This window comes from Actinomadura kijaniata, from assembly GCF_014138665.1.
Taxonomy (GTDB): Bacteria; Actinomycetota; Actinomycetes; order Streptosporangiales; family Streptosporangiaceae; genus Spirillospora; species Spirillospora kijaniata.
The window spans coordinates 109,519-220,663 of sequence record NZ_JACJIA010000008.1 but is presented as its reverse complement, the minus strand read 5'-3'; the positions used below and the strand labels follow the sequence as shown (position 1 = coordinate 220,663).

Below are 111,145 nucleotides of genomic sequence, written 5' to 3'. Positions count from 1 at the left end.
CAAGGTCAGGAGGGACGGGCCCCGGAGGGGTTACCGGATAAATGGACGTGAAGCGCTATTTTCGCGGGCCGCTGCTGTGGATCCTGCTGTTCGGCCTGTTGATCGCCCTGGTGATGTGGGGGATCAACCCCGGCCGTTCCTATGAGAAGTCCGACACCTCCAAGGTGGTCCAGGCCATTGCCGCCGGCCAGGTGAAGTCCGCCAAGATCATTGACAAGGATCAGCGGATCGAGGTCACCCTCAACGACGGCAAGCAACTGCAGGCCTCCTGGGTCGAGGGCCAGGGCATCAGGCTGCAGGAACAACTTCAGCAGCAGGCCGCCGCCGGCAAACTGCCGGGCGGCTACAACGTCGAGGTTCCCAAGCAGAGTCCGCTGATGAGCCTGCTCTTCAGCCTGCTGCCCATCGTGGTCATCGTGCTGATCTTCCTGTTCATCATGAACCAGATGCAGGGCGGCGGCTCGCGGGTGATGAACTTCGGCAAGTCGAAGGCCAAACTGATCACCAAGGACACGCCGAAGACCACGTTCGCCGACGTGGCCGGGGCCGACGAGGCCCTGGAGGAGCTGGAGGAGATCAAGGACTTCCTCCAGAACCCGGCGAAGTTCCAGCAGATCGGCGCCAAGATCCCCAAGGGTGTGCTGCTGTTCGGCCCACCCGGCACCGGCAAGACCCTGCTGGCGCGCGCCGTCGCGGGCGAGGCCGGGGTGCCGTTCTACTCGATCTCCGGTTCGGACTTCGTGGAGATGTTCGTGGGTGTGGGCGCCTCCCGCGTCCGCGACCTGTTCGAGCAGGCCAAGGCCAACGCCCCCTCGATCATCTTCATCGACGAGATCGACGCCGTCGGCCGGCACCGCGGCGCGGGCCTCGGCGGCGGCCACGACGAGCGCGAGCAGACCCTGAACCAGCTGCTCGTCGAGATGGACGGGTTCGACGTCAAGGGCGGCGTCATCCTGATCGCCGCGACCAACCGTCCCGACATCCTCGACCCGGCGCTGCTGCGTCCGGGCCGCTTCGACCGCCAGGTCACCGTCGACCGTCCCGACCTGGAGGGCCGCAAGGGCATCCTGCGGGTCCACGGCCGCGGCAAGCCGTTCGCGCCCGACGTCGACCTCGACGTCATCGCGCGCCGCACGCCCGGCTTCACCGGCGCGGACCTCGCCAACGTGATCAACGAGGCGGCGCTGCTCACCGCGCGGTTCGACCGCAAGCTGATCGACATGGCCACCCTGGAGGAGGCCATCGACCGCGTCATGGCCGGGCCCGAGCGCAAGACCCGCGTGATGTCGGAGAAGGAAAAGAAGATCATCGCCTACCACGAGGGCGGTCACGCGCTGGTGGCGCACGCGCTGCCGAACGCCGACCCCGTGCACAAGGTGACGATCCTGCCGCGCGGCCGGGCCCTGGGTTACACCATGACCCTGCCGATGGAGGACAAGTTCCTCACCACCCGCAGCGAGATGACCGACCAGCTGGCGATGCTGCTGGGCGGCCGGACCGCCGAGGAGCTGGTGTTCCACGAGCCGACCACCGGCGCGGCCAACGACATCGAGAAGGCCACCGCCATCGCGCGGAACATGGTCACCGAGTACGGCATGAGCGAGCGCCTCGGCGCCCGCAAGTTCGGCACCGGCGCCGGCGAGGTGTTCCTGGGCCGCGACGTGGGCCACGAGCGCGACTACTCCGAGGACATCGCCTCGGCGATCGACGACGAGGTCCGCCGCTACATCGAGGCCGCGCACGACACCGCCTGGGAGATCCTGGTCGAGTACCGGGACGTCCTGGACAACCTGGTCGTCAACCTGATGGAGAAGGAGACCCTCTCCAAGGAGCAGGTTCTGGAGATCTTCGCGCCGATCCAGAAGCGGCCGCTCCAGAAGTCCTACACCGGCTACGGCAAGCGTCTCCCGTCCGACCGTCCCCCGGTGCTGACCCCCAAGGAGCTGGCGCTGATGGGTCCGCAGGACGTGAACGAGCTGCAGCTCGGTGACGAGGTCACCAAGGGCAACGGCCAGGGCGCCGGCCAGGCCGAGCCCGCCTCCGACGCCCCGGGTGAGAGCTGATCGCTTTGGCTCTCCCGTACGACCCGTTCGCCGAGGGCGCGCCGGAGCGCGACGACCCGCCGGGCTTCGACCACGCCCGGATCGAGCGGGCGGTGCGCGAGATCCTGCTCGCGATCGGGGAGGACCCCGACCGCGACGGGCTGCTCGACACCCCCGCCCGGGTCGCGCGCGCCTACGCCGAGCAGTTCGCCGGGCTCCGCCAGGAGCCCGAGGACGTGCTGAACAAGGTGTTCGAGGCCGACCACGACGAGATGGTGCTCGTCAAGGACATCGAGGTCTACTCGACCTGCGAGCACCACCTGGTCCCGTTCCACGGCCTGGCGCACGTCGGCTACACGCCGAACAGCAAGGGGCAGATCACCGGCCTGTCGAAGCTGGCGCGGCTGGTGGACGTCTACGCCCGCCGCCCGCAGGTCCAGGAGCGGCTGACCAGCCAGGTCGCCGACGCCGTCATGCGGATCCTGGAGCCGCGCGGCGTGATCGTGGTGATCGAGGCCGAGCACCTGTGCATGACGATGCGGGGGGTGCGCAAGCCCGGCGCCAAGACGGTCACCTCGGCGGTGCGCGGGGACTTCCGGGACCACGCGGAGACGCGCGCGGAGGCGATGGGTCTGATCATGGGGAGATGACCCCTCTCCGACGCCCGAAGGGGCGGGAACGGCACGACGCCGTTCCCGCCCCTTCGGCGTCGCGGGCCCGTCCGGGCTTGACCTCAAGGAAGGTTGAGGATCTTGGATGGAGATCGTCGGCGGGACACCGCCGTTCCGGTATGAGAGGGGCAGGGCCATGACGAACGACGTCCAGGTGGTGGGGGACATCCCGGCGGAGACCCGCGAGGCGGTCACCGGCGTGGTGCGGGCCCTGGAGAGGGCGTTCAACGCCAAGGACCCCGACGCGCTGGGCGGGCAGTACGCCCGGGACTCCTCGTGGACCAACGCGATGGGCCGCACGCTGGGCGGGCGGGAGGAGATCACCGAGTTCAGCCGCCCGGCGATGAAGGGCTTCCTGAAGGACTCCCGCGCCCGCTACGAGATCGTCCGGATGCTGGCGGTCGCCCCCGAGGTGATCGCGGTGAACGTGGCGCAGACGCCCGTGGACGCCTCCGGCGAGCCCGTGCGGGCCCCGCACGGGCGGGCGCTCTACGTGATCGCCCGGCGGGAGGACGGCTGGAAGATCGTGGCGGGCCAGAACAGCGCCATCGACCCCCCGACCGACTGACGGCGCGCCGGCCCGCGGGGGCGGCGGGCAAGCCGGGGGCGAGGGCGCGCGGCGGTCGGATCAAGCCTTAGGGTTGGGGCATGACCAGTGCCATCGTCGCGGGGCTGCCCGATCCGGGGCGCTGCCTCGTCATGGGCGTGGTCAACGTCACCCCGGACTCGTTCTCCGACGGCGGGGCCTGGTTCGACCCCGACAAGGCCGTCCGGCACGGCCTCGACCTCGTCGCCGAGGGCGCCGACATCGTCGACGTGGGCGGGGAGTCCACCCGCCCCGGCGCCCAGCGCGTCCCGCTCGACGAGGAGCTGCGCCGCGTCGTCCCGGTGATCGGGACCCTGGCGGCCGAGGGCGTCGCGGTCAGCGTCGACACCATGCGGGCCGAGGTCGCCGAGGCCGCCGTCGCCGCCGGGGCCCGGCTGGTCAACGACGTCAGCGGCGGCCTCGCCGACCCCGGCATGGCGCGGGTCGTCGCCGCCGCCCGCGTGCCCTACGTCGTCATGCACTGGCGCGGCCACAGCCACGACATGCAGACCCGCGCGATCTACGACGACGTCGTGACCGAGGTCCGCGACGAGCTCCTGCGGCGCGTGGACGCCGTGCTGGCCGAGGGAGTCGACCCCACGATGATCGTCCTGGATCCGGGCCTGGGGTTCGCCAAGAGTCCCGAGGCCGGGCACAACTGGCAGCTCATCGCCCGGCTGGACGCCCTGCTGGACACCGGCTACCCGGTCCTGGTCGGGGCCTCCCGCAAACGCTTCCTGGGCAGGCTGCTGGCCGCGCCGGACGGGACGCCGCGGTCGTTCACCGGCGCCGACGACGCCACCGTCGCGATCACCTCCCTGGTGGCGGCGGCGGGCGCGTGGTGCGTGCGCGTGCACCGCGTCCGGCCCAACGCCGACGCCGTCCGCGTCGCCGCCGCCGTCCGCGCGGCCGTCCCGCGGCGGGGCGCCCATGGGTGACGCCGACCGGACCGCCGTCGAGAAGGCCAACGCCGAGTTCTACGCCGCGTTCGAGGCCGCCGACCTCGACCGGATGTCCGCCGTGTGGGCCGCCGGGGCGTTCGCGCCCGGCGTGTCGTGCGTGCACCCGGGGTGGCCGATGCTGCGCGGCCGGGAGGAGGTGCTGCGCTCCTGGGCGCTGATCATGGCGAACACGACGTACATCCAGTTCGTCCTGACGGACGTCGAAACGGACGTTTACGAGGACCACGCGGTGGTCACGTGCAAGGAGAACGTGCTGACCGCCGACGAGGACACCGAGACCGGCTTCCTGGCCGGCGGCAGCATCGTCGCGACCAACCTGTTCGTCCGGGACGGAGATGGATGGCGTCTGCTGCTCCACCACGGTTCACCGATTCTCAACACCACAGAGGAAGAATGACGCTCGATCGGATCGAACTGCGCGGGCTGCGCGCCCGCGGCCGGCACGGATGCCTGCCCGCCGAGCGCGAGCTCGGGCAGGAGTTCGTGGTGGACGTCACGCTGGGGCTGGACGTCCGCCCGGCCGCCGCCGGGGATGATCTGTCGCGTACCGTCGACTACGGATCACTCGCGGGCCAGCTGGTCGCCGCCGTCGAGGGCGAACCGGTCAACCTCATCGAAACGCTGGCCGAGCGGCTCGCGAAGATCTGTCTGGAAGACCCGGCCGTCCAGGAGGCGGCCGTCACCGTCCACAAGCCCGCCGCCCCGGTGCCGCACCCCTTCACGGACGTGGCCGTGAAGATCGTGAGGAGTCGTTCATGACAGCGCACGACCGTATGTCCGACCGCACCGCGACCGGTGGCCACATGCTGGTCGCCCACCGGGTCGTGTTCTCCCTCGGCAGCAACCTCGGCGACCGCCTGGAGAACCTCCAGGACGCCGTGGACGCGCTGTTCGACGCGCCGGGGCTGGACTTCGTGGCGCTGTCGCCGGTCTACGAGACCGCGCCCTACGCGCCCCCCGGCGAGGACCTCCCCGAGCAGGGCGACTACCTCAACATCGTGCTGGTCGCCGACACCCGCCTCCCCCCGGAGAACCTGCTGGAACGCGTCCTCAACATCGAGAACTCGATGCGCCGCGTCCGCGAGGTCCGCTGGGGCCCCCGCACCCTGGACATCGACATCGTGGTGTTCGGGAACGTCACCTCCGACGACCCCGACCTGACCCTGCCGCACCCCCGCGCCCACCAGCGCGCGTTCGTCCTGGTGCCGTGGGCCGACATCGAGCCCGACGTGCTGCTGCCCGGCCACGGCCGGGTCGGCGACCTCGCCGAGGCCAGGCTGGCCCAGGACGGCGCGGACGTCGTGCGCCGCCGTGACGACCTGACCCTGCAAGAGCCCGCGTGAAGCCCAGCCGTCCCCTGTTCCTGCTCGCCCTGGTGGTCGTCGTCGGAACGATCACCTGGGCGGTGCTGCGCACGGCCTACGTGTCCCTGCCGCCGCTGCCGTGGACGGCCGTCCCGACGCTGCTGCTGCTGGCGCTCGGTGAGGCGTTCACCGGCGTCAACCTCCTGCGCCGCATCCGCCGCAAGCCCGGCACCAAGCCGGTGGAGCCGCTGGTCGTGGCGCGGATGGCGGCGTTCGCCAAGGCCAGCGCGCACGCCGCCGCGGTGCTGGCCGGGGTGTTCGGCGGGTTCGCGCTGAACCTGTCCAACGCCCTGGACAAGCAGACGCCGCGCGCGGACTTCTTCGTCAGCGGCGCGACGTTCCTGGCGGCGGTGGTGCTGATCGCGGCGGCGATGTTCCTGGAGTACTCCTGCCGCGTCCCCAAGGATCCCGACGAGCGGGCCCGGGACCTCGGGGCGTCCCCCCGGACCTGAGCCCCGCCCGGGCTACTTGTCGATGTCGCCGACCACGAAGAACATCGAGCCCAGGATCGCGATCATGTCGGCGACCAGGGTGCCGGGCAGCAGTTCGGTGAGGACCTGGACGTTGTTGTAGGACGCCGAGCGCAGCTTCAGGCGCCACGGGGTCTTCTCGCCGCGCGAGACCAGGTAGTAGCCGTTGATGCCGAGCGGGTTCTCCGTCCAGGCGTAGGTGTGGCCCTCGGGGACCTTCAGGACCTTCGGCAGGCGCTGGTTGATCGGGCCCGGCGGGAGGTCGGCCATGCGGTCCAGGCACGCGTCGGCCAGGTCCAGCGAGGCGTGCACCTGGTCCAGCAGGCACTCGAACCGGGCCAGGCAGTCGCCCTCGGCGCGGGTGACCACCCGGACGTCCAGCTCGCCGTAGGCCAGGTACGGCTCGTCGCGGCGCAGGTCGAAGTCCACCCCGGCGGCGCGGGCGAGCGGGCCGGAGACGCCGTACTGGAGGACCTGCTCGCGGGTCAGCACGCCGACGCCCCGGGTGCGGGCGCGGAAGATCTCGTTGCCCATGATCAGGTCGGAGATCTCCGACATCCGGGACCGGACGTCCTTGACCGCCTGGCGGACGCGGTCGGTCCAGCCCGCCGGGAGCTCCTCCTTGAGGCCGCCGACGCGGTTGAACATGTAGTGCATGCGCCCGCCGGCGACCTCCTCCATGACGCGCTGGAGGGTCTCGCGCTCCCGGAACGCGTAGAAGATCGGCGTGATCGCCCCCACCTCGAGGGGGTAGGAGCCGAGGAACATCAGGTGGTTGAGGACGCGGTTCAGCTCGGCCAGCAGGGTGCGCGTCCAGGTCGCGCGGGCCGGGACCTCCATGCCGAGCATCCGCTCGACGGCCAGGACCACGCCGAGCTCGCTGGAGAACGCCGACAGCCAGTCGTGCCGGTTGGCCAGCACGATGATCTGCCGGAAGTCGCGCACCTCGAACAGCTTCTCCGCGCCCCGGTGCATGTACCCGACGATCGGCTCGGCGGCGGTGATCCGCTCGCCGTCCAGGGTCAGGCGCAGCCGTAGGACTCCGTGGGTGGAGGGGTGCTGGGGGCCGATGTTGAGGACCATGTCCTCGGTGGCCAGTTCCTTCGCGCCCGCCCCGATGCCGACCGTCCGCTGAGTGCTCACCTTCTCATGGTGGCATGGCGAAGCACGCGCGGTTTCCGGTTGACTAGGGACTAATGAACGCATCCCATGGCGAACCGCCCCACCCCCAGCATTCGGTGCCGCACGGCCCGCCGGTGCCGCGACCCGGGCCCGGTCTGCCTCCGTCCGGACCGGGACCCGCCCAGCCGGGTCCCCCTCCGCCGGGTCCGGCGCTGCCCGGACCGCCGGGAGCGGGGCCCGTCCAGTACCCGGCCGACCGGGCGTTCGCGCCCGGCGGCGGGCTGGCGTGGTCGCACATCTCCAAGCGGTACACCTGGCAGCAGCGGATCTCGGCGCTGCTGTGGGCGGTCCCGGTGGCGGCGCTCGGCGCGTTCCTGATGCGGGGCGACGGCTGGGTGGTGCCGGGGATCTGGATCGCCGTGGTGGCCGTGTCCACCCTGCTGGCGTGGATCGTGGCCGAGCTCGGCTACCGGTCCTACGGGTACGCCGAACGCGGCGACGACCTCATCGTCACCTCGGGCGTGTTCGTCAAGCGGCTGATCGTCGTGCCCTACGGGCGGATGCAGTTCGTGGACGTCACGGCGGGCCTGCTGGAACGCTGGATGGGCATCGCGACCGTCCGCATGCACACGGCCGCCGCCGCCACGGACGCGCGGATCCCCGGGCTCCCCGCCGAGCAGGCGTCGCAGCTGCGCGACCGGCTCGCCCAGAAGGGCGAGGAACGGAGCATGGGTCTATGAGCGGCCCCTACGGCCCGCCCGACCCCTACGGGCAACCTCCCTCCCCGTACGGCGGTCCCCGGCCGCCGTACCCCGGCCCCTACGGGCCGCCCCCGCCGTACGGCCCTCCCGCCCCCTACGGCTACCAGCCGCCGCCCCCGGTCCGGTTCTCGGAGGGGAGGCACCGGCTGCACTGGGCGACCATCCCGCTGCGCGTGATGTTCGCGATGGCCGTCTACTTCGTGCTGGGCGGCTTCTCGCTGCTGCTGACCCGCACCGACGACGGCGTGACCCTGCTGCTCACCCCGCAGGTGGTGGCGCGGTTCCTGGTCGTGACGGCGCTGGTCGGGATGGTCGTGCTCGCCGCCGTGCTGTGGAGCTGGCTGGCGGTGCGGTTCCGGGTGGACGACGACGACCTGGTGGTCGACAACGCGCTGCTCCGCAAGCGGACCCGCCGCATCCCGCTGTCGCGCGTGCAGGCGATCGACGTGGTGCGTCCGCTGGTCACGCGGCTGTTCGGGCTGGCCGAGGTGCGCGTGGAGCTGGCGGGCGGCGGGCAGAGCGAGATCGCGCTGCGGTGGCTGGGCAGGAACGCCGCCCACCAGCTGCGCGCCGAGCTGCTGGCGCTGGCCGCCGGGCTTCCCGGGCACACGCCCGAGGCTCCGGAGCGGCCGTTCTGGCGGGTGTCCGGCGGCGCGCTGTTCGGGTCGCTGGTGCTGAAGCTGCCGGTGCTGGGAGCGTTCGTCGGGCTGCTGTTCTCGCTGGTCTTCCTGCTGCTGTTCGCCGAGGGCGCGATGCTCGCGGTCGCGGTGCCGATCCTGCTCGGCCTGATCCGGGCGGTGATCGCGCCGGTGGTGATGTACGGCGGGTTCACCGTGGCGCTGTCGCCGGACGGGGTGCGGCTGCGGGCGGGGCTGCTGGAGACGCGGATGCAGACCGTTCCGCCGGGCCGCGTCCAGGCCGTGCGGATCGTCGAGCCCGCGCTGTGGCGGGGGCTCGGCTGGGCCCGCGTGGACGTGACCGTCGCCGGGTACGCGGGCGAACGCGAGGCCCTGTCGTCGGTGCTGCTGCCGGTCGCGCCCCGCGAGGTGTGCATGCGGCTGATCGCCGAGGTCTTCCCCGGCGCGAACGTGGACGCGGTGCCGCTGCTGCCCGCCTCCGCCAAGGGCGTGGCGCTGGACCGGGCCGACGGCGCGGGCACCGACGACCGGGTCTTCGTGGCGCGGCACGGCTGGCTGTGCCGCCGCACCGACGTGATCGCGCACGTCCGCGCGCAGAGCGTCCGGCTGACCTCGGGCCCGCTGCAACGCGCGCTCGGCCTGGCCACGGTCCACATCGACGCCCCGCCCGGCGCGGTGCGGGTGGCCGCCGCCGACCGGGACCTGGGCGAGGCACGGGCGATCGTGGAGTCCACGGCGTCCCGCGCCCGCACGGCCCGCGCGACCAGCGGGGAGAAGGCCCGCTGGGCGCGCTGACCGAAGACCGCAGCGCAGCGAGGATCTTCGGTCAGCGGTTCTTGCCGGGAGGTCTGGAGGGTCGTCCCTCCAGGGGTGGCTCGGTCGAAGACCGCGGCGCAGCGGGGATCTTTGGTCAGCGGTTCTTGCCGGGGGGTCTGGGAGGTCGTCCTCCCAGGGGTGGTGCGGTCGGAGACCGCAGCGGAGCGAGGAGCTTCGGGGTGGGCTGACCTGCGCGTATCGGGTGGCGCTCGCCGGGGGTGCGTGCCGGGGTGGCGCGTATTGTCCCGGGTATGAGCTTTCTGTCCTATGACCCCTGGTCTCCGGAGTTCGTCGCCGACCCGTATCCGGCGCTGGCGCGGCTGCGGGACGAGCGGCCGGTGTTCTTCGACGAGCCGACGGGCCAGTGGGTCGTCACCCGCCACGCCGACGTGGACGCGCTGCTGCGCGACCGGCGGCTGGGCCGGTCCTACCTGCACGTCGCCACGCACGAGGAGTTCGGGCGGGTCGCCGAGCCGGAGTTCCTGCGTCCGTTCTGGGACCTGATCCGGTCGGGGATGCTGGACGTCGAGCCGCCCACGCACACCCGGCTGCGGCGGCTGGTGTCGAAGGCGTTCACCGCGCGGCGGGTCGAGGGGCTGCGGCCGATGGTGCGGTCGCTGGCCGAGGAGCTGGTCGGCGCGCTGGTCGCCAAGGGCGGCGGGGACCTGCTGGCCGAGGTCGCCGAGCCGCTGCCGGTCAACGTGATCGCCGAGATGCTCGGCGTGCCGCGCGAGGACCGGCATCTGCTGCGGCCCTGGTCGGCCGGCATCTGCGGCATGTTCGAGCTCAACCCGTCGGAGGAGGCCCAGCGCGCGGCGGCGCGCGCGGCCGTCGAGTTCTCCGACTACCTGCGGGTGCTGGCGCGGGAGCGGCGGGCGCGCCCGACCGACGACCTGATCAGCGCGCTGGCGCAGGTCGTGGACGAGGGCGACCGGCTGACCGAGGACGAGCTGGTCGGCACCTGCGTGCTGCTGCTCAACGCCGGGCACGAGGCGACCGTCAACGCCACCGGCAACGGCTGGTGGTCCCTGTTCCGCAACCCCGGCGAGCTGGAGCGGCTGCGCGCCGACCACTCCCTGGTGCCCACCGCCGCCGAGGAGCTGATGCGCTACGACACCCCCGCGCCGATGTTCGAGCGCTGGGTGCTGGAGGACGTCGAGGTCGAGGGCGTCACCATCCCGCGCGGCGCGGAGGTCGCGCTGCACTTCGCCGCCGCCAACCGCGACCCGTCGGTCTTCGCCGATCCCGACCGGCTCGACCTGTCCCGCGACCCGAACCCGCACATCACGTTCGGCCTGGGCATCCACTACTGCCTGGGCGCGCCGCTGGCCCGCGTCGAGCTGACCGAGTCCTACGGCGCGATCCTGCGGGCCGCCCCGGCGCTCGCGCTCGTCGAGGAGCCAAGGTGGAAGCCCGGCTACGTGCTGCGCGGCCTGGAGGCCCTGCACGTGCGGGTCTAGCGCAGGCCCTCCAGGGCCGGGGGCAGCGGCATCCCGACGGCCTGCGCCAGCCAGCCGAAGCCGCCCAGGCCGTGCGGGTCCGTCAGCTCGGCCGCCTCGCCCGCCGTGCACAGCGCCGTCAGGTAGGCGCGCGGGTCGCGGTGGGCGAGGTCGATCGGGGGCCGCGCGCCGGACACGCCGAGCGCGTGCAGCGCCTCCCGCTGCGTGGTCAGCAGGGACGCCGTCGCCCCGGCGCGTTCCCCGGCGGTCGCGCAGGCGTCCAGCGCCACGTGCGCGGTGACGTCGCACGACCCGTCCGGAACGGCCGGAACGGTCGCGCCGTCCCGGTACCCGGTCAGCGTTCCGTACACGGGCCGGGCGGCGCGCGTGTGGGAGTAGTCGATCGCCACGGCCAGGCCGCGGTCCAGGCGCCCGACCACCGACGCCCAGGCGGCGCAGCGCGGGCGGCCGATCTCGGCGCGGTCGCCCGGCTCGCGCAGCGGCCACCACCGCTCCAGCCACTCCAGGTCCTCGGGGGAGGGCGCGGGGCCGGGGCGTTCGACGCCGGTCGCCGGGTCCACCAGCACGACGCGCGGCCCGTCGGGGGCCTGCTCCACGACGTCCAGCGGGACGTTGTCCAGCCACTCGTTGGCGACCACCAGCCCCGTGATCGACTCCGGTGGGTCCGTCCGCCAGGCCACCGCCGGGGGCATGCCGCCCGGACGCGGCGCGACCTCCACGGCGACCGGGTTCAGCCGGGCCGCCAGGTCCGGCGCGGCCGTCTCCAGGACGTGCGTCAGCACGCCCCCGCAGCCCGCGCCCACGTCCACCAGGTCCAGCCGGTCCGGACGGCCGAGCAGCGCGTCCACCTCGGCCAGCAGCCGGGCCAGCGCCGCCGCGAACCGGGGCGAGGCGTGCACCGAGGTACGGAAGTGCTCGGCGGGACGCTCCCCGCGCCGGTAGAAACCCCCGTCCCCGTACAACGCCCGCTCCATCGCGTTCCGCCAGGTGTTCCACTCGGTGGGGATCGACGCAGCCACGATCCCGACGTTACCCCCCGGCGGGCTCCGCCTTGGGTCGCAGCGACATCAGCCTTGGGACCGATAACGGTTGACCTGCCCGAACGTAGGCTGAGTTCCATGCTCGGCGGGTTGTGGGAGTGGTGGCGGCACCGGCGGTTCCTGGTGGACGCCTTCTTCGCCGCGCCGCTGGTCCTGCTGGCGGCGCTCTCCCAGGGAGGGGACGGGGACGTCTCCACGCTCCCCGGCAGCGACTTCCTCGTCTACTGGGTCCTGCACGCGGGGCTGCTGCTCCCGCTGGTGGGGAGGCGCAGATGGCCCCGCGCGATGTTCGCCGTCATCGCGCTGGTGTGCTTCCTGCAGTGGCTTGCGCGGATCCCCCTGGTGACGGGCGACGTGGCGGTGCTCTACGGGCTGTACGCGGTCACCGCCTACTGCTCGTTCCGCTGGGGTCTGGGTGCCCTGCTGGTGACGCTGCTCGGCGGGGTGATGGAGGCCACGCAACTGGCGGTCTCGTCCCGGGACTTCCGCTGGAGCCTGACGCTGCTGAGCGTGGTCGGCGTGGGCGTGTGGCTGCTCGGCCTGCACATGCGGACCCGCCGCGCCTACCTGCGTTCGCTGGAGGAGCGCGCCGAGCGCCTGGAACGCGAGCGCGGCAACGAGCTCCAGGTCGCCCGCGCGGCCGAGCGCGCCCGCATCGCCCGCGAGCTCCACGACGTCGTCGCCCACAACGTCAGCGTGATCGTCGTGCAGGCGGACGGGGCGGCGTTCGCCCTGGAGACCGACCCCGACCGGGCCCGCAAGGCCCTGGAGACGATCGCGGAGACCGGGCGGACCGCGCTGGCGGAGATGCGGCGGCTGGTCGGCGTGCTGCGCGAGAACGCCCACGAGACCGGCGACGGCTACGCCCCGCAGCCGGGCGTGGAGCAGCTCACCGAGCTGGTCGACCAGATGCACGGCTCGGGGCTGCCGGTGACGCTGACGGTGGACGGCACGCCGATCGAGCTCTCCGAGGGCCGCCAGTTGACGATCTTCCGGGTCGTGCAGGAGGCGCTGACCAATACCCTCAAGCACGGCGGCCCGCGCGCCGCCGCCAGGGTGACGGTCCGCTACGCGCCGGACGCGATCGAGGTGCGGGTGAGCGACGACGGCCGGGGCGCGGCGGCCTTCGACGACGGCCGGGGCCACGGTCTGATGGGTATGCGCGAGCGCGTCGCCGTCTACGGGGGGCGGGTGCGCGCCGCGCCCCTGCCGGGCGGCGGCTTCGAGGTGATCGCCCGGATTCCGGTGCGCGAGGAGGCACGAACGTGATTCGAGTGGTACTGGTCGACGACCAGGAGCTGGTCCGGGCCGGGTTCACCATGGTCCTGGACGCCCAGCCCGACATCGAGGTCGTCGGCGAGGCGGGGGACGGCGCGGCGGCGGTGGAGCTGCTGCGCTCCACCACCGCCGACGTCGTGCTGATGGACGTGCGGATGCCGCGCATGGACGGGATCGAGGCGACCCGGCGCATCGTGGCGGCCGGCGGGCCGAAGGTGATCATCCTGACCACGTTCGACCTGGACGAGTACGCGTTCGCGGCGATCAAGGCGGGCGCGGGCGGGTTCCTGCTCAAGGACGCGGGCCCGGCCCAGCTGATCGAGGCGATCCGCGCGGTGCACTCCGGCGACGCGGTGGTGGCGCCGAGCACCACCAAGCGGCTGCTGGACCGGTTCGCGCTGCACCTGCCGGACGAGGAGCGCGCCGCGTCGGGGGCGCTGGAGACGCTGACCGAACGCGAGCGCGAGGTGCTGCTCCAGGTGGCCCGCGGCCTGTCCAACGCCGAGATCGCCGAGCGCCTCTACGTCTCCGAGGCCACCGTCAAGACCCACATGGGCCGCATCCTCATGAAGCTGAACCTCCGCGACCGCGTCCAGGCCGTCGTCTTCGCGTACGAGACGGGTCTGGTCAAGAGCGGGCAGAACGGACGCGGATAGTCACGAAGAGATTACTCTCCGGCTTCTTCTTGGGCTCGCCCTTGATCTCGGCATTCCCTTACCGGTGAGTATCTGGGTAACTACCGTACGTAAGCGTCGTCCCTCGGGGACGGCGTCGGCATGTCAGCAGGGCCCCGCCGGGGCCCCAGTACGGGAGGATCCACGTGCTCAAGAAGCTCGCCGCCACCGGTGTACTCGCCTTCGCCGTCGCTGGTTCGGTGCTGGCCGCCGCGCCCGCCAGCGCCGACATCGAGACCGACGGCTCCCACGGGGTGCTCTCGGGCAACCAGATCGTCGCCCCCATCTCCGTTCCGGTGAACGTCTGCGGTAACGCCATCGCCGTGCTCGGCATCGCCGGTGCGGGCTGCAAGGGCGGCGCGTCGGTCGAGAACCACTGGCACGACTGACACGCCGACCGGCACCGACGCCGAGCGAAGGCGTCCCCGGCGGACCCCGCGGGTCCGCCACGCCATGGCCCTGACCAGGCCCGTCTGACAGGTCACCGGGCGTGCCCCCCGCACGCCCACCGCGAACGAACGCGAGAGCGTCGGCGGCCCCGCCACCCGGGCCCCGGCGCTTTCCGCGTTCCGGGGATCACCAGCGGGTGGGACGGGCGCGTACGACTCAGGTCGTACACGGGCGGGTCGAGCCGCCTGTTGTGCTGACGCCGATCGTGGCCGCACGGTCGATGGCGGCGGCCCTCGTGATTCCTAACGTGGTCTGCGTTGTCGTAGTTCCACGAAGGAGTCGTCGTGACCAGCACGTTCGCCAGCCCGCACGGCGGGAACCCCGCCGCGGGCAGTCACCCCGCGGGCCCTCGCACCGCGGCGCCCCCGGCCGTCGAGGCGTTGGAGGTGTCCAAGGTGTACGGGGCGGGCGACGCTGCCGTACACGCGCTGCGCGGGGTGGACGTCGCCTTCGCCACGGGCGCGTTCACCGCGATCATGGGGCCGTCCGGCTCCGGCAAGTCCACCCTCATGCACTGCCTGGCGGGCCTGGACACCGTCTCCGGCGGCCGTGTCATGATCGGCGACGCCGAGGTCACGGCGATGAACGACAAGCAGCTCACGCTGCTGCGCCGCGACCGGGTCGGGTTCATCTTCCAGGCGTTCAACCTGCTGCCCACCCTGACCGCCGAGCAGAACATCCTGCTGCCGCTGGAGCTGGCCGGGCGCCGCCCGCACCAGCAGTGGTTCGACCAGGTCATCGACGTCGTCGGCCTGCGCGACCGGCTGGGCCACCGGCCCAGCGAGCTGTCGGGCGGCCAGCAGCAGCGCGTCGCCTGCGCCCGCGCCCTGGTCGCCCAGCCCGAGGTGATCTTCGCGGACGAGCCGACCGGCAACCTCGACTCCCGCTCCGGCGCGGAGGTGCTGGGCTTCCTGCGCTCCTCGGTCCGCGAGATGGGCCAGACGATCGTCATGGTCACCCACGACCCGGTCGCCGCGTCCTACGCCGACCGCGTGGTGTTCCTGCGCGACGGGGAGATCGTCACCGAGCTGCACCGGCCGACCCCCGACACCGTGCTGGACCGGCTGAAGAGCCTGGGGGCCTAGCCGCCATGCTGAAGACCACGCTGGCGGGCCTGCGGGCCCACAAGCTGCGGTTGCTGCTGACCGGCCTGGCGATCACGCTGGGCGTGGGGTTCATCGCGGGCACGTTCGTGCTCACCGACACCATGGACCGGGGCGTCGCCAAGACGTTCGCCAAGTCCGCCGACCGGGTGGACGTCGCGGTGGTGCCCAAGGCCGGGAACGACCCCGACAAGGGGCTGCCGGTCGGCCTTCTCGCCAAGGTCCGCTCCGTGCCCGGCGTCACCGAGGCGCAGGGTAGGGTGGTCGGCGACACCGCGCTGCTGGACAAGGACGGCAAGGCCGTCGGCGACATGCCGACCGTCGGCATGTCCGTGCCGAGCGGCAGGCTGTTCCGCTACGAGATGGAGAACGGCCGCACCCCGTCCGGCCCCGGCGAGGTCGTCCTGGAGAAGGACCTCGCCGAGCGGGAGGGGTTCAGGACCGGCGACACGGTGACGGTGCTGAACGCGAAGGACCGGCCGCACCGGTTCACCGTCGTCGGCATCGTCGACTTCGGCATCGACCAGGAGGCCGGGTACCGCGGGGCCGTCGGCTACGACCCGGCGACCGCGCTGACGATGACCGGCGCCAAAACCTTCGCCGGGATCGACGTGGCGGGCGGCACCGTCGCGGCGGTCCGCGACGCGCTCGGCCCGGGGGACCGCGAGGTCATGACCGGCGAGGAGCTGGGCGCCCGGCTCGCCAAGGCGAACGGCGCCGACACCAAGATCATCAAGACCGGTCTGCTGATCTTCGGCTTCGTCGCGATGCTGGTGTCCGCCCTGGTCATCTACAACACCTTCTCGATCCTCATCGCCCAGCGGATGCGCGAGATGGCGCTGCTGCGCTGCGTCGGCGCGACCCGCCGCCAGGTGTTCGGCGGCGTGCTGGTGGAGGCCGCCGTGGTCGGGCTGGTCGGCTCGCTGCTCGGCCTGCTCGTCGGCATGGGCCTCGGCTGGGGCGCGCTCGCCGGGATCAACGCCGCCGGCATGGACCTCCCGCTCGACGGGGTCGCGCTCGCGCCCCGCACGATCGTCGTCGGCCTGGTGGTCGGCGTCGTGGTGACCGTGGTGTCGGCGCTGCTGCCCGCCCGCGCCGCCACCCGCGTCGCGCCGATCGCGGCGCTGCGCACCGACCTGGAGCCCGGCGACGGCCGCTTCCGGCTCGGCTGGGTGCGGACCCTCCTCACCGTCGTGCTGGGCGGCGCGGGGCTCGCGGCCGGCGCGTACGGCGCGATCGGCATGGAGAAGGGCGAGGTCGCGATGTACCTGGTCGCGGCGTCCGGCGCGGTGTTCTTCCTCAGCGTGATCGTCGTGATGCCCGCGCTGGTGCGGCCCCTCGGCCGGACGGCCGGCGCGCTCCCGGCGCGGATCGGCGGCGTTCCGGCGCGGCTCGCCGTCGCCAACGCCCAGCGCGCGCCGCGCCGCACCGCCACCACCACCATCGCGCTGACCATCGGCGTCGGCCTGATGAGCCTGTTCGCGGTCGTGGCCGCCAGCGGCAAGGAGAGCTCGACGCAGCAGCTGGCCAAGCAGTTCCCGGTGGACTTCCAGATCCAGCCGCAGTTCAACGCCCAGGAGAAGGACCGGCACCTGCCGCCCGCCCTCACGCGGGCGCTGCGGCAGCGCCCGGAGTTCGCCGCCGTCATCGAGCAGCGGGAGAAGGAGACCCGGGCCGGCGGGCGGGAGACGACGGTCGCCACGCTGACCGGCACGGCGTTCGGCACGCTGGTCAAGCCGGACTTCACGAGCGGCTCGGCCGCCGGGCTGAAGCCGGGCGCGGCCGTCGTCGACGGCGTGACCGCCAAGGCGATGGGCCTGCGCGCCGGCTCCACCGTCCGGCTCCAGACCGCGCGGGGCGCCCTGCCGGTGACCGTGGCGGGGGTGTTCAAGGCCGACGACGCCCCGATCACCGGGTTCCTGCTGACCGAGGCCGACTTCGACCGGGGCTACACCGTCCGCGGCGCCTCCACCGTCTACGTCAAGGCCCGCGACGGGGTGCCCGCCGTGTCGGCGCGCAAGGCCATGGACGAGGCCATCCGGCCGTTCCCGACCGCCAGGGCGGCGTCGGCCGCCGAGATCCGCGAGCAGATCACCAAGTCCGTGGACATGCTGCTGATGATCTTCGGTGGGCTGCTCGGGCTGGCCATCGTGATCGCCCTGTTCGGCATCGCCAACACCCTCACCCTGTCGGTGGTGGAACGCACCCGCGAGTCGGCGCTGCTGCGCGCCCTCGGCCTCACCAGGCGCCAGCTGCGCCGCATGCTGTCGGTGGAGGCCCTGGTCATGGCCGTGATCGGCGCGGTCACCGGGGTGGTGCTGGGGGTGGCGTTCGGCTGGGCCGCCGTGCAGGCGATGTCGGAGAACTCGGTGTTCGCCCTGCCGTTCGGGCAGATCGCGGGCTTCATCGTGCTGGCCGCCCTCGCCGGGATGCTGGCGGCGGTGCTGCCCGCGCGCCGCGCCGCGAGGACGTCCATCGTGGAGTCGCTGGCGCACGACTGACGGCGACCGGATCGCCCGGGCCGGACCGGGAGGGGCCGCGCCCCGCCGCTCGTACGGGAGGAGCGGTGGGGCGCGGCCGGCCGCCGGGCGGGACGGGTCAGCCGTTGCCGCCGGTGAGGCTGGCGTTGTCGTCGTTGTAGACGCCGTTGCCGTTGCAGGCGGTGCCGGCCTGCCCGGCGACCGACGCCGAGCCGCAGGTGACCCCGTAGCCTCCGACGATCGTGACGCTGACGTTGTTGCCGACGGCCTGGCCGTGGTTGCGGGTGTCCGCCGCCGCGGGTCCGGCCATGAACACGCCGCCGGCCAGGGTCGCGGTGACTGCTGCGGTCGTGAGAGCGGTCTTGATCATGGTCTGCTCCATCTCGTCGGGGGGCGGAGCGCCCTGTCTTCACCTTGCGTGACGGCCGCCACACCACAGAGTTACTCCCGGGTGAAGATCGAAGACAAGGATTCACTCTCGGTGACGGAGCAAGTGTGTCCCGTTACCCGAATGTTCGGTGACGTCAGGTAGTCGTATGGTCACTCAGATGTGATGGTGCCTGGGTGTCGGACGTCATCCGGAGCGACGGTACGCTTGGTCGCGCACGTCCGGTACCCGACTTGAGGACTGGAACGAGAACCATGGAGCAACGCGCCATGCCCGCGTCCGACCCCGCGCGCCCGCAGGATCGTCCCGCGCGCCTCGCGGTCGGCGTCGTCGGCGCCGGGCGGGTCGGCACCGCGCTCGGCGAGGCGCTGTCGCGCGCCGGGCACCGCGTCGTCGCGGTCTCCGCCGTGTCGGAGCGCTCGCGCGCCCGCGCCGAGGAACGGCTGCCGGGCGCGGCGGTGGTCACCCCGCAGGAGGTCGTGGCCGCCGCCGACCTGGTGCTGCTGACCGTCCCCGACGACGTCCTGCCCGAGCTGGCGTCGGGCCTGGTCGCCACCGGCGTCCCGGTCACCGGCCGGCTGGTCCTGCACACCAGCGGCCGGTACGGGGCCGGGGTGCTGGACCCGATGACCCGCGCGGGGGCGCTGCCGCTGGCGGTCCACCCCGTGATGACGTTCACCGGGCGGCCCGACGACGTGGGCCGGCTGCACGGGATCTCCTACGGGGTGACCTCGCCGGAGCCGCTGCGGCCCGTCGCCGAGGCCCTGGTCATGGAGATGGGCGGCGAGCCCGCCTGGATCGCCGAGGACCGCCGCACGCTGTACCACGCGGCGCTGGCCGGGGGCGCGAACCACCTGGTCACGCTGGTCGTCGAGGCGATGGACCTGCTGCGCGCCGCCGGTGTGGCCGAGCCGGGCCGGATGCTCGGCCCGCTGCTGGGGGCCGCGCTCGACAACGCGCTGCGCCTCGGCCTGGACGGCCTGACCGGGCCGGTCGCGCGCGGCGACGCCGGAACCGTCGCCGGGCACGTCTCCGAACTGGCCCGCGTGTCCCCCGAGGGCCGCCGCGCCTACGTGGCGATGGCGCGGCTCACCGCCGACCGCGCGCTGGGAGCCGGACTGCTCAGGCCCGAGGACGCCGAACGGCTCCTCGAGGTGCTGGCGGACTGAAGCAGCGTCGAACGAGGAGGTCTCCATGACGCCCGTCATCGCCAAGACCCGCGAGGAGCTGGCCGCCGTCCGCTCCGGCGCCGCCGGCACCCTGGCGCTGGTCCCGACCATGGGCGCGCTGCACGAGGGGCACCGCTCCCTGATCCGCCGCGCGCGGCAGCTCGCCGACACCGTCGCGGTCAGCATCTTCGTGAACCCCCTGCAGTTCGGGCCGCACGAGGACTTCGACCGCTACCCCCGCACGTTCGCCGCCGACGTCGAGGCGTGCGCGGCCGAGGGCGTCGATGTGGTGTTCGCCCCGACCCGCGAGGTGATGTACCCCGACGAGCCGCAGGTCACGGTGAAGTCGGGTCCGATGGGCGAACGTGTCGAGGGCGTCACCCGTCCCGGCCACTTCGACGGAATGCTCACCGTCGTCCTGAAGTTGTTCCATCTGGTCGGTCCCGACCTGGCCGTCTTCGGCGAGAAGGACGCCCAGCAGCTGGCCATGATCCGCCGGATGGTCGCCGACCTGAACGTGCCCGTCGAGATCGTCGGGGCTCCCACGGTCCGGGAGATCGACGGTCTGGCCCTGTCCAGCCGCAACCGCTACCTGTCGGACGCCGAACGGCGGACGGCCCTGGCGCTGTCGCGGTCGTTGCAGGCCGGGGCGGAGGCCGCCGGGAAGGGACCCGCGGCGGCGCTGGCGGCGGCCCGCGCGGTGCTGGACGAGGCCGCCGGGGCGACGCCGCCGCTGGAGCTGGACTACCTGGTCCTGGTGGACCCGGCGACGTTCCTGGACGTCACCGGCGAGCACACCGGCCCGGCGGTGCTGGCGGTGGCGGCCCGCGTGGGCGCCACCCATCTGATCGACAACACCCCCCTGCTGTTCGGCAAGGAGTCCTCATGATGCGGACGATGTTCAAGAGCAAGATCCACCGCGCCACGGTCACCCAGGCCGACCTGCACTACGTGGGGTCCCTGACGATCGACGCGGACCTGATGGAGGCCGCCGACCTGCTGCCCGGCGAGCAGGTCCACGTGGTGGACATCGACAACGGCGCCCGCCTGGAGACCTACGTCATCGAGGGCCCGCGCGGCACCGGCGTGATCGGCATCAACGGCGCGGCGGCCCGGCTGGTCTCCCCGGGCGACCTGGTGATCATCATCAGCTACGCCCAGCTGTCGGACGCCGAGGCCCGCGCGTTCGTCCCCGCGGTCGTCCACGTCGACCGCGACAACAGGATCATCAAGCTGGGGGAGGACCCCGCCGAGCCGGTCCCCGGCACGAAGAACCCGCGCGGGGACGCGGCCTACACCTGACCTCCCCGCTCGTCCACCGGGCCGCGCATCCCGTCCGATGTGCGGCCCCTGTCATATCCGGTGGGGCGGTGACCGGAGCATCCCGGGGTTAATGTCAGAATGACGAAAACAACCCCCTGAGGAGGGTCCATGATCCCTCGACGGTTGGCGGCCCCCGCGCCAGGCTGGGACGTCGAGACCGACATCGTGGTGGTGGGGTCCGGCATCGCCGGGCTCGTGGCGGCGTTGCGCTGCCGGGAGCGCGGGCGGGTGCTGCTCGTCACCAAGGCGCTGCTGGACGCCGGGTCCACGCGGTGGGCGCAGGGCGGGATCGCCGCCGCGCTCGACCCCGCGGACTCGCCCGCCGAGCATCTCGACGACACCCTGGTCGCGGGCGTGGGCCTGTGCGACACCGCCGCCGTGCGGACCCTGGTCACCGAGGGGCCGGACGCGGTGCGGCGGCTGATCGCGCTCGGGACGCGGTTCGACGAGGAGGACGGCGAGATCGCGCTGACCCGCGAGGGCGGCCACCACCGGCGGCGCATCGCGCACGCGGGCGGCGACGCCACCGGGGCGGAGATCAGCCGGGCGCTGGTGGCGGCGCTCAAGCAGACCGACGTCCAGGTCATCGAGCACGCGCTGGTGCTGGACCTGCTCACCGACCCGGACGGCCGGGCCGCCGGGGTCACCCTGCACGTCATGGGCGAGGGGCAGCCGAACGGCGTGGGCGCCGTCCGGGCCCGCGCGGTCGTGCTCGCCACCGGCGGGCTCGGCCAGGTCTTCTCGGCCACCACCAACCCCGAGGTGTCCACCGGCGACGGCGTGGCGCTGGCGCTGCGCGCCGGGGCGGAGGTGCGCGACCTGGAGTTCGTGCAGTTCCACCCCACGGTGCTGTGGCTCGGGCCGGACGCGCGGGGGCGGCAGCCGCTGGTCTCCGAGGCGGTGCGGGGCGAGGGCGCGTTCCTGGTGGACGGCGACGGGACCCGCTTCATGGTCGGCCGCCACGAGCTGGCCGAGCTGGCGCCGCGCGACGTCGTCGCCAAGGGGATCATGGCGCGGATGCGGGAGACCGGCGCCGACTGCGTGTACCTGGACGGGCGGCACTTCGGCGCGGCGATGTGGGAGCGCCGCTTCCCGACCATCCTGGCCGCCTGCCGCCACCACGGGATCGACCCGGTGACCGACCTGGTCCCGGTGGTCCCGGCCGCCCACTACGCCAGCGGGGGCGTGTGGACCGACCTGCACGGCCGCACCACGGTGCCCGGCCTGTACGCGTGCGGGGAGGTGGCCTGCACGGGCGTGCACGGCGCGAACCGGCTCGCCTCCAACTCCCTGCTGGAGGGCCTGGTCTTCGCCGAGCGCATCGCCGCCGCCGTCGCGGCCGGGACCCCGGACCGCCCCGGCGATCCCGTGCTCGGCGACGTTCCCGGGCCGCTGCCGTCCCCGGAGGCCCGCGCGGACATCCAGCGCGTCATGTCGGCGCACGCGGGCGTGCTGCGCGACGCGGACGGCCTGGCCGCCGCCGAACGCGCCCTCGCCGCGCTCCCCGGTGGCGGCGAGCCGGGCGTCCCGGCCTGGGAGTCCGCCAACCTGCTCACCGTCGCCGCCGCCATCGTCGCGGCGGCCCGGCGGCGGACCGAGACCCGCGGCAGCCACTGGCGCGAGGACCACCCCGAACGCGACGACGCCGCCTGGCGCGGCCATCTGACCACCCGCCTGACGGACGCCGGACTGACCACCGCCTACGCACCCCTGGAGGACCGATGACCCCCGAACTGGCCGACCGGCTCCGCGCCGCCGGACTCGATCCACAGGCTGTGGAAAACCTCGTGCGGACCGCGCTCGCCGAGGACGGCGACACCGACGTGACCAGCGAGCCCATCTTCGGGCCCGGGGAGACCGCGCGCGGGGATTTCGCCGCCCGCGAGGACGGCGTCGTGGCGGGGGTGCCCGTCGCCGCCGTCGTGTTCGAGGAGCTGGGCGTCGCCTACGAGGCCAGGGTCGGCGACGGGGACCGCGTCGCCGCCGGCGACGTGATCATCAGCGTGTCCGGGCCCACCCGCGCGATCCTGCGCGCCGAGCGCGCCGCGCTGAACCTCCTCACCCACCTGTCCGGCATCGCCACCGCCACCCGCCGCTGGCAGGACGCGATGGAGGGCACGAAGGCGCGCGTCCGCGACAGCCGCAAGACGCTGCCGGGCCTGCGCGCGCTGCAGAAGTACGCGGTGCGGTGCGGCGGCGGCGTCAACCACCGGATGAGCCTGTCCGACGCCGCGCTGGTCAAGGACAACCACATCGCGGCGGCCGGGTCGCTCACCAAGGCCTACGAGGCGATCCGCGCCGCCTACCCGGACCTGCACGTCCAGGTGGAGTGCGACACGTTGGCGCAGGTGGAGGAGGCGTTGAGCGTCGGCGTCACCTCGATCCTGCTGGACAACATGAGCGTGGCGGACATGACCGAGGCGGTCAGGATCACGGCGGGCCGGGCCGAGCTGGAGGCCAGCGGCGGGCTGACTTTGGAGCGGGCCCGAGATGTGGCCGTGACCGGTGTGGACTACCTTGCAGTAGGTGCGCTGACCCACTCGGCGCGCGTGTTCGACATCGGCCTTGACTTCTCCTGACCAGCGGGGACCTGATGCTGCTCACCATCGACGTCGGTAACACCCACACCGTCCTCGGCCTGTTCGAGGGCGAGGAGGTGATCGAGCACTGGAGGATCAACACCGATCCGCGGCGGACCGCCGACGAGATCGCGGTGGTCCTCCAGGGACTCGTCCAGCAGAGTCCGCTGCTGGCCGACACCGACATCAGCGGCATCGGCCTGTGCTCCACCGTCCCGTCGGTGCTGCACGAGATGCGCGAGATGTGCCGCCGCTACTACGGCGACGTCCCCGCCGTGATCGTGGAGCCGGGCGTCAAGACCGGCGTGCCGGTGCGCATGGACAACCCCAAGGAGGTCGGCGCCGACCGCATCGTCAACGCGCTGGCCGCCATCCACCTGTACGGCGGCCCGGCGATCGTGGTGGACTTCGGCACCGCCACCACGTTCGACGCGGTCTCGGCCAAGGGCGAGTACGTCGGCGGCGCCATCGCCCCCGGCATCGAGATCTCCATCGACGCCCTGTCGGTGCGCGGCGCCCAGCTCCACAAGATCGAGTTGCAGCGCCCCCGCAGCGTGATCGCCAAGAACACCGTCGAGGCGCTGCAGTCCGGCATCATCTTCGGGTTCGCGGGCCAGGTGGACGGCATCGTCGAACGCATGTCCGAGGAGCTGGCGGAGGACCCCGACGAGGTCAAGGTGATCGCCACCGGCGGCCTGGCCCCGCTGGTGCTGGACGAGGCCCGCAGCATCGACGAGTACGAGCCCTGGCTCACCCTCGTCGGCCTCCGCCTCATCTACCAGCGAAACACCGCCTGACATCAGGTCCCGCGGGTGACGGCGGTGAGGGACAGCAGGGCCAGCGCCGCCGCGCCCGTCAGCAGTAGCGGCATCGGCAGCAGCGTTCCCAGCAGCGTGAACGCTGGCGGCCCGAACATCCCCAGATAGGTGACGCCGTAGAAGGCCGCCGTCAGCCCCGCCAGCTCGTCGGGCGCGGCGATGCGCGTCACCTCGCTGATGCCGAACAGCAGGCACAGCCCGTAGCCCGCGCCCAGCGGCACCGCCGCGACGAACGCCAGCGCGGGCGCGACCGCCGCGACCGCCTCGGCGGCCGTCACGAACCCGGCGGCCACCAGCGCCAGGCCCGCGCGGGCCGTCGTCCGGGCCGCAGGGCCCGCGCGGCCCGCTGGACCGCGATCCCGGCCCCCAGCGTCACCGCGCACAGCGCCCCGGCGTAGGCCAGCGGCAGGTGGTGGACGCGGAGCACGGCGGGCAGCAGCGCGAACGCCGCCGTCGCCGACGTGAAGATCCACACCGCCGTGGGCACCAGCACCCGCCCGAACAGCGGATGCCCCAGTCCCGCCGGCCGCAGCCGCGTCGCCGGGCCCGGACGGCGGGTCTCGGGGACGCGCCAGGCCGGCGGCACCGCCACCGCCATGATCAGCAGATGCGGGAGATAGGCCGTGACCATGGGATGCGGGGCCCACTGGGCGACCAGCGCCGTCGACCGGGGGACCCGCCGCGGGCGCCATCTCCTTGACCCACGCCGTCCCGGCGGCCAGCACCGCGCCCATCACGACCCCCGCCAGCAGACGTCCCGGATACAGCAGGCGGGCCACCGCGAGCCCGCCGTCAGCACCAGCGTCACCACGGCCGAGAACGCCGCGGACGGCAGCGCCAGCCGCCGCCTCCCATGCCGGTTCGACGCGGACTTGTCCGAGCCCGATTCGGCCGCGCGCATCGCGAATGGTGCCTGTGTCTCGCTCGCCAACAAACCCGGCCGGACCCGGTGGACATTCTTGGGCCGAGAACTGTCGGCTGGTCGCCCGCCCGAGCGCGCGTTGCCGAGTCGGCCCCGCACGCGAGCGCGTCCGGGGGCTGAGGCAGGGGCCGATGCCGGAGGCGAGGTCCCTGCGGGAAGATCGCGAAGCGATGCAGCGCTCGCCCGCGCGGTGGTCGGCCCGACGAGCCGCCAGGCGAGGAGGGCTGGGCCACGAAGCAATCCAGCGCAGCGTCGTTCCTCGCGGTGGTCGAGGAGGGGCAGTTCGCGCGCGCCGCCGCCCGGCGCCCGACGACGAGAGGACCGCCGTGGACGTGCTGACCGAGGAGCCCCGCATCGTCGTGGTCCCGGCGCGCGGGGCGTTCGCCGGCGCCGCGGCGCTGCGCCTCGCCGACGTGCTCGACCTTCCCTACCCGAACGTCCCCCGGGGCACGCCCCGCCCGTTCACCGACTACCTGTACTTCATGCGGGCCCGCAACGGCGAGTGGCCGCGCCTGGCCCCCGACCAGGCCCGCAACCCCCAGGAGGTCCTGGCCAGCGTCATGTCCGGCCGCGGCGTGGGATCGGCGCTGTACCCGTTCCGCCGGTTCTACCCCTGGCCCGGGGCGCGCGGCATCCCGGTCGTCGACGCGCCGCGCGACCGCAGCGTCCTGGCGACCCGCGCCGCCGACACCCGGCCCGAGGTGGCGGTGTTCCGGGCCCTCGCCGCGGCGCCGGCGCGCGACCTCGGCCCGACGCTGGTGCCCGACCCGCCGCTGCCGGACCCGTGAAGTCGTTCGCGGGGCATCCTCGGGGATCGATAGCCTGGGGACGTGAGTGACGAGACCTACGACGATCTCCCGGAGCAGATGCGCGTGCGCCGGGAGAAGCTCGACCGGCTCCGCGAGAGCGGCATCGACCCCTACCCGGTGAACTTCCCCCGCACCGCGACCATCGCCGAGGTCCGGGAGAAACACCCCGACCTGGAGCCGGGCACCGAGACGGGCGACCGGGTCGGCGTCGCCGGTCGCGTCATGCTCGTCCGCAACACCGGCAAGCTGTGCTTCGCCACGATCCGCGACGGCTCCGGCGACATCCAGGTCATGCTCTCGCTGGCCAAGGTCGGCGAGGAGCAGCTGGAGTTCTGGAAGCGCGAGATCGACCTCGGCGACCACATCGGCGTCGAGGGCGAGGTGATCACCTCCCGCCGCGGCGAACTGTCGATCATGGCGGACCGGTTCGCGATCACCGCCAAGTGCCTGCGTCCGCTGCCGGAGAAGCACGCCGGGCTCACCGACCCTGAGGCCCGCGTCCGCCTCCGCTACGTGGACCTGATCGTCAACGACGAGGCCCGCAGGATGGCGCGCGTCCGCAGCGCCACCGTGCGCGCGGTCCGCGACTTCTGGCACGAGGAGGGCTACCTCGAGGTCGAGACGCCGATGCTCCAGCCGATCCACGGCGGCGCGGCGGCCCGGCCGTTCCAGACCCACATCAACGCCTACGACATGGACCTCTACCTGAGGATCGCGATCGAGCTGTACCTCAAGCGGCTCGTCGTGGGCGGCATCGACAAGGTCTTCGAGATCAGCCGGAACTTCCGGAACGAGGGCGCCGACTCCACGCACAACCCCGAGTTCACGATGCTCGAGGCGTACGGCACCTACCTCGACTACAACGACATGGCCGACCTGACCCAGCGGATGTACCAGAAGGCCGTCGTGGCGGCCCTGGACACGACCGTCGTGGTCCACGACGGCAAGGAGATCGACCTCGGGCTGGCCGCGTGGCCGCGGATCACGCTGTACGGCTCGGTGTCGGAGGCGCTGGGCGAGGAGATCACCCCGCACACCCCGATCGAGCAGGTCCGCAAGCTGGCCGACGCCCGCGGCGTCCAGTGGGACCCCAAGTGGGGCCAGGGCAAGCTGGTCCAGGAGATCTTCGAGGAGCTGGTCGAGCACACGCTGGTCCAGCCGACGTTCGTGATGGACTACCCGCTGGAGACCTCCCCGCTGACCCGCCAGCACCGCGAGGAGCCGCTGCTGACCGAGAAGTGGGACCTGATCGGCTTCGGCACCGAGCTGGGCACCGCCTACTCGGAGCTGATCGACCCGATCGAGCAGCGCCGCCGCCTCACCGAGCAGTCCCTGCTGGCCGCCGGCGGCGACCCCGAGGCGATGCAGCTCGACGAGGACTTCCTGCGGGCCCTGGAGTACGCGATGCCGCCCACCGGTGGCATGGGCGCGGGCATCGACCGGATGATCATGGCGTTCACCGGCCGGAACATCCGCGAGACCATCCTGTTCCCGCTGGTGAAGCCCGAATAGACGCACCATCGGACCGCCCCGCCCCCGATCACTTCGGTTCTAACGGGCGGGGCGTCCGCTCAGGCCGACTCGCGGACGACCAGCTCCGGGACCAGGACGATCTGGCGGTGCCGGTGGCGCTCGCCCTCGGCGGTCTCCGCCAGGGCCAGCTCGGCGGCCTCCATCCCCAGCTGCCGGCGGGGCTGGCGGATCGTCGTCAGCGGGACGGCCGCGCTGGTCGCCAGCTCGATGTCGTCGTAACCGACCACGGCGATGTCGCCCGGAACCCGCACGCCCAGCCGCACCAGCTCGTTGACCAGCCCGATCGCGAGCAGGTCGTTGGCGCAGAACACGCCGTCGGGCACCGGGTCCATCTCCAGCAGCCGCCGCGCGGCGGCCCGCCCCTCCGTCGGGGACAGGGCCTCCTGGACCAGCGTCACCAGATCGCCGCCCCCGGCCTTCGCCAGCGTCCGGGCCGCGCCGTCCCGGCGCTCCTCGCACGGTCGCGGCACGGGCCTGCCCGTCACGAACGCCAGGTTCTCGCGGCCGGCGTTCAGCAGGTGCGCGGCCGCGATGTCGCCGCCCGCCACATGGTCCACCTGCGCCGAGCACACGTCCCGCCCGGTGCGGTCCAGCAGCACCACCGACATGCCCGCCGTCCGCAGCCGGTCGATCCCGGCCGACCCCAGGCACACCGGGATCGCCACGACCCCGGTGGCGCGCTGCGCCTCCAGCAGCTCCAGGACGCGCCGCTCCTTCTCCGGGGAGTGGTCGGTGGTGAGCCAGAACGCCTCGTAGCCCGCGGCGTTCAGGGTCTCCTCGACGCCGCGCGCCACATCGCTGGCGTACGGGTTGGACAGATCCTCCACCACGATGCCGAACGCACGCGCGCGCGGCGGATCGGTGGCGGGCGCGGTGGAGTCGGCGCCCTTGCGCAACCGCCGAGCGGACTCGTTGCGCACGAACCCCAGTTCCTCGATCGCCGCCCGAACGCGTTCACGGGTCGCTTCGGCCACGAGGTCTGGCCGGTTTAGGACATTCGAAACGGTCCCAACTGAGACCCCGGCACGCCTCGCGACTTCGCGAATACTGCTTTGTGGCAAGTCACTCCTCATCGGGCCCGGGTGTGTTTTCGCAGGTTATAGAGTCACCCGCCGCGAACCCCCGCAGGGCGGTCACAGTGTGTGTCCATGCGACCACACAAAGCACTCAATCGACGCTTGACGGGCCGGATCCGGCCGCCTAGCGTTCCGAGCCGAAGCGTAGCTTGAAACGATTCACGATCTTCGTTCACGGTCGGAACGGCGGAGCCCGACCGCGAACCGGTGAGACCGGCGGGGAGGGACGGGCTGAGATGGCTGGAGATCTGGGCCCGGTTCAGGCAAGTCGCCCCCCTCCTCGGCACGCCCGTCCACGCCGGAGTGGACGGGGCCGCGCCGGCGGGCGCGGTGTCCGGTCGGCCAACGAGTGAATCGTTACCCGGAGTTCCCCTACGGCGCCCCGCAATCGGCTCATCGGCCACCTCCGGCCAAGCGCGCGAGACGGAGAAGGAAAGCGATGATCTAAGTCCGGAAGGCTCCGGACCCGGCAACCCGACGCGTACACAGCGACGCTCACCCGTACCTGTGCAGCGAACGGCTGCATCCCCGCGGTCATCACCACGGACGAGGGAGGACGGAGTGGAACAGGCCACACTTGTGCGGCGTGGCACGGAGGACCTGCGGCTGAGCGAGGAGGAGATCCGGCTGCTGGCCCAGATCGCCAGCGGTGTGACCGCCGACGTGGCGGCGCGCAAGCTGGAGCTGAGCGCCCGTACCCTGCGGCGCCGGCTGCGCACGATCTGTGACCGGCTGGAGGTCAACACCCCCATCGAGGCCGTGGTGTGGGCGGCCCGTCGCCAGTTGATCTGATCCGGCCCGATCCGACGAAGCATCTGACCCCACGAACGAACGAGATCGACGAACTCCGTCCGTCCCCGCGGCGGCGGCACCGAAACGCTGACAGGTAGGTCCCTGCAGGCGGTGCCGCCGCGGACGGCGTCACCCGGGGGTCTCGCGCCCCCGCGCCGACACGCCCGCGCTGCGCGCGTCCGGGAGAGGGAGAGGGAGCGCCCTCCTCCCGGAAGGGAACCGCGCGCTTCGCGTGGCGGGCCGGCGTTCGTTCAGGCCACCCGCACGGCTCCGGCGAACGGGCGGCCCCCGATGGGGGCGATCTTGACGACGTCGCCGGTCTGCGGGGCGTGCAGCATCTTGCCGTCGCCCACGTACATGCCGACGTGGTGCAGGTCGGAGTAGAAGAACACCAGGTCGCCCGGCTGCAACTGGTCGCGCGGGATGTGCGTGCCCGCGTTCCACTGGCTGCCGGTGTAGTGCGGCAGGTTGATCCCGACCTTGTCGTAGGCCCACATCACCAGGCCCGAGCAGTCGAAGCTCTCCGGCCCGGCCGCGCCCCACACGTACGGGCGGCCGATCTTCGTCATCGCCAGGCGCAGCGCCTGCGCGCCCTTGCCGGTGCCGACGACCGGGAGCTTGGCGAGCTGGCTGGGGTCCCTCTTCACGAGCTTGCCGCGGACCTGCTCGTACAGCCGGGTGACCTTGGTGCGCTGCTGGTCGAGCTGGCCGCGCAGCTGCTTGACCTGCCTGGCGCGCTCGTCGGCGGTGCGGCGGGCGCGTTCGGCCGACTGCACCGCCTGCATCAGCCCGGCGACCTGGGTGCCGTCCTGCTTGGCGAAGTAGGTGAGGGTGGCGGACTGGTCGAGGATCGCCTGCGGGTCCTGGGAGGCGACGAACGACAGCGTCGGGTCCGGTCCGCTCTGCATGTAGGAGACGGCGGCCAGCCGCCCGATCTTCTCCCGCAGCCCGGCGAGGGTCTTCTCCTGCTGCTTGGCGTTGTCGGTGGCGACCTTGGCGGCCCGCTGCGTCTGCTGGAGGCGGACCTTCAGCCCGTTGTACTGCTCGGTGAGCTGTTCGAGCTGGTCGGCCAGCTGGTGGGCCTGCTCGCTGAGCTGCTTGGTGTCGTCGGGGTCGGCGTGGGCGGGGGCGGCGGGAGCGAGGGGGGTGACGGGGACGGCCAGTGCGGCGGAGAGCGCCACGGCGGCGGCGAGGACGCGGCGGCGCGTGGCGGATCGCGAAGAAGACGAGTCAGGGCGCGAAGGCTCCACGAGTTCTCCTCTCCTGGTCCGTTCACCGGGACGGCCGGCACGGGTGGGGCCCGCGGCTCCGCCCGCCGGCGTGCGGGATGGTCGCACGGTGACGGAACGCCTGGTCCGCCGGGGGTCATCGGTGACGGGGCGGACACCAGCGCAGGACATTAACGGAGCGCGGACCCGCTGCCAACCAGAACGGGAGAAAACGCAGGTGACGCGCGGTACGGGGGAGCGCCGCGCGGCCGTCGGCGCGCGCTTCGCGCCACCTGCCCGGTGCCAGGGGTAAGGGCGTGCCGGTGACCGGTAAAGAGTCGGTGTTCGGTAGGGTCGCCTGGTCATGGAGCTGGTGATCAGGCGGGCGCGGACCGCCGACGTGCGGCGGATCGCCGAGCTCATCGGGCTGTACGCCGGGACGGGCCGCCGCCTGTTGCGCAAGACCACCGTGACGCTGTACGAGGACGTCCAGGAGTTCTGGGTCGCCGAGGACACGCGCGGGAACGCGGTCGTCGGCTGCGGGGCGCTGCACGTGATGTGGGAGGACCTGGCGGAGGTGCGCTCGGTCGCCGTCGCGCCGGGCGAACACGGCCGCGGGATCGGTCATCACATAGTGACGAGACTTCTGGAGACGGCCCGGGAACTCGGTGTCAAACGGGTGTTCTGCCTCACGTTCGAGGTGGACTTCTTCGCCCGGCACGGCTTCGAGCCGATCCTGGGGACGCCCGTCTCCCCGGAGGTCTACGAGGAACTGCTGCGCTCCTACGACGAGGGTGTGGCGGAGTTCCTGGACCTGGACCGGGTCAAGCCGAATACGTTGGGCAATACCCGCATGTTGCTTCGCCTGGAGGACTGACCGATGAGCGATTCCCCTCACCGCGGCGGACAGTATCCGCCGCCGGGCGGCCCCGCCCCGGGGGGCGGATACGGCCCGCCGCCCAACTACCAGGGATCCCAGTGGCAGCCGCCCCGGCAGCAGCAGCCCGCCACCCGGCAGTGGCAGCAGCAGCCCCAGCAGTGGCACGACCAGACCGGGCAGGGCTCGTCCGACCAGTACGGCGACTACTCCTCCGGGGATGCCGCCGACCTGCCGCTGGCGTCGGTCGGCCGCCGCGCCGCCGCCCGGCTGCTGGACAACCTGCTGGTCACGGTGTTCGGGTTCGCGCTGATCCTGCCGATCACCGTGAGCGCGATCGGGCTGGGCGACTCCGGCAAGAAGGCCGCCTCCGAGGGCGGCATCTGGAACTGGCCGATCATCTTCACGTTGTTCGCGGTGCTGGCGGTGCTGCCGTTCGTCTACGAGGCCGTGCAGCTGTCGATGTGGGGCCGGACGCTGGGCAAGCGGCTGATGCACGTCGGCGTGGTGCGGCGCGACCCGGCCGGGGAGGCGCTGACCACCGCGCAGGCCGTCACCCGCGCCGCGATCAACAACATCGGCTACCAGGTCGGCCTGTTCTTCTTCCTGGTGCTGGCCGTGAAGGTCTGGGAGTATGCGGCCTACGGGTGCCTGGTGGCGGGCGTCGGCGCGCTGATGGCCTATCTGTGGGCGATCTGGGACCAGCCGCTGCGCCAGGCCCTGCACGACCGGTTCGCGGGCACCGTGGTGATCGACGAGCGCGTCGAGGCCGACGAGTACCACGAGGGTGACTCGGACCAGACCCAGGTCTTCTGATCCGGACCTCCGGCGCGGGAGGATGCCCGGATCGGGTCCGGGGGCCGTTCCCCGGAAGGTGACACCGACCCAGCGCGCCTGGGAGGGACGCGATGACCGCCGCACACGGGACCCCTCTCCGAGACGAGCCGGAACCGGACGAGGGCCCGTCCCCCGGTCCAGGGGCGGCGGACGCCGTCGTGGAGGACGCGGCGGACGGCGCCGAACGGGTCCTCGCCGAGCCGGGGCAGCGCCTGCTCGCGCGGATCGTCGACACGATGGTCGTCGGCCTGCCCGTCGTCATGGTCATGCGCGAGACGCTGCCGGGGCGCGTGATGGAGGTCGCCGCCCCGGTGGCCGTCGCGGGCCTCCTGCTGGTCTACGAGGCCGTGCAACTGGCGTTGTGGGGCCGGACGGTCGGCAAGCGCGTGGCGGGCATCGAGGTCGTCCGTGTGCCGCCGCCCACTGGTTCGGGCGACGACGCGGGCACCGGCGCGGACAGCGCAACGCCGCCGTCCCGGCTCGGCGTCGGGCGGTCGGTGCTGCGGGCCGCGGTCTACGCGCTGCCGATCACGGTGCGGCCGGTGCCGTTCCTGGGAGTGGCGGCCGGAATCTTCTGGGTGGTGAACGCCGCCGCCGTCTTCGAGGGCCCGTGGGGGCGCGGCGGTTTCGGCCTGCCCGGCGACGGCCGGCTTCGGCAGGCCGTTCATGACCGTCTGGCGGGAACGCTCGTTGTCAAAGCGCGGTCGCCGCAATAGTCACGACGAAGGCCGATCGGCGTGCGGAATGCGCCGTCCCGCCCCGCCGCGAAGGGGCTCCGAAGGGGCTCCGAACGGGCTCCGAAGGCACTCCGAACGAGTTCCGAACGGGGAACAGGATGCCTTTGGAAACCGTTGGGGCGACGGCCGGAAGCGATGAGCGGCGGCCGTCGGGCGAGAAGGCGGGCAAGCGGCGTTCGGTGGCGGCGCGCGGAACACCGCGCCCGGATGTGGCCCTGCGGATACGGCCCTGTAGATGTTCCCCGCCCCGTCCACCAGATGTGACAATCTGGACTTATCTCCTGTAAAGGAGTGGGCAACGCCGCAAGCGTCCGGCCGTGGCGCGCGGCGTGGTTTCGGCCAGCCTTCGATACGGGCGGCAAGGGATTTTCGGTGACCTGCCTCACGCCGTTACCCGTTGCCGTTCCGGCGCCGGCCGCGCCCGGGGCGCACCCGGCCGCGACCGGCCCCGACAGGGTGGTTAGTGTCGTTACGTCAGGGTTAATCGTTGGCGTCGTGGTGGGTGTTGCCCCACCCGTTAAGGGGGCCGGCGGGCCCATTTCCCGGGCCCCATACATGATCCCGCCCCTGGTCGGCGGCACCCCGGTGACCTGCGTCACCCCTCGAAAACGCCCTGCCCGCATGGGCGGACAATTCATACGGCCCGCCGCCTCCGCGCCCCGGGCACCCCTTCGAAGATTCGTCCGCACCGGCGATTACGATGAGTTACCACGGGGGAAGGGAAGTTCATCGTGAGTGTTGAATTGTCATCGCTCGGTAGCGCGGTATATCTTTGTCAACCGAATGCAGTTTGCTCCGGCTGAAAGGTCTGTCCCCATGGCACAGAAGGTTCAGGTGCTTCTCGTCGACGACCTCGACGGTGGCGAGGCGGACGAGACCGTATCGTTCTCGATCGACGGCGCCTCCTACGAGATCGACCTCAGTGGCGCCAACGCGAAGAAGCTGCGGGATTCTCTGCAGCCGTTCGTGGAGAAGTCGCGCAAGGCGGGTACCGCCCGCCGTGGTCGTCGCGGTGCGGCCCGTACCGGTTCCAACCGCGAGCGCAGTGCCGAGATCCGCGCCTGGGCCAAGGCCCGGGGCATCAAGGTCAATGAGCGTGGCCGAATCCCGCAGAACGTGATCGAGCAGTACGAGGCCGCCAACTGACGCGCCGGTCCGGTCATGCGGCCCGTCTCCGATGTGGGACGGGCCGTTCGCTTGTGGCGTAGCGATTTGTCGGTCGCGCCGGGCATGGGATCTGTGCGGACGGGCAGTACAGGGGCCATTCGGCAATCCGCGCGGTGTCACGTGGGCCACCTGCGAAAAAGCCCCGTTCGCTTGCGGCGTAGCGGGAACATGACGCACCGATGCGGTAGTTGGATGAGACTGAACAGCGCTTAGCTGGGGAACGTCTCCTGGTGGGAGTGCACCGGGCGGCCTCCTCGGGGCGGGCTAGCATGCGGAAGGACAGGTCCGGACGTTCCGGACTCTGCCCAACCGCTCTGTGAGGAGCGACGAGATGTTCGAGAGGTTCACCGACCGCGCGCGGCGGGTTGTCGTCCTGGCTCAGGAAGAGGCCAGGATGCTCAACCACAACTACATCGGCACCGAGCACATCCTCCTGGGTCTGATCCACGAGGGTGAGGGTGTCGCTGCGAAGGCCCTGGAGAGCCTGGGGATCAGCCTTGAGGCGGTGCGCCAGCAGGTCGAGGAGATCATCGGCCAGGGCCAGCAGGCGCCGTCGGGCCACATCCCGTTCACTCCGCGCGCCAAGAAGGTCCTTGAGCTGTCCCTGCGCGAGGCGCTGCAGCTAGGACACAACTACATCGGCACCGAGCACATCCTGCTCGGCCTGATCCGCGAGGGCGAGGGCGTGGCCGCCCAGGTCCTGGTGAAGCTGGGCGCCGACCTGAACCGGGTGCGCCAGCAGGTCATCCAGTTGCTGCACGGCTACCAGGGCAAGGAGCCGGCCGCGTCCGGCGGCCCGTCGGAGTCGGCGCCGTCCACCTCCCTGGTGCTGGACCAGTTCGGCCGCAACCTGACCCAGGCCGCCCGCGAGGGCAAGCTCGACCCGGTGATCGGCCGGGACAAGGAGATCGAGCGGGTCATGCAGGTGCTGTCGCGGCGCACCAAGAACAACCCGGTCCTGATCGGCGAGCCCGGCGTCGGCAAGACCGCCGTCGTCGAGGGGCTCTCCCAGAAGATCGTCAAGGGCGAGGTGCCCGAGACCCTGAAGGACAAGCAGCTGTACACCCTCGACCTCGGCGCGCTGGTCGCCGGGTCCCGCTACCGCGGTGACTTCGAGGAGCGGCTGAAGAAGGTCCTCAAGGAGATCCGCACCCGCGGCGACATCATCCTGTTCATCGACGAGCTGCACACCCTGGTCGGCGCGGGCGCCGCCGAGGGCGCGATCGACGCCGCGTCGATCCTCAAGCCGATGCTGGCCCGCGGCGAGCTGCAGACCATCGGCGCGACCACGCTCGACGAGTACCGCAAGTACCTGGAGAAGGACGCCGCCCTGGAGCGCCGCTTCCAGCCGATCCAGGTCGCCGAGCCGTCGCTGTCGCACACCATCGAGATCCTCAAGGGCCTGCGCGACCGCTACGAGGCGCACCACCGCGTGTCGATCACCGACGGCGCGCTGGTCGCCGCCGCGCAGCTGGCCGACCGCTACATCAGCGACCGGTTCCTGCCCGACAAGGCCATCGACCTGATCGACGAGGCCGGTTCGCGGATGCGCATCCGCCGGATGACCGCGCCGCCGGACCTGCGCGAGTACGACGAGAAGATCGCCAACGTGCGGCGCGAGAAGGAGTCCGCGATCGACGCGCAGGACTTCGAGAAGGCCGCCGCGCTGCGCGACTCCGAGAAGCAGCTGCTGGCGCAGAAGGCGCAGCGGGAGAAGGAGTGGAAGGCCGGCGACATGGACGTCGTCGCCGAGGTGACCGAGGAGCTCATCGCCGAGGTCCTGGCCACCGCCACCGGCATCCCGGTCTTCAAGCTCACCGAGGAGGAGTCGGCCCGGCTGCTCCGCATGGAGGACGAGCTGCACAAGCGGGTCATCGGCCAGGAGGACGCCATCAAGGCGCTGTCCCAGTCGATCCGCCGCACCCGCGCCGGCCTGAAGGACCCCAAGCGTCCCGGCGGCTCGTTCATCTTCGCCGGCCCGTCCGGCGTCGGTAAGACCGAGCTGTCCAAGACGCTCGCGGAGTTCCTGTTCGGCGACGAGGACGCGCTGATCCAGCTCGACATGTCCGAGTTCATGGAGAAGCACACCGTCTCGCGGCTGTTCGGCTCCCCGCCCGGCTACGTCGGGTACGAGGAGGGCGGCCAGCTCACCGAGAAGGTGCGCCGCAAGCCGTTCTCGGTCGTCCTGTTCGACGAGATCGAGAAGGCCCACCCGGACATCTTCAACTCGCTGCTCCAGATCCTGGAGGACGGTCGCCTGACCGACGCCCAGGGCCGGGTCGTGGACTTCAAGAACACCGTCATCATCATGACGACCAACCTCGGCACCCGGGACATCTCCAAGGGCGTCTCGATGGGCTTCGCCCGCTCGAACGACGACCAGGGCTCCTACGAGCGGATGAAGGCCAAGGTGTCGGAGGAGCTCAAGCAGCACTTCCGTCCCGAGTTCCTCAACCGCGTCGACGACACGGTCGTCTTCCACCAGCTCACCCCGAAGGAGATCATCCAGATCGTGGATCTGATGATCGCCAAGGTGGACGAGCGGCTGAAGGACCGCGACATGGGCCTCGAACTCAAGCAGGAGGCCAAGGACCTGCTGGCCGAGCGCGGCTACGACCCGGTCCTCGGCGCCCGCCCGCTGCGTCGCACGATCCAGCGGGAGATCGAGGACGCCCTGTCCGAGAAGATCCTGTACAACGAGCTCAAGGCCGGCCAGATCGTCATCGTCGGCGTCGAGGGCTCCGGCGAGACGGCCAAGTTCACCTTCAAGGGTGTGCCGAAGCCGTCCACCGTCCCCGACACCCCGCCGCCGATCGAGGGCGCGGTCAACTTCAACAAGGACTGACCGCCCGAGGCCACCGAGAAGGCCCGCACCGTCCGGTGCGGGCCTTCTCGCCGTCCTCCCCCCGGAACCGCCCGTGGATGGCCGCTAACGGTCTTGCCGGGTCCGCGTTCGACCGTTCCGAGTTGCACTGGAAACAGGCGGTGTGCGACGGCCCGGCCGTTCCCGGTGGGGCCGTCGCGCGCCCGGCGAACCATGGACCGCGGCCGGACGGCCGTGGCCTGAGTCCACGGGGGTGGCCGGTGGGGGTCGGGATCTGGCTGGTCGGCGCGCGCGGTTCGGTGGCGACGACGGCCGTGGCGGGGGCCGCGGCGCTCCGGGCAGGCCTGGTCCCGCCGGTGGGGGGGCGTGACGGAGACGCGGGACTTCGCGGGGGCGGGGCTGGCGCCGTGGTCGGCGCTGGTCTTCGGCGGCCATGACGTGGTGGAGACGCCGCTGCCGAAGCGCGCGGAGGCGCTGGCGCAGGCCGGGGTGATCCCCGCGCGGCTGGTGGAGGCCGTCCGGGACGGGCTGGCCGCCGCGGACGCCGAGATCCGCCCCGGCACGGAGGCGAGGGGCGGGCAGGCGGCCGAGGCGGCGCGGCTCGCCGCGGACGTCACGGCGTTCCGCGAACGGCACGGGCTGGACCGCGTCGTGGTCGTCAACGTCGCCTCCACCGAGTCCCCCCGCGCGCCGCGCGCCGAGCACGACGACCTCGCGGCGTTGCGGACGCGATGCGAACGGGGACGCCGCTGCCGCCCAGCTCGCTCTACGCGTACGCGGCCATCGCCGCGGGCTGCGGATACGTCGACTTCACGCCCTCGCCCGGCATCCGGCTGCCCGCGTTGGAACGGTTCGCCCGCGAGCGCGGGGTGCCCTACGCCGGAAGCGACGCCAAGACCGGCGAGACGCTGGTGAAGACGGCGCTGGCCCCGATGTTCGCGGCGCGGGCCCTGGACGTGCTGGCCTGGTCGGGGACGAACCTGCTGGGCGGCGGCGACGGGGCCACCCTCGCCGAGCCGGCGGCGCGGGCGAGCAAGACCGCCGCCAAGGACCGGGCCCTGCGGGAGATCCTCGGGCGGCAGGTCGAGGGGGAGACCCACATCGACCACGTCCTGGCGATGGGCGAGTGGAAGACCGCCTGGGACCACGTGCGGTTCGAGGGGTTCCTCGGGGCGGGGATGGCGCTCAACGACTACGCCGACCGGGACCTGGACGCCGGGGAGCGCCCCGAGCGCCCGATCCCGTCGGGCCGGGTGCGCCCCTGGCAGGCCCTGGGCGTCGCCACCGCCCTCACCGGCGCCGGGGTGGCGCTGGCCACGCTCCACGGCCGCGCGCGGGTCGCCGTCCCGCTGGCCGCCGTCGTCTGGGCCTACGACCTGAAGCTGAAGAACACCCCGCTGGGCCCGGTGGCGATGGCGACGGCGCGCGGCCTGGACGTCCTCATGGTCGGCGCCCGCCCCGAGGCGGTGGCGGCCGTCGCCGTCCACACGCTGGGGATCACCCTCCTCAGCCGGGGCGAGGTCCACGGCGGCCGCCGCCCCGACGCGGCGGCGGCCCTGGCGGCCACGGCCGCCGCGACGGCCCTCACGACGCTCAGCGCCCTCCACCGCACAACAGCCCCACCGACGACCACCGCCCCACCCAACGACACAAACCCGACCGGTCCCAGAGGCGGGGCGGCCTTGCCGACGCCCGGCGCTCCTCACTTCGACACGCCTCCGGACGAGGCCGGACGGCGCGTCACCACTGCCCTCACACACGGGCTGGATCTGCTGACGGCCGCCGCTTCCCACTTCGGCCCGACCCTGACAAACCACAAGACTCCACGCGACGGCGCAGCTCCACGCGTTGGTGCAGTTCCACGCGTTGGTGCGGTGTGGCGTGGGGGTACGGCTCTGCGGAGCGGTGCGGTTTTGGGCGGGGGTGGGTGGCGGGACGCGCGTGTGGTGTTGGCCGTGGGGCTCGCGGTGAGGTATGCGGTGCTTGTCGGTGGGGCCCAGGTCCACGTGGTCCGGGATCCCGGGGCCGGGCGGGTGCGGGCCGCCGTCGGGGCGGGGATCCTCGGGCTGGTGCCGCTCCAGGCCGCGCTGGTCGCGCGGCGGCGGCCCGGGCCGGCGGCGGTGCTGGCGGCCGTCCATCCGCTGGCGCGGGCGCTGGCACGGAAGGTGTCGCCGACGTGAGCGGCGGGCTGAGGTTCGCCTACGGGACCAACGGGTTCGCCAACCACCGTCTGGACGACGCCCTGGCCGTGCTGGCGGACCTCGGATACGACGGGGTGGCACTGACCCTGGACGCGGGGCATCTCGACCCGTACGCGCCCGATCTGGCCCGGCGGACGCGGCGGGTGGCGGCGCGGCTGGACGCGCTGGGGCTGCGGGCCGTGGTCGAGACCGGCGGACGGTACGTGCTGGACCCGCGCCGCAAGCACCGGCCGACGCTGCTCGACCCGCCCGAGGAGGCCGCGCGGCGGGTCGACCTGCTGGTCCGGGCGGTGCGCGTCGCCTCCGACCTGGGCGCCGAGGCGGTGTCGTTCTGGAGCGGGACCGCGCCGGAGGGGCTGCCGGAGCGGGCCGCCTGGGACCGCCTCGCCAAGGGGGTCGAGCCGGTGCTGGCGGAGGCCGAGCGGTACGGCACGCCGCTGGGGTTCGAGCCGGAGCCGGGGATGTTCGTGCGGGACATCGCCGGGTTCGAACGCCTGCGGGCGCTGCTGGGCGAGCCGGCCGGCCTCGGGATGACCCTGGACGTCGGGCACTGCCGCTGCCTGAAGCCCGAGCCGGTGCCCGACTGCGTGCGGCGCGCCGGGCCGTACCTGGTGAACGTCCAGATCGAGGACATGCGCCGGGGCGTGCACGAGCATCTGGAGTTCGGCGAGGGCGAGATCGACTTCCCGCCGGTGCTGGCCGCGCTGGCGGAGGTCGGCTACCGCGGGCTGGTCGGGGTCGAGCTGCCCCGGCACGGCCACGCCGCGCCCGCCGTCGCCGAGCGTTCCCTGGCGTTCCTGCGCCGCGCCCGGAAGGAGAGCGCCCATGCCGTCTGACCGGCTTTTGGACGAAGCCCTCGACGCGGCGGGCCGGGTCTGGCTGGCCGAGGCGGAGGCGCGCTGCGCCGCCGACCCGGACGCCGTCGCGCGGCTGTTCCCGGCGGCGCGGCGGGCCTGCGGGCGGGGAACGCTGCCCACCGGCCGTCCCATGGCGGAGGCGGCGCGGATCCGGCTGCTGCTCGCGCTGCCGCTGCGCGGCGCCGAGCTGGGGCGGGCGGTGTTCGACCTGTACCGCCACGGCGACACCGCCGAACGCCTCGCCGTGCTGCGCGGCCTTGACCCGCTCGACCGCCACCGCGCCCTCGGGGAGGCCGGACTGCCGATCGTGCGGGACGCGCTGCGCACCAACGACACCCGCCTCATCGAGGCCGCCGCCGGACCCTACGCGGCGGCCCGGCTCGACGACGACGCCTACCGGCAGGCCGTTCTGAAGTGCGTGTTCGTCGGCGTTCCCGTGGCGTCGGTCGCGGGCCTGGCCGACCGCGCCGACGGCGAGCTCGCCCGCATGGCCGCCGACCACGCCCGCGAACGCCGCGCCGCCGGGCGCGACGTCCCGCCCGACGTCGAACGGATCCTCCGCCTGGCCGGAGAACGGGAGTTCTAGATGCGCATCTTCGACCCGCACATCCACATGACCTCACGCACCACCGACGATTACGAGCGCATGCGCGACGCGGGCGTCCGGGCCGTGGTGGAGCCCGCTTTCTGGCTGGGGCAGCCGCGCACCTCACCGGACACGTTCGCCGACTATTTCGACTCGCTGCTGGGATGGGAGCCGTACCGGGCGTCGCAGTTCGGTATACGGCACCACTGCACGATCGCGCTGAATCCCAAGGAGGCCAACGATCCGCGCTGCCGCGGTGTGCTGGACCTGCTTCCCCGTTATCTCGCCAAGGACGGCGTCGTCGCCGTAGGGGAGGTGGGCTACGAGTCCATGACCCCTGACGAGGACGAGGTCTTCCGGGCGCAACTGGAGGCCGCCAAGGAATTCGGCCTGCCCGCGCTCGTCCACACCCCGCACCGCGACAAGGCCGCCGGAACGCGCCGCAGCCTGGATGTGGTGAAGGAATCCGGCCTGCCCCCGGAACGCGTCCTCATCGGCCACCTGAACGAGCTGACGGTGGAAATGGTCCTGGAATCGGGCTGCTGGCTCGGTTTCTCGGTCTATCCCGACACGAAGATGGACGAGCGCCGGATGGTGGCGTTGCTCCAGAAGTACGGTACCGACCGGATGGTGGTGAATTCCGCCGCCGACTGGGGACGCAGTGACCCGCTCAAGACCGCGAAGGTGGGGGTGGCCATGCTGGAGGCCGGGTTCGGCGAGGACGACGTGGACAGGGTGCTGTGGCGCAACCCCGTCGGGTTCTACGCGCAGAGCGGGCGGCTGGAGCTGTCGGAGGGGGAACCGGGCGCCGGGTACGCCGGTGACGAGTACGCCGGTAACACCGTGAAGCGGGGCGGGTGAGATGCGGTTCCGGCACCCCGACGGATCTCTCGTCCACCTCGCCTACTGCACCAACGTCCACCCGGCCGAGGACCTGGACGGCGTCATCGCGCAGCTTTCGCGTTACGCGCGGCCGGTGCGCGAACGCCTGGGCGCCCCCCGCCTGGGGGTGGGCCTCTGGCTGGCGCGACGCGTCGCCGACACGCTCATCACCGACCGGGCCGAGCTGGTGCGTCTGCGCAAGGCGCTGGACCACAACGGCCTGGAGGTCGTCACCCTGAACGGCTTCCCCTACGAGGGCTTCCAGGACGCGGTGGTGAAGCACAACGTCTACCACCCGGACTGGACGACGTCCGAGCGGGTCCGCTACACGCTCGACCTGGCACGCGTCCTGACGTTGCTGCTGCCCGAGGACGTGGACGGCGGCAGCGTCTCCACCCTCCCGCTGGCCTGGCGGGCGCCCTGGACGCCGCAGCAGGTCGCGATGGCCGACCGGCGCCGGGACCGCCTCAACCGGGAGCTGGCGGGCCTGGCCGCGGCCACCGGAAGGACGATCCGGGTGGGGTTCGAGCCGGAGCCGGGCTGCGTGGTGGAGACGACCGGGCAGGCCGTGCGGCACCTGGCGGGCCAGGGCGTCTGCCTGGACGCCTGCCATCTGGCGGTCGCGTTCGAGGACCCCGCCGAGGCGGTGGACCGGCTGGTGGCGGCCGGTTCGCCGATCGTGAAGCTCCAGGCGTCGTGCGCGCTGGAGCTGGACGGGGGCGCGGACCGCGAGGCCCTGCGCGCGTTCGCCGAGCCGCGCTTCCTGCACCAGACGCGCGCGGGCGGAGGCGCGGCGGCCGACGACCTGGACGCCGCGCTGGACCGCCTGCCCGCCGACGAGCCCTGGCGGGTCCACTTCCACGTCCCGCTGCACGCCGCCCCCGAGCCCCCGCTGCGGTCCACCCGGCACGTCCTGGAGGACGCCCTCGCGGCGCTGTTCGGCGGGGAGCGCGCCCTCACCCCGCACGTCGAGGTCGAGACCTACACCTGGGAGGTCCTGCCCGACCCGCCGGACGGCCCGGACGCCCTCGCCGACGGCATCGCCGCCGAGCTGGCCTGGACCGCCGACCGCCTCACCGCCCTCGGGCTGAAGCGGGAGCACGCGTGAACCGCCTGGTCGTCATCGACGTCGTCGGCCTGACCCCGCGCCTGCTGGACCACATGCCGAACCTGGCCGGGGCCCTGCGGTCCCGCGCGACGCTCGGCACCGTCCTGCCCGCCGTCACGTGCTCGGCGCAGTCCACGTTCCTGACCGGCGCGCCGCCGCGCGACCACGGCGTCGTCGGCAACGGCTGGTACTTCCGCGACCTCGGCGAGGTGCTGCTGTGGCGGCAGCACAACCGCCTGGCCGGCGGCACCAAGCTGTGGGACGACGCGCGCCGCGCCCACCCCGGCTACACCGTCGCCAACGTCTGCTGGTGGTACGCCATGGGCGCCGACGTGGACTGGAACGTCACCCCGCGCCCGATCTACCACGCCGACGGCCGCAAGTCCCCCGACTGCTACACCCACCCGCCCGAGCTGCGCGTGGAGCTGACCCGGGAGCTGGGGCGCTTCCCGCTGTTCTCCTACCGGGGGCCGAAGGCGGGCATCGCGTCCAGCAGGTGGATCGTGGAGGCGTCCCGGCGGCTGCTGTTCCGCGAACGGCCCGACCTGACCCTCGTCTATATCCCGCACCTGGACTACGACCTGCAACGTTTCGGTCCGGACGGGCCGGAGGCGGTCGCGGCGGCGCGGGCGGTGGACGACACGTTGCGGCCGCTGCTGGACGACGCGCTGGGGCTCGGCGCGACCGCCGTGGCGCTGTCGGAGTACGGGATCACGCCGGTGTCGCGGCCCGTGGACGTCAACCGGGCGCTGCGGCGGGCCGGGCTGCTGGAGGTGTACCGGCAGGCGGGGATGGAGTACCTGGACCCGTGGACGTCGCGGGCGTTCGCCGTGGCCGACCACCAGATCGCCCACGTGTACGTGCGCGACCCCGCCGACCTGGCGAAGGCGCGGGACCTGCTGGCGGGGCTGCCGGGCGTCGCCGAGGTGCTGGACGCCGACGGCAAGGCCGCGCACGGGCTCGACCACGAACGCTCGGGCGAGCTGGTCGCGGTGGCGGAGCCGGACGCGTGGTTCACGTACTACTACTGGCTCGACGACGCGCGGGCCCCGGACTTCGCGCGGCTGGTGGACATCCACCGCAAGCCCGGATACGACCCGGCGGAACTGTTCCTCGACCCCGGCGACCGGTTCGTGAGGCTGCGGGCGGCCAGGGCGCTGGCCCGCAAGGAGCTGGGCCTGCGGTACACGATGGACGTCGTCCCGCTGGACCCGTCCCCGGTGCGCGGCAGCCACGGGCGGCTCCCCGCCGACCCGGCGGACGGGCCCGTGCTGCTGTGCTCGCGCCTCCTGGACCGCGACGCCTACGCCGCCACCGACGTCAAGTCCCTGCTGCTCTCCCTCGCCGGGCTGGACGCGGCGTGACCCGCCCGCCCCCGGCCCGGTCGGGCGGCACCTCCACGGCGGTCTTGCGGATGTGGTCGTAGACCAGGGAGGTCCGCACGTCGGCGATGTGCCGGTGCCGCGCCACGTGGTCCAGCACGAAGTCGCGCAGGTCGCCGGGGTCGCGCACGGCGACCTGCACGATGAAGTCGTCCCCGCCCGACACCACGAACACCGCGATCGTCTCCGGCAGCGCGGTGACGTGGTCGCGGAACGCGTTCACCGCCTCCCGGGTCTTGGGGTGCAGCCGCACGTTGATCAGCGCCTGGACCGGGCGTCCCAGCGCGGCCAGGTCCACCTCGGCGTGGAAGCCGGTGATGACGCCCCGGTCGCGCAGCGCGCGGACGCGTTCCAGGCAGGTGGAGGGGGCGATGCCGAGGCGTTCGGCCAGGTCCCGGTTGGTCTGCCTGCCGTCCTCCTGCAACGCCCGCACGATCGCCGAATCAAGTTCGTCCACGGAGCCCTCCCCGGCCATGTCGCCGAATTATCTTCGGAATCCGGCTTTTCCAATTGATTCTAGAACGGCGACATCGCCAGTCTCTTGGAGAAGATTCGGAGCCTTCCCGAGAGGTGTGCCATGAGCGTCGCCACCCTGCCCGACTGGGCGCGGTCCCTGGACCCGACACCGGAGCTGCCCACCAGGCGGTCCCCGGTCAAGTGGGTGATCCTGGTCGACCGGAACCTGCCCGCCGGGCTCCAGGTCAACGCCGCCGCCTGCCTGGGGGCCGCGATGGGACGCGGCGTCCCCGGCCTGGTCGGCGCGGGCGGCGCCGACGCCTCCGGCGACGACCACCCCGGGCTGCCCTGGCTCGGCTGCACGGTCCTGGCGGCCACCGGGCCCGTGCTGGGCGCGCTCCGCGAGGAGGCCCGCGCCGAACCCGAACTGGTGGTGACCGACATGGCCGACGTCGCCCAGCGCGTCCGCGTCTACGCCGACTACCTGGCCGAACTCGCCCGCACCGACGGAGCCGACCTGAACTACCTGGCCCTCGGCATCGCCGGACCCCGCGCCGCCGTGGACCGGCTCACCGGCCGCTTCCCGCTGCTGCGGTGACTGGCCGGAAGCGGGCGGGGCGTTCAACGGCGCGCCGGTTCACCGGTAGCGTGCGGTGCCATGGTGGCTCGACGCGGCCTGTGCGCCGCAGCGGTGGTGGTGTCGTCGGCGACGGCCGCGGTGACGGCGGGGGCCGTGCTGGCCGGGGAGGACGCCCCGGCGGCCCGTTCCGCGGCGCGGGGCGCGCCCGCCGCCACCCCCGTCGCCGCCCTGGCCGGATCGCTGGCCGGAAAGGTGGTCGTCATCGATCCGGGGCACAACGGGCTCAACCACCGGCACCCGAAGATCATCAACCGGAAGGTGAAGGCCGGGCCGTTCCGCAAGGCGTGCGACACCACCGGCACGTCCACGAACTCCGGCTACACCGAGGCCGCGTACACGTTCGACGTGGCGACCCGGCTGGCGAGGGCGCTGCGCGCCAGGGGCGCGAAGGTCGTGCTGACCCGCCCGAACAACAAGGGCGTCGGCCCGTGCGTCGACGAACGCGCCGCCATCGCCAACCGGCTGCGCGCCGACGTCGCCCTCTCCGTCCACGCCGACGGCGCGCCCAGCGGCCGCCGCGGCTTCCACGTCATCACGCCGGGCTACGTGAAGGGCTACACCGGCCCGATCGTGAAGCCGTCGCAGCGCCTCGCCCACGACGTCCGCCACGCGTTCCGCAGGGGAACGGGCCAGCCCTACGCCGACTACATCGGCCGTAACGGCATCGACGTGCGCGAGGACCTCGGCGGGTTGAACATGTCGAAGGTCCCGAAGGTCTTCGTCGAGTGCGGCAACATGCGCAACAGGACGGACGCGGCGAAGATGCGCAGCGCCGCCTGGCGCCAGCGCGCCGCCGACGCGCTCGCCGCCGGGCTGAACACCTACCTGCGCCGCTGACGGATGCGGCGGGCGCGCGCCTCGGCCTGCTCCGGGGCGGCGTTGGAACGCTCGACCCGCCGGTTGAGCTGCCATTCGACGACCTCGCCGAGCGGGGCGTCACGGTACTTCCTCCAGAGGACGGCGGGGCGCCGGTTCAGGCGGCGTTCGAGGCGGTCCTCGTCGAGGCCGCCGCGCACGACGGTGAGCTCCTGGGCGACGCGGTGCCGTGCGGCGCGGTGCTTGAGGGCGCGGTTGCGCGGGATGTTCTTGCGGGAGGACTTGTCGTTCTCGCCGTACCAGTTGCGGCGGTCCCTCTGGTAACTGAGGCGTTTCTTCTCCTGCGGGGTCAGGCGCTTCATGCCCCCGACGGTAGGAGCACCGCGGCGCGTCCGGCCAGCGAATTCTGTCGGACCCGCCGCCTACTGTTTCGAACATGAGATCGAACGTGCTGGGCTCGGCCGCGGATTTCCGGCGCGGCGGACACTCCTCCCGTCGCCCCCTGGACTCCCATCTGGCGCAGCTCTTCATGCGCGACCTGCGGGCGGACGCGCCCCCGCAACTGCCGATCTTCCGGTCCCGGCTCCAGGGCGAGCTGCTGGCCCGGCTGCTGCTCGGCCCCGACCGCGAGCACACCATGCTCGACCTGGCCGTCATGCTCCGCACCGACCTCGGCTCGGTCGTCCGCGAGGTGGACCGCCTCGCCCGCGCCGGCCTGCTCACCCTGCGCCGCACCGCCGCCGGGCGCCTCGCCTCCCGCGACACCGCCACCCCGCTGCACGAGCCGCTCGCGCAGCTGGTGATGCACACGTTCGGACCGAAGGCCGTGGTGGCCGAGGAGTTCGGCGCCCTGCCCGGAGCGGCCGAGATCCACCTGTTCGGCGCCTGGGCGGAACGCTACTCCGGCGTCGCCGGGGAGCCGCCCGGCGACGTGGAGGTGCTGGTGGTCGGCGCGGTGGACCCCGGGGCCGCGTTCGACGCCGCCCAGGAGTCCGCCGCGCGGCTCGGCCTGCCCGTCCACCCGGTGGTCCGGACAGTGGGCGAGTGGCGGGACGACACCGACCCGTTCCTGCGGCAGATCCGGGCGTGCTCCCTGGTGCGGGCGCGCTAGCCCAGCCAGGCGTCGATCTCGGCGCGCAGGCGCTCCTTGGTGCCCGGCGGCGCGAACGACGCCTCCACGCCGTTGCGCGCCAGCTCCGCCAGCACCGCGTCGTCGTAGCCGAACGCGTCGCGCACCCGCGCGTACTCGGCGGCCAGCGGCGCGCCGGTCATCTGCGGGATGTCGGTGTTGACCGTCACCAGCAGGCCCGCCTCGCGCAGCCGGGGCAGCGGATGGTCGGCCAGGCTCGGGGCGAACCCGAGCGCGACGTTGGACGACGGGCACACCTCCAGCGGGATGCGGCGTTCGCGGACCTCGGCGACCAGGTCGGGGTCGTCGAGGACGCGGATGCCGTGCCCGAGGCGCTCGGTGCGCCCGCCGTCGAGCGCCTGCCGGATGCTGGCGGGCCCCTCCGCCTCCCCGGCGTGGTGGACGATGTGCAGCCCCGCGTCCCGGGCCGCCGCGAACACCTCCACGAACGGGTCCCCGGGGAACGCCTCGTCCCCGGCCAGCCCGACCGCGACGACCTCGTCCCCGTGCTCGCGCGCCAGGTCGAGCGTGCGCCAGGCCCGCTCCACCGACCGCCGCCGCGAGTGGTCCAGCAGCAGCCGGCACTCGACGCCGAAGTCCTCCCCGCCCCGCCGCAACCCCTCGATGACCGCCGCGAGGGGCATGTCGAGGTCGCCGAGCCGCTCCCCATGGGCGGCGGCGGTGAACGACACCTCCGCGTACCGGGTGCCCTGCGCGGCCTCGTCCTCGCAGAACTCGTAGGCGATGCGCCGGAAGTCCTCGGGCGTCGTCAGAACGGAACGCACCAGCTCGTTCTGCTGGAAGAACCCGGCGAACCCGCCAAGGGACTCCGACGGCTCGGGAACGGCGCCCCCGTTGGCCGCTCCGATCTCCCGCAGCGTCTCCCAGCGGACGGTGCTCTCCAAGTGGACATGAAGATGGACCTTGGGCAGCTCACTCAGATCACGCACCGCCCAACCGTAGGCAACCCCGCCCCACGTGAACCACCCATTTTGTCCCGCTACAGACGGACCAGCCGCTTCAGATCGATGTCCATACCGAACGGCACCTCCACCACGACACGGTCGCGATGGATGCCCGTCGCCACATAGGAACCGGTGGCCTCCTCCTCGACCCGCCAGAAGTGCCTGATCCCGGTGGGCAATGGCTCTCTCGGGCTGGTCGTGATTGGACCTGTGCTCCGGGCCAATGCGGCGGCAGAGTGGGGCGGGAGGTTCGTTCCGTTGACGGGGAGTGGTATGTACTTTCAGCACGCGCCGGAGATCTGGGCGGAGTATCCGGAGCTGGTGGCCGGTGCGGCGTTCATCACGGGGATCGGCGCGGGCGCCGATGTGGAGGCCCGTGTCGCGAAGTTCTACGCCGTCGCGGAGGAGCGGCTGGCGGCGGGGCCGGAGAGCGAGTTCCCGGAGATCCGGGCGTGGCGGCGCGCGTTCGCGAAGATGGGGCTCAAGCCGACCCAGTACCGGTGCGCGTCCGAGGCGCTGCTGCGCCGCTTCAAGCGGGAACGGGAGCTGCCGCGCATCCACCCGTTGATCGACCTGTGCAACGCGATCTCCCTGGCGTACGCGATCCCCGTCGCGGCGATCGACGTCGCCGAGGTGGCCGGGGGCCTGGAGGTGCGCCCGGCGCGCGGGGACGAGGAGTACCTGACGTTCGGCGGCGAGATCGAGCACCCGGTCCCCGGCGAGGTGGTCTTCGCCGACGAGGCGGGCCGGGCCCACGCCCGCCGCTGGACCAACCGGCAGAGCGGCCGGTCCGCCGTGCGCGGCACCACCGGCGAGGTGCTGATCGTGGCGGAGGCGCTGCACGGGACGGCGGCCGGGGACGTCCCGGCCCTGCTGGAGACGGTGGCCGCCGAGCTGGCGGAGGTGTGGCCGGGGACCCCGGTGACGGCGGTGCTCAGCGCCGCGGACCCGCGCCTGGAGTTCGCCCCGGCTCAGCCGTAGATGGCGTCGCGGGCGAGGTCCAGCCCGGTCAGGACCGCGCCCCGCAGGACGGTGTTGCCCTCGACGGTGCTCGCGCGGACCTGCGCGGGGGCGGGGGAGCGGGCGTTGAGGCGCGCGGCCACCAGCCCGGCGAGCCCGTCCCCGCCGTCGCGGCCGGTCGCGCCGCCGAGCACGACGAGTCCGGGATCGACCACGGCGACCAGCGCGAACGCGGCCTCGGTGATGAGGTCGGCCACGACCCCGGCGTCCAGCCCGGCGATCCGGTCGGCCTCCAGCATGTCGCAGAACGTCGCGCCGCCGCCGAGTTCGAGCAGCCCGACCTCACCGGCGCCCCCCGAGGCGCCCCGCCGCAGCCGCCCGCCCAGCACGAGCGCCGCGCCGATGCCGTCGTCCAGCCACAGCAGGGCGAAGTCGTCGCGCCCCACCGCGGATCCGTTCCGGTGCTCGGCGATGGCGGCGAGGTTGACCTCGTTGTCCCCGACGACCCGGGTGCCGAGCCGCGCTTCGAGGGCCCGCACCAGGTCCGCCCGCCACCCGGGAACGCCGACGGCGAGGGCCTCCTGGGTGCGCGGATCGACGACGCCGGGCACCGCGACCACGACGGTGTGCGGTTCGCGCCCGCCCCCGGCCTCGGCCACCGCGTCGGCGATCACCCCGACCAGATCGACGGAGGGGGCGCCGGAGACGGGCAGGGGACGGGTGGCGGTGGCGACCGTCCGGCCCGTGATGTCCGCCACGGTGGCGTGCACGGCGTGGCGGCGGATGTCCACGCCCGCCACGTGGGCCCGGCCGGGGACGAGGCCGTAGACGCGGGCGTTGGGGCCGCGGCGTTCGGCGCCCGTCTCCCCGGCCACCTCGATCAGGCCGCCCGCGCTCAGCCGTTCGATCAGGTCGGAGACCGTCGGCCGGGACAGGCCGGTGAGGGTGCGCAGCTGCGGCGCGGTCAGCGGGCCGTGCTCCAGCAGCAGGTCGAGGGCGCGACGGTCGTTGATCGCGCGGGCCAGGGTCGGGGTGGCGGGCTTCACGGGACCATATTAATCAGGCAGGGTCCCTGATGAATCTTTTCATCAGGGAGCCTTCCTGTTAATTTGGCGCTCCTATGAACAAGCATCGCGTCGCCATCTCCGCCGTGTTCGTTCTCCACGGAGCCGGGGCGGGGAGCGTGGCCACCCGCATCCCCTGGTTCCAGGACCGCTTCGACCTGGGCCCCACGCTGCTCGGCCTCGTCCTGCTGTGCCCGACGATCGGGGCGTTCGTCGGCATGCCCCTGGCCGGGCGCGTGGCCCACCGGCTCGGCACCCGCACGGCCACCCGCCTGATGCTGGCCCTGTGGGCCGCCGTCTTCGCGCTGCCCGCCCTCGCCCCGTCGCCCCTCCCGCTGGTCCCGCTGTTCCTGCTGTACGGCGTGCTGATCGGGATGCTGGACGTGGTGATGAACGCCCACGCCGTCGTGGTCGAACGCGCCCTGGAGCGCCCCGTCATGTCCGGCTTGCACGGCCTGTGGTGCGTGGGCAGCCTGGCGGGCGGCGGCATCGGCGCGCTCGCCGCCCAGACCGGCACCGACGCCCGCCTGCACCTGGGGGCGATGGCGGTGGCGCTGCTGCTCGTGGGAGCGGCGGCCGGCCCGTTCCTGCTCCCCGACACGACCGCCCCGGACGCCCCGGCGCCGCGGCGCTTCGCGTTGCCGACGCGGGCGGTGGCGGCGCTCGGCCTGGTCGGGTTCTGCGCGACGTTCGCCGAGGGGGCGTCGGCGAACTGGACCGCCGTCTACCTCATCGAGGTCACCGGCGCGGGCGCCGGCCCCGCCGCCGCCAGCTACACGTTCTTCATGCTGTGCATGGCGACCGCGCGGCTGGCGGGCGACCGCCTGGTCCGCCGGTTCGGCCCGGTCGCCACGGTCCGGTACGGCGGCGTCCTGGCCGTCGCGGGCGGCGTCGTGGTCGTGACGTCCCGCACGACCCTGCTGAGCATCCCCGCCTTCGCGCTGATCGGCGTGGGCGTCGCGGTGGTCGTCCCCCTGGTCATCACGGCGGCGGGCAACGCGAGCGCGTCCCCGGGCGAGGGCGTCGCGAGCATGACCACGATCACCTACCTGTCCGGCCTGGCGGCCCCGGCCGTCACCGGCTGGCTGGCGGGCACGGTCTCCTACCCCGCCGCCTTCGTCGTGATCACCGCGGTGGCCGGCCTGATGACCGTCCGGGCCGGGGCCCTCCGCCCCCGCACGGCCCCGTCCGGCACGCTCACCCGGTCTCCGCTGCCGGAGCCGTCGAGCCCGTCCGAGGCGCCCGCCCGGCGGACGGGGTGAGGCGGACGGCTACGACGGCAGCGCGTAGCGCCCGTCGTCCAGCGGGTCCACCAGCCCGTCGGCGATCAGGCCGTCCAGGGCGCGTTCCCGCTGCACGGCGTCGGACCACACGACGTCGAGCGCCGCCTTCTCCACCGGCTCGTGGGCCTCGCGGAGCACGGCCAGCAGGCGGCCCCGGCACTGGCGGTCCGTCCCGGTGTAGGTCTGGCCCCTGCGCGGCGGGCCGTCGTAGGCCGGGCGGCCCGCCAGCTGCCATTCGCAGCGGTCCAGCACCGGGCAGTCCACGCAGCGCGGCGAACGCGCCGTGCAGACCAGCGCCCCCAGCTCCATCACCGCCACCGACCACCGCGCCGCGGTCGGCGGGTCCGGGGGGAGGAGGGACTCGGCCACCTTCACCTCGGCCCTGGTCGGCGCCTTCGGCGGGTACTCCCGCGCCGACACCAGCCGGGCCAGGACGCGCCGGACGTTCGTGTCCAGCACCGCGTGCCGCTGCCGGAACGCGAAGCTCGCCACCGCCGCCGCCGTGTAGGCCCCGATGCCGGGCAGCGCCAGAAGGTCCTCATGGGAGTCGGGGACCTCGCCGCCATGGCGTTCGACGATCGCCTGGGCGGCGCCGTGCAGCCGCAGGGCCCGGCGCGGGTAGCCGAGCCGTCCCCAGGCACGGACCGCCTCCCCGGACGGCTCGGCGGCCAGCGCGGCGGGCGTCGGCCAGCGCTTCATCCACTCGTGCCAGACCGGCAGGACGCGCACCACGGGCGTCTGCTGGAGCATGATCTCGCTGACCAGGATGCCCCAGGGCGTCGCGTCGGGGGCGCGCCAGGGCAGGTCGCGGGCGTGTTCGGCGTACCAGTCCAGGATCGGGCCGGTGATCGTCTCGGGCTGCGGGTTCGGCATACGGATCGTCATTGTGGCATGCCACGGTCAAGGCGCGGCGGGTCGTTCCGGGAAGGCTCCGCGCGATCTGCATACTGCCCGTATGGCTGGTGACACCGGACGTGACCACGAGAGGCCGGGGCTCGATCAGTACTGGCGACGGCGCATCATGGTGTTCGGCGGGCTGTTCGGCACCATCGGGCTGGTGGTCTGGGCGTGCAGCGCGGGCGGCGGCGACGAGACGCGGCAGCCCGTGCAGAACGCGGCCGCCGCCGCGACGCCCGCCCCCGTGATGCCGACGGCGATGCCGACCGTGACGGTGACCGCGACCGCCAAGGTCACCGCCGAGCCGGAGAAGCGGGACGGCGACGCCTGCGAACCGGCCGACGTCGTGATCGACATGGCCATGACCAGGGAGGTCTACGGCCGCGGCGAGAAGCCGCAGTTCCGGTACACGGTCGTCAACACCGGCGACCGGGCCTGCACGTTCGACGTGGGCCCCCGCGCCCTGGACATGCGGATCACCTCGGGCAGCGACCGGATCTGGACGCGGTCGGCCTGCGAGGGCGGCGACGGGAGCGTGATCCGGATGCTGCGCCGCGGCATCCCCCATGTGGGAACGATCACCTGGGACCGGCTGCGCGGCACCGGCGGGTGCCGCGGCGAGCGCCCCAAGGCCCGCCCCGGCACCTACATCGCGAAGGTCAAGGTCGGCGACCTGAAGGTGAAGAAGCAGGTCTTCGCCCTGCGGTGACCCGTGCGGGCGCCCGTGCCGGGATGCCGGTGCCGGGATGCCCGCGTCAGACGTAGCGCTCCAGGATCGAGGACTCGGCCAGGCGGGACAGCCCCTCGCGCACGCTGCGCGCCCGCGACTCCCCGACGCCGCCGACCGCCTGGAGGTCGTCGATGCTGGCCGCCAGCAGCTTCTGCAGGCCGCCGAAGTGCTCGACCAGGCGCTCCACGACCAGGCCCGGCAGGCGCGGGACCTTCGCCAGCAGGCGGAACCCCTTCGGGCTGACCGGCAGGTCCAGGGCGTCCGGCCCCGCGAACCCCATCACCTCGGCGACCGTGGACAGGTCCAGCAGCTCGTTGGCCGACAGGGCGTCGAGCGCGGTCAGGACGTTCCCCACGATGCCGGTGCGCGGATCGGCGGACGGGTAGTCGCGGACGATCAGCTCGCGGTCCACGTCCACGCCCGAGACCAGCTCGTCGAGCTGGAGCGACAGCAGACGCCCGTCGGTGCCGAGCTCGACGACATAGCCCTCGATCTCGTCGGCGATGCGCCGCACCATCTCCAGGCGCTGCACCACGGCCGCCACGTCGCGGACGGTGACCAGGTCCTCGATCTCCAGCGCCGACAGCGTGCCCGACACCTCGTCGAGGCGCAGCTTGTAGCGTTCGAGCGTCGCGAGGGCCTGGTTGGCCTTGGACAGGATCGCCGCCGAGTCCTCCAGGACGTAGCGGATGCCGTCCAGGTAGAGGGCGATGATCCGCATGGACTGGCTCACCGAGATCACCGGGTAGGGCGTCTGGCGGGCCACCCGTTCGGCGGTGCGGTGGCGGGTGCCGGACTCCTCGGTGGGGATGGTGGAGTCGGGCACCAGGTGGACGGCGGCCCGCACGATGCGGGTGAGCGAGGTGTCGAGGACGATCGCGCCGTCCATCTTCGCCAACTCGCGCAGTCGGGTGGCCGAGAACTCCACGTCGAGCTCGAACCCGCCCGAGCAGATCTCCTCGACCTGCTGGTCGTAGCCCAGCACGATCAGCGCCCCGGTGTGCCCCCGCAGAATGCGTTCCAGACCGTCACGGATCTGGGTGCCGGGGGCCACCGCGGCGAGCGTGGCTCGGCGTCGTTCGTCATGACCCTTGTTGTGTACTGGCACCTGGCCCCCGGAGGTCGCTGGACGGCGTCAGTTTACCGACGAGCCCCGCCCGCGGGTCCGGGCACCGGCCGCGAACGGGCGGCACCACTGTGGCGGACGGCGTGTCAGGGGGCCGTAAAGGCCACCTGCAACGCCTGGGTCAGGCTGTCCACCTCCATCACCTTCATGCCCTCGTAGCTCATCAGCTGGGGGTCGGCGCGCTTGAGCGGCGACCCGCTGCCGAGTTCGAGCGAGCCGCGCGGGACGACCGCGTACTTGAAGCCCAGCCGGGTCGCCTCGGCCAGGCGGCGCTGGACGCCCGGCACGACCCGCACCTCCCCGGCCAGCCCGACCTCACCGACCGCGATCAGGCTGGACGACAGCGACTGCTCGACCGTCGAGCCCGCCACGGCCAGCGCGAGCGCCAGGTCCACCGACGTCTCCGACAGCCGCACCCCGCCGACGGTGGAGACGTACACGTCCTGCTCGTGCATCGAGATCTTGCAGCGCTGGGCGAGCACGGCCAGCACCATCGCCACCCGCGAGTTGTCCAGCCCGGACGAGGCCCGCCGCGGCGACGGCAGGAACGACTTGGCGACCAGCGCCTGGATCTCGGCGACCAGCGGGCGGCGCCCCTCCAGCGTCACCGTGATGCAGGTCCCCGGAACGGGCTCGTCCCGCCGCGTCAGGAACAGCCCGCTGGGGTCGGACACGCCGACGATCCCGACCTCCGACAGGTCGAAGCACCCCAGCTCGTCGGTGGGGCCGTACCGGTTCTTCACCGCGCGGATCATGCGGAGCCGGCTGTGCCGGTCGCCCTCGAAGTACAGGACGACGTCCACCAGGTGCTCCAGCAGGCGCGGACCGGCGATCGCGCCCTCCTTGGTGACATGGCCGACCAGCACGACGGTGATGCCGCGTTCCTTGGCGACGCGGATGAGGTTGGCGGCGACCTCGCGGATCTGGGTGACGCCGCCGGGCGCGCCGTCCACCTCGGAGGTCCCGATCGTCTGGATGGAGTCGACGACCATCAGCTTCGGCTCGACGGCGTCGACATGGCCGAGGACGGCCGACAGCTCGGTCTCGGCGGCCAGGTACAGGTCGTCCGTGATCGCCCCGATCCGGTCGGCCCGCAGCCGCACCTGCTCGGCCGACTCCTCACCGGTCACGTACAGCACGGGCCGCCGCTCCCCGGTGCCGCCGGTGCCGTCGGCGCCGGCGGTCTCCCCGGGCTGGGCGCCCTCGGGCGTCGAGGCGAGGGCGGCGACCTCCAGCAGCAGCGTCGACTTGCCGATGCCGGGCTCGCCCGCCAGCAGCAGCACGGCCCCGGGCACGATCCCGCCGCCCAGCACCCGGTCCAGCTCGTCCAGGCCGGTGGGGCGGGTCTTGGCGGACCGCACGTCGACCTTGCCGATCGGGCGCGCGGGCGCGCTGACCGGCCCGGCCGACACCACCCGGGCGGGGGTGGCGCTGGACCCCTCGATGATCGTGCCCCAGGTCTGGCACTCACCGCAGCGGCCGACCCACTTGGAGGTCTGCCACCCGCACTCGGTGCACCGGTAGGCCGCCCGGGCCGTCTTCGCCTTCGCCATGACCGGAAGGGTAGGCCGCGCCACCGACAGTTCGCGCCGCCCGGAGCCGAGGGACTGCGGCGACCAGGCAAAACCTGCGTTACTTCTGGTGTTCGAGTGGTGACGGCCAGCTTTGGACACCTATGTTGACCAAGCGTCAGTACCGGTTGTCCGCTCAGGGAAGGCCCTGTGGGCGGCGCGGCTCCGGCGGAGAGGACCGATGGTCATGCGAGTGAAGAAGGTTCTGGGGCTCGGGGCGGCGTCGTTGACGTTGGCGGTCTCGGCGGTCGCGGGCGGCGCGGCGGCCGCGGGCGGCGCGGTGTCGGCGGGCGGTGCGGCGGCGCGCTGGGAGGGGGAGCGCTATGTGGCGCTCGGCGACTCGTTCACCGCCGGTCCGCTCATCCCGAAGCAGCACGGCACCCCGGCGGGCTGCATGCGCTCCGACCGCAACTACCCGTCCCTGGTGGCCGCACGCGTCAAGGCCAGGCTGACCGACGTCAGCTGCAGCGGCGCGAAGACGACCGACATGACCGCCTCGCAGCGCACCCCGCTCGGCGTCAACCCGCCCCAGCTCAACGCCGTCACCGCCGACACCTCGCTGGTCACCGTGGGGATCGGCGGCAACGACATCGGCTTCGGCGAGATCTCGATCGGCTGCGGCCTGGCGAGCGCGACCAACCCCCTCGGCGCGCCGTGCACCGCCCGCTACGGCACCACGATCGACCAGCGGATCAAGGAGACCACGCCGAAGGTCGCCGCCGTCCTGAACGGGATCCGCACCCGGGCCCCGCAGGCGAAGGTGCTGGTCGTGGGCTACCTGCGGCTGGTGCCCGAGCGCCCCGGCTGCTGGCCGGTGGTGCCGATCGCGCAGGGCGACCTGGCGTTCCTGGACGGCGTCGAGCGCCGCCTGAACGCCATGCTCGCCGAGCAGGCGAAGGCGAGCGGCGCCACGTTCGTCGACGCCTACGAGGGCGGGCTCGGCCACGACATGTGCGCCGCCTCCGACCGCAAGTGGGTCGAGGGCATCGTCCTCACCTCGCCGGCCGCGCCCATCCACCCGAACGCCGCCGGGATGCGCGAGGTCGCCGACCGGGTCGTGAAGGCGCTGAACGCCTCCCGCGACGTCTAGGCCGGGGTCTGCAGCGACTTGCGGGCGCGTTCGATCAGGTCGCCGAGATGGTCCGAGACGACGCTCGGGCGCTCCAGCATCGCCATGTGCCCCGACACCGGGATGACCTCCAGCCGGGCCGACGGCACACAGTCGGCGATCTTCGCGCTGTGCCCGACGGGGGTGAGGATGTCGTTCTCCGCGCCGATGACCAGCGTGTCCACCTCGCCGAGCGTGGCGCAGTCGCTGATCACCTCATGAGTGATCATCGAGTGGAAGAAGTCGATCAGCGCGTCCATCCGGGTCTCGGCCGCCATCTGCTCGGCGAACGCGACCGCCGCCGGGCTGGCGTCCGGCCCGAACGCCACCAGGTCCTCGAACAGCATCGTCCCGGTCCGGCCCAGGTGACGCACCCGTTCGATCGCCGTCGCGCCCGCCCCGGCGGCCCGCAGCGCGCGCGGCACCACCCGCTGGGTGACCCGCGCCAGCGCCGCCGGGAGCCCCAGCGTGGCCTGCCCGAGCCCGCCGGAGGAGGTGCACAGCAGCCCGGCCGCGACCACCTTGCGGCCGATCAGCTCGGGGTACTCGTCGGCGAACCGCATGGTCGTCATGCCGCCCATCGAGTGCCCGACCAGCACCACCGGCGTGTCCTCGGGCACGGTCTGGTCGATCACGGCCTTCAGGTCGTGCGCCAGGCGCGGCAGCCCGTACTCGTCGCGCGCCCCGCCGTCGGAGCGCCCGTGCCCGCGCTGGTCCCAGAACACCAGCCGGCCCAGCCCCCGCAGCGCCCGGCGCTGGAAGTGCCAGGAGTCCTGGGTCAGGGTCCAGCCGTGCGAGAACACCACCGCCAGGTCGGTGCGGTCCGCGTCGTCGATCTCGGCGTACAGGCGGGTGCCGTCGTCGGCGCGCACCGCCACCGGGCGCCCGCGCAGCGCGCCGAACGGCTCGCCCGCGTAGGGGTCGGGCCGCAGCCGGAGCCGCCGCACGGCGCGCCGCTGGGCGAGCAGCCCGGCCCCGCCCAGCGCGGCTCCGGCGCCCGCGCCGAGCGCGGTCGCGGTGAGGATGTTGCGGCTCGTCCTGGCGGCACGTCCCATGTCCGACCTCCCCTGTCGCGGGTGCCGTGCCGGACCCCGCCCGGCACGGCGCAAAAGCCATGAGTCGGACAATTGTTGTATAGGGAGTCCAGTAGTGGCCAGTGGGCCCCCACGGATGTGACCCACCAGTCATTTCCGTCAGTAGTACCGCCACCACAGGTTGACCGCGTAGTCGATCTCCAGCCCCGGCTCCTCGGCCAGGAACTCCTCGGCCAGCGCCTCGGGGAACTCGATCCTCAGCACGGCCGCGAAGTCCGCCCGGCTCCCGAACGCCCACCTGATCGTCAACGGCTCGCGCCGGAACCCCTGCCGCGCCCAGAACCGCTCCACCGCCGCCGGGTCGTACGACGGCAGCCCGCGCCGGAACCACCGCCCGAACGTCGACCGCGTGGCGTCGTTGTCGATCACGAACGCCGCCCCGCCGCGCCGCAGCACCCGGTCCAGCTCGGCCAGCCCGGGCTCGCAGCCCGGCCCGAAGAAGTACGCCCACCGCACGTGCACGACGTCCACCGAACTGTCCGGAAGCGGAAGCGCCTGCGCCGCGCCGACACGAACGGTGACGTTCGGCAGGCCCGCGGTCCGCCGCCGGGCGGCGGCCGCCAGCCCCGCGTGCGGCTCCACACCCACCACACGCGCGGCCTTCCGCGCGAACGCCGGCAGGTGGAAGCCGGTGCCGCACCCCAGATCCAGCACCGTCGCGCCGTCCCACGGGCGCAGCGCCCACATCGCCGGTTCGAGGACGCCGTCGGGGTCCACGGCGCGATTCTCGATCTCGTAGACCTGGGGGGAGTTCCAGATGTTGGGGCTGGGCACGGCTCCGGGCGCGATCTCGACCACGGAACAGAGAGTAGTCATCGCCCACGTCAAGAAATGAGGATCACTCGGGGGCGAGGGTTTCTTCGCCGTCGCGGGCGCATAGGCTTTCCGTTGCGTAGCGCCGCCGTAGCGGGATCGACCATCGCGGGCCCGCCGGGCGGCGAGCGCCCCGACACTGCCGAGCGACCACCGCGAGGGAGCCTTGACCCCGCAGCACAACGGCGCCGTTCCACCAGCGATCCGCGTTCCGGACGCTCCCATCACGCTGTCCACCGCCTCGGTCTACCCGGAGAAGGTGCCCGCCGCGTTCGAGATCGCGGCCCTTCTCGGCTACGACGGCGTCGAGGTCATGGTGTCCACCGACGCCTCCTCGCAGGACCTCAGCGTGCTGCGCCGCCTGTCGGACTACCACCAGGTACCGATCAAGTCGATCCACGCGCCCTGCCTGCTGCTCACCCAGCGCGTCTGGGGCCGCGACCCGTGGGGCAAGCTGGTCCGCTCCAAGGAGGTCGCCGAGGAGCTCGGGGCCGAGGTCGTCGTGGTGCACCCGCCGTTCCGCTGGCAGCGCGAGTACGCCCGCGAGTTCGTCGAGGGCCTGGCCCGCATGCAGGACGAGACCGACGTCAGGTTCTGCGTGGAGAACATGTTCCCCCTCAAGGCGCGCGGCGCCGAGGCCGGCATGTACCTGCCCGACTGGAACCCCGTCGACCAGGACTTCCCGTTCGTGACCCTGGACCTGTCGCACACCGCCGTGTCCAAGTCCGACGCCCTGGAGATGGCCGACCGGCTCGGCGACCGGCTCCGCCACATCCACCTGGCCGACGGCGTCGGCATCACCAACAAGGACGAGCACCTGGTCCCCGGCCGCGGCAACCAGCCCTGCGGCCCCCTCCTGGAGCGCCTGGCCGAACGCGCCTTCCGCGGCCACATCGTCCTGGAGGTCAACACCCGCCGCTCCGACTCCCGCGAGGACCGCGTCGAGGCGCTCGCCGAGTCCCTGGCGTTCGCCCGCCTGCACCTGGCCGCCGCCGACCGCACCTGGGAGGTCACGGCCGGCGGCGAGGTCTCCCGCAAGGCCGCGCCGTGACGGAGACGACGCATCCCGAACCGCCCGCCGGGACCGGCGACCAGGACGCGGCGGCCGGGGCGGACGAGGAGACGGATCCCGGCACGAAGGCGGGCTCCGGCGCGGCGGTGGACGTCGGCGCGAAGGTGGACGTCGAGGTCGGCGAGGCCCCGTCCGCGACGCTGGACGTCGGCGCCAAGGCCGACGCCAGGGTCGAGGGCGGGCGGCGGCGCGGCCGCCCGCCGGGCCGGGGCCGCCGCCCCGGGCCCACCGAGACCCGCGAGGAGATCCTGGCCGCCGCCCGCGGGCTGTTCGCGGAGAAGGGCTACGACGGGGCGTCGCTGCGCGCCATCGCCCGCGCCGCCGGGGTGGACCCCGCCCTCGTGCACCACTTCTACGGGAGCAAGGAGGGCGTGTTCATCGCCGCCATGCGCTTCCCGATCGACCCCGCCGAGCTGATGCCGGTGGTCATGAGCGCTCCGCGCGAGGAGCTCGGCGAGACGATGGTCCGCGTCTTCCTCCGGATCTGGGACGACCCCGAGGGGCGCGCGCCGATCCTGGCGATGCTGCGGTCGGCCATGACCAACGAGAAGGCCGCCGCGATGATGCGCGAGTTCGTCTCGTCGGCGCTGTTCGCCCGCGCCAGCGAGCTGCGCGGCATCCCGCTGGAACGCGTGGACGCCGCCGTCGGCCAGATGATCGGCGTGGCGATGCTGCGCTACGTCCTGAGGGTCGAGCCGATCGCCTCCCTGAGCGAGGACGAGCTGGTGGAGCTGCTGGGCCCGACCCTCCAGCGCTACCTGGGCTGACGCCCTCGTTCCGGGTGCCCCTTGGCCGCCGACGGCGGGCGGCGCCCACCGCGGGGGTGGACGCCGCCGGGCCGGGGCAGGAGGTCAGGCGAGGTGGAAGCCCGCGCCCACACCGCCTCGGGCGTTCATGTCGCCGATGATGAACTCGATCGAGGTGTGGCCGGGGAAGCCCCACAGGTTGCCGACGAGGGTGGTCCCGTCGACGACGGGGCCGCCGGAGTCGCCGGCGTTGGTGGCGACGGCGCTGATGAAGCGGCCGATGCCGGCCGGGCCGTGGCCGGTGACGTTGCCGCAGGTCTTTCCGGTCCGGTGGCCCATCTTGCACAGGCGGGTGCCGACGGCGGGGCGGGGGCCGAGCGAGGTGATGGTCACCGAGCCCGACGGGCTGTTGACCGTGTTCGTCGGAGTCACCTTGGCCGGGTCGAACTTGATCACGGCGTAGTCGGGGCCCGCCACGCCGCCGGTGTAGTAACCGTTGCCCTCGCTGATGTAGGTCACCTCGCCGATCACGCCGACCTCGAGGAACTCAAGGCTGCTGGGCGGCGGGGCGGGGGCGAAGAAGGTGCCGTGCGGAGACCTGTCGAGGTAGACCTTGTCGCCGTGCACCTTGTTTCCCGCGTCGTCGACGAAGCAGTGCGCGTTGGTCAGGCCCACCAGGTTGCCGACGTTGTCGTAGCCGACCGCCGTCAACGTACAGCTCTTGATCTTCGCTCCCGACGGCGTCTGCACGAACTGCTGGAAGATCCCGGTGCCACCGCCGATCGGGTAGCGGGTGTCGGCCTGGGCCGCGGGGACCACGGGGGCGAGCAGCGCGGCCGCCATCGCCGCCATCGCCGCGGTCAGGACACCGGCCTTGCGCATGAAGCTGGGCATGTTCCCTCACTCCTTGGGGGATCAAGACGCGTCCATTCAAGCAGACGATGTTGTTTTTTAAAGAGGAGGAGGTCCTCGGCGGACGCTTGACGAGCGATCGCCAATGCTCTGGGAGGGCGCGACCAGGAGCGTGAAGGGGGAGCTGAACCCCCAGGTGGACCGGGTGCGCTGCTGTTCGCGGTCCCGGCGGTCAGCGCGACTGGACCGCCGGCCGCGGTGGTCTTCGGGGCTTCGAGGGGGTTGACCGGGGAGCGTCGACGACTTAAATTCAACACATGATGAAAAACGAGGCCGCGCTCGATGTGCGGGACCTGCGTGTCGTGCGCGGGGGCCGGGAGGTGCTGCACGGCGTCACGTTCGAGGTGCCGCGCAGCTCCGTCATCGGCCTGCTCGGCCCGAGCGGGTGCGGCAAGACCACGTTGATGCGCGCGCTGGTCGGCGTGCAGATCGTCGCGAGCGGAACGGTGACCGTCCTCGGCGAGCCCGCCGGGGCCCCGGCGCTGCGCCGCCGCGTCGGGTACTCCACCCAGAAGCCCGCGGTCTACACCGACCTGTCCGTCAGCGAGAACCTGCGCTACTTCGCCGCCGTCCTCGGCGCGCCCAGGAGCGACGTCGCCCGCGTCACCGACGAGGTCGGCCTCGGCCGCCACCGCGACCAGGTCGCCGCGACCCTGTCGGGCGGCCAGCTCAACCGCCTCAACCTCGCGGTCGCCCTGCTCGGCTCCCCCGAGCTCCTCGTCCTGGACGAGCCGACGGTCGGCCTCGACCCGGTGCTCCGGCAGGAGCTGTGGGAGCTGTTCCACGAACTGGCCGCCCGCGGCGTCACCCTCGTCGTGTCCAGCCACGTCATGGACGAGGCCGGGCGCACCGACCGGCTGCTGCTGATGCGCGAGGGGAGCATCCTGGCCGACGGCTCACCCGAGTCCCTGCGCGCCCGCACCGGCGCGACCGACCTGGAGGACGCCTTCCTCCGCGTCATCACCGAGACCACGGCGAGCCCCTCATGACCGGGCAGGCGGCACACCGCGCCGTCCACGGCGCACCGAGGGGGAGGAGACGGCCATGAGCCTGACGATCACGCTTGCCACGGCGCGGCGCATCCTGGCGCAGCTCCGGCACGACCACCGCACCCTGGGCCTCCTGGTCGGCGTGCCGAGCCTGCTGATGATCCTGCTGCGCTACGTCTTCGACGCGCCGGGGATGTTCGACCGGATCGGCCCGCTGCTGCTCAGCCTGTTCCCGTTCGTGATCATGTTCGTGGTGGCCAGCGTCGGCACGCTGCGCGAACGCACCGGCGGCACCCTGGAACGCCTCATGACCACGCCGCTCGGCAAGCTCGACCTGCTGCTCGGCTACGCGCTGGCGTTCGGGCTGGTCGCCTGCGCCCAGATCGCGGTGGTGCTGACGATCTCGCTGACCTGGCTCGGCCTGGACCTGGCCGGGTCGATCGGCTCGCTGGTGCTGGTCTCGGTGCTGGGCGCGCTGCTGGGCATGGCGCTCGGGCTGCTGGCCAGCGCGTTCGCCCGCACCGAGTTCCAGGCGGTGCAGTTCATGCCCGCGTTCGTGCTGCCGCAGGTGCTGCTGTGCGGGCTGATCACACCGCGCGACCGGATGGCGGGCTGGCTGGAGGCGATCTCCAACGTGATGCCGCTGTCCTACGCGGTGGACGCCATGCAGCGGGTGAGCCGGGAGACGGCGTTCAGCGGCGGGCTGGCCCGCGACGTCCTGGTCATCACCGGCTGCGTCCTGCTGGCCCTGGTCCTCGGCGCCGCCACCCTCCGCCGCCGCACTCCCTGAGCGCGCGGCCCGCTCCTTGACACCTGAACAGAGAGCCGCCCGCCGAGCAGGGCGCGCAACGACCGGTGACCTGACAGGCGAACGCGGAGCCGCGTCCGTCCGGCGCCGGAGGGCCTCCCCGAAGGGCGTGGCAGCGGAACGAGGAAACGGGCCGCGGAATGTTATCGCGGCTTCTGGGGTGAATCAGGCTGATAATCTCCGCGCCATGACCCCCCGAGACTCCGCTGAGGCAGACCAGGCGCGGCCCGCCGCCGGCATGGATCTGTTCGGCCCCGACGCCCCCGGGGACGGGGACCGGCCGACCGACCGCGCGCCGAAGCCGAGGAAGCGGCGCTGGCCGCGCGTGCTGCTGGCCATCGGCGTGTTCCTGCTGCTGCTCGTCGGGGGTCTGGCGGGGCTGGTCTGGCAGCGGCAGTCCTCCTACAACGGCAACATCGACCGGCTGCCCTCGACCATGCCGACCGGCAAGCGGCCCGGCCCGAGCGCCGTCGGCACCGAGAACTGGCTGCTGGTCGGCTCCGACACCCGGGTCAGGGCCGCCACCACCGGCAAGAACGGCGAGGACCTGTGGAAGCCGGGCCAGCAGCGGTCCGACACGTTGATGCTGCTGCACCTGCCCGCCGACCGCAGCAAGGCGTACGTGATCTCGTTCCCGCGCGACCTGTGGGTCGAGATCCCCGGCCACGGCACCCAGAAGATCAACGCCGCGTTCTCCTACGGCGGCCCCCGGCTGCTGATCGAGACGATCGAGAACCTCACCGACGTCCGCATCGACCACTTCGGCGCGATCGACTTCACCGGCTTCAAGACGATGACCGACGCGCTCGGCGGCGTCGAGGTCGACATCAAGGAGAGCGTCTACGACCCGGCCCGCAAGCAGAACTGGCCGGCCGGCCGGCAGAGGCTCAACGGCGAGGACGCGCTGCGCTTCGTCCGCCAGCGCTACAACCTGCCCAACGGCGACTTCGACCGGATCAAGCGCCAGCAGGCGTTCCTGGCCGCGCTGGCCAAGAAGGCCGCCGACGGCGGGACCGTCTCCAACCCGCTCAAGCTGGACCGGTTCCTGTCGGCGTTCACCAAGTCGATCAGCGTGGACGACTCGGTCGACGCCGGGAGGCTCCGCTCGCTGGCGCTCAGCCTGCGCGGCGTCCGCCCCGGCGACGTGCAGTTCATGACCGTGCCGAACAAGGGCCCGGCCGCGCGCGGCCGGCAGAGCGTCGTCCTGCCGGACCCGGCCAAGGACAAGCTGCTGTTCGAGGCGATCCGCTCCGCCGAGGTCGCCGAGTACGTCCGCCGGCACGGCGGCGTGAACCGCGTCGGCCAGGTCTCCTGACGATCGCCTTTCCGAGAGATCGAACTCGCTGTTCCGGGCATTAACCTGGAAACGGTCGGACAGGGTGGTCCGCCGGGTGAGGAGTGGTTGCAGTGCTACGTCAGGCCCTCCTGGTCGCCTCGCGCAGCGGCGGCGTCCGGAAGATCGTTGAGACCGCGCCCGGGATCCGCCAGGTGGTACGGCGCTTCATCGCCGGCGAGACCATCGACGACGCCCTCGCCGTCACCCAGCGGCTCACCGCCGAGAACCTGCTGGTCACCCTGGACGTGCTCGGGGAGGACACCAGCAGCGAACGGATGGCCGAGCAGATCGTCGAGCACTACACCGAGCTCCTCAAGCGCCTGGCCGACCACGGCCTCGGCTCCCGCGCCGAGGTGTCGCTGAAGCTCACCGCCGTCGGCCAGGCCCTCGACGAGCGCCTGGCGCTGGACAACGCGCGCCGCGTCTGCACCGCCGCCCGTTCCGCGGGCACGACCGTCACCCTCGACATGGAGGACCACACCACCGTCGAGTCCACGCTGCGCATCCTGCACGAGCTGCGCGGCGACTTCCCCGACGTCGGCGCGGTCATCCAGTCCTACCTGCGGCGCGCCGAGGAGTACTGCGCCGACCTGGCCTACGAGGGGTCCCGCGTCCGCCTGTGCAAGGGCGCCTACGCCGCGCCCGAGTCGGTCGCGTTCGGCGACGAGGACGAGGTCGACAAGTCCTACGTCCGCTGCATGAAGGTCCTGATGGCGGGCCGGGGCTACCCGATGCTCGCCACCCACGACCCCCGGCTGATCGAGATCGCCGGGGCCCTGGCGGTCCTGCACGACCGCGACCCGGACACGTTCGAGTACCAGATGCTCTACGGCATCCGCCCGCAGGAGCAGCGCCGCCTGGCCGAGCAGGGCGACCAGGTCCGCGTCTACGTCGCCTACGGCTCGGAGTGGTACGGCTATTTCATGCGGCGCCTGGCCGAACGCCCCGCCAACCTGGCGTTCTTCCTCCGCTCCGTGGCGTCCAAGAACTGAGACGCTCCGGAGCCGTCCCGGGTCCGGGCGCTAGGGTGGTCCGCGTTCCTGACCCTGGCTGAGGTGTGCAAATGATCGCGATTCTGGGTGCCGGAAAGATGGGCGAGGCCCTGCTGTCGGGCGTGCTGCGCGCCGGACGGCGACCCTCGGAGCTGATGGCCACCGCGCGCCGCGAGGAACGCGCCGCGCTGCTGCGCGAGCGCTACGGGATCGAGATCGTCACCAACGTCGAGGCCGCCCGCAGGGCCTCCACCCTGGTGCTGGCGGTCAAGCCCCAGGACATGGGCGTGCTGCTGGAGGAGATCGGGCCCCGGATCCCCGCCGGGACCCTCGTGATCTCGATGGCCGCCGGCATCACCAGCGCGTTCATCGAGGAGCGCCTGCCCGAGGACGTCCCGGTGGTCCGGGTCATGTCGAACACGCCGGTGCTGGTCGACGAGGCCATGAGCGTCATCTCCGCCGGTTCGCACGCCGGTGAGGAGCACCTGAAGCTCGCCGAGGAGCTCCTCACCCCGGTCGGCAAGGTCCTCCGCATCCCCGAGTCCCTCCAGGACGGCGCGACGGCCCTGTCCGGCAGCGGCCCCGCGTACTTCTACTACCTGGTCGAGGCCATGGTGGACGCGGGCATCCTGCTCGGCATGCCCCGCGCCGCGGCCCTGGAGATGGTCATCCAGTCGGCCGTGGGCGCCGCCGTGATGCTCCGCGACTCCGGCGAGCACCCGGTCCTGCTCCGCGAGGCGGTGACCTCCCCGGGCGGCACCACGATCGCCGCCATCCGCGAACTGGAGAAGCACGGCGTCCGCGCCGCCGTCCTGGAGGCCATCGAAGCCGCCCGCAACCGAGGCCGCGAACTGGCGGGCGGCTGACCCGGAACCACCCACCACCACGATCGCCCGCGACGACCCGCCCTTGCGGCGGCCCGACTCGATCATGCCGGCGCCTACGAGCGACGGATTCACCGAGGCCGTGAGCAGGCGGGCGGTCGTCCTGGCGGCCGAGCGCGAGGCTCGGCGCGGGTGCCCGCCCCTGCCGGGAGCCCGGCCGGATCGCGGTCACAGGCTCAGCACGATCCTGCCGTTCAGGCCGCCGCGGGCGAACCGCTCGGCGGCCGCCCGCACCTGGTGCAGCCCGAAGACGGCCTCCACCCGCGGCCGCAGCGCTCCCCGGTCGATGAGTCCGGCCAGGTCGGCGAGCCCGGCCCCGTCCTCGCGGACCTGGTTCACCGTGGTCCGCACGCCTCGCCCGGACAGGTCGGGGACCGGGCCCCGCTGGGTGGCGATCGAGGCGTACCGCCCGCCGTCGGCCACGGCGTCGGTCACGAACGCCCCGAAGGTGTCGAAGACCGCGTCGTAGCGGCGCTCCTCCAGCGCGGTCGGCTCCAGGACGACCTGTTCGGCGCCGTGACCGCGCACGACCTGCGCCTGCTCCGGCCGGGACACCAGCGCGTCCACGCGCGCGCCCCGGGCCCGGGCGATCTGCAACGCCAGCACGCCGACCGCGCCCGCGGCCCCGGTGACGAGCAGCCGCTCGCCACCGGTGATCCCGAGCCAGTCCAGCGTCTGCGAAGCCGTCAGCCCCGCCAGCGGCACGGTGGCCGCATCGACCAGCCCGAGCGCGGTCGGCGCGGCCGCGACCGCGCTCGCGGGCAGCGCCACCAGGTCGGCCCAGGTCCCCCGGCCGGACTCCAACTGGTGCGACATGGCGATCACCCGCTCGCCGACACCGAGGCCACTGGACCCGGGATCGACCACGACGCCCGCCACGTCCCAGCCGAGGGTCATCGGCAGCGGCGGCGTCCCCTCACCGATGGCGCCCTCGCGGGTCTTGCCATCGACGGGATTGACGCTGGAGGCGACGACGCGGACCAGCACCTCCTCCGGCCCCGCCTCGACGTCGGGGACCTCCACCACGTTCAACACCTCAGGACCGCCGAACCGGTCGATCCGCACCGCACGCATCACTGGTGCCCTCTCCGCACGCGAGCTCACTGGACGACAACGCACCTTGATCGTCATCCGCCCGCTCGGCCCCGCACCAGCGGCCGAATCGCCAACCTGCGAAAGAATCAGGCCATCGACATCACCGTTGAAGCAGCGGGACGTCCTCCGGCCGCCCCCGCCCACCGCTGGATCCAGAGGACTGGTTGCGCCGTACCTACGAACGACGCCTGAACGGCCTTCGCAAGGACGAGGCACCAACGGCACAGAGCTGGGAGGACGGCAGGATGCCACCCCGAAGATCCACCAGAAACGCCCTCGGCGAGGACGAAACGAAGGGCAGCCAGGCTCGGTGGAGCGTGCCGGGCGGTGAGCAGGCGGCTCTGCGGCGTATGCCGGGGTGCGTTAGGGCTGGTGAAATGGGGGCTCCTGGGTTCGGGGAGGGGGCTTTGAGCCGCGGGCGGGTTTGGTACGTGTAACGGGTATGGGGATTCTGCTTCGTGTGCTCGTGGCCCTCGGGCTCGTCGCTGACGCCGTCGTCCACTGGGTGTTCGCGCCGGAGATGCGTTTCGTCCAAGGCGGCTCGATCCGTGGTGACTGGCTGTTCTACGTGCAGGCGGCGCTGGCGGCGGCGGTGGCCGTGCTGGTGCTGGGGATGCCGCGCCGCTGGACGTACGCGGTGGCGTTCCTGGTGGCGGGGAGCGCGCTGGGAGCGGTGGTGCTCTACTACTTCGTCGACGTCGGGGCGCTCGGTCCCCTGCCGAACATGCACGAGCCGGTCTGGTACGCCGAGAAGACGATCAGCGCGGTGGGGGAGGGCGTGGCCGCGCTCGCCGCGCTGGTCGGGTTCCTCACCACGCGGGACCCGGAGCGGGAACGCGAGGGGGAACGGTCACGGGTGTGACGAGGGCGTTCCCGTGGGTGGCCTGATGAGGCCGCTCGTGAGGGCTGTCCGCCCGGTAACCGGGTTCTTACTATGCCCTCGTGGCTACCGGGCGCCTGCTCCCCCTGGTGATGGCCGCGGCGCTGGCCGCCGGGGCGGTCGGTTCGTGCAGCGGCGGCCGTGAGCCCGACCGGTTCCGGATCGGGACGGTGACGCGGGGGGACGTGACCGAGGTGGTCGAGGCCCCCGCGACGGTCGCGGCGCGGGCCACCGCCACCGTCCGCTCGCCCGCCGAGGGGACGGTCGGGCGGCTGTACGTCGCCGACGGCGACCGCGTCGAGGAGGGCGACGTCCTCGCCAGGATCGACTCACCTGCGGCGCGGGAGCAGCTCGCCCAGGCCCGTGCCGCCGACGGCGCCTCCTCCGGCGGGGCGCCGCCGTCCGGGATCGACCTGACCGCGTTCCAGCGCGGGATCGACCGGACGGCCAGGAACGGGTTCGACTCCGCCCGCGACGTCGCCGCGAAGATCCCCGACCCGAGGCACCGCGCGCACGCGCTGGCCGGGATCGCCAAGGCCGAGGGCGAGTACCGGACCGCCTCCGCCGCCGCCCGCGCCGCCGTGGCCAGGCTGAACGCCGGGCTCGGCAGCGTCGGCACGGCGATCTCCTCCATCACCGCGGCGCAGCGCGTGCAGACCCGCGCCGCCGTCCGCGCCGCCGAACGCACCGTCCGCGCCCTGACGATCCGGGCGCCGTTCGACGGGGTGGTGAGCCTCGGCGGCCCGGCGGGCGGCGCACCCGACCTGGGCGGCCTGCTGGACCGCCTGCCCCAGCAGCTCGGCCGGCCGGGCGGGACCAACGGCCTGGCCGCGCTCGGCGGCCTCGGCGGCGGCGCGGCCAAGGACGCCCCCGCCGTCGCCACCGGCGCGCCCGTCTCCGCGGGCGACGCGGTCGTCACCGTCACCGACACCTCGAAGCTGACGCTGACGGCCGACGTGGACGAGACCGACGTGCTCCAGGTCGACGACGGCGTGCGGGCGGACGTCGAGCTCGACGCCGTCCCCGGCGGCGCCTACACCGCCGCCGTCACGGGGGTCGGCGCGACGCCGCAGCAGGCCAGCGGCGGCGGCGTCACCTACAAGGTCACCCTCTCCCTCGAACGCGGCGCCCTCCCCGGCGGCGGCCGCGCGCCCTGGCCCAAACCCGGCATGAGCGCCGTCGTCGACCTGCGGGTGCGCGAGGTGCGGGACGTGCTGACGGTCCCGTCCGCCGCCGTCGTCAACAGCGGACGCGACTCGGTCGTCTGGGTGGTCGCCGGAAGCCGGGCGCAGCGCCGGACCGTCCGCCTCGGCGCGCAGGGCGACACGACGGTGGAGGTCACCCGGGGGCTGCGCGAGGGCGAGCGGATCGTCGTCCGCGGCGCCGACGCCGTGCGGCAGGGCCAGGAACTCGCGACGTGACGCCGGCGCTGGAGGCCGTGGACGTCACCCGCACCTACCGCGCGGGTGACACCGAGGTCACCGCGTTGCGCGGGGTGAGCCTGCGGATCGACGAGGGCGAGTACGTGGCGGTCGTCGGCCCCTCCGGCTCCGGCAAGTCCACCCTGATGCACCTGCTCGGCTGCCTGGACCGCCCCACCACCGGCGTCCTCCGGGTCGGGGGCCGCGACGTGGCCCGCCTCTCCGACACCGAGCTGGCCGAACTCCGCAACGCCCGCGTCGGCTTCGTGTTCCAGTCGTTCCACCTGCTCGGCCGCACCAGCGCCCGCGACAACGTGGCGCTGCCGCTGGTCTACCGGGGCGTTCCGCGCGCCGAACGCCGCCGCCGCGCCGCCGAGGCCCTGGCGACCGTCGGCCTGTCCCACCGCCTGGACCACCGGCCCGGCCAGCTTTCGGGCGGCGAGCAGCAGCGCGTCGCCATCGCCCGCGCCCTGGTCGGCGACCCCGGCGTGGTGCTGGCCGACGAACCCACCGGCAACCTCGACACCCGCACCGGCGACGACGTGATGGCGCTGCTGGAACGCCTCAACCGCGACCGCGGCGTGGCGATCGTCCTGGTCACCCACGAACCCGACGTCGCCGCCCGCGCCCGCCGCCGCGTCCACCTACGCGACGGCATGATCGAAAGCGACGAACGCGACACCACCCCACTCCAAGGCCCCACCCCACCAAGAAGCGACACCCAACCGAGAAACGACCCCCCATCGGGAGGCGACGCTCCGCCGGAAGGTGACGACCCGTCGGGAGGTGACGCTCCGCCGGAAGGTGACGCTCCGCCGGAAGGTGACGCTCCGCCGGGAGGCGACGCTCCGCCGGGAGGCGGCGCCTCGTTGGGAGGTGATGGCCCGTCGGGAGGGGATGTGCTTCCGGGAAGGGGTGCTTCGGTGGGGGGCGATGTCCCGGGGGGCGATGGTGGTTCCTGTGAGGAGGTGTGAGGGCGGGGGAGTCGTTTAGGGTCGCGGTGGACGCGCTGCGCGTCAACCGCCTGCGCAGCGCGCTGACGATGCTCGGCGTGGTGATCGGGGTCGCCGCCGTGGTGGTGCTGGTGGCGATCGGGTCCGGTGCCCGTGACCTGGTGCAACGCGAGATCGAGGGGCTGGGCTCCAATATCATCTTCGTGGCGCCGGGCCAGCTGTCGCTGGGCGCGGCCCCGTCGATCAGCCGGCTGCGCCTGGACGACGTGGCCTATCTGGGCCGGATCACCGGCGACGAGAGCGCCATCGCCGTGGCCCTGAACTCCGGCGAGACGATCCGGGCGGGCCACCGGCAGCTCTACTCCAGCATCGTCGGGGCCAACGAGAACCTCCGCAACGTCTTCGACCGGCCCCTCCGCCGCGGCCGCTACCTCAGCCGCACCGACGTGGAGACGCGCCGCCGCGTGGTGGTGCTCGGCTCGGAGGTCGCGCACCGCCTGTTCGGGGACGCCGACCCGGTCGGCCGCCAGATCACCGTGGCGGGTGGCGCGCGCTTCCGGGTGATCGGGGTGTTCGAGGAGGTCGGGCAGACGTTCGGGCAGAGCCGCGACGCCGAGGTCCACATCCCGGTGACCGCCGCCCAGCGCCTCTTCGGCGTGGAACGGGTGGACTTCCTGGCCGTCCGCGCTCCCACGAAGGAGGCGGTTCCGGCGTTGCGGAAGACGGTGGTGGACGCCCTGCAGCGCCGCTACCGGGGCGAGGAGTTCTCGGCGATCACCCAGACGCAGCTGCTGGGCACGATCGGCACGGTCCTCGGCGCCCTCACCGGCGTCCTGGCCGCCATCGCGGCGATCTCCCTGCTGGTGGGCGGGGTGGGCGTGTCGAACATCATGCTGGTCAGCGTCCGGGAACGCACCCGCGAGATCGGCCTGCGCAAGGCGCTGGGCGCCCGCCAGCGCGACATCCTGTCCCAGTTCCTGCTGGAGGCGGTCCTGCTGACGTCGCTGGGGGGCGCGGCGGGCATCGCCCTGGGCGTGGGGGCGGCCCTGGCGATCTCGGCCATCTCGCCGGTCCCCGCGACGATCGCGTGGTGGTCCCCGGCGCTGGCGTTCGCGGTCTCGGCGGCGGTCGGCGTCTTCTTCGGGGTGGCGCCCGCCCGGCGCGCGGGGCGCCTGGACCCGGTGGTGGCGCTCCGCGCCGAGTGACCTCTACCAGGAATTATCGCGTTCCGTACCGACGTTTTACGTATCGTGATCGATCAAGCTGTTTCTCCGGACCGGCGGCTCCTGACCTTCGTCTCCGGCTTCTGGCAGGCGGGAGGCTGGCTGTTCCTGGCCGCGATCGTCGCGGGGGCCGGGGCCCACGACCTGACGAGCGGCGGCTCCCCGGGCGTGCTCGCGTTCGAGGCGCTGCTCGTGGCGTACCTGGTCACGATGTACTTCCTGGAGCGGCGGCGCGCCACGGTCGTCTCCACGTCCGGTCTCGAACTGCGCGGCTACCTGCTGGCCGAGAGCATCCCCTGGGGCCGGGTGGCGGACGTCCGGGCGTCCCGCAGATGGGGCATGCGCCGGGTCGCGCTGCTGCTGACCGACGGCCGCGTACGCCTGCTCACCGCCCCGCGCGACCACGTCTTCGAGGGCGACCGCGACCTCGACGCGAAGATCGAGGCCATCCGGGAGGCGAAGCCGGACCAGGTCTCCCGGCCCTCCGCCCGCACGGGCCGCTGAGGCCCGCCGGGGCACGTGGCGAGGCCCCTCGCGGCCCCGCGGCTCCGGGCCGGGCGGGGACGCGAGGGGCCTCCGGTCAGGCGACGGCCTCGGTGGCCGTGGTCCCGGCCGCGACCACCCGGCGCACGAACCGGGCGGTCTCGCGCATGGCCGCGCTCGCCTCCGGGAGAACGCGGTTGAGGATCTGGAAGACGTGCATCTGGCCCTTCCAGACCTGGAGTTCGCAGTCGTTGCCCGCCCTGGTCAGCGCCTCCGCCAGGGCCTCGGCCTCCGGGCGCAGGACCTCCGCGCCGCCGACCTGGATGAGGATCGGGGGCGCGTCGGTCCAGGGGGAGGCGAGCAGGGCCAGCCGCGGGTCGTCGAATCCGGCTGGCCCCACTACGAGGCGGGCGACCCGGCGGGCCGCGTAGGCGGAGATGTAGGGGTCGCGGGCGCGGCGCTGGGCGCGCGTGGACATCTCGCAGGTGAGGTCCACCCAGGGGGAGAACAGCACCGTCCCGGCGGGGCGCGGCAGGCCGGTGCGCAGGATCTCGCCGGTCAGCGCGGCGGCCAGGTGGCCCCCGGCGGAGTCGCCCGCGATCACGATCCCGGACGCCGGGACGCCGCGGTCCAGCAGCCAGCGGTAGGCCGCCACCGCGTCCTCCAGCGGGGCCGGGAACGGGTTCTCGGGCGCCAGCCGGTACCGCGGGACCAGCACCGGCAGGCCCGTGTCCAGGGCCAGGCGGGACGTGATCGGACGGTGGGTGCGCGGCGAGCACACCACGTACGCGCCGCCGTGCAGGTAGAGGATCGCGCCGCTCGCCGTCCGCTCGCCCTCGCGGGTCACGACCCATTCGCCGGCGACCGGGCGTTCCGCGCGGTCCGTCTCGACGCGGGGGTCGACCAGTGGCCGGATGTGGACCCGGGAGGTCGGGCGCATCAGCAGCGAGGCCGCGTCCACGGTGGTGCGGGCGGTGCGCAGGGTGCGCGCGTGGCCGGGGACCAGATGGATGAACGGGCGTGCGCCCAGCCGCAACGCGCCGGTGACCAGGAGGCTGCGGGCGCTCGGGCGACGTTCGTGGGGTTTCCGGGGGTCGGCCTCGGGGGTGGGAGGCGCGGACAGCGGCAGAGGGGTCACCTCCGCCGGCTGCGGAGCGGGTGGGCGTGTGTCCATCTCAGCCCCATTTGCTCTGTTTCCTTTGTGTTAATGAGATGCCCACTCGGCGAGGGTGGTTCACGTCACAACTTTGTGTCGAAGCCGTCCGATTGGAACGGGAGCAAAGCGGCTAACGTGCGGGGGCGCGCACGCTGGGTAGCGGAACGCGGTGATCTATGCCACTTGGACAGGGGGATCGGCGGGGGCGATACCGTGAGGCCATGAGCAGTGCCGCGCAGCCCGCGCCCCCGGCGAACTGCGGTCTCCAGGTCCTCTGGGACGACCGGCTCACCGGCTACGACTTCGGTCCCGGCCACCCCATGAACCCCGTGCGGGTCGAGCTGACCGTCGCGCTGGCGCGCGAGTACGGCCTGTTCGACCGGCCGAACGTGCGCGTGACGGCGTTCGAGCCCGCCGACGACAAGCTCCTCGCCCGCGTGCACGAGGAGTCCTACATCGCCGCCGTCCGGCACGCGGGCGCGACCGGCCTGCCCGAGCCGGGCCGCGGCATCGGCACCGCCGACAACCCCGTGTTCCTCGGCATGCACGACGCCTCCGCGCTGATCGCGGGCGCGTCGGTCGCCGGGGCGCGGGCCGTCTGGGAGGGCGGCGCCGAGCACGCCGTCAACGTCTCGGGCGGCCTGCACCACGCGATGGCCGGGGCCGCCAGCGGCTTCTGCGTCTACAACGACGCCGCCCTCGCCATCGCCTGGCTGCTGGACAACGGCGCCGAACGCGTCGCGTACGTGGACGTGGACGTCCACCACGGCGACGGCGTGCAGGCCCTGTTCTACGACGACCCCCGCGTCATGACGATCAGCCTGCACGAGACGCCGCGCACGCTGTTCCCCGGCACGGGTTTCCCCAACGAGACCGGCGGGAGCGGAGCCGAGGGCACGGCCGTGAACGTCGCCCTCCCGCCCGGCACCGGCGACGCGGCCTGGCTGCGCGCGTTCGAGGCGGTCGTGCCGCCGCTGCTGCGCGCGTTCGCGCCGCGGGTCCTGGTCACCCAGCACGGCGCCGACGTGCACGCGCTCGACCCGCTGGCCCACCTGATCCTCACCCTCGACGGCCAGCGCACCGCCTACCGGCGGCTGCACGCGCTCGCCCACGAGGTCGCCGGGGGGCGCTGGCTGGCCACCGGGGGCGGCGGCTACGAGCTGGTGCAGGTCGTCCCGCGCGCCTGGACGCACCTGATCGCCGAGGCCGCGGGCCTGCCGATCGCCCCCGAGACGCCCACCCCCGACGCGTGGCGCGAGTTCGTCCGGCAGCGCACCGACGAGGTCGCGCCGCGCCGCATGACCGATGGAACGACCGAGGTGGAGGTGCGCACATGGGAGACGGGCTTCGACCCGGCCAACCCGGTGGACCAGGCGGTGCTGGCGACCCGGCGGGCGGTGTTCCCGGAACACGGCCTGGACCCGATGACGGACGTGTGATGGCGCCGACCCGCGAGGAGCTGCGCGCCCACCTGCTCCGCACGATGATCGCCGGGGACGTCGCCACGCCCCGGCAGAACAACCTGCTGCACTACCGCCGCATGGCCAACGGCGACCCGTACTACCAGTTCGGCCTGGAGTTCAAGCGTTCCTACACCGAACGCGACATCCTGGAGATCATGGTCGAGCGGTGCGGCGTGAGCGCCGACCCGATGCACCTGTACGGCGACGACACCATCGACCCGGAGCTGACGATCGACGCGCTGGAGGCGATGGCCGCCCGCGTCGGCCTGGCCGCGCGCCGCCGCGAGAACGTCGTGATCGCCACCGGTCACCCGGCCACGCTCACCCCGGTCTACCAGGCGCTGTCCCGGGCGCTGACCGAGGCGGGCTGCCGCGTGCTGACCCCGGCGGCGGGCTGGGAGTACCAGGTCGAGACCTCCCACGGCCGCGAGGCGCGGCGGCTGGTCTACGCCGACGGCGGCGTGGCGATGCTGGAGGGCGACGACGGCCGTACCCATCACACCCACGACGCGGCCCCGATGAACACCATGCTCGACGCCCTGAACGGGACCGACGCTCCTGGGACCCCTCCGGAGTACACCGGCGAGGCGAATTCCAGAGAATGGCCGGATCTGGCCATCGCCGACCATGGCTGGGCCGGTGCGGCCGGACAGGCGGGCATCGACGCGGTCGGTTTCGCTGACTGTAACGACCCGGCGCTGTTCGTGGGGGCCGCCGAGGGCAAGATCACGGTCGTGGTGCCCCTCGACGACGGCGTATCACCGCACCATTACGCCCCTTTGACGGCCTACCTCCTGGCACGTGCCGGTCTGGGGTGACCCCCGGGCCCCCTGAGAATCTCACTGGAGCGACCCCACAGGCGTCACAGCGTGTGACGTGACGGCCGTAACGGGGCTGATGGGTTGGCACACGTCCGCCGCTCCCGCGTGAGTCGCAGGTCATCGCGTGTTCCGGCCTTACAACTCATCGTCACGCCACGGTCCGTCCCGTCAGGTCAACGCTCCGTACGTGATAACAGTGTGGCCTCCGGGACAGGCTGGATACGGAAATGGCAGGAACTCCCCTCTTGCGACTGTCGGTACACGATTTACGCTGGGGGAAGTACACGTGCGTGATCAAAGTCACCCAAAGGGCCGGTGCGCGGCACGTGTGGAAGAGGGCGTCCGATGAGCTCAGGCGAGCGACCTCTGAGCGAGGTCAGATTCCTGACCGTGGCCGAAGTGGCGGCGGTGATGCGGGTGTCCAAGATGACCGTCTACCGCCTCGTCCACTCGGGAGAACTGCCCGCGATCCGCGTGGGACGTTCGTTCCGGGTCCCCGAACAGGCCGTACACGACTACCTGCGCGACGCGTTCATCGAGGCCGGGTGAGCGCTCCCCGCGAACGCGGGGACGTTCCCGGAGCGGGGAACGGGCCATGACCCGCCCCCCTCCGAACCCGGCCGCGCAGGGGGCGCCGGCAGGGACCGCAAGGTCCACGCCGGCGGCCGGGAAACGGCTACAGGGGAACTAACGGCGTCCCCACGGGGACGTTGCGGGCGAGAAAGACGGCAGACGACCCGCCGGACCCGGTGTCCGGGGGATCGGGGGCGACAGGCGTCTCCCCGGTGCCCCGACACCGGGCACATGGCTCTGCGCGCCATGACGGCGCGGCGGCGGTTCGCGGCGGCGATCCGCCGGACCCGACCCGCCTGGCCCGAGGACGGCCCGGCGGCCTGACTCCCCCGGGGCGGCGCCCCGTGGCGTCGCGGGTCGGCGCGGGACGGTCCACACTCCTGTGTGATCAAGGGGCCGCCCGTCGGAGGGGACACCCACGAGGGACGCGGCCATGCCGTTCGCCGCCGACCCGGAGGGGTCACCGAGGGGGCGTACGGCTTCGATCCCCGCGCCCTGATCCGCGGACCGGGCCGGGAGCGCGTCCGCTCGCACCACCGAACCCCGTCGCCGGGCCCGTTCCGGCCGTGCCGCATCCGGACAGGCGGCCGCGGGCGGCGGCCTGCGCCGGCGACCAGGTGTGACCTGTCAGTCATCTTTTGGGGGTTCGTTTCCCGGAAATTCGGGGGAGTGTCAAGAGGCGTTGAGGGTACGGCGGGCGACATGGGAACGGTGCGGATCACTCCGCGGACCGAACGGCGTCGGCTCAGCGGTACCCTTGGGCAGCGGACTGTGCACGTCAACCGAGTCGATGCTCGGCTGCGGCATGTCCTTCTCCTGTAAGACACCCGATTTGCCGAGCGAGGTCTCGTGGGCTCCGTCATCAAGAAGCGTCGTAAGCGGATGGCCAAGAAGAAGCACCGCAAGCTGCTGAAGAAGACGCGCATCCAGCGCCGCAACAAGAAGTAAACACGCAGGCCACCGAGCCGTAAGGGGTGGGGCGCACAGTGTCCTCTATGCCCTCCACTGCGGCCCGTGTCGTCCTCGTCACGGGAGTCTCCCGTTTCCTGGGGGCGCGGGTCGCCAACACCCTCCAAGCCGACCCGCGTATCGAGCGGGTCATCGGCGTGGACACGGTCCCACCCACGACGTCGCTCGGCCGCACCGAGTTCGTCCGCGTCGACATCCGCACGCCGAGCATCGCGAAGGTCATCTCCTCCGCCGAGGTCGACACCGTCGTCCACCTCAACCTGGTGACGGCCCCGTCCGGCCCCCGGTCGCGGGTGAAGGAACTCAACGTCATCGGCACGATGCAGCTGCTGGCCGCGTGCCAGCGGTCGCCGGACATGCGCAAACTCGTCGTGCGGTCCTCGGCCGCCGTCTACGGGTCCTCGCCCATGGACCCGGCGGTGTTCGCCGAACGCGACGAGCCCGTCGAGCCGCCCACCTCCGGCTACGCCAAGGACGCGGTCGAGGTCGAGGGCTACGTGCGGGGCCTGCAACGCCGCCGGTCGGACCTGACGGTCTCGGTGCTGCGCTTCGTCAACTTCCTGGGTCCGGGCGTGGACTCCCCGCTGACCCGGTACCTGCGCATGCCCGTCGTGCCGACGGTGCTGGGGTTCGACCCCCGGCTGCAGTTCGTGCACGAGGACGACGGCATCGAGGTGCTGCGCCGGATGACCGTGGAGGACCATCCGGGGTGCTTCAACGTGGCGGGCGACGGCGTCCTGCTGCTCTCGCAGGCGTTGCGCCGGGCCGGACGCTCGTTCGTGCCGGTCCCGGCGCCGTCGTTCGCCATGCTGGGCGACGCCGGCCGCCGGTTCGCGGGGATGTCGGGGTTCTCGCCCGAGCTCCAGCGCCTGCTCGCCTACGGCCGTGTCGTCGACACCACCACGCTGGTGAACGAGCTGGCCTGGCGGCCCAAGTACGGCTCGGAGGCGGCGTTCGCCGACTTCGTGTCCGCGCAGGGGCTGGGACGCACCGTTCCCATGGCCCTGCTGGACCGACTGACCACGGTGTTGGGCCGCGAGTAGCGGGAGGCGCAGTGAACGCGCAGCTTCATGACGAACAGCCCGCCGAGCGGGGGGCGCGGGTCATCCCGTTGAACGCCGCCCGCCAGGACGAGGAGCCGGCCGAGCGCCACCCGCTGGAGCGCAGGGCCGCCGCCGGGCTCGCGTTCCTGCGCCGGCGGCTGGCCGGCGAGTACGAGGTCGACGAGTTCGGCTTCGACCCCGAGCTCAACCGCAACGTCCTGCTGCCCGCCGCCCGGGTGCTCTACGAGCGGTGGTTCCGGGTGGAGCTGGCCGGGACCGAGCACGTCCCGCAGAAGGGCGGCGCGCTCATCGTCGCCAACCACTCCGGGACCGTCCCCCTCGACGGGATCATGCTGTCGGTCGCGGTGCACGACCACCTGGAACGCGACCTGCGGCTGCTCGGCGCCGACCTGATCTACCAGGTGCCGGTGCTGGGGCACCTGTCGCGCAAGGCCGGGCACACGCTGGCCTCGCCCGCCGACGCGGCGCGGCTGCTGGCCAAGGACGAGCTGGTCGGGGTGTTCCCCGAGGGCTTCAAGGGCGTCGGCAAGCCGTTCAGCGAGCGCTACCAGTTGCAGCGGTTCGGGCGCGGCGGGTTCGTGGAGACGGCGCTGCGCGCGAACGTGCCGATCATCCCGTGCGCCATCGTCGGCGCCGAGGAGATCTATCCCAAGATCGCCGATCTGAGGCCGCTGGCCCGGCTGCTCGGCGTGCCGTACTTCCCGGTGACCCCGACGTTCCCGTGGCTGGGACCGGCGGGGCTGCTCCCGCTGCCGTCCAAGTGGATGATCGCGTTCGGGGAGCCGATGCCGCTGGACGACTACGGGCCCGAGGCCGCCGACGACCCGATGACGGTCTTCAACCTCACCGACCACGTCCGCGAGACGGTCCAGCAGATGCTCTACGACACGCTGCTGCGCCGGGGCCCCGCGTTCTTCTAGGCCCCCGGGGCCGCTAGGAGCGGTAGTGCCGCCGCAGGGCGATCCCGGCGGCGACGCCGCCGGCCAGCGCCCCCATCCCGGCCGCCGCCGGGAGGGCCACCATCGTCACCTTGCGGCCGGTGCGGAAGTCGTGCACCGGCCACCCGTTCTGCTTGGCGTGCTCGCGGAGGGCCGGGTCGGGGTTGACCGCGTGGGGGTAGCCGACCGCGGTCAGCATCGGCAGGTCGTTGACCGAGTCGCTGTAGGCCGAGCAGCGGGCCAGGTCCAGGCCCTCGCGCTGGGCCAGCGCGCGGATCGCCTCGGCCTTGGCCTGGCCGTGCAGCAGGTTGCCGACCAGGCGGCCGGTGTAGACGCCGCCGGAGGTCTCGGCGACCGTGCCGAGCGCGCCGGTCAGCCCCAGCCGGTGGGCGATCGTGCGGGCCACCTCGACGGGGGTGGCGGTGACCAGCCACACCTGCTGGCCGGAGTCCAGGTGCTGCAACGCGAGGCGGCGGGTGCCGTGCCAGATGCGGTCGGCCATCACCTCGTCGTAGATCTCCTCGGAGAGGCGGACCAGGTCGTCGACCTTCTGGCCGGCGACGAACGCCAGCGCCATCTCCTTGGCGCTGCCGATGTGCTCGGCGTTCTCGGTGCCGCGCAGCCGGAACGCGGCCTGCCCCCAGGCGAACATCGCCAGGTCCCGCATCGTGAACAGCTTGCGCGAGGCCAGGCCGCGCGCGAAGTAGTAGATCGACGCGCCGCGCATCATCGTGTTGTCCACGTCGAAGAACGCCGCCGCCGTCGGGTCCGGCTCGGGCAGCGGCTCGGGCTCCGCCGCCGCCGCGGCCGCCGCCTCGCCCGCGCTGACCGGGTCCTCTTCTTTGCCGCGCTGCCAGAAAAGCCGCATGGTGCCGAGCTTAGCCAGCACGGGTGTCGGGCCCCGGTGTTCGTCCTTGAATGGGACGGTCCTCACTTTCGGCGTTCCGGTGAACGGTCATCTCGGCGACCAGGCGTTCGCGCAGCCGGTCGCGGAAACGCGGGTCGGGGGCGGGCAGGCCGGACCGCATACCGGTCAGGGAATGACGGGTCCGCCGTATCCCGCGCCGCCCGCTGAGACGGGCCCTCCTCATATCGGTCCCCCCGGTGAAGCGGTGGTGCCCCGACAACGAGCGACCCGGACCCCGGGTTACGGCCGTCCCTAGGGAACGCGCGGATCGTCCGGCAGCATCCGGGCCAGCGACCGCACCGCGCGGTACTGCAACGCCTTGATCGCGCCGGTCTTCTTGCCCATGATCAGCGCCGTCTCCGCCACCGACAGCCCGTGCAGGAAGCGCAGCACCACGCACTCCTGCTGCTCGGAGCCCAGGCGGCGGACGGCCGTCAGCAGCGTGCGCCGGGTCATCGCGTCCAGCACGGCGCGCTCGGGACCCTCCTGGGGGAGGTCGGGCTCCAGCAGCTCGGCCGTGCAGATCTCCAGGCGGTGGCGGCCGGACTTGAAGTGGTCGGTGACCAGGTTGCGGGCGATGGTGACGAGCCAGGCCCCGAAGTCCTTGCCCTGCCAGTGGAAGTCGCCGATCCGGCGCAGCGCCCGCAGGAACGTCTCGCTGGTCAGGTCCTCGGCCAGCGCGTGCGAGCCGACCCGGTAGTAGACGTACCGGTAGACGAGGTCCACGTAGTTGTCGTAGAGGGCGCCGAACGCCTCGGCGTCGCCCTCGCGGGCGCGCAGGACCAGGGACTTCATCGCGTCGCCGGGTCGGGAGAGCGGGGCGTCACCCGGTCGGGCGGGCCGCGGGACCGCCGCTACCGGGACATCGAGGGTCAAGCTGCTCATGCAGTTCTCCTCGGGGCGTAAGCGACCTCCGACGTGAATTGCCACTCTAGGTACCGGCGGCCACGGCAGGCAATGGTGTGACGCCTCGTATGTCCGGGAACCGCCTACACGAACGATCCGTCGGTGGCGGCCCGCCCGCTCCGGCCTGCCCCGCCGGGCCCGTTCCGGCCGGTCGCCGGGGAGCGGTTACCCCTCAACGGCCCGCATCGGGCACCATGGGGCGCGATGGAAGCTCTAATCGCGCTCGTGGCGACCCTGGGTGCCTTAATGGCCACCGGGTTGCTGGTTCAGCGCGCCTCCAAGGAACGGCTCCTCTACCTGATCGCGTGGTCGGTGACCCTGGTCGGGCTGTCCCTGGCGCTGCTCGCGCTGACCGCGGGCTTCTTCCTGGGGTTCAACGGCCTGCTGTTCCGCGTGGCGGAGGTCGGGGCCGCGCTGGTCGCGCCGCTGTGGCTGGCGCTGGGCATGGTGGAGCTGATCGCCCGTCCGGTCCAGGTGCGGTTCGCCGCCTGGCTGTTCTCGGTGTCCTACACCGTGGTCGCCATGGTGATCCTGGCGCTGGACCCGTTCAAGCGGAGCGCCTTCACGAAGGGCCTTCCCAAGCCGGGCGACACCTACGACGCGATCCCGCTGCTGCTGATCGACGGCATCCACGTGGTCGCGGTGCTCGCCCTGGTGGCGTGCGCGGCGGTCACCGCGGTGCTGGCGAGCAAGCAGGACCGCGAGGCGGCCGACCTGCTGATCCCGATCGCGCTGGTCGCCCTGGCCGGGGCGCTGGTGGTCGGCGGCACCCGCGGCCTGCTGCCCGGGTTCGTCGCGGTCGTGGCGCTCGGCGGCGCGGCCGGGCTGGTCTGGTACGGCGCGATGCGGACCATCCCCGTCTACGACGAGGAGGGCTACGCCGACGACGGCTACGAGGACGAGCCCGCCACCGGCTACGAGGAGCAGGGCTACACCGGCCCGCAGCGGCAGCCCGAGCCGCCCCGGCCCGCCCCCGCCCCTGCTCCGGCCCCCGCTCCGGTCGGCAAGCGCGCCAAGCGCGGCGAGCTGCGCTTCCCCGAGCCCCAGGCCGAGGAGCTGCGCTTCCCCGCCGAGCCCTCCCCGCCGACCACCGTGGACGGGCTGCGCCCCCCGACCGGCGAGACCCCGCTGCCCGTCCCGGCCGGGGCCGACCTGTCGGCGGCCTGCGGCCAGATCACGGTCTACACGCTGCTGGACGGCCGCGAGGAGGCGTTCGACCGGCTGGCGGCCGACCTGGTGCGGGCGGCCCGCGCCGCCGAGCCCGACACGCTGATCTTCGCCTGCCACGAGGTGGTCGGCGCGCCCACGCAGCGGATCTTCTACTGGCTGTTCCGCGACGAGGCCGCGTTCGCCGCGCACCGCCGCCAGCAGCACCTCCAGCGGTTCATGGCCGAGTCCCGCACGCACGTGCTGGCCACCAACGTCATCGAGCTCCGGCTCGGCGCGGCCAAGCTCCCCGGGATCCCGGGCCCGCCGGCCCCGGCCACGTCCACCGGCGGCACCCCCCTCGCCCCGCCGGCGGGAGGGCGCCCGTGAGCGGATCCATCACCATCACGCTGCTCGGCAAGCCCGGCTGCCACCTGTGCGACGACGCGCGGGCGGTCATCGAGCGGGTCGCCGCCGACCTGGGCGTGGCCTGGGAGGAACGCGACATCACCCGGTCGGAGGAGCTGCACCGCGAGTACTGGGAGCAGATCCCGGTCACGCTGATCAACGGTGTCCAGCACGACTTCTGGCGGGTGGACGAGGCCCGGCTGCGCGCCGCCGTCGAGGAACTGCGCAGGTCGCGGTGAACGGCCGGTAGCGGCCGAGACGGAGAAGCGGGAATGTCTCGTCAGTCACATCCCCGCCGTCGCGGGCGGTCCGCCCGGAGCGTGCCGGGCCCCCCTTGAACCCCTCTGACCTGCGGTTTCCTTGTCGTTCCCGATCGCCGGGCGACATGCGCAACCGGGGGGTGACTTTGTGCGCCTATTCACAAAGGCTTAATCTGGTGGACAGCCCTGGGCGACGAGGCCCCGGCTCGTACCGAATCCGGGGGAGACCGGGAGACCAGTCGGCCTCGGTCAGGGGTTGTTTTCGGGCCCCGTCCCCAGCGTCGAGCCCCCGAAGAGCAGGCCGTGACATCTCGACAGAACCGCACTCGCGACCGCGCCGAGCGCGGCATCCCCGAAGCAACCGTCGCCCGCCTGCCGGTGTACCTGCGGGCCCTGCACGCGCTCCAGGACCGGGGTGTGGCGACGGTCTCCTCCGAGGAGCTGGCCGCCGCCGCCGGCGTCAACTCCGCCAAGCTCCGCAAGGACCTGTCGCACCTCGGTTCCTACGGCACCCGGGGCGTCGGCTACGAGGTGGAGTACCTCGTCTACCAGATCTCCCGTGAACTCGGCCTGACCCAGGATTGGGTCGTGGCAATCATCGGGGTCGGTAACCTGGGCCGGGCGCTGGCCGGTTACGGCGGGTTCGCCTCCCGCGGATTCCGCGTGGCGGGCCTGCTGGACGCCGACGAGTCCGTCATCGGTCAGGAGATCTCCGGCATGACGGTCGAGCACATCGACCGGCTGGAGGAGATCATCGCCGAGCGCGGCGTGTCCATCGTCGTGATCGCCACCCCCGCGGCCGCCGCCCAGACCGTGTGCGACCGGGTGGTGGCGGCCGGGGTGACCAGCGTGCTGAACTTCGCACCGGTCGTGCTGACGGTGCCGGAGGGGGTCGACGTGCGTAAGGTCGACCTGTCGATCGAACTACAGATCCTCGCGTTCCACGAGCAGCGCAAGGCCGGCGGGCCCGACGGTTACGACCCGATGGCCGGCGGCGTCTCGGGGAACGGCAGAGCCTCGGGCTATGTCGAGGCGGTGGAAGCGTGAACGGGAACGGCGAGCGGATGGACGGGCGGGCGAGGGACGCGGTGGCGGGCGGGAGCGGCGACGGGCTCGGGCCCCGCGCCGCCCGCCCGGCGTCCCCGCGGCGGTCGGGAGGCGCGCGATGAGCATCCTGGTGGTGGGCCTCAGCCACCGCAGCGCCCCGGTGCCCCTGCTGGAGCGGGTCTCGGCGTCCGGCGACGACCTGCGCAAGCTCCTGCACGCGGTGCACGACGCCCCGAACGTCGCCGAGGCCACGATCCTGTCGACCTGCAACCGCGTCGAGGTCTACGCGGTCGTCGACAAGTTCCACGGCGGCGTCACCGCGATCACCGAGCTGCTGGCGCTGCACTCGGGCGTCCCGCTGGACGACCTGTCCCGGCACCTGTACGTCCACTACGAGGAGCGCGCGGTCCAGCACGCGTTCGCGGTGGCGTGCGGGCTGGAGTCGATGGTCGTCGGCGAGGGGCAGATCCTCGGGCAGATCCGCACCGCGTTCCGGCTCGGCCAGGACGAGCACACCCTCGGCCGCGAGCTGCACGAGGTGCTCCAGCAGGCGCTGCGCGTCGGCAAGCGCGCGCACGCCGAGACCGGCATCGACAAGGCCGGGCTGTCGCTGGTCAGCGTCGGCCTGGACATCGCCGCCGGGTACCTCGGGCCGGTGGCGGACGTGCGCGCCCTCGTCGTCGGCGCGGGGTCGATGAGCGGCCTGGCCGCCGCGACGCTGAGCCGCGCCGGGGCCCGCGAGGTCGTCGTCGCCAACCGCACCTTCGACCGCGCCGAACGCCTGGCCGCCTCCCTGGCGGTCCCGGCCCGCGCGATCCGGCTCGACGAGCTGGACGCCGCGCTCGCCGAGGCCGACCTTGTGATCTCGTGCACCGGCGCGACCGGCCTGGTGCTGACCGCCGAGCAGGTCGCGGCGGCCGGCGCCGCCGGGGACCGGCGCCGGTTCCTGCTGGACCTGGCGCTGCCGCACGACATCGACCCCGGCGTCCGCGAGCTGCCCGGCGTGCGGCTGGCGAACCTGGACGACCTGCGCACCGCGCAGGAGGCCGCGCACGCGATCGGCCCCGAGGCCGAACGCGCCGTGCAGGCGATCGTCGCCGAGGAGGTCACCGCGTTCCTGGGCGCGGCCCGCGCCGCGGCCGTCGCGCCGACCGTGGTGGCGCTGCGCTCCAAGGCCGCCGAGGTGGTGGAGGCCGAACTGGCCCGGCTCACCGGCCGCCTGCCCGAACTCGACGACCGCGCCCGCAGGGAGATCACCCAGACCGTCCGGCGGGTGGTGGACAAGCTCCTGCACGCCCCGACCGTCCGGGTCAAGGAACTGGCCGCCGCGCCCGGCGGCGACGCCTACGCCGACGCGCTGCGCGAACTGTTCGACCTCGACCCGAAGGCGCCCGAGGCCGTCACCCGCGCGGACCTGCCCGGCGCCAGCTCACCATCCGCCGAAGGACACAGCAACCCATGACCACACCCAGCCGCGTACCCGACCCCGCCCGCCCGCTGCGGCTCGGCACCCGCAAGAGCCTGATGGCGACGACCCAGTCGCAACTGGTCGCCGACGCATTGTCGCAGCGTACGGGGTATGCGGTGGAGCTGGCCGGGGTAACCACCGAAGGTGATGTCTCCAAGGCACTGCTCGCGCAGATCGGGGGCACGGGGGTCTTCGTCAACGCCCTGCGGGACCGGCTGCTGTCCGGTGAGGTGGACTTCGCCGTGCACTCGCTGAAGGACCTGCCCACCAGCCCCGGCGAGGGGATCACGCTGGCCGCCACGCCGCCGCGCGACGATCCCAGCGACGCCCTGTGCGGCCCGGCCAAGCTGGCCGACCTGCCGACCGGCGCCCGCGTCGGGACCGGTTCGCCGCGCCGGGTCGCGCAGCTGCGGGCGATGCGCCCGGACCTGGAGATCGTGCCGATCCGCGGCAACGCCGACACCCGGCTGCGCAAGGTCGCCGACGGCGAACTCGACGCGGTGGTGCTGGCGTACGCGGGGTTGAAACGTATCGGCCGGCTGGACGCGGTCGCCGAGGTCTTCGGGCCCGACCGGATGCTGCCCGCCCCGGGCCAGGGCTCGCTGGCGCTGGAGTGCCGCTCCGACCGGACGGACCTGATCGCGCTGCTCGGCGCGGTGGACGACCGGGCGACCCGCGCGGCGGTCACCGCCGAACGGACCGTCCTGGCGGTGCTGGAGGCGGGTTGCTCCGCGCCCGTGGGAGCATACGCTGCCGAAGTAGAACAGAAGCTGCATCTCACCGCCTCCGTCGTGGCGCACGACGGGAGCCGCGAGATCCGGCTGTCCGCAAGCGGCCACCCGGACCAGGCCGAGCAGATCGGGCGCGACCTCGCGCGGCGGATGCTCGCCGAGGGGGCCGACCAGTTGATGGGGGAGCGCGACATTGAGCCCCGCTAGCCAGAACGCGGCCCAGGGCACCGACCGGGCCGCCGGGCGGCCCGCCGCCAGGGCGGCCCGGTCTACCGGCAGGTCCGGCAGGACGTCCGGGAAGTCCGCCGGTGCCGCCCCCACGGTGTCGCCCGTGCCGACCGAGGCGGAGACCGGAGTGGTCTCGCTGGTCGGGACCGGCCCCGGCGACCCCGGCCTGCTGACGCTGCGCGCCGCCGCCGTGCTGGACCGCGCCGACCTGGTCATCGTGGACCGCGCCGCCGTGGCCGCCGAGATCCTCGCCCATGTCCGCGACGGCGCCGAGATCGTCGACGTCGCCGAGACCGGCGACCCCGCCGCGCTCGCGGTCCGGGAGGCCCGGGCGGGCCGCCGCGTGGTCCGGCTCGTCCCCGGCGACCCCGGGACGCTGGGCGCGCTGCCCACCGAGGGCGCGGAGATCGCGGGGTCCGGGCTGCCGTTCGAGGTCGTGCCGGGCCTGTCGTCGATCACCGCGGTGCCCGGCTACGCGGGCATCCCGCTGACCGACGACCGGCACCGCGAGGTGCGGGTCATCGACGCCGCCGCGGGCGGCGTGGAGTGGGAGCGGTTCGCCGGCCCCGACGCGACCCTGGTCATCACCGGCGCCGAGCACGCCGTCGCCGAGGTCGCCAAGAGCCTGATCGCCGTCGGCCGCCCCGACTCCACCCCGGCCGCCATGACGAGCCTCGGCACCACCACCGAGCAGGAGACCGTCGTCTCCGACCTCAAGCGGCTGGCCGCCGACACCAAGGGCATGGAGGCCCCCGCCCTGATCATCGTGGGCGGCGTGGTGGACTGGCGCGACCGGCTCGCCTGGTTCGAGACCAAGCCGCTGTTCGGCTGGCGGGTCCTGGTGCCGCGCACCAAGGAGCAGGCCGCCGACCTGTCGGAGCAGCTGCGCGCCTACGGGGCCGTCCCCGACGAGGTCCCCACCATCTCGGTGGAGCCGCCGCGCACCCCGCAGCAGATGGAACGCGCCGTCAAGGGCCTGGTGACCGGCCGCTACGAGTGGGTCGTGTTCACCTCCACCAACGCCGTGCGCGCCATCCGCGAGAAGTTCACCGACTACGGGCTGGACGCCCGCGCGTTCGCCGGGCTGAAGGTCGCCGCCGTCGGCGAGCAGACCGCCCGCGCGCTGGTCGAGTTCGGCGTGCAGCCCGACCTGGTCCCGGCCGGGCAGCAGTCCAGCGAGGGCCTGGCCGAGGTGTGGCCGCCCTACGACGAGGATTTGGACCCGATCAACCGGGTGCTGCTGCCGCGCGCCGACATCGCCACCGACACCCTCATCGCCCGCCTCACCGACCTGGGCTGGGAGTGCGAGGACGTCACCGCCTACCGGACCGTGCGGGCCGCGCCGCCGCCCGCCCCGATCCGCGAGGCGATCAAGGGCGGCGGGTTCGACGCGGTGCTGTTCACCTCGTCGTCGACCGTGAAGAACCTCATCGGCATCGCGGGCAAGCCGCACAACGTGACGGTCATCGCGGTCATCGGGCCGCAGACCGCCAAGACGGCCGAGGAGTATGGACTGCGTGTCGACGTGATGGCCGAGAAGCCGTCGGTTTCGGCACTGGCGGAGGCGCTGGCCGAGTACGGTGCGAAGCGGCGGGCCGCGCAGATCGAGGCCGGAGATCCGCTGCGCAAGCCCAGCCAGATGCGCCGGGGCGCCCGCCGCCGCAAGTAGCACCCGTACCGGCAGCACCGAGGAGACTCCCATGTCCGCCCAGTTCCCCGTGGCACGTCCGCGGCGGCTGCGCCGTACCCCCGCCCTGCGGCGGCTGGTCGCCGAGACCCGGCTGGCCCCGGCCGACCTGATCCTGCCGCTGTTCGTCAAGGAGGGGCTCGCCGAGCCGCAGCCGGTCGCCTCCATGCCCGGCGTCCACCAGCACACCCTCGACAGCCTGCGCAAGACCGCGCACGAGGCCGTCGAGGCGGGCGTGGGCGGCCTGATCCTGTTCGGCGTCCCGGCCGTCAAGGACGCCGTCGGCTCCGCCGGCGACGACCCCGACGGCATCGTCCAGCGGGCCCTGCGCGAGCTGACCGCCGAGCTCGGCGACTCGACCGTGATCATGACCGACCTGTGCCTGGACGAGTTCACCGACCACGGCCACTGCGGCATCGTGACCGCGGACGGCGAGATCGACAACGACGCGACGCTGGAGCGCTACGCCTCGCTGGCGGTCGCCCAGGCCGAGGCCGGAACGCACGTCGTCGCGCCCAGCGGCATGATGGACGGCCAGGTCGCGGCGATCCGCGCGGCGCTGGACGGCGCGGGCTTCACCGACCTGCCGATCCTGGCCTACTCCGCCAAGTACGCCTCGGCGTACTACGGGCCGTTCCGCGACGCCGCCGAGTGCGCCCCCACGTTCGGCGACCGCGCCACCCACCAGCAGGACCCGGCCAACGCCGACGAGTCGCTGCGCGAGGTCCTCGCCGACCTCGACGAGGGCGCCGACATGGTCATGGTCAAGCCCGCCGGGGCCTACCTGGACATCGTGCGGCGCGTCCGCGACGCGGTGGACGTCCCGGTCGCGGCCTACCAGGTCAGCGGCGAGTACGCGATGATCGAGGCGGCGGCCGAGAAGGGCTGGATCGACCGCGAGCGCACCATCGACGAGTCCCTGGTCGCGATCCGCCGCGCGGGCGCGAACCTGATCCTCACCTACTGGGCGACGGAGGTCGCCCGCCGCCTGTCCTCCCGGTGAGGCTGTCCGGCGGGTGACGGTGATCTATTTCCGGAGGACGGTTCCCCCTAGTCATTTGGGACCGTTTCCGGGGGGTGCCGTGTCCATCGCGGGTTCGCGGCGGCATCATCGTCTATCAAGGAACTGTTTTCCACCGGCCCGTCCACGGTCTCCTCGCCCGGGGCAGGCGCGCACGTGACGGGACCGGTTTCCACCTTGGGCCAAGGGGGGCGCTGATGCTGACGGTCTCGGGGAACAGGAAGCGGCAGGGCCGCGAACGCGCGGTACGCGATCGCATGGTCACGGCCGTCCACGCGTACGCGGCGCTCGGCTGGCCCACCACTCCCGGCGCGAGGGCCGGCACCGACCGGGCGTGTTCGTGCGACCGGATCGGCTGTCCCGACCCGGCCGCCCATCCGGTCTCGGCGGCCTGGGCGATCCAGGCCAGCGTCGACACCGACGTGCTGGACGGCATGTGGGCCAAACGCCCCCAGGCCAACATCATCCTGCCGACGGGCCGCGTGTTCGACGTCTTCGACGTCCCCGCCGCGGCCGGGGCCGCCGCCCTGGACCGCATCCGCGCCGAGGGCCTCCCGGTGGGCCCGGTCGCCGCGATCGGCGACGAACGCCACCTGTTCTTCGTCGCCACCCGGGGAGCGCCGGTGGACGAGGACGAGTGGTGGTCCTGCCATCTGGACTGCTCCCCGGAGACCGTCACGGAGACCCCCGGCATGCGGTGGCACTGCCGCGACAGCTACGTGGTGGCGCCGCCCTCGGTGCTCCCGTACGGACGCGAGGTCGTCTGGGTGCTCCCGCCGGACGGAAGCCCCCTGCCCGACCCCCTGCGCCTCCTGGAGGTCCTCGCGGACAGCTGCGAGACCCTCTAGGCCCCTGGCGGCCCCCCGAGGCCGCGCGGCCCTCTCAGCCGCGCGGCGCCGCGACCGTCTTCCTGCTCCAGCCCGAGTAGTTCGTGAACAGCGTCCGGGTGCGGGGCTTGGCCCCCATGGTGAGCTTCACGGCCGAGGGGCGGTTCGCACGGTCCAATCTGATCACGAACTCCACCTGCTGGGCCCCCGTCTGGCGGGCGAGGTCGCCCAGCGCGGGCACCGCGCCGACCGGGGCCGTCCCGTGGTAGACGATCTTGCCCTTGCCGAACGTGGTGGCCGACTTCAGCAGGGTGAGCACGTGCGCCGGGGCCGTGGCCGCCCGGACCTGCGACGCCAGCGCGGCGTAACCGCGCTGCTGGCCCGCGACCGGCACCTGCCGCCACCGCTTGCCCATCTTCAGGTACAGGGTGTCCTGCACCAGGACGGTCCGCGCGGACTTCCTGGTCTCGCGCGCGCCCGCCAGCGACATCGAGTACGAGCCGGGCGCCCCGGCGGCCGACGCCAGCATGCCGTTGGCCCTGAGCGGGCCGCCGAGGCCCGAGCCGTTCAGCGCGAACGACACGCTCGGGGTCCCGGCGGTCGCCTGCTCGATCTGCTGGGCCAGCGCCGTCGCCTCCGGCGGGACGGCCGGCGTGCGCACCGGCTCCGGGACGCCGCTGGTGGCGGGGCGGGTGGCGACGCCGTCGCCCTTCCTGTCCCCGTTCAGCAGCGTCGCGGCCCCGGCGACGCCGCCGCCGACCAGCAGCACGGCGGCGGCCGCGACCAGGACGCGGCCCCGGCGCCCGCCCCGGGCGGGCGCGGAGGCGGGGCGGACGGCGGTGCGGCCCGAGGAGCGGGACGGCTTGGGCTCGGGCGCCTTGGCGGCCTCGCGGGCCAGCTCGACCAGGCGGCCCCGGCCCTGCGCCTCCCAGGCGGGCCCGTAGGCCTCGACGGCGGCGTCCTCGACCATGCCGAGGAAGTCGGCGGCCGAGGCCGGGCGCTTCTCGGGGTCCTTGGCCAGACCCTGGTTGATCAGGTCGTGCAGCGGGCCGGGGACCCCGTCGACCGGGATCGGGGCCTCGCGGTGCGCCTTGGCCAGCGCCGACTGGGACCGGCCGGTGAACGGCGGCCGTCCCGTCAGGCACTCGAAGAACACGGCCGTGGCGGCGTACAGGTCGGAGGCGACCGTCGCGGCCCCGCCGTCCCACAGCTCCGGCGCGGCGTAGGCGGGCCCGTTGGCGGCCTCGGCGCCGGCGGGGGCCAGCGCGAAGTCGGTGAGCCGGGTGTTGCCGGCGGGCAGTCCGCCGCCGTGCTCGTCGCCGGTCGGGTCGATCATGATGTTGGCGGGCCGGACCGCGCCGTGCACGATGTCGCGCTCGTGGGCGGCGGCCAGGCCCAGCAGCACCCCGCCGAGCGCCGACAGCGCCGCCAGCGGCCCGGTGGGGCCCTTGGCGGCCAGCACGCGGCGCAGCGTGACGCCCTCGGCGCGTTCCATCACGATCGCGGTGCCGTTGGGGGACTCCACGAAGTCGAAGAAGTCGACGACGTTGGGGTCCTCCAGTTGCGACAGCCGCCGCGCGACGAGCCGGAAGCGCGACATGAACGCCTCGTCCCCGTCCAGCCGCGCGTCCAGGTACTTGATCGCGACCTGGGTCTGGGTGACGTCGTCCACGGCCAGCACCACCCGGCCCGCGGTGCCGCCGCCGAGCTCCTGGGAGTGCGTGAAGCCCGGGACCGTCCAGCCGTTGACCACCTGCGTGCCATCCCTCCCGATACGGCCGGTGCCGGGGGCGTCGCACACCCGGTCGTGTGCTCCTGCCACTGCCGTGACGCCCGCTGCCCGCTGAGTTCTGCTGTTGTGATGTCCGCTGTGCCGTCTATTGTCCCGCTCGTTGCGCTGCCAGCGATCCACGCCCATCCGAGAGCCCGGTCACCGATGGGTCGCACACACCACTTTGGTGGAATATCGGCTCGTAGCAGGCGAGGTCAAGGGCAGTCACCGAACTGCAACTGACAGACTGGTGCGGTGACCGACTACGAAGTCTCCCAGCAGTTGTTCGATCGGGCGAATCGGGTGGTTCCGGGTGGGGTGAACTCGCCGGTCCGGGCCTTCCTGGCGGTGGGCGGGACCCCGCGTTTCCTCACCTCGGCCCGTGGCCCGTACCTCACCGACGCCGACGGGAACGAGTACGTCGACCTGGTCTGCTCGTGGGGCCCGATGATCCTCGGGCACGCGCACCCGGCCGTGGTGGAGGCGGTCCAGCGGGCCGCGGCGCGCGGCACCTCCTACGGCGCGCCCACCCCCGGCGAGGTGGAGCTGGCCGAGGAGATCGTCGACCGCACGCCGGTCGAGCAGGTGCGGCTGGTCAACTCGGGCACCGAGGCGACCATGTCGGCGATCCGGCTGGCGCGCGGCTTCACCGGCCGCAGCCGGGTCGTGAAGTTCGCGGGCTGCTACCACGGGCACGTGGACGCGCTGCTGGCCGCCGCCGGGTCCGGCGTGGCGACGCTGGCGCTGCCCGACACCCCGGGCGTGACCGGCGCGACCACCGCCGACACGATCGTGCTGCCCTACAACGACGTGGCGGCCGTCGAGCAGGCGTTCGCCGAGCACGGCCACGAGATCGCCTGTGTGATCACCGAGGCGGTGCCGTGCAACATGGGCGTGGTCCCGCCGCTGCCGGACTTCAACGCCCTGCTCAAGCGCCTGTGCGGGCAGAACGGCGCGCTGCTGGTCATCGACGAGGTGCTGACGGGGTTCCGCGCCACGCGGTCGGGCTGGTACGGGGCCGAGGGCGTGGCGGGCGACCTGATGACCTTCGGGAAGGTCATGGGCGGCGGGCTGCCGGCGGCGGCGTTCGGCGGGCGCGCCGACGTCATGGGGCACCTCGCCCCGGCCGGGCCGGTGTACCAGGCGGGCACCCTGTCGGGGAACCCCCTGGCGACGGCGGCGGGCCTGGCGACCCTGCGCAACGCCACCGACGACGTGTACGCCGCCATCGACGACGCCGCCGAGGTCGTGTCGCGCGCGGCGTCGGAGGCGCTGCTGAAGGAGGGCGTCGCGCACCGCCTCCAGGTCGCCGGGAACCTGTTCTCGGTGTTCTTCGCGGGCGAGGAGGTCCGCGACTTCGCCGCGGCGCAGAAGCAGGACGTCAAGGCGTACGCGGCGTTCTTCCACGCGGCGCTGGAGCGGGGCGTGTACCTGCCGCCGTCGGCCTACGAGGTGTGGTTCCTGTCGGCGGCGCACGACGACACGGCGATCAACCGCATCCTCGACGTCCTCCCGCACGCGGCCCGCGCCGCCGCCGAGGCCCAGCGCTGAGACGGCGCCGGGAAGGCGCTGAGACGGCCGCTGGGGCGGCCCGCGCCGCCCCGTGGGGCGGCAAGCCGTCTCAGCGCTCGTCCAGCGCCCGCAGCGCGCCCAGCGCCCGCCGGACGTTCTCCTGGCGGGGCGGGGCCATCGGCGCGCGCACGCCGGGGTCGTCGATCAGGCCCCGGGCCGCCAGGCACGCCTTCAGCACGGCCGGGGAGGGCTCGGCGAACAGCGCCTCCGTCAGCGGCACCAGCGCGTGGTGGAGCGACGGGCCGCAGGTGGTGCCGAGCGCGGCGAACGCCGCCGGGGCCAGGCACGCCGACGCGGCGATCGCGCCCGCCGCTCCCAGCCGCAGCATCGGGTACACGTACGGGTCGTCGCCGCACAGGACGGCCTTGGACGTTCCGGAGGCCAGCAGCGCCAGCGTGTCGCGGCCGATCCCGCCGGGGCAGTGCTTGACGCCGGTGACCGCGTCCAGGTCCAGCAGCCGCAGCAGCGTCTCGGCCGGCAGGTGCTTCCCGGTCCGGTACGGGACGTCGTAGACCAGCAGCGGGACGTCCACCGCCGCGCCGACCGCCGCGAAGTGGTCCACCACCGCGTCGTCGGTGGGCCGCAGGTAGTAGGGGACCACGGTGAGCAGCGCGTCGGCGTACAGGGCGCGTTCGCGGGCCTGGGCGATCGTGTCGGCGGTGCCCATCGTGCCCGCGCCGACCGTGAGCGGGACGCCGTACTCGATCGCGACGGCGCGGCAGACGTCCAGCACCGTGCGGCGCTCGGCGGCGGTGAGCAGCGGGCCCTCGCCGGTGGTGCCGAGCGCGACCAGGCCGGACGCGCCGTGGTCCAGGCAGTGCCGGGCGAGGCGGTCGAGGGACTTGGCGTCGATCCCGCCACCGGACGTGAAGGGCGTCACCAGGGCGACGTGGATGCCGTGCATGGGGATCACCTCGTGGGGGCGGGCTCGGGAACGGGGGCGGGCGCGGGGACCCGGCGGAGGCGGACGCTGGCGATCGCGACGCCGCTGACGATCAGCGCGGCGGCCAGCATCCGGAACGCGTCGACGCGCTCGCCCAGCACCAGCACCGCCGACAGCAGCCCGAACGGCGGCACCAGCAGCGAGTACATGGCGACGGTCCCGGCCGCGTAGCGCTTCATCAGCCAGCCCCACACCCCGAACCCGACCAGCGTGGACACGTAGGCGATGTAGGCCAGCGACGCGAGCCCGCCCCAGGTGACGCGCGTGTCCGCGATCGCCCCGGGCCCCTCGAAGACCAGCGACAGGGCGAACAGCGGGACCGGCGGGACCAGCGACATCCAGACCATGAACCCGAAGCTGTCGACGGGTCCGGTGGCGGTCTGGCTCATGCGCCGCATGGCGATGTTGGCCAGGCCCCACATGACGGCGGAGACGACGCACAGGGCGAACGCCAGGACGGTGCCGCCCCCTCCGCCCGCCTGCGCGGCGCCCAGCATGCCGACGCCGGTGAACGCCACGGCCATCCCGGCGAGCAGCGGGCCGGTGAGCCGCTCGCGCAGCAGCACGGCCGCGAACAGGGCGGTGAACAGCGCCGACGTCTGGACCACCACCGACGACAGCCCGGCGGGCATCCCGAGGCGCATCCCCAGGAACAGCAGTCCGAACTGGCCGACGCCGAGGGGGAGCCCGACCAGCCACAGCCAGCGCGCCGCCACCGGGGGCCGCCGCACGAAGAACACGGCGGGCAGCGCCGCGGCGGTGAAGCGCAGGGCGGCGAACAGCAGCGGCGGGAAGTCCGCCAGGCCCACCTTGATCGGGACGAAGTTGAAGCCCCACAGCGCGGCGACGCAGGCCGCCAGCAGGACGTGTCGGGGATGCATGACCCCGATCGTCGCGAGCCCTACGGTTTAGGACAAGCTAGATCTCCTTGACAATTCGCTTTAGTATCGCTTCATGCTCGACCTGGAACGGCTGCGCGCCCTGCACTCGGTGGCCACCTACGGCTCGGTCTCCGCCGCCGCCGACGTCCTGCACGTCACCACCTCCGCGGTCTCCCAGCAGCTCGCCAAGCTGGAGCGGGAGACCGGTCAGAAGCTCCTGGAGCGCAACGGCCGCGGGGTGCGCCTCACCGACGCCGCCCAGCTCCTCGTCGAGCACGCCGACCGCATCCTCTCCCTGGTCGAGCAGGCCCAGGCCGACCTGGAGGCCCACCGGGGCGCGGTCGTCGGGCAGCTCACCCTCGCCGCGTTCCCCACCGCCGCCCGGGGGCTGCTGCCCGCCGCGCTGACCTCGCTCGCCACCGACCACCCCGGCCTGCGGGTGCTGACCCACGAGGTGGACCCGCTGCAGAGCATGCCCCTGGTCGCGCGCGGCGACCTGGACATGGCCGTCGTGCAGGACTGGGACAACGAGCTCCTCCCCCTCGCAGAGGGGTTGCAGAAGGGCCCCATCCTCGACGACGTCGCCGACGTCGCGCTGCCGCCCGGCCACTGCCTGGCCGACCGCGAGAGGATCGAGCTCAAGGAGCTGGCGGGCGACCCGTGGATCAGCTCCGCGGCCGACACGATCTGCTGCAACTGGCTGCGCCACACCCTGCGCGGGATCGACGCCGAGCCGCGCATCGACCACATGGCCTACGAGATCCCGACCCAGCTCGCGCTGGTCTCCGCCGGTCTCGGCAACGCGATCCTGCCCCGGCTGGGGCGGTGCGACGTTCCGCCGAACGTGGCGATCGTCCCCCTCGAACCGGCGCTGACCCGCCGCGTCTACGCGATCTGGCGCGCCGAGGCGGCCCGCCGCCCGGCGATCCGGGCGGCGCTGGCGGCGCTGCGCGCGGTGGCCGCCACCCTGTAGACCCACCCGTGGATCGGAGGGCGGTCGCGTTCAGCCTTCGAGGGCCGCGGCCCGCTCCAGCCAGCCCCGGAACAGCTCGGCGTCCACGTCGGCGGGCGAGTGCAGTTTCACCGACGCCATCTCGCGCGCGCCCGCCTCCAGCCGCCCGGACGCGTCCCCGATCCGCTGCCCCTTCCAGAACCCGAACGTCACGTACCGGCCGTACGCCTTCACCAGCACGACCGGGTTCCCGCCGACCTTCCACACCGGGTGCCCGTGGAACATCGCGCCCGCGCCGAACGCCTCCTCGACGACCGGCAGCAGCCGTCCGGCGATCTCCTGCTGCCCGGCGGGCAGGGAGGCGACGTACTCGGCGACGGTGGCGAACTCGGCCATGGGGCTCTCCTTCGGTCCGGGCGGCCCGCCCTCGGGCCGCCGTCACCCCTGCGTCGAACGCCCCGCGCCCCGATCGACATCGCGGCCGGACTTTCTTCGGAAAATTCTTCGCCTCGTTGCCGTCGCAGGTCAGCCGGGGGTCCGCGCGGTGGTGAGCCGGACCGTGGAGATCTCCCGCAAGGGCCCGGACAGCCGGAGCGCGCGTTCGGGCGTGATGTCGTGCGGCGTCCGCTGCGCGATGATCGCCCGCAGGACCGCGACCTGCCGCCCGACGTCCTGGTCCTGGCCGGCGGAGACCTGGTTGAGCAGCAGGCCGGCGCGGGTGGCCAGCAGGTTGCCGACATGGGGCCGGATCTCGCCGCGCTCCAGGCCGATGTTGATGGAGCGCAGCGTCCGTTCCAGGGCCTCGGCGGTGATGTCGTCGCGCGGGGCGTCCGCGCTGTCCTCCGGCTCCTCCGGCGTGGGGTCCTCCGAGGGCGTCTCCGCCGGCGTCTCAGCCGGGGTCTCCGCCGTGGGGGCCTCGGACGGTGTCGGGGAGGACCGCCGGTAGACCTCGGGCGGCACCGCCGCGCCGTCCATCGGGGCCGACACGCGCAGCGTCTCGGTGACCGTCGCCAGCGGCACCGCCGCGACCGCGACCAGCGCCGCGGCCGCCACGAGCGTGACCAGCCGCGACCGCCGGCTGGACCGCCGCCGCGGCGGCACCGGCGCGGGCGCCGGGACGTCCCGTTCCGCCCACGCCGCGCGTTCGGCGCGCTCGGCCCGCTCGGCGCGCTCGCGCGCCTCCGCCAGCGCGTCGGCGACCTCCGCGCTGGACACCGCGTTCGACCGGCACCGCTCGCGCAGCCCGTCCAGGACCTCCGCGCCCCCGGCCGAGCAGCGGCCCATGATCGTCCGCAGGGCCGCCAGGTCCTCGGCCACCGAGGCCCCCGCCACCTCGCGTTCGAACCCGAGCAGCTTCACGCCCCCGTCGACCAGCCGGACGTCGTCCGCCGTCAGCCCGCCGTGCGCGATGCCCTCGGCGTGCGCGGCGGCCAGCGCCTCGGCGACCCTCTCGCACACCGCGACGGCCTCGGCCGCGCCGAGCCCCGCGCGGCCGAGCCGCTCCTCCAGCGACTCCCCGGCGACCATCTCGGAGACGACGTAGGGCCGGACACCGCCGCCGGGCGGCATCACCTCGCCGTAGTCGTAGATCCGCGCCACTCCCGGGTGCGAGAGGCGGGCGACGGACCGCGCCCGCACCTGGACGTGCCGCCGCAGCGCCGGCGACGGCCGCGCGTCGCCGACGAACCGGACCACGACCCGCCGGTCCAGCAGCTCGTCCCATCCGCACCACACCCGCGCGGACCCGATCCGCCGCTCCAGCCGGTACCGGTCATCAAACCGAAATCCTGCTTCCACTGGGACCTCCCCACGGTGGTACGCACCCGGCCCCGCCGGGGCTCGGTCCGCGATCACCCCGATCCGGGCGGTGTTCGTTGTTCGTTAGATTCGTCCCGTCGTGGTGGAGGAGGACGGTCGTGACGCGGTGGCGGGTCGCCGGATACACCGAGGTGCGGACCCTCGGCGAGGGGGCGCAGGGACGGGTGGTGCTGGCCCGGCATGACGAGTCGGGCGCCCCGGTGGCGATCAAGTACGTGGCGGCGGGCGCGGACGCGGAGGCGCGGGAGCGCCTGAAGCACGAGGCGCGGATGCTCGCCCGCGCCGACAGCCCGCACGTGGCGCGGCTGTACCGGCTCGTCGAGAGCGGGCAGGGCGCGGCGATCATCATGGAGGCGGTGGACGGCGTCTCGCTGAGGACCGTGCTGGAGCGGCGGGGGAGCCTCGCCCCGGAGGCGGCGCTGAGCGTCCTCAAGGGATCGCTGCTGGGTCTGGCCGCCGCGCACGCGCTCGGGGTCGTCCACCGGGACTACAAGCCCGCCAACGTGGTCGTCCCGGCCGACGGGCGCAGCAAGCTGGTCGACTTCGGCATCGCGGCCCCGGCGGGCCGGGAGGCGGGCGGGGCCGGGACGCCGTACTACATGGCCCCGGAGCAGTGGGCCCGGCACACGGCGACCCCGGCGACCGACGTGTACGCCGCGACCTGCGTGTTCGTGGAGTGCGTCACGGGGCGCCGCCCCTACGCCGGAACGCGCGACCAGCTCCGCGCCGCCCACCTGGCCCGGCCGGCGCCGGTCGAGGACGTTCCCGAGGCGCTCCGGCCGCTGGTCGCGCACGGCATGGCCAAGGACCCCGGCGGGCGCCCGGCGAGCGCGGCCGACTTCGTCGCCGAGCTCGAACGCGTCGCCGCCGGCGCCTACGGCCCCGGCTGGGAGGAGCGGGGCGTGCGGGCCCTGGCGGTGTCGGCCGCCGGGCTGGCGGCGCTGTTCCCGCTGGCGGCCTGGACCCTCGCCCCCGCCGGGACCGGCGCCACCGCCGGGGTCGCCGGTACCGCGGCGGGCGGGCAGGCGGCGGTCGCGGGCAAGGGGCTCCTGGCCACGGTGACCGGCAAGGTCGCGGTCGGCGCGGGCGCGGCGGTGCTCGTCGCGGGCGGGGCCGTCGCCGTCCGGCAGGTCACCGCCGAGACCGCGCCGCCCCGGCCGGTCCGGACGACGCCGGTGGCGGCGCTGGTCTCCGTCCAGAACTGCAAGGTCACGGACGTGATGGGCCGGGACCTGACGCCGAAGGACCGGCCCGCGCCGGTCCGGCTGCCCGAGCAGGTGCGGCTGCCGGAGGGCGCGGCCGTGTACCGGGTGGACGGCCGGCACCTGATCGGCCCGGCGGAGCGGGGGTGCTCGAAGTCGACGGGCGTCACCGGCGGCGCGGTGGAGGTCGGGGACGCGCGCACCGGGAGCGTCAGCCGGCCGTTGCAGTTCTCCGTCGGCAACATCGCCTCGATGGCCTGCACCTACTTCCCCGAGTCGCCGGAGGCCGCCAAGGTCCCGGGCTGCACGTCGGACCTGACCGGGCGGCGGGGGGTGCCCACCGGCGTCCCGGGGCTGCGGGCGATGCTCGGGGGCCGGTTCGGCGGCGCCGCGTCCCCCGAGCTGCGCTCGCCCTACGTGGCGGTGACGATGGCGCTGATGGGCTCCGACGGCATGCCCAACGTGATCAACTGTGCGATGCCGAAGGCCAGGGAGGCCGTCTGCACCGCCGCGCTCACCCACTGGTTCCTCCAGTCGGTGGCCGGGACGCCGATGGCGAAGGCCGACCGGGACCGGATCGTGCAGCGCGTCACCGCCCACGTGTCCGCCACCCGCTACTGATCGGGGATCATGGGGACATGACGTTCGAGCTGCTGGTCTGGCATGAACCCGGTGCGGTCACCCGGGAGGAGGCCGCCGCGCGCGAGCCCGACGCGCTCGAACCGCATCCGGCGGTGGGCGAGTTCGTCAGGGAGTTCGGGGCGTTGCGGCCCGAGGTGCGGGTCGAGTCGGCGGGGTCGCGGTACGCGCGGGTGCGCATGACGCCCGAGCAGGTCGACGAGATCTCCACCGAGGTGTACGCGCTGGCCCGCGCGCACGGGCTGGTGACCTACGACCCCGACCGCGGACTCGTGCACAACCTCGGCCCGCGCAGCGCCTACCAGGGCATGCAGCTGCACACCGGCGACGGGATGATCGTCGTCGACCCGGACCTGCCGCTGGTCCACGACGCGCTGGCCCGGCTCGGCCCCGGCAACCCGTTCGTCGCGCTGGTGGTGTTCGGCCGCCACTTCGTGCAGGTGTCGCCCGAGGAGGGCGGCTACGAGCTGGAGTACAAGGACAGCGGCGAGGGCGTGATCTACCGCACCCGCGTGGCGGACCTGGCCGAGATCCAGCGGGCGTTCCGGGAGTACGCCACCGACGAGCGCGACTTCCTGGAACGCCACGACTGGACCCGCGCCAACGGGACGCCCTGATCAGCGGGAGTACGTGAGGATCACACCGTTGGCGGCCGGATGGCCGCCCCGCTTCAGCGGCCCGCTCGCCGCCGCTGAAGCCCACGACGCCCTGCTCGCTGCGCACGACCCGGAAGCCACCCTTGCCGTCGGGCGGCGCCGAGGGGCGGCGCGAGAGGCGATCTTGTGCGTGGGGGGTTTTCGGGAGGGGACGGGGGATGTCCGGTCCGCCGGAAGCGGGTGATCGAACAAGGTCAGGACGCCCGAAGGCGGGGATCGGTGCACAGGTGGGCGCGGGTACCCTGGCGACGCCATGAGTGACACGACGATCGTTCACCTGCTGCGGCACGGTGAGGTGCACAATCCCCAGGGCGTTCTCTACGGACGGCTGCCCGGCTACCGCCTCAGTGAGGACGGGGCGCGGATGGCCAAGGCCGCCGCCGAGTGGTTCGCCGAGCGGGACGTGACCGCGCTGTTCTCCTCGCCGATGCAGCGGGCGCTGGAGACGGCCGCGCCGCTGGCCGCCGCGTTCGAGCTGCCGGTGACGGTGGACGACCGTCTGATCGAGGCCGGCAACCACTTCGAGGGCCTCACCTTCGGGGTGGGCGCGGGGTCGCTGCGCCGCCCCGAGCACTGGCGGCACCTGTACAACCCGTTCCGGCCGTCGTGGGGCGAGCCCTACCGGGAGATCGCGGAGCGGATGAAGTCGGCCGTGATCCGGGCGCGCGAGGCCGCGCGCGGGCACGAGGCGGTGTGCGTCAGCCACCAGCTGCCGATCTGGACGCTGCGGTGCTTCGCCGAGAAGAAGCGGCTGTGGCACCACCCGGGCCGCCGCGAGTGCGGGCTGGCCAGCATCACCACCCTGACGTTCGAGGACAACCGGCTGGTCGAGGTCGCCTACGCCGACCCCTGCTCGGGGATGGGCAAGGGGACCGGTGTCGCGGGCGCCTGACCCGCCCACTACATTGAGTACTACGTCTTGTAGTAGGAGGGTCCGTTGAACCCCCGCATCTCCTTCGCACGGGCTTCCGTCGGGGTCGCCGCGCTGGTCGGCGTGCTGTCGGGCTGCGCCGGGAACGGCGCGTCCGGCGACGCCGCCGGCGGCACCCGCTTCGTCGCCGGGGACGGGAGCACCACCCAGATCGCCGCCGCCGAGCGCAAGCCCGCCCCGGTGGCGTCCGGCGCGACCCTGGACGGCAAGCAGGTGAGCCTCGCCGACCTGCGGGGCAAGGTCGTCGTCGTCAACTTCTGGGCGTCCTGGTGCGCGCCGTGCCGCGGCGAGGCCCCCTCGCTGGAGCAGGTCTACACCGAGAACAAGGGCAGGGGCGTGGAGTTCCTCGGGGTCAACTTCAAGGACTCCGCCGAGAACGCCAAGGCCTTCGAGCGCAAGTTCAAGGTCACCTACCCCAGCTTCCACGACGCCGACGGCAGGATCGGGCTGGGCTTCCGGGAGGTGCCCCCGAACGCCATCCCCAGCACCCTCGTGCTGGACAAGCAGGGCCGTATCGCCGTGCGCATCCTCGGCGCGACCACCTACTCCAAGCTGAACCCGCTCGTCGCGAAGGTCCTGGCGGAGAAGTAGTGGTGTTCGCGACGGGGGTGCAGGAGACCGTCACCGGCGGGTCGTTGCTGGCGGCGGCTCCGCTGGCGGCGCTGGCCGGGCTGGTGTCGTTCGCCTCGCCGTGCGTGCTCCCGCTGGTGCCGGGCTACCTGTCGTACGTGACCGGGATGAGCGGCGCGGACCTGGCCGAGGAACGCCGGGGACGCCTGCTGGCCGGGGTCGCGCTGTTCGTGGCCGGGTTCACGCTGGTGTTCGTCTCCTACGGGGCGGTCTTCGGCGGGCTCGGCCGGCTGCTGGTGGAGCACCAGGACCCGATCACGCGCGTGATGGGCGTGCTGACCATCGTGTTCGGGCTGGTGTTCATGGGGCTGGTCCCGGGACTCCAGCGGACCGTGAAGTCGGGCCGGACGCCCGCCGCCGGGATGGCGGGCGCGCCGCTGCTGGGCATGCTGTTCGCGCTCGGCTGGACCCCGTGCATCGGCCCCACGCTGGCCGCGGTGCAGGGGCTGTCGCTGACCGAGGCCAGCGCCGGGCGCGGGATGCTGCTGTCGCTGGCGTACTGTCTGGGGCTGGGCGTGCCGTTCCTGCTGGCGGCGGTGGCCTACCGGCGGATGCTGGGCGCGTTCGGCGTGGTCCGGCGCCACTACGTGCTCGTGACGCGGATCGGCGGCGGGATGCTCGTGCTGCTGGGCCTCCTGCTGGTGACCGGACTGTGGAACGAGCTTTCGCTCCAGATGAGGTCGTGGATCAGCGGCTTCGAGACGGTGATTTGAGCATGGCGAAGACGCCCGAGAACGTGGAGACGGCCGCGCGCACGGCCGCGGAGGAGACCGGCGACGAGGCCGCCACCGCCGCGCCCGCCGGACGGCAGGCCGCCGCGGAGACGCCCCGGCCCAGGGGGATCGGCCTGGTCGGCTGGCTGCGGTGGGGCTGGCGGCAGCTCACCACGATGCGGACCGCGCTGATCCTGCTGTTCCTGGTGGCGCTGGGCTCGGTGCCGGGGTCGATCCTGCCGCAGCGCGGCCAGGCCCCCGAGAAGGTCGCCGAGTACTTCGAGAAGCACAAGACGCTGGCCCCCTGGCTGGACAAGCTCTCGCTGTTCGACGTGTTCGCCGCCCCGTGGTTCGCGGCGATCTACATCCTGCTGTTCGTGTCGCTGGCGGGCTGCGTGCTGCCGCGCGCGGTCAAGCACTACCGGGCCATGCGGGCGCGGCCCCCGGCGGCCCCCCGCAACCTCGGGCGGCTCCCGCAGCACGCCCGCCACGAGACCGACGCCTCCCCCGAGGAGGCCCTGGCGGAGGCCCGCGCGCTGCTGCGCAAGCGGCGGTTCCGCGTCGACGCCGGCGACGGGTCGGTCGCCGCCGAGAAGGGCTACCTCGGCGAGACCGGCAACCTGCTCTTCCACCTGGCGCTGCTGGCGCTGCTGTTCGCGCTCGGCGTCGGCAACCTGTTCGGCTACCGGGGCGACATCCTGGTCACCGAGGGCAAGACGTTCGCGAACTCGCTCAGCCACTACGACCAGTTCAAGCCGGGACGGTGGTTCGACACCGACGGGCTCGCGCCGTTCTCGCTGGCCCTGGACGACTTCAAGGCGACCTACGAGACCACGGAGGGTCCCAACAAGGGGCAGGCCACCGACTACGACGCCCGGATGCGGTTCCGGGAGACCCCGGACGGGCCGGAGAAGACCTACCACCTGAAGGTCAACCACCCGCTCTCCGTCGGCGGCGCGAAGGTCTACCTGCTCAACCACGGCTACGCGCCGGTCTTCACCGTCCGCGACGCCAAGGGGAACATCGCGTTCCAGGACGCCGTGCCGTTCCTGCCGATGGAGCAGGTCAACTACACCTCCGAGGGCGTGATCAAGGCCCCGGACGCCGAGCCCGAGCAGCTGGCGTTCTACGCGGTCCTGTGGCCGACCGCCGTGCCCGCCAAGAACGGCGACCAGATCGAGTCCGGCTGGCCCGCCCCGCTCCGGCCGGTGGTGTCGATCGCCTCGTTCAAGGGCGACGTCGGCCTGGACTCGGGCACCCCGCAGTCGGTCTACAAGCTGGAGGGCCTCGGCAAGAGCCTGAAGATGGTCAAGGACGGCCGCCAGCTGCTCAATCCCGGCCAGACCTTCAAGCTGCCCGAGGGCGCGGGCAGCATCACCTTCGACGGCGTCCGGGAGTGGACGACCCTGTCGGTCAACCACGACCCCGGCCGGATGCCCGCGCTGATCGCGGCGATCCTGGCGGTGGCGGGCGTGGTCGCCTCGTTCATGGTGCGCCGCCGCCGGGTGTGGGTGCGGGCGGTCGCCGGGGACGACGGGCGTACCGTGGTGGAGGTCGGCGGCCTCACCCTCGGGCACCCGACGCCGGAGTTCGACGAGATAGTGGCCGCCCTGCGGGGCGGCGAGGAGCGCGGGCCGGACGGATCCGGTGCCGGGGAAACCGCGCCGGACACCGAATCCAAGGAGTGACGAGGGTTGAGTAGCACCGACCTCGCGAACCTGAGCGACAAGCTCATGTTGACCACCGTCGTGCTGTACATCATCGCGATGGTGGCGTACGCGGCCGACCTCGGCTTCGGCGGCAGGCGCCGGACCGCCGACGCGGTGGCCGAGAAGAAGGTCCTGGCCACCGTCGGCGGGGGCGAGGGCGGCGGGGACGAGAGCGCCCCCGCCCCGGCCGCCGCCGAGCAGGCCGGGGGCCGTGACTGGGGCCGCTTCGCGGTCCTGCTGAACGTCCTCGGCTGGGCCGCCCACCTCGGCGTCCTGATCACGCGCGGGCTGGCGGCGAGCCACTGGCCGTGGTCGAACATGTACGAGTTCCTCACCGCCATCGCGTTCGCCGCCGTCACCGCCTACCTGGTGTGCCTGTGGCGCTTCCAGGCCCGGTTCCTCGGCGCGTTCGTCATGGTCGCGGCGGTGATGGCGCTCGGCGGCGCCAACATCTGGCTCTACCAGGAGGTCGGCCCGGTCCGCCCGGCGCTGAACTCCTACTGGATCGCCATCCACGTCTCCGCCGCGATCATCGCGACCGGCGCGTTCACCGTGGCGGGCGTGGCGACGATCCTGTACCTGCTCAAGGCCCCCCGCGAGGCGCGCGGCGCGGCGGGCGACGGCTTCTGGGCGCACCTGCCGTCCGCCGGGAACCTGGACCGGATGGCGCTGCGGGTGACGATGTTCGCGTTCCCGATCTGGACCGCCGCGATCGTCATGGGCGCGATCTGGGCCGACGAGGCGTGGGGCCGCTACTGGGGCTGGGACCCCAAGGAGATCTGGTCGTTCATCACCTGGATCGCCTACGCCGCGTACCTGCACGCCCGCGCCACGGCCGGGTGGCGGGGCCGCCGGGCCGCGGTGCTGTCGCTGGTCGCGTTCGGGTGCCTGCTGTTCAACTTCTTCGGCGTGAACTACATGTTCCAGGGCCTGCACTCGTACGCGGCCCCCGCGCCGGCGGCGGTCGTGGAGACCGTGGCGAACGTCTGACCCTCCGGACCGCTAGTCCTCGCCGTGGATCCGGCGGTCCAGGTCGCGCAGGAAGTCGGGGTCGTCGTCCGGGCCCTTCGGGGCCCCGGGCGGCGGCCCCTCCTGCGTCGCGGGCTCCGGGCGGCGGGGACGGCCGAGCACCAGCCACAGCACCGCCGCCGGCAGGCTGAACAGCAGCACCGCCAGGAACCAGCCGAACTTCGGCAGGAGGCGGATGTCCGCCTCGTCGGTCGTGAGCACGTCGAACAGGCAGAACAGCCATACTCCGACGAGGATCAGGGCGAGCAGCGCATACGCCATGTCCCGAGGGTAGTGCGTGTGACCGGCGGGGATGACGCGGTGTCGGATCTCGGCTTACTCTGCCCCGAGGGCCCTGCGGAGGAGCGGGGGTCGCTGACAGAGGAGCCTGATGCGCTTCAAGGGCATCCACCGCAAACCCCGGCGGGGCGGTGCGGCCGGTGAGGACACGGCGTTCACCTCGCCCACCGGTTCACCCGTCGAACGGGTCCCCGAACCGCGTCGGGTCCGGCCGCGCAGCAACCAGCCGCGGGACCGGTTCGGGCGGTTCCGCAAGGCCGGCCGCGACGACGACTTCGCGCTGGACCCCGACGGCCCCGCGGTGCGCGACCTCGGACGGGACGGCCCCCGGCGGCGCCCCGACCCCGGCGGCGACGCCCGCCCGCCCCGCCTGACCTGGGATGACTTCGAACTCGGCGACGACGCCCCGGCGCGCGCCGAACCGCACCCGCCCGGCGTTCCGCAGGTCCCCGACGGCCGCCGCCACTGCGGCGTGCTGGAGAAGGTGATCCACCGGCAGTGGGACGTCCGGCAGGGCCCGCCGCCGCCCGAGACGATCCGGGCGGTGGAGAGCCTGGCGGCGCTGCCCGACCGGCTCAAGCGCAAGCTCGCCGACGGGCTGGCGGGCATCTACGTCGGGCCCGGCGGCGTCCCCGACCTGGACCACATGGGGCACCTGCGCGACCGCCCGCTGCCGTCGGGCCGGGCGACCTGGGACATCTGCGCGGGCGCCTACGGCGACGGGAAGATCGTGGTGGGGGACCGGCCCTCGCCCACCCCGGACGTGATGATGCACGAGGTCGGGCACGCGCTCGACGACATCGACGGGGGCGAGGGGGAGTGGACCTCCGACAGCCCGGCGTTCCAGGAGCTGTACCGGCAGTGCCTGCCCTATCTGGCGAGCGACTTCCACCGGCAGCCGGGAACGCTCGGGCGCCGCGAGTTCTTCGCCGACGCTTTCGCCGCGATCTCCGCCCGGCAACGACCGGCTCTGGTGGATATGCTCGCCGGGAACATCCGTTTGGCCCTGGAGGTCATGCTCTTCTTCAACCGGCGCTATGGAATCTGACGCCTCGCGGGACCCGGGGCGCTCCCCGGAAGACACGGCGAAGGGTGATCGGCAATGTATGTGATCCGGCTTCCCGACGGCACCCTGCGGGTGCCGCACAGCGTGCTGGGGGATTCCGCGCCGGACGGCGGGGACCGGATCATCGCGCAGGCGTATGTGGAGGTCGGCCCGGACGATCCGGACTACGAACGGCTGCTGGAACAGTCGATCACCGAGGCCGAGCTGGAGGAGAAACGCCGTTCCTGGCGCGCGGGCGACGCGGAACTGCTGCGCACGTTCGAGGAATGGAAGGCCGAGCGCGAGGGCTGACCGCCGGCGGCGGCGTTCCAGGGGGACCGGGCATGCCGGAGGAGGGTCGGACGTGGATCGGGAAGGCCGGTGGTTGACCGCGGCGCCGGGTGGAGGGCCGGTCGCGGGGACCGGGGCCCGGCGCCGCGGTCAGCGGGCGTGCTCGGCTACCGGTTCGTCGCCGCGCAGCAGGGCGTGCACCTCGGATTCACGGAAGCGGCGGTGGCCTCCGGGAGTGCGGATGCTGCTGATCCGGCCGGCCGCGGCCCAGCGGGTGACCGTCTTCGGGTCGACCCGGAACAGGGCGGCGACCTCTCCGGGGGTCAGCAGGCGCTCGCTCGTCTCCACGTTTTCTCTCCCCCTTTGTCCCGCTCTCGGTGCGGGTGGACTGTTTCCTAGTGTGGCGGGTCAAGACCGATTTCTCCCTTGTTTTCGGAAAACATCACTGAGGGTGAGAGCGTGACCAGGGATTATGACGCGAAGTGAGCGTGGCATTGGGCACACCGGTCACGCCGATCTCTGCTGACCCGTTGCTGATACGCGCGACCCCCTCGCGGACGGCCCGTTAACCACCGCGCAGCGCAAGCGAATAATCTCGCTCACATGACCGAACTGGTGTCCCTCGGAGAGATCGAACGGGCCGCGGAACGGCTCTCCGGAACGGTTCTGCGCACCCCGCTGGTGCCGTTCCCGGCGGACGCCTCCGACGGGAACGCGCGCCTTCTGGTGAAGGCCGAGTCGTTGCAGCCGGTCGGGGCGTTCAAACTGCGCGGCGCCCACAACGCGATCGCGGCTCTCCCCGAACGGGTGCGCGAACGCGGAGTGGTCGCCCATTCCAGCGGCAACCACGCGCGGGCCGTCGCCCACACGGCCCGCGCGTTCGGAATTCCGGTCGTCCTCGTCATGCCGCACACCGCCCCCGCCGTGAAGGTGGACGCCTGCATCCGGCTGGGCGCCGAGATCGTGTACGTCGAGCCGACCATGGAGGCCCGCACGGCCACCGCCGCCAAGCTCGCCGAGGCGCACGGGTTCACGCTGGTCCCGCCGTTCGACGACCCGCGGGTCATCGCGGGCCAGGGCACGGTCGGCCTGGAGATCGCCGAGGACGCCCCCGGCGCCGGGGCGGTCCTGGTCCCGGTCGGCGGCGGCGGCCTGATCGCGGGCGTCGCCGCCGCGATCAAGGCGAAGCGCCCCGGCGCCCGGGTCATCGGCGTGGAACCCGAGCTGGCGGCCGACGCCCGCGACTCGCTGCGCGCGGGCCGCCCGGTCGCCTGGTCCGCCGAGGACGCCGGCCGCACGCTGGCCGACGCCCTGCGCGTCCAGCGCGTCGGCGACCTGACGTTCGCGCACATCCGCGCGCACGTGGACGACATCGTCACCGTCTCGGAGGACCAGATCCGGGAGGCGATGCGCCGCCTGGCCCGCGAGGCGCGGCTGGTGGCCGAGCCCGGCGGGGCCGTGGCGACCGCCGCCGCGCTCTTCCGCCGGGACGCGTTGCCGCAGGTGGGCACCTATGTCTCGGTGCTGTCGGGCGGAAACGTGGACCCGGCGCTGTTCGTGGAGACCGTCGGATAGGCTCGAACCGTCATGCGCTCCGTACTCCTTTACACAGCCGCGCGGTTCGGCGTCTTCGCCGCGACCGCCGGGGTGCTGTTCCTCGTCGGCGCCCGCGGCTTCCTGCTGCTCCTGTTGTCGGTCCTGATCAGCGGCGTCATCAGCTTCGTGCTGCTGTCGCGCCAGCGCGACGCGATGTCCTCCACCGTGACGGCGGGCATCCAGGAGCGCAAGCAGAGGCTCCACCAGTCCCGGGCCAAGGAGGACCCCTCCTGACGGAGGGGCCCGCCCCCGGTCAGCGCAGGTCGGTGGCGATGATCTTCTCGATGTTGCGCTCGGCCAGCGCCGTGATGGTGACGAACGGGTTGACGGTCGTGTTGCCCGGGATCAGCGCCCCGTCGATCACGTAGAGCCCGGGGTGGCCGTGCAGCCGCCCGTGACCGTCGGTCGCCCGGTTCAGCACCGCGCCGCCGAGCGGGTGGTACGTGAGATGGTCGCCCCAGATCTTGTAGACGCCGAACAGGTCGGTCCGGTAGATCGTGCCCTCGGTGGCGTTGATCTTGTCGAAGATCGTCTTGGCCATGTCGATCGAGGGCTGCTTCCAGGCGGTCTGCCAGTCCAGCTCGACCCGCCCGGCGGCGGCGTTCCAGGAGAACCGGGCGCGGTGCGGGTTGCGGGTGATCGACAGGTAGAACGAGGCGTAGGTCTCGATCCCCACCGGCAACGGCGCGACCTCGGCGAACGCGCCCCCGGCCGCCCAGTTGTCGATGCCCGCGCACGGGATGGCCGACTGCCTGGCGCCGGTGGCGTCCCACATGTGGTTGGCCCGGCCGCACATCACGTTGCCGTTGTCGCCCCAGCCCCGGCCGACCTCGTCGTTCAGCCGGGGCAGCGCGCCGGTCGCCCTCAGTTTCACCAGCAGCTTGCTGGTGCCGACGCTGCCCGCCGCGAAGAAGACGCGGTCGGCGGTCACGGTCTTGGTCGCGGTGACGTTGCCCGCGGTGTCGAGCTGCTCGGCGGTGACCGCGTACCGGGCACCGTCGGGGACGACGGCCGTGACCCGGTGCAGCGGGGAGATCGCGACCCGGCCGGTCGCCCGGGCGCGGGCCAGGTAGGTCTGCTGGAGCGACCTCTTGCCGTGGTTGTTGCCGTAGAGGATCTCGGCGGCCAGCGCCGACTTGGGAACGGTGCCCGCCTCCTCGCGCTTCATGTAGTCCCAGTCGTACACGTCGGGCACGAAGGTGAAGCGGAACCCCGAACGCTGCGCGTGCTTACGGCCGACGCGGGCGTACTGGTAGTAGGGCGTGGCGTCGAACCAGGCCGGGTCGACGGCGCTGACGCCCAGCTCGGCGTTGGCGCGCGGGTAGTAGACGCCGTACATCTCGTCGGCGTTCACCGAGGGCAGGATCCCGGCGAAGTTCTCGCGGCGGGGCGTGACGGCCATGCCGCCGTTGACCAGGGAGCCGCCGCCGACGCCCCGGCCCTGGTAGACGATGATGCCGCCGAACTCCTCGGCGTCGAGGACGCCCGTGTGGCGGGTGACGTCCCGGTCGATGGAGGAGCCGAGGAAGTAGTTGAGCGGCGCCTTGGTGCGGGTGCGCAGCCAGTAGGCGCGGTGGTCGGGCGACCGGGTGTTGCAGAAGATCCTGCCGTCGGGGCCCGGGGTGTCCCAGGCCATGCCCATCTCCAGCAGGTGGACCGGGACACCCGCCTGCGCCAGGCGGAGGGCGGCGACCGCGCCGCCGTACCCGGTGCCGATCACCAGGACGGGAACGTGCGCCCCGTGCGCGATCGAGGCGGCCCGCGTCCGGGCGGAGGCCCGGGGCATCCCCAGGGTGGCGGCTCCCAGGATGGAACCTGTTCCAGTGATGAATCCGCGTCGTGTCAGTCCGTTGGAAGCGCCCCCACGCCCGGTCTCTTTGATCATGTGATCTTCCTCACACTTTGTTCTGAAACAGGTTCTACCTGGTTCTGGTGAGGGTGGCCATGGTCTACCGAGAAGTAAGTTGCGTTCGATACCGGAGGTGAGGCGACGGACGCCGGGGGCGGTGGCGCCCGCCCGCCGCGCGCTGCGGCGGCGGAACGGGGCACGCCACCGGCCCCACCGGGACCTCGCCCTCTTAGGGTGGGGGCATGACCCGTGCCTCTCTTGATAAGCAGCCGTCGGACGTGGCCGCGATGTTCGACAGCACCGCCGAGCGCTACGACCTGCTCAACACGCTGATGACGGGTGGGCAGGACCGGCGGTGGCGGCATGAGGTCGTCCGGGCCGTCGGGGCCAGGCCCGGGGAGCGCGTGCTCGACCTCGCGGCCGGGACCGGGACCTCCTCGGTCCCGTTCGCCGACGCCGGTGCCGAGACCGTGGCCTGCGACTTCTCGCTCGGCATGCTCCGGGTGGGGGTGCGGCGGCAAGCGGGTGTCGACCGCCTGAGCTTCGTGGCTGGCGACGCGCTGCGGCTGCCGTTCGCCGAC

The 111,145-nt window shown here is 73.1% G+C and carries 114 protein-coding genes and 1 pseudogene (1 of these 115 cut by a window edge); 84 read left to right on the top strand and 31 right to left on the bottom strand.

What is annotated here, in order from left to right:
• Positions 1-41: 41 nt before the first annotated feature.
• The 8 genes from ftsH to HNR61_RS28485 all read left to right on the top strand — a co-directional run bounded on the left by ftsH (position 42) and on the right by HNR61_RS28485 (position 6,077).
• Positions 42-2,063: an ATP-dependent zinc metalloprotease FtsH gene (ftsH, locus tag HNR61_RS28520; protein ID WP_182846261.1), complete on the top strand. Its 2,022-nt coding sequence runs from the start codon at positions 42-44 to the stop codon at positions 2,061-2,063.
• A 5-nt stretch (positions 2,064-2,068) separates the two neighbouring features.
• On the top strand, positions 2,069-2,692 hold the full coding sequence (gene folE, locus HNR61_RS28515) for a GTP cyclohydrolase I FolE (protein WP_220509899.1): 624 nt from the start codon (positions 2,069-2,071) through the stop codon (positions 2,690-2,692).
• 157 nt (positions 2,693-2,849) lie between these two features.
• Positions 2,850-3,281, top strand: a complete 432-nt coding sequence (locus tag HNR61_RS28510) for an SgcJ/EcaC family oxidoreductase (protein ID WP_182846260.1) — start codon at positions 2,850-2,852, stop codon at positions 3,279-3,281.
• An 80-nt stretch (positions 3,282-3,361) separates the two neighbouring features.
• Entirely contained in the window at positions 3,362-4,237 is an 876-nt protein-coding gene (gene folP, locus HNR61_RS28505) for a dihydropteroate synthase (RefSeq protein ID WP_246443879.1), read from the top strand.
• Positions 4,230-4,658 (top strand): nuclear transport factor 2 family protein, encoded by a 429-nt coding sequence (locus HNR61_RS28500; protein WP_067825453.1) that lies wholly within the window; start codon positions 4,230-4,232, stop codon positions 4,656-4,658. Before folP ends, HNR61_RS28500 begins: the two co-directional genes overlap by 8 nt.
• Complete coding sequence (folB, locus tag HNR61_RS28495) at positions 4,655-5,020, top strand: dihydroneopterin aldolase (RefSeq protein WP_182846259.1); 366 nt, start codon at positions 4,655-4,657, stop codon at positions 5,018-5,020. Before HNR61_RS28500 ends, folB begins: the two co-directional genes overlap by 4 nt.
• Positions 5,017-5,604 carry a 2-amino-4-hydroxy-6-hydroxymethyldihydropteridine diphosphokinase gene (gene folK, locus HNR61_RS28490; RefSeq protein WP_182846258.1) on the top strand — a complete coding sequence of 196 codons (588 nt, stop codon included), beginning with the start codon at positions 5,017-5,019 and terminating at the stop codon, positions 5,602-5,604. The genes folB and folK overlap by 4 nt, the downstream gene beginning before the upstream one ends.
• Positions 5,601-6,077 carry a DUF3180 domain-containing protein gene (locus HNR61_RS28485; RefSeq protein WP_182846257.1) on the top strand — a complete coding sequence of 159 codons (477 nt, stop codon included), beginning with the start codon at positions 5,601-5,603 and terminating at the stop codon, positions 6,075-6,077. The genes folK and HNR61_RS28485 overlap by 4 nt, the downstream gene beginning before the upstream one ends.
• Positions 6,078-6,089: 12 nt before the next feature.
• Here the strand turns inward: HNR61_RS28485 and HNR61_RS28480 are convergent, their stop codons facing one another.
• Complete coding sequence (locus tag HNR61_RS28480; protein ID WP_182846256.1) at positions 6,090-7,238, bottom strand: NADH-quinone oxidoreductase subunit D; 1,149 nt, start codon at positions 7,236-7,238, stop codon at positions 6,090-6,092.
• A 113-nt stretch (positions 7,239-7,351) separates the two neighbouring features.
• On the opposite strand from HNR61_RS28480, the gene HNR61_RS28475 reads away from it, so the two are divergent.
• The 3 genes from HNR61_RS28475 (at position 7,352) to HNR61_RS28465 (ending at position 10,892) form a co-directional block, all read left to right on the top strand.
• On the top strand, positions 7,352-7,957 hold the full coding sequence (locus HNR61_RS28475) for a PH domain-containing protein (protein ID WP_312898137.1): 606 nt from the start codon (positions 7,352-7,354) through the stop codon (positions 7,955-7,957).
• Complete coding sequence (locus tag HNR61_RS28470; protein WP_182846254.1) at positions 7,954-9,411, top strand: PH domain-containing protein; 1,458 nt, start codon at positions 7,954-7,956, stop codon at positions 9,409-9,411. The genes HNR61_RS28475 and HNR61_RS28470 overlap by 4 nt, the downstream gene beginning before the upstream one ends.
• 272 nt (positions 9,412-9,683) lie before the next feature.
• Complete coding sequence (locus HNR61_RS28465) at positions 9,684-10,892, top strand: cytochrome P450 (protein ID WP_182846253.1); 1,209 nt, start codon at positions 9,684-9,686, stop codon at positions 10,890-10,892.
• On the opposite strand, the gene HNR61_RS28460 is transcribed toward HNR61_RS28465, so the two are convergent.
• Positions 10,889-11,911, bottom strand: coding sequence for an SAM-dependent methyltransferase (locus HNR61_RS28460; RefSeq protein ID WP_312898136.1), 1,023 nt, complete (start codon positions 11,909-11,911; stop codon positions 10,889-10,891). The two genes, HNR61_RS28465 and HNR61_RS28460, sit on opposite strands and share 4 nt — an antisense overlap.
• A 99-nt stretch (positions 11,912-12,010) precedes the next feature.
• Here HNR61_RS28460 and HNR61_RS28455 point away from each other — a divergent pair, with 99 nt between their 5' ends.
• The 5 genes from HNR61_RS28455 to HNR61_RS28435 all read left to right on the top strand — a co-directional run bounded on the left by HNR61_RS28455 (position 12,011) and on the right by HNR61_RS28435 (position 17,938).
• Positions 12,011-13,201 carry a sensor histidine kinase gene (locus tag HNR61_RS28455; RefSeq protein WP_182846252.1) on the top strand — a complete coding sequence of 397 codons (1,191 nt, stop codon included), beginning with the start codon at positions 12,011-12,013 and terminating at the stop codon, positions 13,199-13,201.
• A complete protein-coding gene (locus tag HNR61_RS28450; RefSeq protein ID WP_182846251.1) occupies positions 13,198-13,866 on the top strand; it encodes a response regulator in 669 nt (222 codons plus the stop codon). Before HNR61_RS28455 ends, HNR61_RS28450 begins: the two co-directional genes overlap by 4 nt.
• A 164-nt stretch (positions 13,867-14,030) precedes the next feature.
• Positions 14,031-14,273 carry a chaplin gene (locus HNR61_RS28445; RefSeq protein WP_182846250.1) on the top strand — a complete coding sequence of 81 codons (243 nt, stop codon included), beginning with the start codon at positions 14,031-14,033 and terminating at the stop codon, positions 14,271-14,273.
• Between the two features lie 345 nt (positions 14,274-14,618).
• Positions 14,619-15,419: an ABC transporter ATP-binding protein gene (locus tag HNR61_RS28440; protein WP_182846249.1), complete on the top strand. Its 801-nt coding sequence runs from the start codon at positions 14,619-14,621 to the stop codon at positions 15,417-15,419.
• A 5-nt stretch (positions 15,420-15,424) separates the two neighbouring features.
• Complete coding sequence (locus HNR61_RS28435; protein ID WP_182846248.1) at positions 15,425-17,938, top strand: ABC transporter permease; 2,514 nt, start codon at positions 15,425-15,427, stop codon at positions 17,936-17,938.
• Positions 17,939-18,035: 97 nt separating this feature from the next.
• Here HNR61_RS28435 and HNR61_RS28430 read toward each other — a convergent pair whose 3' ends face one another.
• On the bottom strand, positions 18,036-18,287 hold the full coding sequence (locus tag HNR61_RS28430) for a hypothetical protein (RefSeq protein WP_182846247.1): 252 nt from the start codon (positions 18,285-18,287) through the stop codon (positions 18,036-18,038).
• A 272-nt stretch (positions 18,288-18,559) separates the two neighbouring features.
• Between HNR61_RS28430 and HNR61_RS28425 the strand changes: the two genes are divergently transcribed.
• The 6 genes from HNR61_RS28425 to HNR61_RS28400 all read left to right on the top strand — a co-directional run bounded on the left by HNR61_RS28425 (position 18,560) and on the right by HNR61_RS28400 (position 24,173).
• On the top strand, positions 18,560-19,474 hold the full coding sequence (locus HNR61_RS28425; RefSeq protein WP_182846246.1) for a Rossmann-like and DUF2520 domain-containing protein: 915 nt from the start codon (positions 18,560-18,562) through the stop codon (positions 19,472-19,474).
• 25 nt (positions 19,475-19,499) lie between these two features.
• Positions 19,500-20,363 carry a pantoate--beta-alanine ligase gene (panC, locus tag HNR61_RS28420; RefSeq protein ID WP_182846245.1) on the top strand — a complete coding sequence of 288 codons (864 nt, stop codon included), beginning with the start codon at positions 19,500-19,502 and terminating at the stop codon, positions 20,361-20,363.
• Positions 20,360-20,776 carry an aspartate 1-decarboxylase gene (gene panD / locus HNR61_RS28415; RefSeq protein WP_067815297.1) on the top strand — a complete coding sequence of 139 codons (417 nt, stop codon included), beginning with the start codon at positions 20,360-20,362 and terminating at the stop codon, positions 20,774-20,776. Before panC ends, panD begins: the two co-directional genes overlap by 4 nt.
• Before the next feature lie 129 nt (positions 20,777-20,905).
• Positions 20,906-22,522: an L-aspartate oxidase gene (locus HNR61_RS28410; RefSeq protein ID WP_182846244.1), complete on the top strand. Its 1,617-nt coding sequence runs from the start codon at positions 20,906-20,908 to the stop codon at positions 22,520-22,522.
• Complete coding sequence (gene nadC / locus HNR61_RS28405) at positions 22,519-23,376, top strand: carboxylating nicotinate-nucleotide diphosphorylase (protein WP_182846243.1); 858 nt, start codon at positions 22,519-22,521, stop codon at positions 23,374-23,376. The genes HNR61_RS28410 and nadC overlap by 4 nt, the downstream gene beginning before the upstream one ends.
• 14 nt (positions 23,377-23,390) lie before the next feature.
• On the top strand, positions 23,391-24,173 hold the full coding sequence (locus HNR61_RS28400; RefSeq protein WP_067815288.1) for a type III pantothenate kinase: 783 nt from the start codon (positions 23,391-23,393) through the stop codon (positions 24,171-24,173).
• A 2-nt stretch (positions 24,174-24,175) separates the two neighbouring features.
• On the opposite strand, the gene HNR61_RS28395 is transcribed toward HNR61_RS28400, so the two are convergent.
• The 3 genes from HNR61_RS28395 to HNR61_RS28385 form a co-directional block, all read right to left on the bottom strand.
• Positions 24,176-24,487: a hypothetical protein gene (locus tag HNR61_RS28395; protein WP_182846242.1), complete on the bottom strand. Its 312-nt coding sequence runs from the start codon at positions 24,485-24,487 to the stop codon at positions 24,176-24,178.
• On the bottom strand, positions 24,469-24,825 hold the full coding sequence (locus tag HNR61_RS28390) for a hypothetical protein (RefSeq protein ID WP_182846241.1): 357 nt from the start codon (positions 24,823-24,825) through the stop codon (positions 24,469-24,471). Before HNR61_RS28390 ends, HNR61_RS28395 begins: the two co-directional genes overlap by 19 nt.
• A 102-nt stretch (positions 24,826-24,927) precedes the next feature.
• The gene (locus HNR61_RS28385; RefSeq protein ID WP_182846240.1) at positions 24,928-25,095 is read right to left on the bottom strand and encodes a hypothetical protein; all 168 of its coding nucleotides are present in this window, start codon (positions 25,093-25,095) and stop codon (positions 24,928-24,930) included.
• A 347-nt stretch (positions 25,096-25,442) separates the two neighbouring features.
• On the opposite strand from HNR61_RS28385, the gene HNR61_RS28380 reads away from it, so the two are divergent.
• Together HNR61_RS28380 and lysX are read left to right on the top strand one after the other, a co-directional pair.
• On the top strand, positions 25,443-25,904 hold the full coding sequence (locus HNR61_RS28380; RefSeq protein ID WP_182846239.1) for a hypothetical protein: 462 nt from the start codon (positions 25,443-25,445) through the stop codon (positions 25,902-25,904).
• Positions 25,905-25,946: 42 nt separating this feature from the next.
• Entirely contained in the window at positions 25,947-27,437 is a 1,491-nt protein-coding gene (gene lysX, locus HNR61_RS28375) for a bifunctional lysylphosphatidylglycerol synthetase/lysine--tRNA ligase LysX (protein WP_182846238.1), read from the top strand.
• Positions 27,438-27,496: 59 nt separating this feature from the next.
• Here the strand turns inward: lysX and HNR61_RS28370 are convergent, their stop codons facing one another.
• Positions 27,497-28,531: a LacI family DNA-binding transcriptional regulator gene (locus HNR61_RS28370; RefSeq protein ID WP_182846237.1), complete on the bottom strand. Its 1,035-nt coding sequence runs from the start codon at positions 28,529-28,531 to the stop codon at positions 27,497-27,499.
• A gap of 564 nt (positions 28,532-29,095) precedes the next feature.
• Between HNR61_RS28370 and HNR61_RS28365 the strand changes: the two genes are divergently transcribed.
• Positions 29,096-29,326 (top strand): LuxR C-terminal-related transcriptional regulator, encoded by a 231-nt coding sequence (locus HNR61_RS28365; protein ID WP_067815278.1) that lies wholly within the window; start codon positions 29,096-29,098, stop codon positions 29,324-29,326.
• A 251-nt stretch (positions 29,327-29,577) separates the two neighbouring features.
• Here HNR61_RS28365 and HNR61_RS28360 read toward each other — a convergent pair whose 3' ends face one another.
• Positions 29,578-30,576 carry a C40 family peptidase gene (locus tag HNR61_RS28360; RefSeq protein WP_312898135.1) on the bottom strand — a complete coding sequence of 333 codons (999 nt, stop codon included), beginning with the start codon at positions 30,574-30,576 and terminating at the stop codon, positions 29,578-29,580.
• Positions 30,577-30,898: 322 nt separating this feature from the next.
• Here HNR61_RS28360 and HNR61_RS28355 point away from each other — a divergent pair, with 322 nt between their 5' ends.
• The 12 genes and pseudogenes from HNR61_RS28355 (at position 30,899) to HNR61_RS28305 (ending at position 43,974) form a co-directional block, all read left to right on the top strand.
• Positions 30,899-31,411: an amino-acid N-acetyltransferase gene (locus HNR61_RS28355; protein WP_182846235.1), complete on the top strand. Its 513-nt coding sequence runs from the start codon at positions 30,899-30,901 to the stop codon at positions 31,409-31,411.
• Positions 31,412-31,414: 3 nt separating this feature from the next.
• Positions 31,415-32,227, top strand: coding sequence for an RDD family protein (locus tag HNR61_RS28350; RefSeq protein WP_182846234.1), 813 nt, complete (start codon positions 31,415-31,417; stop codon positions 32,225-32,227).
• 92 nt (positions 32,228-32,319) lie between these two features.
• Positions 32,320-32,964, top strand: a complete 645-nt coding sequence (locus HNR61_RS28345) for an RDD family protein (RefSeq protein WP_182846233.1) — start codon at positions 32,320-32,322, stop codon at positions 32,962-32,964.
• A gap of 837 nt (positions 32,965-33,801) precedes the next feature.
• Positions 33,802-34,131, top strand: coding sequence for a histone-like nucleoid-structuring protein Lsr2 (locus HNR61_RS28340; RefSeq protein ID WP_067815268.1), 330 nt, complete (start codon positions 33,802-33,804; stop codon positions 34,129-34,131).
• Between the two features lie 352 nt (positions 34,132-34,483).
• Complete coding sequence (locus HNR61_RS28335) at positions 34,484-36,997, top strand: ATP-dependent Clp protease ATP-binding subunit (RefSeq protein ID WP_067815266.1); 2,514 nt, start codon at positions 34,484-34,486, stop codon at positions 36,995-36,997.
• A 345-nt stretch (positions 36,998-37,342) separates the two neighbouring features.
• Positions 37,343-38,154, top strand: a pseudogene (locus HNR61_RS49435) (inositol-3-phosphate synthase); the annotation flags it as partial.
• On the top strand, positions 38,155-39,156 hold the full coding sequence (locus HNR61_RS49430) for a UbiA family prenyltransferase (RefSeq protein ID WP_281400604.1): 1,002 nt from the start codon (positions 38,155-38,157) through the stop codon (positions 39,154-39,156).
• Positions 39,153-40,013, top strand: a complete 861-nt coding sequence (locus HNR61_RS28325) for a sugar phosphate isomerase/epimerase family protein (RefSeq protein WP_182846232.1) — start codon at positions 39,153-39,155, stop codon at positions 40,011-40,013. The genes HNR61_RS49430 and HNR61_RS28325 overlap by 4 nt, the downstream gene beginning before the upstream one ends.
• Positions 40,003-40,620 carry an EboA domain-containing protein gene (locus HNR61_RS28320; RefSeq protein ID WP_182846231.1) on the top strand — a complete coding sequence of 206 codons (618 nt, stop codon included), beginning with the start codon at positions 40,003-40,005 and terminating at the stop codon, positions 40,618-40,620. The genes HNR61_RS28325 and HNR61_RS28320 overlap by 11 nt, the downstream gene beginning before the upstream one ends.
• Positions 40,621-41,481, top strand: coding sequence for a TatD family hydrolase (locus HNR61_RS28315; protein WP_182846230.1), 861 nt, complete (start codon positions 40,621-40,623; stop codon positions 41,479-41,481).
• 1 nt (position 41,482) lies between these two features.
• Positions 41,483-42,610: a metabolite traffic protein EboE gene (gene eboE, locus HNR61_RS28310; protein WP_182846229.1), complete on the top strand. Its 1,128-nt coding sequence runs from the start codon at positions 41,483-41,485 to the stop codon at positions 42,608-42,610.
• Positions 42,607-43,974 (top strand): alkaline phosphatase family protein, encoded by a 1,368-nt coding sequence (locus tag HNR61_RS28305; protein ID WP_182846228.1) that lies wholly within the window; start codon positions 42,607-42,609, stop codon positions 43,972-43,974. Before eboE ends, HNR61_RS28305 begins: the two co-directional genes overlap by 4 nt.
• Here the strand turns inward: HNR61_RS28305 and HNR61_RS28300 are convergent.
• On the bottom strand, positions 43,931-44,449 hold the full coding sequence (locus tag HNR61_RS28300) for an Lrp/AsnC family transcriptional regulator (protein ID WP_067815339.1): 519 nt from the start codon (positions 44,447-44,449) through the stop codon (positions 43,931-43,933). The genes HNR61_RS28305 and HNR61_RS28300 overlap by 44 nt on opposite strands.
• A gap of 120 nt (positions 44,450-44,569) precedes the next feature.
• Between HNR61_RS28300 and HNR61_RS28295 the strand changes: the two genes are divergently transcribed.
• Both HNR61_RS28295 and HNR61_RS28290 read left to right on the top strand, forming a co-directional pair.
• Positions 44,570-45,046, top strand: coding sequence for a DUF2000 domain-containing protein (locus HNR61_RS28295; RefSeq protein ID WP_182846227.1), 477 nt, complete (start codon positions 44,570-44,572; stop codon positions 45,044-45,046).
• Positions 45,047-45,106: 60 nt separating this feature from the next.
• On the top strand, positions 45,107-45,925 hold the full coding sequence (locus HNR61_RS28290) for an N-acetylmuramoyl-L-alanine amidase (RefSeq protein ID WP_182846226.1): 819 nt from the start codon (positions 45,107-45,109) through the stop codon (positions 45,923-45,925).
• Here HNR61_RS28290 and HNR61_RS28285 read toward each other — a convergent pair.
• Positions 45,910-46,266: a hypothetical protein gene (locus HNR61_RS28285; protein WP_182846225.1), complete on the bottom strand. Its 357-nt coding sequence runs from the start codon at positions 46,264-46,266 to the stop codon at positions 45,910-45,912. The genes HNR61_RS28290 and HNR61_RS28285 overlap by 16 nt on opposite strands.
• Positions 46,267-46,340: 74 nt before the next feature.
• On the opposite strand from HNR61_RS28285, the gene HNR61_RS28280 reads away from it, so the two are divergent.
• Positions 46,341-47,015 carry an ArsR family transcriptional regulator gene (locus HNR61_RS28280; RefSeq protein WP_182846224.1) on the top strand — a complete coding sequence of 225 codons (675 nt, stop codon included), beginning with the start codon at positions 46,341-46,343 and terminating at the stop codon, positions 47,013-47,015.
• On the opposite strand, the gene add is transcribed toward HNR61_RS28280, so the two are convergent.
• Together add and HNR61_RS28270 are read right to left on the bottom strand one after the other, a co-directional pair.
• On the bottom strand, positions 47,012-47,983 hold the full coding sequence (add, locus tag HNR61_RS28275) for an adenosine deaminase (protein ID WP_182846223.1): 972 nt from the start codon (positions 47,981-47,983) through the stop codon (positions 47,012-47,014). The two genes, HNR61_RS28280 and add, sit on opposite strands and share 4 nt — an antisense overlap.
• Before the next feature lie 50 nt (positions 47,984-48,033).
• Positions 48,034-48,177: a hypothetical protein gene (locus HNR61_RS28270; protein ID WP_182846222.1), complete on the bottom strand. Its 144-nt coding sequence runs from the start codon at positions 48,175-48,177 to the stop codon at positions 48,034-48,036.
• Positions 48,178-48,271: 94 nt separating this feature from the next.
• Between HNR61_RS28270 and HNR61_RS28265 the strand changes: the two genes are divergently transcribed.
• Positions 48,272-48,979 (top strand): B3/B4 domain-containing protein, encoded by a 708-nt coding sequence (locus HNR61_RS28265; RefSeq protein WP_182846221.1) that lies wholly within the window; start codon positions 48,272-48,274, stop codon positions 48,977-48,979.
• On the opposite strand, the gene HNR61_RS28260 is transcribed toward HNR61_RS28265, so the two are convergent.
• Positions 48,970-50,004, bottom strand: a complete 1,035-nt coding sequence (locus HNR61_RS28260) for an ROK family transcriptional regulator (RefSeq protein ID WP_182846220.1) — start codon at positions 50,002-50,004, stop codon at positions 48,970-48,972. The genes HNR61_RS28265 and HNR61_RS28260 overlap by 10 nt on opposite strands.
• A 74-nt stretch (positions 50,005-50,078) precedes the next feature.
• Here HNR61_RS28260 and HNR61_RS28255 point away from each other — a divergent pair, with 74 nt between their 5' ends.
• Positions 50,079-51,284, top strand: a complete 1,206-nt coding sequence (locus tag HNR61_RS28255) for an MFS transporter (RefSeq protein ID WP_182846219.1) — start codon at positions 50,079-50,081, stop codon at positions 51,282-51,284.
• A gap of 9 nt (positions 51,285-51,293) precedes the next feature.
• Here the strand turns inward: HNR61_RS28255 and HNR61_RS28250 are convergent, their stop codons facing one another.
• On the bottom strand, positions 51,294-52,178 hold the full coding sequence (locus HNR61_RS28250) for an iron-sulfur binding domain-containing protein (protein WP_182846218.1): 885 nt from the start codon (positions 52,176-52,178) through the stop codon (positions 51,294-51,296).
• A gap of 82 nt (positions 52,179-52,260) precedes the next feature.
• On the opposite strand from HNR61_RS28250, the gene HNR61_RS28245 reads away from it, so the two are divergent.
• Positions 52,261-52,911: a hypothetical protein gene (locus tag HNR61_RS28245; RefSeq protein WP_220509897.1), complete on the top strand. Its 651-nt coding sequence runs from the start codon at positions 52,261-52,263 to the stop codon at positions 52,909-52,911.
• A 46-nt stretch (positions 52,912-52,957) separates the two neighbouring features.
• Here HNR61_RS28245 and disA read toward each other — a convergent pair whose 3' ends face one another.
• Positions 52,958-54,040, bottom strand: coding sequence for a DNA integrity scanning diadenylate cyclase DisA (gene disA, locus HNR61_RS28240; RefSeq protein ID WP_182846217.1), 1,083 nt, complete (start codon positions 54,038-54,040; stop codon positions 52,958-52,960).
• Positions 54,041-54,144: 104 nt separating this feature from the next.
• Positions 54,145-55,611 (bottom strand): DNA repair protein RadA, encoded by a 1,467-nt coding sequence (radA, locus tag HNR61_RS28235; protein ID WP_182846216.1) that lies wholly within the window; start codon positions 55,609-55,611, stop codon positions 54,145-54,147.
• A gap of 211 nt (positions 55,612-55,822) precedes the next feature.
• Here radA and HNR61_RS28230 point away from each other — a divergent pair, with 211 nt between their 5' ends.
• On the top strand, positions 55,823-56,719 hold the full coding sequence (locus HNR61_RS28230; RefSeq protein ID WP_220509896.1) for an SGNH/GDSL hydrolase family protein: 897 nt from the start codon (positions 55,823-55,825) through the stop codon (positions 56,717-56,719).
• Here HNR61_RS28230 and HNR61_RS28225 read toward each other — a convergent pair.
• Positions 56,716-57,792 (bottom strand): alpha/beta fold hydrolase, encoded by a 1,077-nt coding sequence (locus HNR61_RS28225; protein ID WP_182846214.1) that lies wholly within the window; start codon positions 57,790-57,792, stop codon positions 56,716-56,718. The two genes, HNR61_RS28230 and HNR61_RS28225, sit on opposite strands and share 4 nt — an antisense overlap.
• A 138-nt stretch (positions 57,793-57,930) precedes the next feature.
• Positions 57,931-58,548 carry a class I SAM-dependent methyltransferase gene (locus tag HNR61_RS28220; protein WP_245681593.1) on the bottom strand — a complete coding sequence of 206 codons (618 nt, stop codon included), beginning with the start codon at positions 58,546-58,548 and terminating at the stop codon, positions 57,931-57,933.
• Positions 58,549-58,810: 262 nt separating this feature from the next.
• Between HNR61_RS28220 and HNR61_RS28215 the strand changes: the two genes are divergently transcribed.
• Positions 58,811-59,695, top strand: a complete 885-nt coding sequence (locus HNR61_RS28215; RefSeq protein WP_182846213.1) for a sugar phosphate isomerase/epimerase family protein — start codon at positions 58,811-58,813, stop codon at positions 59,693-59,695.
• The gene (locus HNR61_RS28210) at positions 59,692-60,483 is read left to right on the top strand and encodes a TetR/AcrR family transcriptional regulator (protein ID WP_312898134.1); all 792 of its coding nucleotides are present in this window, start codon (positions 59,692-59,694) and stop codon (positions 60,481-60,483) included. Before HNR61_RS28215 ends, HNR61_RS28210 begins: the two co-directional genes overlap by 4 nt.
• An 84-nt stretch (positions 60,484-60,567) precedes the next feature.
• Here HNR61_RS28210 and HNR61_RS28205 read toward each other — a convergent pair whose 3' ends face one another.
• Positions 60,568-61,356, bottom strand: a complete 789-nt coding sequence (locus HNR61_RS28205; protein ID WP_220509895.1) for a chymotrypsin family serine protease — start codon at positions 61,354-61,356, stop codon at positions 60,568-60,570.
• A gap of 275 nt (positions 61,357-61,631) precedes the next feature.
• Here HNR61_RS28205 and HNR61_RS28200 point away from each other — a divergent pair, with 275 nt between their 5' ends.
• The 5 genes from HNR61_RS28200 (at position 61,632) to proC (ending at position 66,365) form a co-directional block, all read left to right on the top strand.
• Entirely contained in the window at positions 61,632-62,363 is a 732-nt protein-coding gene (locus tag HNR61_RS28200; RefSeq protein WP_220509894.1) for an ABC transporter ATP-binding protein, read from the top strand.
• Between the two features lie 55 nt (positions 62,364-62,418).
• Complete coding sequence (locus tag HNR61_RS28195) at positions 62,419-63,153, top strand: ABC transporter permease (protein WP_182846212.1); 735 nt, start codon at positions 62,419-62,421, stop codon at positions 63,151-63,153.
• 205 nt (positions 63,154-63,358) lie between these two features.
• Positions 63,359-64,486, top strand: a complete 1,128-nt coding sequence (locus tag HNR61_RS28190) for an LCP family protein (RefSeq protein ID WP_182846211.1) — start codon at positions 63,359-63,361, stop codon at positions 64,484-64,486.
• A 92-nt stretch (positions 64,487-64,578) separates the two neighbouring features.
• On the top strand, positions 64,579-65,499 hold the full coding sequence (locus HNR61_RS28185) for a proline dehydrogenase family protein (protein WP_182846210.1): 921 nt from the start codon (positions 64,579-64,581) through the stop codon (positions 65,497-65,499).
• Between the two features lie 71 nt (positions 65,500-65,570).
• Positions 65,571-66,365 carry a pyrroline-5-carboxylate reductase gene (gene proC, locus HNR61_RS28180; RefSeq protein WP_182846209.1) on the top strand — a complete coding sequence of 265 codons (795 nt, stop codon included), beginning with the start codon at positions 65,571-65,573 and terminating at the stop codon, positions 66,363-66,365.
• 186 nt (positions 66,366-66,551) lie between these two features.
• Here proC and HNR61_RS28175 read toward each other — a convergent pair whose 3' ends face one another.
• Complete coding sequence (locus HNR61_RS28175) at positions 66,552-67,457, bottom strand: NADP-dependent oxidoreductase (protein ID WP_182846208.1); 906 nt, start codon at positions 67,455-67,457, stop codon at positions 66,552-66,554.
• A 481-nt stretch (positions 67,458-67,938) separates the two neighbouring features.
• Between HNR61_RS28175 and HNR61_RS28170 the strand changes: the two genes are divergently transcribed.
• The 5 genes from HNR61_RS28170 (at position 67,939) to HNR61_RS28150 (ending at position 72,459) form a co-directional block, all read left to right on the top strand.
• Positions 67,939-68,340 carry a hypothetical protein gene (locus HNR61_RS28170; RefSeq protein WP_182846207.1) on the top strand — a complete coding sequence of 134 codons (402 nt, stop codon included), beginning with the start codon at positions 67,939-67,941 and terminating at the stop codon, positions 68,338-68,340.
• An 80-nt stretch (positions 68,341-68,420) separates the two neighbouring features.
• Positions 68,421-69,779 carry an efflux RND transporter periplasmic adaptor subunit gene (locus HNR61_RS28165; protein WP_182846206.1) on the top strand — a complete coding sequence of 453 codons (1,359 nt, stop codon included), beginning with the start codon at positions 68,421-68,423 and terminating at the stop codon, positions 69,777-69,779.
• The gene (locus HNR61_RS28160; RefSeq protein ID WP_182846205.1) at positions 69,776-70,753 is read left to right on the top strand and encodes an ABC transporter ATP-binding protein; all 978 of its coding nucleotides are present in this window, start codon (positions 69,776-69,778) and stop codon (positions 70,751-70,753) included. Before HNR61_RS28165 ends, HNR61_RS28160 begins: the two co-directional genes overlap by 4 nt.
• Complete coding sequence (locus HNR61_RS28155; RefSeq protein WP_182846204.1) at positions 70,750-71,937, top strand: ABC transporter permease; 1,188 nt, start codon at positions 70,750-70,752, stop codon at positions 71,935-71,937. The genes HNR61_RS28160 and HNR61_RS28155 overlap by 4 nt, the downstream gene beginning before the upstream one ends.
• A gap of 45 nt (positions 71,938-71,982) precedes the next feature.
• The gene (locus HNR61_RS28150) at positions 71,983-72,459 is read left to right on the top strand and encodes a hypothetical protein (protein WP_182846203.1); all 477 of its coding nucleotides are present in this window, start codon (positions 71,983-71,985) and stop codon (positions 72,457-72,459) included.
• 76 nt (positions 72,460-72,535) lie between these two features.
• On the opposite strand, the gene HNR61_RS28145 is transcribed toward HNR61_RS28150, so the two are convergent.
• Entirely contained in the window at positions 72,536-73,612 is a 1,077-nt protein-coding gene (locus tag HNR61_RS28145) for an alpha/beta hydrolase (RefSeq protein ID WP_182846202.1), read from the bottom strand.
• 203 nt (positions 73,613-73,815) lie between these two features.
• Here HNR61_RS28145 and HNR61_RS28140 point away from each other — a divergent pair, with 203 nt between their 5' ends.
• The 6 genes from HNR61_RS28140 to HNR61_RS28115 all read left to right on the top strand — a co-directional run bounded on the left by HNR61_RS28140 (position 73,816) and on the right by HNR61_RS28115 (position 79,404).
• Positions 73,816-75,033, top strand: coding sequence for an acetoin utilization protein AcuC (locus HNR61_RS28140; protein ID WP_182846201.1), 1,218 nt, complete (start codon positions 73,816-73,818; stop codon positions 75,031-75,033).
• A complete protein-coding gene (locus tag HNR61_RS28135) occupies positions 75,033-75,875 on the top strand; it encodes a phosphatase (RefSeq protein WP_182846200.1) in 843 nt (280 codons plus the stop codon). The genes HNR61_RS28140 and HNR61_RS28135 overlap by 1 nt, the downstream gene beginning before the upstream one ends.
• Positions 75,876-76,223: 348 nt before the next feature.
• Positions 76,224-76,427, top strand: coding sequence for a helix-turn-helix domain-containing protein (locus HNR61_RS28130; RefSeq protein WP_026414196.1), 204 nt, complete (start codon positions 76,224-76,226; stop codon positions 76,425-76,427).
• An 873-nt stretch (positions 76,428-77,300) separates the two neighbouring features.
• Positions 77,301-77,399 carry a 30S ribosomal protein bS22 gene (locus HNR61_RS28125; RefSeq protein ID WP_018654693.1) on the top strand — a complete coding sequence of 33 codons (99 nt, stop codon included), beginning with the start codon at positions 77,301-77,303 and terminating at the stop codon, positions 77,397-77,399.
• A 47-nt stretch (positions 77,400-77,446) separates the two neighbouring features.
• Positions 77,447-78,463 (top strand): NAD-dependent epimerase/dehydratase family protein, encoded by a 1,017-nt coding sequence (locus HNR61_RS28120; protein ID WP_182846199.1) that lies wholly within the window; start codon positions 77,447-77,449, stop codon positions 78,461-78,463.
• Between the two features lie 11 nt (positions 78,464-78,474).
• A complete protein-coding gene (locus tag HNR61_RS28115; RefSeq protein WP_182846488.1) occupies positions 78,475-79,404 on the top strand; it encodes a lysophospholipid acyltransferase family protein in 930 nt (309 codons plus the stop codon).
• Positions 79,405-79,417: 13 nt separating this feature from the next.
• Here HNR61_RS28115 and HNR61_RS28110 read toward each other — a convergent pair whose 3' ends face one another.
• On the bottom strand, positions 79,418-80,290 hold the full coding sequence (locus HNR61_RS28110) for an HAD family hydrolase (protein WP_182846198.1): 873 nt from the start codon (positions 80,288-80,290) through the stop codon (positions 79,418-79,420).
• A gap of 291 nt (positions 80,291-80,581) precedes the next feature.
• Complete coding sequence (locus HNR61_RS28105; RefSeq protein ID WP_182846197.1) at positions 80,582-81,214, bottom strand: sigma-70 family RNA polymerase sigma factor; 633 nt, start codon at positions 81,212-81,214, stop codon at positions 80,582-80,584.
• Positions 81,215-81,481: 267 nt separating this feature from the next.
• Here HNR61_RS28105 and HNR61_RS28100 point away from each other — a divergent pair, with 267 nt between their 5' ends.
• From HNR61_RS28100 to HNR61_RS28065, 8 genes are all read left to right on the top strand, one after another.
• The gene (locus HNR61_RS28100; protein ID WP_246443876.1) at positions 81,482-82,771 is read left to right on the top strand and encodes a putative quinol monooxygenase; all 1,290 of its coding nucleotides are present in this window, start codon (positions 81,482-81,484) and stop codon (positions 82,769-82,771) included.
• Positions 82,768-83,028 carry a glutaredoxin family protein gene (locus HNR61_RS28095; RefSeq protein WP_182846195.1) on the top strand — a complete coding sequence of 87 codons (261 nt, stop codon included), beginning with the start codon at positions 82,768-82,770 and terminating at the stop codon, positions 83,026-83,028. Before HNR61_RS28100 ends, HNR61_RS28095 begins: the two co-directional genes overlap by 4 nt.
• 324 nt (positions 83,029-83,352) lie before the next feature.
• Positions 83,353-84,096, top strand: a complete 744-nt coding sequence (locus HNR61_RS28090; protein WP_067815158.1) for a redox-sensing transcriptional repressor Rex — start codon at positions 83,353-83,355, stop codon at positions 84,094-84,096.
• A gap of 118 nt (positions 84,097-84,214) precedes the next feature.
• On the top strand, positions 84,215-85,558 hold the full coding sequence (locus HNR61_RS28085; protein WP_182846194.1) for a glutamyl-tRNA reductase: 1,344 nt from the start codon (positions 84,215-84,217) through the stop codon (positions 85,556-85,558).
• Entirely contained in the window at positions 85,555-86,502 is a 948-nt protein-coding gene (gene hemC / locus HNR61_RS28080) for a hydroxymethylbilane synthase (protein ID WP_182846193.1), read from the top strand. Before HNR61_RS28085 ends, hemC begins: the two co-directional genes overlap by 4 nt.
• A gap of 124 nt (positions 86,503-86,626) precedes the next feature.
• Complete coding sequence (locus HNR61_RS28075) at positions 86,627-88,192, top strand: bifunctional uroporphyrinogen-III C-methyltransferase/uroporphyrinogen-III synthase (protein ID WP_312898132.1); 1,566 nt, start codon at positions 86,627-86,629, stop codon at positions 88,190-88,192.
• 31 nt (positions 88,193-88,223) lie between these two features.
• The gene (hemB, locus tag HNR61_RS28070) at positions 88,224-89,213 is read left to right on the top strand and encodes a porphobilinogen synthase (RefSeq protein WP_067815149.1); all 990 of its coding nucleotides are present in this window, start codon (positions 88,224-88,226) and stop codon (positions 89,211-89,213) included.
• Positions 89,214-89,428: 215 nt separating this feature from the next.
• Positions 89,429-90,079: a bifunctional DNA primase/polymerase gene (locus HNR61_RS28065; protein ID WP_182846192.1), complete on the top strand. Its 651-nt coding sequence runs from the start codon at positions 89,429-89,431 to the stop codon at positions 90,077-90,079.
• Between the two features lie 34 nt (positions 90,080-90,113).
• Here HNR61_RS28065 and HNR61_RS28060 read toward each other — a convergent pair whose 3' ends face one another.
• Positions 90,114-91,880 carry a serine/threonine-protein kinase gene (locus tag HNR61_RS28060; RefSeq protein ID WP_182846191.1) on the bottom strand — a complete coding sequence of 589 codons (1,767 nt, stop codon included), beginning with the start codon at positions 91,878-91,880 and terminating at the stop codon, positions 90,114-90,116.
• Between the two features lie 204 nt (positions 91,881-92,084).
• Here HNR61_RS28060 and hemL point away from each other — a divergent pair, with 204 nt between their 5' ends.
• Positions 92,085-93,380: a glutamate-1-semialdehyde 2,1-aminomutase gene (hemL, locus tag HNR61_RS28055; RefSeq protein WP_182846190.1), complete on the top strand. Its 1,296-nt coding sequence runs from the start codon at positions 92,085-92,087 to the stop codon at positions 93,378-93,380.
• A gap of 70 nt (positions 93,381-93,450) precedes the next feature.
• On the opposite strand, the gene HNR61_RS28050 is transcribed toward hemL, so the two are convergent.
• Positions 93,451-94,305 carry a dihydrodipicolinate synthase family protein gene (locus HNR61_RS28050; RefSeq protein ID WP_182846189.1) on the bottom strand — a complete coding sequence of 285 codons (855 nt, stop codon included), beginning with the start codon at positions 94,303-94,305 and terminating at the stop codon, positions 93,451-93,453.
• A 5-nt stretch (positions 94,306-94,310) separates the two neighbouring features.
• On the bottom strand, positions 94,311-95,225 hold the full coding sequence (locus HNR61_RS28045) for an EamA family transporter (protein ID WP_182846188.1): 915 nt from the start codon (positions 95,223-95,225) through the stop codon (positions 94,311-94,313).
• Between the two features lie 73 nt (positions 95,226-95,298).
• Between HNR61_RS28045 and HNR61_RS28040 the strand changes: the two genes are divergently transcribed.
• Positions 95,299-96,198 (top strand): LysR family transcriptional regulator, encoded by a 900-nt coding sequence (locus HNR61_RS28040; RefSeq protein WP_182846187.1) that lies wholly within the window; start codon positions 95,299-95,301, stop codon positions 96,196-96,198.
• Positions 96,199-96,228: 30 nt separating this feature from the next.
• Here the strand turns inward: HNR61_RS28040 and HNR61_RS28035 are convergent, their stop codons facing one another.
• Together HNR61_RS28035 and HNR61_RS28030 are read right to left on the bottom strand one after the other, a co-directional pair.
• Complete coding sequence (locus HNR61_RS28035; RefSeq protein WP_182846186.1) at positions 96,229-96,573, bottom strand: DUF1801 domain-containing protein; 345 nt, start codon at positions 96,571-96,573, stop codon at positions 96,229-96,231.
• A gap of 129 nt (positions 96,574-96,702) precedes the next feature.
• Positions 96,703-97,974: a protein kinase family protein gene (locus tag HNR61_RS28030; RefSeq protein ID WP_182846185.1), complete on the bottom strand. Its 1,272-nt coding sequence runs from the start codon at positions 97,972-97,974 to the stop codon at positions 96,703-96,705.
• 119 nt (positions 97,975-98,093) lie between these two features.
• Between HNR61_RS28030 and HNR61_RS49425 the strand changes: the two genes are divergently transcribed.
• The 7 genes from HNR61_RS49425 (at position 98,094) to ccsB (ending at position 105,465) form a co-directional block, all read left to right on the top strand.
• On the top strand, positions 98,094-99,818 hold the full coding sequence (locus tag HNR61_RS49425; RefSeq protein WP_312898131.1) for a serine/threonine-protein kinase: 1,725 nt from the start codon (positions 98,094-98,096) through the stop codon (positions 99,816-99,818).
• Between the two features lie 17 nt (positions 99,819-99,835).
• Positions 99,836-100,453, top strand: coding sequence for a hypothetical protein (locus HNR61_RS28020; RefSeq protein WP_182846184.1), 618 nt, complete (start codon positions 99,836-99,838; stop codon positions 100,451-100,453).
• 292 nt (positions 100,454-100,745) lie between these two features.
• Positions 100,746-101,384 carry a histidine phosphatase family protein gene (locus tag HNR61_RS28015; RefSeq protein WP_182846183.1) on the top strand — a complete coding sequence of 213 codons (639 nt, stop codon included), beginning with the start codon at positions 100,746-100,748 and terminating at the stop codon, positions 101,382-101,384.
• Positions 101,385-101,429: 45 nt separating this feature from the next.
• Positions 101,430-102,014, top strand: coding sequence for a TlpA family protein disulfide reductase (locus HNR61_RS28010; RefSeq protein ID WP_182846182.1), 585 nt, complete (start codon positions 101,430-101,432; stop codon positions 102,012-102,014).
• Between the two features lie 2 nt (positions 102,015-102,016).
• Positions 102,017-102,766 (top strand): cytochrome c biogenesis CcdA family protein, encoded by a 750-nt coding sequence (locus tag HNR61_RS28005; RefSeq protein WP_312898130.1) that lies wholly within the window; start codon positions 102,017-102,019, stop codon positions 102,764-102,766.
• A gap of 2 nt (positions 102,767-102,768) precedes the next feature.
• Positions 102,769-104,454 carry a cytochrome c biogenesis protein ResB gene (gene resB / locus HNR61_RS28000; protein WP_182846180.1) on the top strand — a complete coding sequence of 562 codons (1,686 nt, stop codon included), beginning with the start codon at positions 102,769-102,771 and terminating at the stop codon, positions 104,452-104,454.
• Between the two features lie 6 nt (positions 104,455-104,460).
• On the top strand, positions 104,461-105,465 hold the full coding sequence (gene ccsB / locus HNR61_RS27995; RefSeq protein ID WP_246443874.1) for a c-type cytochrome biogenesis protein CcsB: 1,005 nt from the start codon (positions 104,461-104,463) through the stop codon (positions 105,463-105,465).
• A gap of 12 nt (positions 105,466-105,477) precedes the next feature.
• Here ccsB and HNR61_RS27990 read toward each other — a convergent pair whose 3' ends face one another.
• The gene (locus HNR61_RS27990; RefSeq protein WP_182846179.1) at positions 105,478-105,765 is read right to left on the bottom strand and encodes a PLDc N-terminal domain-containing protein; all 288 of its coding nucleotides are present in this window, start codon (positions 105,763-105,765) and stop codon (positions 105,478-105,480) included.
• A 109-nt stretch (positions 105,766-105,874) separates the two neighbouring features.
• Between HNR61_RS27990 and HNR61_RS27985 the strand changes: the two genes are divergently transcribed.
• Positions 105,875-106,831: a hypothetical protein gene (locus tag HNR61_RS27985; protein ID WP_182846178.1), complete on the top strand. Its 957-nt coding sequence runs from the start codon at positions 105,875-105,877 to the stop codon at positions 106,829-106,831.
• A gap of 54 nt (positions 106,832-106,885) precedes the next feature.
• A complete protein-coding gene (locus HNR61_RS27980; RefSeq protein ID WP_067824895.1) occupies positions 106,886-107,140 on the top strand; it encodes a hypothetical protein in 255 nt (84 codons plus the stop codon).
• 129 nt (positions 107,141-107,269) lie between these two features.
• Here HNR61_RS27980 and HNR61_RS27975 read toward each other — a convergent pair whose 3' ends face one another.
• Positions 107,270-107,467 carry a BldC family transcriptional regulator gene (locus tag HNR61_RS27975; protein WP_067824897.1) on the bottom strand — a complete coding sequence of 66 codons (198 nt, stop codon included), beginning with the start codon at positions 107,465-107,467 and terminating at the stop codon, positions 107,270-107,272.
• Positions 107,468-107,722: 255 nt separating this feature from the next.
• Here HNR61_RS27975 and HNR61_RS27970 point away from each other — a divergent pair, with 255 nt between their 5' ends.
• The gene (locus tag HNR61_RS27970) at positions 107,723-108,694 is read left to right on the top strand and encodes a threonine ammonia-lyase (protein ID WP_182846177.1); all 972 of its coding nucleotides are present in this window, start codon (positions 107,723-107,725) and stop codon (positions 108,692-108,694) included.
• Positions 108,695-108,706: 12 nt separating this feature from the next.
• Complete coding sequence (locus HNR61_RS27965) at positions 108,707-108,949, top strand: DUF4229 domain-containing protein (RefSeq protein ID WP_182846176.1); 243 nt, start codon at positions 108,707-108,709, stop codon at positions 108,947-108,949.
• Between the two features lie 19 nt (positions 108,950-108,968).
• On the opposite strand, the gene HNR61_RS27960 is transcribed toward HNR61_RS27965, so the two are convergent.
• A complete protein-coding gene (locus tag HNR61_RS27960; protein WP_246443871.1) occupies positions 108,969-110,501 on the bottom strand; it encodes a GMC oxidoreductase in 1,533 nt (510 codons plus the stop codon).
• A 305-nt stretch (positions 110,502-110,806) separates the two neighbouring features.
• On the opposite strand from HNR61_RS27960, the gene HNR61_RS27955 reads away from it, so the two are divergent.
• Positions 110,807-111,145, top strand: partial view of a demethylmenaquinone methyltransferase gene (locus HNR61_RS27955; protein ID WP_182846174.1) — the 5' end (the start) only. It continues 363 nt past the right edge of the window; only the first 339 of its 702 coding nucleotides appear in the window; it begins with the start codon at positions 110,807-110,809; its stop codon lies beyond the right edge, outside the window.

Bases quoted from the DNA above. Each gene is read 5' to 3' on its own strand.
- HNR61_RS28145 (WP_182846202.1), bottom strand. From the start codon at position 73,612: ATGGACACACGCCCACCCGCTCCGCAGCCGGCGGAGGTGACCCCTCTG.
- HNR61_RS28400 (WP_067815288.1), top strand. From the start codon at position 23,391: ATGCTGCTCACCATCGACGTCGGTAACACCCACACCGTCCTCGGCCTG.
- HNR61_RS28035 (WP_182846186.1), bottom strand. From the start codon at position 96,573: ATGGCCGAGTTCGCCACCGTCGCCGAGTACGTCGCCTCCCTGCCCGCC.
- HNR61_RS27965 (WP_182846176.1), top strand. From the start codon at position 108,707: ATGCGCTCCGTACTCCTTTACACAGCCGCGCGGTTCGGCGTCTTCGCC.
- folP (WP_246443879.1), top strand. From the start codon at position 3,362: ATGACCAGTGCCATCGTCGCGGGGCTGCCCGATCCGGGGCGCTGCCTC.
- HNR61_RS28465 (WP_182846253.1), top strand. From the start codon at position 9,684: ATGAGCTTTCTGTCCTATGACCCCTGGTCTCCGGAGTTCGTCGCCGAC.
- HNR61_RS28390 (WP_182846241.1), bottom strand. From the start codon at position 24,825: ATGGTCACGGCCTATCTCCCGCATCTGCTGATCATGGCGGTGGCGGTG.
- panC (WP_182846245.1), top strand. From the start codon at position 19,500: ATGACGCCCGTCATCGCCAAGACCCGCGAGGAGCTGGCCGCCGTCCGC.
- HNR61_RS28410 (WP_182846244.1), top strand. From the start codon at position 20,906: ATGATCCCTCGACGGTTGGCGGCCCCCGCGCCAGGCTGGGACGTCGAG.
- HNR61_RS28110 (WP_182846198.1), bottom strand. From the start codon at position 80,290: ATGCGGCTTTTCTGGCAGCGCGGCAAAGAAGAGGACCCGGTCAGCGCG.
- folK (WP_182846258.1), top strand. From the start codon at position 5,017: ATGACAGCGCACGACCGTATGTCCGACCGCACCGCGACCGGTGGCCAC.
- HNR61_RS28430 (WP_182846247.1), bottom strand. From the start codon at position 18,287: ATGATCAAGACCGCTCTCACGACCGCAGCAGTCACCGCGACCCTGGCC.
- HNR61_RS28045 (WP_182846188.1), bottom strand. From the start codon at position 95,225: ATGCATCCCCGACACGTCCTGCTGGCGGCCTGCGTCGCCGCGCTGTGG.
- HNR61_RS27980 (WP_067824895.1), top strand. From the start codon at position 106,886: ATGTATGTGATCCGGCTTCCCGACGGCACCCTGCGGGTGCCGCACAGC.
- HNR61_RS28015 (WP_182846183.1), top strand. From the start codon at position 100,746: ATGAGTGACACGACGATCGTTCACCTGCTGCGGCACGGTGAGGTGCAC.
- nadC (WP_182846243.1), top strand. From the start codon at position 22,519: ATGACCCCCGAACTGGCCGACCGGCTCCGCGCCGCCGGACTCGATCCA.
- HNR61_RS28020 (WP_182846184.1), top strand. From the start codon at position 99,836: ATGACGTTCGAGCTGCTGGTCTGGCATGAACCCGGTGCGGTCACCCGG.
- eboE (WP_182846229.1), top strand. From the start codon at position 41,483: ATGCGGTTCCGGCACCCCGACGGATCTCTCGTCCACCTCGCCTACTGC.
- HNR61_RS28175 (WP_182846208.1), bottom strand. From the start codon at position 67,457: ATGCGTGCGGTGCGGATCGACCGGTTCGGCGGTCCTGAGGTGTTGAAC.
- panD (WP_067815297.1), top strand. From the start codon at position 20,360: ATGATGCGGACGATGTTCAAGAGCAAGATCCACCGCGCCACGGTCACC.
- HNR61_RS28135 (WP_182846200.1), top strand. From the start codon at position 75,033: ATGGCGCCGACCCGCGAGGAGCTGCGCGCCCACCTGCTCCGCACGATG.
- HNR61_RS28190 (WP_182846211.1), top strand. From the start codon at position 63,359: ATGACCCCCCGAGACTCCGCTGAGGCAGACCAGGCGCGGCCCGCCGCC.
- hemB (WP_067815149.1), top strand. From the start codon at position 88,224: ATGTCCGCCCAGTTCCCCGTGGCACGTCCGCGGCGGCTGCGCCGTACC.
- HNR61_RS28510 (WP_182846260.1), top strand. From the start codon at position 2,850: ATGACGAACGACGTCCAGGTGGTGGGGGACATCCCGGCGGAGACCCGC.
- resB (WP_182846180.1), top strand. From the start codon at position 102,769: ATGGCGAAGACGCCCGAGAACGTGGAGACGGCCGCGCGCACGGCCGCG.
- HNR61_RS28205 (WP_220509895.1), bottom strand. From the start codon at position 61,356: ATGCCCAGCTTCATGCGCAAGGCCGGTGTCCTGACCGCGGCGATGGCG.
- HNR61_RS28340 (WP_067815268.1), top strand. From the start codon at position 33,802: ATGGCACAGAAGGTTCAGGTGCTTCTCGTCGACGACCTCGACGGTGGC.
- HNR61_RS28335 (WP_067815266.1), top strand. From the start codon at position 34,484: ATGTTCGAGAGGTTCACCGACCGCGCGCGGCGGGTTGTCGTCCTGGCT.
- HNR61_RS28255 (WP_182846219.1), top strand. From the start codon at position 50,079: ATGAACAAGCATCGCGTCGCCATCTCCGCCGTGTTCGTTCTCCACGGA.
- HNR61_RS28250 (WP_182846218.1), bottom strand. From the start codon at position 52,178: ATGCCGAACCCGCAGCCCGAGACGATCACCGGCCCGATCCTGGACTGG.
- HNR61_RS27960 (WP_246443871.1), bottom strand. From the start codon at position 110,501: ATGCCCCGGGCCTCCGCCCGGACGCGGGCCGCCTCGATCGCGCACGGG.
- HNR61_RS49430 (WP_281400604.1), top strand. From the start codon at position 38,155: ATGGCGCTCAACGACTACGCCGACCGGGACCTGGACGCCGGGGAGCGC.
- HNR61_RS28225 (WP_182846214.1), bottom strand. From the start codon at position 57,792: ATGGGACGTGCCGCCAGGACGAGCCGCAACATCCTCACCGCGACCGCG.
- HNR61_RS28245 (WP_220509897.1), top strand. From the start codon at position 52,261: ATGGCTGGTGACACCGGACGTGACCACGAGAGGCCGGGGCTCGATCAG.
- HNR61_RS28050 (WP_182846189.1), bottom strand. From the start codon at position 94,305: ATGCACGGCATCCACGTCGCCCTGGTGACGCCCTTCACGTCCGGTGGC.
- HNR61_RS28370 (WP_182846237.1), bottom strand. From the start codon at position 28,531: ATGAGGAGTGACTTGCCACAAAGCAGTATTCGCGAAGTCGCGAGGCGT.
- hemC (WP_182846193.1), top strand. From the start codon at position 85,555: ATGACCACACCCAGCCGCGTACCCGACCCCGCCCGCCCGCTGCGGCTC.
- HNR61_RS28140 (WP_182846201.1), top strand. From the start codon at position 73,816: ATGAGCAGTGCCGCGCAGCCCGCGCCCCCGGCGAACTGCGGTCTCCAG.
- ftsH (WP_182846261.1), top strand. From the start codon at position 42: ATGGACGTGAAGCGCTATTTTCGCGGGCCGCTGCTGTGGATCCTGCTG.
- HNR61_RS28100 (WP_246443876.1), top strand. From the start codon at position 81,482: ATGGCCACCGGGTTGCTGGTTCAGCGCGCCTCCAAGGAACGGCTCCTC.
- HNR61_RS28455 (WP_182846252.1), top strand. From the start codon at position 12,011: ATGCTCGGCGGGTTGTGGGAGTGGTGGCGGCACCGGCGGTTCCTGGTG.
- HNR61_RS28295 (WP_182846227.1), top strand. From the start codon at position 44,570: ATGAGCGTCGCCACCCTGCCCGACTGGGCGCGGTCCCTGGACCCGACA.
- HNR61_RS28355 (WP_182846235.1), top strand. From the start codon at position 30,899: ATGGAGCTGGTGATCAGGCGGGCGCGGACCGCCGACGTGCGGCGGATC.
- HNR61_RS28085 (WP_182846194.1), top strand. From the start codon at position 84,215: ATGAGCATCCTGGTGGTGGGCCTCAGCCACCGCAGCGCCCCGGTGCCC.
- HNR61_RS28195 (WP_182846212.1), top strand. From the start codon at position 62,419: ATGAGCCTGACGATCACGCTTGCCACGGCGCGGCGCATCCTGGCGCAG.
- proC (WP_182846209.1), top strand. From the start codon at position 65,571: ATGATCGCGATTCTGGGTGCCGGAAAGATGGGCGAGGCCCTGCTGTCG.
- HNR61_RS28290 (WP_182846226.1), top strand. From the start codon at position 45,107: ATGGTGGCTCGACGCGGCCTGTGCGCCGCAGCGGTGGTGGTGTCGTCG.
- HNR61_RS27970 (WP_182846177.1), top strand. From the start codon at position 107,723: ATGACCGAACTGGTGTCCCTCGGAGAGATCGAACGGGCCGCGGAACGG.
- HNR61_RS28120 (WP_182846199.1), top strand. From the start codon at position 77,447: ATGCCCTCCACTGCGGCCCGTGTCGTCCTCGTCACGGGAGTCTCCCGT.
- HNR61_RS28065 (WP_182846192.1), top strand. From the start codon at position 89,429: ATGCTGACGGTCTCGGGGAACAGGAAGCGGCAGGGCCGCGAACGCGCG.
- HNR61_RS27990 (WP_182846179.1), bottom strand. From the start codon at position 105,765: ATGGCGTATGCGCTGCTCGCCCTGATCCTCGTCGGAGTATGGCTGTTC.
- HNR61_RS28350 (WP_182846234.1), top strand. From the start codon at position 31,415: ATGAGCGATTCCCCTCACCGCGGCGGACAGTATCCGCCGCCGGGCGGC.
- HNR61_RS28040 (WP_182846187.1), top strand. From the start codon at position 95,299: ATGCTCGACCTGGAACGGCTGCGCGCCCTGCACTCGGTGGCCACCTAC.
- HNR61_RS28320 (WP_182846231.1), top strand. From the start codon at position 40,003: ATGCCGTCTGACCGGCTTTTGGACGAAGCCCTCGACGCGGCGGGCCGG.
- HNR61_RS28425 (WP_182846246.1), top strand. From the start codon at position 18,560: ATGGAGCAACGCGCCATGCCCGCGTCCGACCCCGCGCGCCCGCAGGAT.
- HNR61_RS28435 (WP_182846248.1), top strand. From the start codon at position 15,425: ATGCTGAAGACCACGCTGGCGGGCCTGCGGGCCCACAAGCTGCGGTTG.
- HNR61_RS28385 (WP_182846240.1), bottom strand. From the start codon at position 25,095: ATGCGCGCGGCCGAATCGGGCTCGGACAAGTCCGCGTCGAACCGGCAT.
- HNR61_RS28315 (WP_182846230.1), top strand. From the start codon at position 40,621: ATGCGCATCTTCGACCCGCACATCCACATGACCTCACGCACCACCGAC.
- HNR61_RS28285 (WP_182846225.1), bottom strand. From the start codon at position 46,266: ATGAAGCGCCTGACCCCGCAGGAGAAGAAACGCCTCAGTTACCAGAGG.
- radA (WP_182846216.1), bottom strand. From the start codon at position 55,611: ATGGCGAAGGCGAAGACGGCCCGGGCGGCCTACCGGTGCACCGAGTGC.
- HNR61_RS28500 (WP_067825453.1), top strand. From the start codon at position 4,230: ATGGGTGACGCCGACCGGACCGCCGTCGAGAAGGCCAACGCCGAGTTC.
- HNR61_RS28105 (WP_182846197.1), bottom strand. From the start codon at position 81,214: ATGAGCAGCTTGACCCTCGATGTCCCGGTAGCGGCGGTCCCGCGGCCC.
- HNR61_RS28345 (WP_182846233.1), top strand. From the start codon at position 32,320: ATGACCGCCGCACACGGGACCCCTCTCCGAGACGAGCCGGAACCGGAC.
- HNR61_RS28200 (WP_220509894.1), top strand. From the start codon at position 61,632: ATGATGAAAAACGAGGCCGCGCTCGATGTGCGGGACCTGCGTGTCGTG.
- HNR61_RS28280 (WP_182846224.1), top strand. From the start codon at position 46,341: ATGAGATCGAACGTGCTGGGCTCGGCCGCGGATTTCCGGCGCGGCGGA.
- HNR61_RS28265 (WP_182846221.1), top strand. From the start codon at position 48,272: ATGTACTTTCAGCACGCGCCGGAGATCTGGGCGGAGTATCCGGAGCTG.
- HNR61_RS27985 (WP_182846178.1), top strand. From the start codon at position 105,875: ATGCGCTTCAAGGGCATCCACCGCAAACCCCGGCGGGGCGGTGCGGCC.
- HNR61_RS28470 (WP_182846254.1), top strand. From the start codon at position 7,954: ATGAGCGGCCCCTACGGCCCGCCCGACCCCTACGGGCAACCTCCCTCC.
- HNR61_RS28130 (WP_026414196.1), top strand. From the start codon at position 76,224: ATGAGCTCAGGCGAGCGACCTCTGAGCGAGGTCAGATTCCTGACCGTG.
- folB (WP_182846259.1), top strand. From the start codon at position 4,655: ATGACGCTCGATCGGATCGAACTGCGCGGGCTGCGCGCCCGCGGCCGG.